Annotated in this window: 67 protein-coding genes, 2 tRNA genes and 2 pseudogenes (1 of these 71 running past the window's edge); 42 read left to right on the forward strand and 29 right to left on the reverse strand. The window is 62.7% G+C overall.

Annotation, left to right across the window (positions count from 1 at the left end):
- The 4 genes from VA602_RS00815 to VA602_RS00830 all read left to right on the forward strand — a co-directional run.
- Window positions 1–1,372, forward strand: the 3' portion of a protein-coding gene (locus VA602_RS00815; protein ID WP_323452213.1) for an N-acetylglutaminylglutamine amidotransferase. 416 nt of this gene lie to the left of the window's left edge; 1,372 of the gene's 1,788 nt are visible here — the last part of the coding sequence; its start codon lies off the left edge, out of view; its stop codon occupies window positions 1,370–1,372.
- 3 nt (window positions 1,373–1,375) lie between these two features.
- Entirely contained in the window at window positions 1,376–3,118 is a 1,743-nt protein-coding gene (gene ngg / locus VA602_RS00820; RefSeq protein WP_054893859.1) for an N-acetylglutaminylglutamine synthetase, read from the forward strand.
- Window positions 3,119–3,201: 83 nt separating this feature from the next.
- Entirely contained in the window at window positions 3,202–4,386 is a 1,185-nt protein-coding gene (locus tag VA602_RS00825; protein WP_054893858.1) for an osmoprotectant NAGGN system M42 family peptidase, read from the forward strand.
- Between the two features lie 112 nt (window positions 4,387–4,498).
- Window positions 4,499–4,726, forward strand: coding sequence for a YheU family protein (locus VA602_RS00830; protein WP_054893888.1), 228 nt, complete (start codon window positions 4,499–4,501; stop codon window positions 4,724–4,726).
- Here VA602_RS00830 and csrA read toward each other — a convergent pair.
- Window positions 4,723–4,911, reverse strand: coding sequence for a carbon storage regulator CsrA (gene csrA / locus VA602_RS00835; RefSeq protein WP_063545790.1), 189 nt, complete (start codon window positions 4,909–4,911; stop codon window positions 4,723–4,725). The genes VA602_RS00830 and csrA overlap by 4 nt on opposite strands.
- A gap of 132 nt (window positions 4,912–5,043) precedes the next feature.
- Complete coding sequence (locus VA602_RS00840) at window positions 5,044–5,856, reverse strand: SDR family oxidoreductase (protein WP_323452214.1); 813 nt, start codon at window positions 5,854–5,856, stop codon at window positions 5,044–5,046.
- Between the two features lie 233 nt (window positions 5,857–6,089).
- Between VA602_RS00840 and VA602_RS00845 the strand changes: the two genes are divergently transcribed.
- The gene (locus tag VA602_RS00845) at window positions 6,090–6,242 is read left to right on the forward strand and encodes a DUF3309 family protein (protein ID WP_065862157.1); all 153 of its coding nucleotides are present in this window, start codon (window positions 6,090–6,092) and stop codon (window positions 6,240–6,242) included.
- Here the strand turns inward: VA602_RS00845 and VA602_RS00850 are convergent.
- The 9 genes from VA602_RS00850 to VA602_RS00890 all read right to left on the reverse strand — a co-directional run bounded on the left by VA602_RS00850 (window position 6,222) and on the right by VA602_RS00890 (window position 18,603).
- The gene (locus VA602_RS00850; RefSeq protein WP_323452215.1) at window positions 6,222–9,449 is read right to left on the reverse strand and encodes a transporter substrate-binding domain-containing protein; all 3,228 of its coding nucleotides are present in this window, start codon (window positions 9,447–9,449) and stop codon (window positions 6,222–6,224) included. The two genes, VA602_RS00845 and VA602_RS00850, sit on opposite strands and share 21 nt — an antisense overlap.
- Window positions 9,450–9,458: 9 nt before the next feature.
- The gene (locus VA602_RS00855; RefSeq protein WP_153772843.1) at window positions 9,459–10,085 is read right to left on the reverse strand and encodes a response regulator transcription factor; all 627 of its coding nucleotides are present in this window, start codon (window positions 10,083–10,085) and stop codon (window positions 9,459–9,461) included.
- A 29-nt stretch (window positions 10,086–10,114) separates the two neighbouring features.
- Complete coding sequence (locus VA602_RS00860) at window positions 10,115–11,320, reverse strand: hypothetical protein (RefSeq protein WP_178117522.1); 1,206 nt, start codon at window positions 11,318–11,320, stop codon at window positions 10,115–10,117.
- A complete protein-coding gene (locus tag VA602_RS00865) occupies window positions 11,317–12,063 on the reverse strand; it encodes a fimbrial biogenesis chaperone (RefSeq protein WP_456154081.1) in 747 nt (248 codons plus the stop codon). Before VA602_RS00865 ends, VA602_RS00860 begins: the two co-directional genes overlap by 4 nt.
- Window positions 12,064–12,176: 113 nt before the next feature.
- Window positions 12,177–14,678, reverse strand: a complete 2,502-nt coding sequence (locus VA602_RS00870) for a TcfC E-set like domain-containing protein (protein WP_407682486.1) — start codon at window positions 14,676–14,678, stop codon at window positions 12,177–12,179.
- An 87-nt stretch (window positions 14,679–14,765) separates the two neighbouring features.
- Window positions 14,766–15,245 (reverse strand): CS1 type fimbrial major subunit, encoded by a 480-nt coding sequence (locus VA602_RS00875; protein WP_153772840.1) that lies wholly within the window; start codon window positions 15,243–15,245, stop codon window positions 14,766–14,768.
- 193 nt (window positions 15,246–15,438) lie between these two features.
- A complete protein-coding gene (locus tag VA602_RS00880; RefSeq protein ID WP_054893849.1) occupies window positions 15,439–17,103 on the reverse strand; it encodes a cation acetate symporter in 1,665 nt (554 codons plus the stop codon).
- Window positions 17,100–17,411: a DUF485 domain-containing protein gene (locus VA602_RS00885; RefSeq protein ID WP_063545796.1), complete on the reverse strand. Its 312-nt coding sequence runs from the start codon at window positions 17,409–17,411 to the stop codon at window positions 17,100–17,102. The genes VA602_RS00880 and VA602_RS00885 overlap by 4 nt, the downstream gene beginning before the upstream one ends.
- A gap of 331 nt (window positions 17,412–17,742) precedes the next feature.
- Complete coding sequence (locus VA602_RS00890; protein WP_063545797.1) at window positions 17,743–18,603, reverse strand: glycine betaine ABC transporter substrate-binding protein; 861 nt, start codon at window positions 18,601–18,603, stop codon at window positions 17,743–17,745.
- 209 nt (window positions 18,604–18,812) lie between these two features.
- On the opposite strand from VA602_RS00890, the gene VA602_RS00895 reads away from it, so the two are divergent.
- Window positions 18,813–20,369, forward strand: coding sequence for a glycoside hydrolase family 17 protein (locus VA602_RS00895; protein WP_323452242.1), 1,557 nt, complete (start codon window positions 18,813–18,815; stop codon window positions 20,367–20,369).
- Window positions 20,370–20,424: 55 nt separating this feature from the next.
- Here the strand turns inward: VA602_RS00895 and VA602_RS00900 are convergent, their stop codons facing one another.
- Window positions 20,425–20,787: a hypothetical protein gene (locus VA602_RS00900; RefSeq protein WP_063545798.1), complete on the reverse strand. Its 363-nt coding sequence runs from the start codon at window positions 20,785–20,787 to the stop codon at window positions 20,425–20,427.
- A 224-nt stretch (window positions 20,788–21,011) separates the two neighbouring features.
- Between VA602_RS00900 and VA602_RS00905 the strand changes: the two genes are divergently transcribed.
- Window positions 21,012–22,310 (forward strand): alpha/beta fold hydrolase family protein, encoded by a 1,299-nt coding sequence (locus VA602_RS00905; RefSeq protein ID WP_323452217.1) that lies wholly within the window; start codon window positions 21,012–21,014, stop codon window positions 22,308–22,310.
- 106 nt (window positions 22,311–22,416) lie between these two features.
- Window positions 22,417–23,118, forward strand: coding sequence for an MlaA family lipoprotein (locus tag VA602_RS00910; protein WP_407682488.1), 702 nt, complete (start codon window positions 22,417–22,419; stop codon window positions 23,116–23,118).
- A 24-nt stretch (window positions 23,119–23,142) separates the two neighbouring features.
- Here VA602_RS00910 and VA602_RS00915 read toward each other — a convergent pair whose 3' ends face one another.
- Together VA602_RS00915 and VA602_RS00920 are read right to left on the reverse strand one after the other, a co-directional pair.
- Window positions 23,143–24,297, reverse strand: a complete 1,155-nt coding sequence (locus VA602_RS00915; RefSeq protein ID WP_323452219.1) for a patatin-like phospholipase family protein — start codon at window positions 24,295–24,297, stop codon at window positions 23,143–23,145.
- Between the two features lie 89 nt (window positions 24,298–24,386).
- Window positions 24,387–25,322, reverse strand: a complete 936-nt coding sequence (locus tag VA602_RS00920) for a lipid A biosynthesis lauroyl acyltransferase (protein ID WP_153772837.1) — start codon at window positions 25,320–25,322, stop codon at window positions 24,387–24,389.
- 111 nt (window positions 25,323–25,433) lie between these two features.
- Here VA602_RS00920 and minC point away from each other — a divergent pair, with 111 nt between their 5' ends.
- From minC to VA602_RS00970, 10 genes are all read left to right on the forward strand, one after another.
- On the forward strand, window positions 25,434–26,192 hold the full coding sequence (minC, locus tag VA602_RS00925) for a septum site-determining protein MinC (RefSeq protein ID WP_063545803.1): 759 nt from the start codon (window positions 25,434–25,436) through the stop codon (window positions 26,190–26,192).
- A gap of 95 nt (window positions 26,193–26,287) precedes the next feature.
- Complete coding sequence (minD, locus tag VA602_RS00930; RefSeq protein WP_054893840.1) at window positions 26,288–27,100, forward strand: septum site-determining protein MinD; 813 nt, start codon at window positions 26,288–26,290, stop codon at window positions 27,098–27,100.
- Window positions 27,101–27,103: 3 nt separating this feature from the next.
- Window positions 27,104–27,358 (forward strand): cell division topological specificity factor MinE, encoded by a 255-nt coding sequence (gene minE, locus VA602_RS00935; protein WP_003252572.1) that lies wholly within the window; start codon window positions 27,104–27,106, stop codon window positions 27,356–27,358.
- Between the two features lie 145 nt (window positions 27,359–27,503).
- Window positions 27,504–28,139, forward strand: a complete 636-nt coding sequence (locus tag VA602_RS00940; protein ID WP_054893839.1) for an RluA family pseudouridine synthase — start codon at window positions 27,504–27,506, stop codon at window positions 28,137–28,139.
- A 151-nt stretch (window positions 28,140–28,290) separates the two neighbouring features.
- The gene (locus VA602_RS00945; RefSeq protein WP_054895571.1) at window positions 28,291–29,580 is read left to right on the forward strand and encodes a M18 family aminopeptidase; all 1,290 of its coding nucleotides are present in this window, start codon (window positions 28,291–28,293) and stop codon (window positions 29,578–29,580) included.
- Between the two features lie 140 nt (window positions 29,581–29,720).
- On the forward strand, window positions 29,721–29,885 hold the full coding sequence (locus VA602_RS00950; RefSeq protein ID WP_172964816.1) for a hypothetical protein: 165 nt from the start codon (window positions 29,721–29,723) through the stop codon (window positions 29,883–29,885).
- 48 nt (window positions 29,886–29,933) lie between these two features.
- Entirely contained in the window at window positions 29,934–32,090 is a 2,157-nt protein-coding gene (locus tag VA602_RS00955; protein WP_323452220.1) for a mechanosensitive ion channel family protein, read from the forward strand.
- 522 nt (window positions 32,091–32,612) lie between these two features.
- Window positions 32,613–33,659, forward strand: a complete 1,047-nt coding sequence (locus VA602_RS00960) for a SagB family peptide dehydrogenase (RefSeq protein ID WP_323452221.1) — start codon at window positions 32,613–32,615, stop codon at window positions 33,657–33,659.
- A gap of 11 nt (window positions 33,660–33,670) precedes the next feature.
- Complete coding sequence (locus tag VA602_RS00965; protein ID WP_323452222.1) at window positions 33,671–34,591, forward strand: diiron oxygenase; 921 nt, start codon at window positions 33,671–33,673, stop codon at window positions 34,589–34,591.
- On the forward strand, window positions 34,588–35,769 hold the full coding sequence (locus VA602_RS00970; protein WP_407682487.1) for an MFS transporter: 1,182 nt from the start codon (window positions 34,588–34,590) through the stop codon (window positions 35,767–35,769). Before VA602_RS00965 ends, VA602_RS00970 begins: the two co-directional genes overlap by 4 nt.
- A gap of 52 nt (window positions 35,770–35,821) precedes the next feature.
- On the opposite strand, the gene VA602_RS00975 is transcribed toward VA602_RS00970, so the two are convergent.
- Complete coding sequence (locus VA602_RS00975) at window positions 35,822–36,535, reverse strand: UTRA domain-containing protein (RefSeq protein WP_186667051.1); 714 nt, start codon at window positions 36,533–36,535, stop codon at window positions 35,822–35,824.
- Window positions 36,536–36,881: 346 nt separating this feature from the next.
- Here VA602_RS00975 and VA602_RS00980 point away from each other — a divergent pair, with 346 nt between their 5' ends.
- The 6 genes from VA602_RS00980 (at window position 36,882) to VA602_RS01005 (ending at window position 42,184) form a co-directional block, all read left to right on the forward strand.
- Entirely contained in the window at window positions 36,882–37,946 is a 1,065-nt protein-coding gene (locus VA602_RS00980) for an ABC transporter substrate-binding protein (RefSeq protein ID WP_323452223.1), read from the forward strand.
- 155 nt (window positions 37,947–38,101) lie between these two features.
- The gene (locus tag VA602_RS00985; RefSeq protein WP_125931639.1) at window positions 38,102–38,908 is read left to right on the forward strand and encodes an alkaline phosphatase family protein; all 807 of its coding nucleotides are present in this window, start codon (window positions 38,102–38,104) and stop codon (window positions 38,906–38,908) included.
- Entirely contained in the window at window positions 38,905–39,744 is an 840-nt protein-coding gene (locus VA602_RS00990; protein ID WP_197890711.1) for an ABC transporter permease, read from the forward strand. Before VA602_RS00985 ends, VA602_RS00990 begins: the two co-directional genes overlap by 4 nt.
- Window positions 39,734–40,528, forward strand: a complete 795-nt coding sequence (locus tag VA602_RS00995) for an ABC transporter permease (RefSeq protein ID WP_054895577.1) — start codon at window positions 39,734–39,736, stop codon at window positions 40,526–40,528. Before VA602_RS00990 ends, VA602_RS00995 begins: the two co-directional genes overlap by 11 nt.
- A complete protein-coding gene (locus VA602_RS01000; protein ID WP_063545808.1) occupies window positions 40,528–41,517 on the forward strand; it encodes an ABC transporter ATP-binding protein in 990 nt (329 codons plus the stop codon). Before VA602_RS00995 ends, VA602_RS01000 begins: the two co-directional genes overlap by 1 nt.
- Window positions 41,518–41,530: 13 nt before the next feature.
- Window positions 41,531–42,184, forward strand: a complete 654-nt coding sequence (locus VA602_RS01005; protein ID WP_323452224.1) for an HAD family hydrolase — start codon at window positions 41,531–41,533, stop codon at window positions 42,182–42,184.
- 50 nt (window positions 42,185–42,234) lie between these two features.
- Here VA602_RS01005 and VA602_RS01010 read toward each other — a convergent pair whose 3' ends face one another.
- Window positions 42,235–43,197: an NAD(P)H-quinone oxidoreductase gene (locus tag VA602_RS01010; protein WP_323452225.1), complete on the reverse strand. Its 963-nt coding sequence runs from the start codon at window positions 43,195–43,197 to the stop codon at window positions 42,235–42,237.
- A 141-nt stretch (window positions 43,198–43,338) separates the two neighbouring features.
- Here VA602_RS01010 and VA602_RS01015 point away from each other — a divergent pair, with 141 nt between their 5' ends.
- Both VA602_RS01015 and VA602_RS01020 read left to right on the forward strand, forming a co-directional pair.
- Entirely contained in the window at window positions 43,339–45,420 is a 2,082-nt protein-coding gene (locus tag VA602_RS01015; RefSeq protein WP_176717855.1) for a carboxy terminal-processing peptidase, read from the forward strand.
- 120 nt (window positions 45,421–45,540) lie between these two features.
- Window positions 45,541–47,295, forward strand: a complete 1,755-nt coding sequence (locus VA602_RS01020) for a bifunctional diguanylate cyclase/phosphodiesterase (protein ID WP_323452226.1) — start codon at window positions 45,541–45,543, stop codon at window positions 47,293–47,295.
- A 2-nt stretch (window positions 47,296–47,297) separates the two neighbouring features.
- On the opposite strand, the gene VA602_RS01025 is transcribed toward VA602_RS01020, so the two are convergent.
- The 5 genes from VA602_RS01025 to pcaQ all read right to left on the reverse strand — a co-directional run bounded on the left by VA602_RS01025 (window position 47,298) and on the right by pcaQ (window position 50,664).
- Window positions 47,298–47,675, reverse strand: a complete 378-nt coding sequence (locus tag VA602_RS01025; RefSeq protein ID WP_054890902.1) for a hypothetical protein — start codon at window positions 47,673–47,675, stop codon at window positions 47,298–47,300.
- The gene (locus VA602_RS01030) at window positions 47,672–48,031 is read right to left on the reverse strand and encodes a helix-turn-helix domain-containing protein (protein ID WP_323452227.1); all 360 of its coding nucleotides are present in this window, start codon (window positions 48,029–48,031) and stop codon (window positions 47,672–47,674) included. Before VA602_RS01030 ends, VA602_RS01025 begins: the two co-directional genes overlap by 4 nt.
- Before the next feature lie 89 nt (window positions 48,032–48,120).
- The gene (locus VA602_RS01035) at window positions 48,121–48,561 is read right to left on the reverse strand and encodes a YkvA family protein (protein ID WP_323452228.1); all 441 of its coding nucleotides are present in this window, start codon (window positions 48,559–48,561) and stop codon (window positions 48,121–48,123) included.
- A 291-nt stretch (window positions 48,562–48,852) separates the two neighbouring features.
- Entirely contained in the window at window positions 48,853–49,587 is a 735-nt protein-coding gene (locus VA602_RS01040) for an FKBP-type peptidyl-prolyl cis-trans isomerase (protein ID WP_054890905.1), read from the reverse strand.
- A gap of 144 nt (window positions 49,588–49,731) precedes the next feature.
- Window positions 49,732–50,664, reverse strand: coding sequence for a pca operon transcription factor PcaQ (pcaQ, locus tag VA602_RS01045; protein ID WP_125931795.1), 933 nt, complete (start codon window positions 50,662–50,664; stop codon window positions 49,732–49,734).
- 149 nt (window positions 50,665–50,813) lie between these two features.
- Between pcaQ and VA602_RS01050 the strand changes: the two genes are divergently transcribed.
- From VA602_RS01050 to VA602_RS01075, 6 genes are all read left to right on the forward strand, one after another.
- Entirely contained in the window at window positions 50,814–51,239 is a 426-nt protein-coding gene (locus tag VA602_RS01050) for a DcrB-related protein (RefSeq protein WP_323452229.1), read from the forward strand.
- 28 nt (window positions 51,240–51,267) lie between these two features.
- Window positions 51,268–55,845 carry an RHS repeat-associated core domain-containing protein gene (locus tag VA602_RS01055; protein ID WP_323452230.1) on the forward strand — a complete coding sequence of 1,526 codons (4,578 nt, stop codon included), beginning with the start codon at window positions 51,268–51,270 and terminating at the stop codon, window positions 55,843–55,845.
- On the forward strand, window positions 55,823–56,281 hold the full coding sequence (locus VA602_RS01060; RefSeq protein ID WP_323452231.1) for a hypothetical protein: 459 nt from the start codon (window positions 55,823–55,825) through the stop codon (window positions 56,279–56,281). The genes VA602_RS01055 and VA602_RS01060 overlap by 23 nt, the downstream gene beginning before the upstream one ends.
- 239 nt (window positions 56,282–56,520) lie before the next feature.
- The gene (locus VA602_RS01065; protein WP_323452232.1) at window positions 56,521–56,958 is read left to right on the forward strand and encodes a hypothetical protein; all 438 of its coding nucleotides are present in this window, start codon (window positions 56,521–56,523) and stop codon (window positions 56,956–56,958) included.
- A 65-nt stretch (window positions 56,959–57,023) separates the two neighbouring features.
- Window positions 57,024–57,497, forward strand: coding sequence for a hypothetical protein (locus VA602_RS01070; RefSeq protein WP_323452233.1), 474 nt, complete (start codon window positions 57,024–57,026; stop codon window positions 57,495–57,497).
- A complete protein-coding gene (locus VA602_RS01075; protein ID WP_323452234.1) occupies window positions 57,494–57,868 on the forward strand; it encodes a hypothetical protein in 375 nt (124 codons plus the stop codon). Before VA602_RS01070 ends, VA602_RS01075 begins: the two co-directional genes overlap by 4 nt.
- Before the next feature lie 185 nt (window positions 57,869–58,053).
- On the opposite strand, the gene nirD is transcribed toward VA602_RS01075, so the two are convergent.
- The 3 genes from nirD to VA602_RS01090 form a co-directional block, all read right to left on the reverse strand.
- A complete protein-coding gene (gene nirD / locus VA602_RS01080; protein WP_323452235.1) occupies window positions 58,054–58,416 on the reverse strand; it encodes a nitrite reductase small subunit NirD in 363 nt (120 codons plus the stop codon).
- On the reverse strand, window positions 58,416–60,968 hold the full coding sequence (gene nirB, locus VA602_RS01085) for a nitrite reductase large subunit NirB (RefSeq protein WP_323452236.1): 2,553 nt from the start codon (window positions 60,966–60,968) through the stop codon (window positions 58,416–58,418). The genes nirD and nirB overlap by 1 nt, the downstream gene beginning before the upstream one ends.
- Before the next feature lie 320 nt (window positions 60,969–61,288).
- On the reverse strand, window positions 61,289–65,317 hold the full coding sequence (locus VA602_RS01090) for a bifunctional nitrate reductase/sulfite reductase flavoprotein subunit alpha (RefSeq protein ID WP_323452237.1): 4,029 nt from the start codon (window positions 65,315–65,317) through the stop codon (window positions 61,289–61,291).
- 336 nt (window positions 65,318–65,653) lie between these two features.
- Here VA602_RS01090 and VA602_RS01095 point away from each other — a divergent pair, with 336 nt between their 5' ends.
- From VA602_RS01095 to VA602_RS01110, 4 genes are all read left to right on the forward strand, one after another.
- Entirely contained in the window at window positions 65,654–65,857 is a 204-nt protein-coding gene (locus tag VA602_RS01095) for a ParD-like family protein (protein WP_054890915.1), read from the forward strand.
- A complete protein-coding gene (map, locus tag VA602_RS01100; protein WP_186667095.1) occupies window positions 65,854–66,630 on the forward strand; it encodes a type I methionyl aminopeptidase in 777 nt (258 codons plus the stop codon). The genes VA602_RS01095 and map overlap by 4 nt, the downstream gene beginning before the upstream one ends.
- A 69-nt stretch (window positions 66,631–66,699) precedes the next feature.
- On the forward strand, window positions 66,700–67,392 hold the full coding sequence (locus VA602_RS01105) for a DUF1266 domain-containing protein (protein ID WP_063545825.1): 693 nt from the start codon (window positions 66,700–66,702) through the stop codon (window positions 67,390–67,392).
- On the forward strand, window positions 67,389–70,067 hold the full coding sequence (locus VA602_RS01110; RefSeq protein WP_323452238.1) for a DUF805 domain-containing protein: 2,679 nt from the start codon (window positions 67,389–67,391) through the stop codon (window positions 70,065–70,067). The genes VA602_RS01105 and VA602_RS01110 overlap by 4 nt, the downstream gene beginning before the upstream one ends.
- Here VA602_RS01110 and VA602_RS01115 read toward each other — a convergent pair whose 3' ends face one another.
- On the reverse strand, window positions 70,068–71,774 hold the full coding sequence (locus tag VA602_RS01115; RefSeq protein ID WP_063545827.1) for a molecular chaperone HscC: 1,707 nt from the start codon (window positions 71,772–71,774) through the stop codon (window positions 70,068–70,070).
- A gap of 267 nt (window positions 71,775–72,041) precedes the next feature.
- Between VA602_RS01115 and VA602_RS01120 the strand changes: the two genes are divergently transcribed.
- Window positions 72,042–72,422, forward strand: coding sequence for a COG4315 family predicted lipoprotein (locus VA602_RS01120; protein WP_323452239.1), 381 nt, complete (start codon window positions 72,042–72,044; stop codon window positions 72,420–72,422).
- A 133-nt stretch (window positions 72,423–72,555) separates the two neighbouring features.
- On the opposite strand, the gene VA602_RS01125 is transcribed toward VA602_RS01120, so the two are convergent.
- Together VA602_RS01125 and VA602_RS01130 are read right to left on the reverse strand one after the other, a co-directional pair.
- Window positions 72,556–72,632 (reverse strand) — tRNA-Asp (locus tag VA602_RS01125).
- A gap of 13 nt (window positions 72,633–72,645) precedes the next feature.
- Window positions 72,646–72,721, reverse strand: a tRNA-Val gene (locus VA602_RS01130).
- Window positions 72,722–72,906: 185 nt separating this feature from the next.
- Here VA602_RS01130 and rdgC point away from each other — a divergent pair.
- The 3 genes from rdgC (at window position 72,907) to sugE (ending at window position 75,448) form a co-directional block, all read left to right on the forward strand.
- Window positions 72,907–73,827: a recombination-associated protein RdgC gene (rdgC, locus tag VA602_RS01135; RefSeq protein WP_054890921.1), complete on the forward strand. Its 921-nt coding sequence runs from the start codon at window positions 72,907–72,909 to the stop codon at window positions 73,825–73,827.
- 109 nt (window positions 73,828–73,936) lie between these two features.
- The gene (locus tag VA602_RS01140; RefSeq protein ID WP_323452240.1) at window positions 73,937–74,902 is read left to right on the forward strand and encodes a bile acid:sodium symporter family protein; all 966 of its coding nucleotides are present in this window, start codon (window positions 73,937–73,939) and stop codon (window positions 74,900–74,902) included.
- A gap of 228 nt (window positions 74,903–75,130) precedes the next feature.
- A complete protein-coding gene (gene sugE / locus VA602_RS01145) occupies window positions 75,131–75,448 on the forward strand; it encodes a quaternary ammonium compound efflux SMR transporter SugE (RefSeq protein ID WP_063545829.1) in 318 nt (105 codons plus the stop codon).
- Window positions 75,449–75,463: 15 nt separating this feature from the next.
- On the opposite strand, the gene VA602_RS01150 is transcribed toward sugE, so the two are convergent.
- Window positions 75,464–77,338, reverse strand: a complete 1,875-nt coding sequence (locus VA602_RS01150) for an MFS transporter (RefSeq protein ID WP_112898963.1) — start codon at window positions 77,336–77,338, stop codon at window positions 75,464–75,466.
- Between the two features lie 268 nt (window positions 77,339–77,606).
- Here VA602_RS01150 and VA602_RS26700 point away from each other — a divergent pair.
- Window positions 77,607–78,671: pseudogene (locus tag VA602_RS26700) on the forward strand (methyl-accepting chemotaxis protein); the annotation flags it as partial.
- Window positions 78,663–79,526, forward strand: a complete 864-nt coding sequence (locus VA602_RS26705; RefSeq protein WP_370671074.1) for a methyl-accepting chemotaxis protein — start codon at window positions 78,663–78,665, stop codon at window positions 79,524–79,526. The pseudogene VA602_RS26700 and the gene VA602_RS26705, both read left to right, overlap by 9 nt.
- A gap of 227 nt (window positions 79,527–79,753) precedes the next feature.
- Here the strand turns inward: VA602_RS26705 and VA602_RS01160 are convergent.
- Window positions 79,754–80,824 (reverse strand): annotated as a pseudogene (locus VA602_RS01160) (IS3 family transposase); the annotation flags it as partial.

Consider the following 80,824-nt stretch of genomic DNA (forward strand, 5'->3'; position numbering starts at 1 on the left):
CCTGTTCCTGGCCCGCGACCGCCTCGGCGTCAAGCCGCTGTACCTGTCGCGCAACGGCGAACGCCTGCGCTTCGCCTCGACCCTGCCGGCGCTGCTCAAAGGCGGCGACATCGACCCGATGATCGACCCGGTGGCGCTCAATCACTACCTCAACTTCCACGCCGTGGTGCCAGCACCGCGCACGATGCTGGCCAACGTGCAGAAGCTCGAGCCCGGGACCTGGATGCGCATCGACCGCCACGGCGAAGTCGAGCGCCAGACCTGGTGGCAACTGCACTACGGCCCGACCCCGGACGAGCAGGACCTCGACCTCGAAGGCTGGACCACCCGTGTGCTCGATGCCACCCGCGATGCCGTGGCGATCCGCCAGCGCGCGGCTGTGGATGTTGGCGTGCTGCTGTCCGGTGGCGTCGACTCCAGCCTGCTGGTCGGCCTGCTGCGCGAAGTCGGCGTGGACGACCTGTCGACCTTCTCCATCGGCTTCGAGGATGCCGGCGGCGAACGTGGCGACGAGTTCCAGTACTCGGACCTGATCGCCAAGCACTACGGCACCCGCCACCACCAGCTGCGCATCGCCGAACACGAGATCATCGAGCAGTTGCCGGCTGCCTTCCGCGCCATGAGCGAGCCGATGGTCAGCCATGACTGCATCGCCTTCTACCTGCTCTCGCGTGAAGTCGCCAAGCACTGCAAGGGCGTGCAGAGCGGCCAGGGCGCCGACGAGTTGTTCGCCGGCTATCACTGGTACCCGCAGGTGAATGGTGCCGAGGATGCCTTCGCTGCCTATCGCGAGGCGTTCTTCGACCGTAGCCACGACGAATACCGCGACACCGTGCAGGCACCCTGGTTGCTGGACAACGATGCCGCTGGCGATTTCGTTCGCGAGCACTTCGCCCGTCCCGGTGCAACCCATGCGGTGGACAAGGCCCTGCGCCTGGACAGCACGGTGATGCTGGTCGACGACCCGGTCAAGCGTGTCGACAACATGACCATGGCCTGGGGCCTGGAGGCACGTACGCCGTTCCTCGACTATCGCCTGGTCGAACTTTCTGCCCGTATCCCGGCGCGCTTCAAGCTGCCAGACGGTGGCAAGCAGGTGCTCAAGCAGGCGGCGCGACGGGTCATTCCCCATGAAGTCATCGACCGCAAGAAAGGCTACTTCCCCGTACCCGGCCTCAAGCACCTGGAGGGCGCGACCCTTGTCTGGGTACGCGAACTGCTGACCGACCCGAGCCAGGACCGTGGCCTGTTCAACCCGGCCATGCTCGATCGCCTGCTGAGCAACCCCCACGGCCAGCTCACCCCACTGCGCGGCTCCAAGCTGTGGCAACTGGCGGCCCTGAACCTGTGGCTCAGCGAACAAGGAATCTGACCGATGAAAGCCCATAGTGCCTATGGCCAGCGCCTGTTGCGCGGCCAGGCGCCCTCCTACGAACGCCTCCAGGCACGCCTGGCCGGTGACGGCAGCGACCCCCACGACCAACCGCGCGCCGTGCACTGCGGCTGGGGACGTTTGCTGATCGGCCACACCTACCCTGACCCTGCACAACTTGCCGAGGCCATGCTCGACGAACAGCCCGGCGAACGTGACATCGCCTTGTACGTGGCGGCCCCCCAGCAGTTGCTGGCCCAGGCGCCGCAACAGTTGTTTCTCGACCCCTCCGACACCCTGCGCCTGTGGTTCACCGACTACCGCCCGGCCCAGCGCGTATTCCGCGGGTTTCGCATCCGCCGCGCCCAGGCCGAAGGCGACTGGCAGGCGATCAACACGCTGTATCAGGCGCGCGGCATGATGCCGGTCAATCCCGAGCTACTCACCCCGCGCCACCTGGGTGGCCCGGTGTACTGGATTGCCGAGGACGAAGACACCGGCGCCGTGATCGGCAGCGTCATGGGTCTGAACCACAGCAAGGCTTTCGACGACCCTGAACACGGCAGCAGCCTGTGGTGCCTGGCCGTCTCCCCGCAGTGCAGCCGTCCGGGTGTCGGCGAAGTGCTGGTGCGCCATCTGGTCGAGCACTTCATGAGCCGCGGCCTGGCCTACCTCGACCTGTCGGTGATGCACGACAATCGCCAGGCCAAGCGGCTTTACCAGAAGCTGGGCTTTCGCAACCTGCCCACCTTCGCCGTCAAGCGCAGGAATGGCATCAACCAGGAACTATTCCTCGGCCCTGGCCCTGAAGCCGGGCTCAATCCCTACGCGCGGATCATCGTCAACGAAGCCCTGCGCCGTGGTATCGAAGTCCAGGTAGACGACGCCAGCGCCGGGCTGTTCACCCTGAGCCTGGGCGGGCGCCGGATTCGCTGTCGCGAATCGCTGAGTGACTTGACCAGCGCCGTGACCATGACCCTGTGCCAGGACAAGCGCCTGACCCGCAAGGTGCTGCACGATGCCGGCCTGCAGGTGCCTGCCCAGCAACTGGCCGGCAACGCCGACGACAACCTGGCTTTTCTCGAAGAGCATGGCGCCGTGGTGGTCAAGCCGGTGGATGGCGAGCAGGGCCAGGGCGTCGCGGTCAACCTCACCGAATACGACGAGATCAGCCAGGCTGTGGAGCACGCCCGGCGTTTCGACAGCCGCGTGCTGCTGGAGAGCTTCCACGCCGGTTTCGACCTGCGCATCCTGGTGATCGGCTTCGAGGTGGTGGCCGCCGCCATTCGCCATCCGGCCGAGGTGATCGGCGACGGCAAGCACACCATCAAGGCACTGATCGAGGCCCAGAGCCGCCGTCGCCAGGCCGCAACCGGGGGTGAAAGCCGCATCCCGATGGATGAGGAAACCGAGCGCACCCTGCGCGCCTCCGGGCTGGGTTTTGAAGACGTATTGCCGGCAGGCCAGCGCCTGGCGGTGCGGCGCACGGCGAACCTGCACACTGGCGGCACCCTGGAAGATGTCACCGAACAGTTGCACCCGGTGCTCGCCGATGCGGCAGTGAGGGCTGCACGGGCACTGGAAATTCCGGTGGTCGGCCTGGACCTGATGGTGCGCGATGCGCAGCAGCCGGACTACGTGATCATCGAAGCCAACGAGCGGGCCGGGCTGGCCAACCATGAACCGCAGCCGACTGCGGAGCGGTTCGTGGATCTGCTGTTCCCGCATAGCCAGCCCCTGGCCTGAATCGCTGCTGGTCTTTTCGCGGGCAAGCCCTTGTGGAATGGGCTTGCCCGCGAAAAACCCAGCAAAGACCCCAAGGAGTACCCATGTCCGAACGACTCCCCGAACCCGACCTGGACTACCTCAAGCGCGTCCTCCTGGAGATGCTCGCCATCCCCAGTCCCACCGGCTTCACCGATACCATCGTGCGCTACGTAGCCGAGCGCCTGGACGAACTGGGCATCCCCTTCGAGCTGACCCGCCGTGGCACCATCCGCGCCACGCTCAAGGGCCGTCAGAGTTCGCCCGATCGCGCCGTCTCGGCACACCTGGACACCATCGGCGCCAGCGTGCGGCAGTTGCAGGACAACGGCCGCCTGGCACTGTCGGCAGTAGGTCACTGGTCCAGCCGCTTCGCCGAAGGCAGCCGGGTCAGCGTGTTCACCGACACCGGCGTGTTTCGCGGCAGCGTGCTGCCGTTGATGGCCAGCGGGCACGCGTTCAACACCGCCATCGACCAGATGCCGATCAGCTGGGAACACGTTGAGGTGCGCCTGGACGCCTACTGCGCTACCCGCGCCGATTGCGAGGCGCTGGGCATCGGCATCGGCGACTTCGTCGCCTTCGACCCGCTACCGGAATTCACCGACAGCGGCCATATCAGCGCCCGTCACCTGGACGACAAAGCCGGCGTGGCGGCATTGCTCGCAGCCCTCAAGGCTGTGGTGGAAAGTGGCCGCCAACCGCTGATCGACTGCCATCCGCTGTTCACCATCACCGAGGAAACCGGCTCCGGGGCCGCAGGCGCGCTGCCTTGGGATGTCAGCGAGTTCGTCGGCATCGACATCGCCCCGGTGGCGCCGGGACAGGCGTCCAGCGAGCATGCGGTAAGCGTGGCGATGCAGGACTCGTCAGGCCCGTACGACTACCACCTGTCCCGTCATCTGCTCAAGCTGGCGGCCGACCAAGAGTTGCCTGTACGCCGCGACCTGTTCCGCTACTACTTCAGCGACGCCCACTCGGCGGTCACGGCCGGGCACGATATCCGCACTGCGCTGGTGGCGTTCGGTTGCGACGCCACTCACGGTTACGAGCGCACCCACATCGACAGCCTGGCTGCACTGAGCCGCCTGTTGTCGGCGTACCTGCTCAGCCCGCCCGTGTTCGCCAGCGACTCGCAACCGGCCAATGCTTCTCTGGAGCGCTTCAGTCATCAACTGGAGCATGATGCGCAAATGGAGAGCGATACCCGGGTGCCAGCGGTCGATAGCCTGGTGGGCAACAAGAGCTGAACCTGGCGGCGGCGTCTACGCGGGTGAACCCGCTCAGACGTCGCCGACGATTAACGTCCCTGCCCCACTTTCAAGTAGCATGCAGCCCAACCTGCCCAACCCGATAGCCATCATGCTGATCCCCTACGACCAACTCGAAGCCGACACCCTCACCCGCCTGATCGAAGACTTCGTCACCCGCGACGGCACCGACAATGGCGACGACACCCCGCTGGAAACCCGCGTGCTGCGCGTGCGCCAGGCCTTGGCCAAAGGCCAGGCATTCATCCTCTTCGACCTGGAAAGCCAGCAGTGCCAGTTACTGGCCAAGCATGATGTGCCACGGGAGTTGCTGGATTAAGACGAGGAGCTGCGCTCCAGTTCCTGCTCCTTGATACGCTTGTAAATCTCCGAGCGGTGCACCACCACTTCACGCGGTGCACTGATCCCGAAGCGCACCACACCCCCTTCGACGGCCATCACTTTGATGCGGATGTTCTCGCCGATGGTGACGACCTCGCCGACATCACGTCCGATTACCAACATGCTCCGATCCTCCAGACCCAGGGAAAATCCGAGCCTGCTATGGGCATTCGGCCTATTCAATCATTCAGCTGTGAAATAGACCGCACCTACCCAGATCGGTAAAAAGCCCTACAGACGGCACCTGCAGAACAGCTACTGCCCTGGCCGCGCCTTGGCCCGCATCTTTACCGCCATACTGGCCATCTCGTCATAGAGCACCTGCGGGGCTTGGCACTTCAGACGCCAGGCATCGCGCCCGGCCTCGTGTGGCAGAATCAGGAATTCGCCCGCCGCGACCTGAGCGTGGATGTAGTCGGCAATCTGTGCGGCAGTGATGGGCGAGCCTTCCAGCAGCTTGCCGACCTGCGCCTTCATCGCCGGATTCGGCCCGCGGAAAGAATCGAGCAGGTTGGTCTGGAAGAACGAGGGGCACACCACATGCACCCCCACCTCGAGCTGGCGCAACTCCACCAGCAGGCTTTCCGACAGCGCCAGCACACCGGCCTTGGCGACGTTGTAGTTGCTCATCCCCGGCCCTTGCATCAGCGCCGCCATCGAAGCGATGTTGATGATGCACCCCTTGCTGCGCTCGAGCAGTGGCAAAAACGCCTTGCAGCCCTTGACCACGCCCATCAGGTTGACTGCGATCTGCCAGTCCCAGTCTTCAAGCGACAGCTCGGCGAAGAACCCGCCCGAGGCGACGCCCGCGTTGTTGACGATCACATCGATGCCGCCGAATTGTTCTTCGCAGGCTTGGGCCAAGGCGGTGAGCTGGCTGTAGTCACGCACGTCGCAACGCTGCACGAAACCATCGCCGCCTGCTGCACGTACCTGCTCCAGGGTTTCGCGCAGGCCAGCATCGTTGACATCTGCCAGCGCCAGGCGCCAACCCTCCCGAGCCCAGCGCAGGGCGATCTCGCGGCCCAGGCCGGATCCTGCGCCTGTGATCATGATGCGGTTTTGCATGGTGACGGGCCTTGTGCCGACTGAATTGCAACCGAGTCTAATCAACGTCGGACAGCCAGGCAGGATTCATCAGGATAGTGAATGCAAGCCCATGACCGTTCAGTCAGTGCCGAGCCAGTCGCCCTGCAAGGGGCAGACACACAAATGGAATCTTTCAGGTCCGGCAACAGTCCGAATTTACAAGAGGCCAGCAGTTCCAGGCCCTTGACCCCAACCACGCAAGGATTTCGCCCATGACCACGATCCTCATCATCATCCTGATCCTGCTGCTGATCGGTGGCTTACCGGTCTTCCCCCATTCGCGCAGCTGGGGTTATGGCCCGTCCGGCATCGTCGGTGCCGTACTGGTGGTGCTGCTGGTGCTGTTATTGCTCGGGATGATATGACGCCACCGCCATGCCGCCAGTGGCGGCATGGCGATTGAGCTGGCGATCCAGCTGCTGCATCGCCGCGTGCAACGCGCGCACGTCCGCACTCAATTGCTCCGGTGCGGGTGACGGCTGGGCGCAGGTTCGTTCGAGACGTTCGCACAATTCCACCAGAGTACTGGCGCGCATGATGCGCGCAGCGCCCTTGACCCGATGGGCCAGTTGCGCAAGTGCCTGCGGCTGGTGCCTGAACGTCTGCAAGCATTTGAGATCACTACGGTTGCTGCTGCGCAGATCGGACAGCAAGGCATTGAGCGCAGCTTGGTCCTTGCCCACCAGGCGCATCAGATGGCCCATGTCCAGAATCGATTGCCCGCATGCGTTCGCCTGTGAGGGTGGACGACACGCCGTCAATACCCGCTCCAGGTCTTGCAGCCCCAGCGGTTTGAACAGGCAACTGTCCATGCCCGCAGCCCGGCAGCGGTTTCGCTCATCGACCAGGGCGCTGGCCGTGAGCCCGATCACCCGACAGCGCGGGCGCTCGCTGCGCCGCTCATGTTCGCGGATTGCCCGCGCCAGTGCGTGCCCACCGAGCCGTGGCATGTTGCAATCGCTGATCACTACATCGAAATGCTCCTTGAGCCACAAGCGCAGGGCCTGCGTGCCGTCTTCGGCGACGCGGGCCTGATGGCCGAGGTAATCGAGCTGTTGGGCCAGCAACAGGCGGTTGGCAGGGTAGTCATCGACAACCAGCACCCGCAACCTGGCGAAGTGCGTCATGGCCGTGGGCACGGAGGGCTCCTCACGGGCTTCCTGCGCGATCAGCAAAGGCAGCTCAAGGTGAATGCACACCCGTGTTCCCTGCCCCAGCACACTGTCCAGCATCAGGTGCCCTCCCATCATCTGGCACAGGCTGCGGCTGATGGCCAAACCCAGCCCGGCGCTGTGACGTGGCGATTGTCGATGGTTGCTGGCCTGGCGAAACAGCTGGCCAAGGGCGGCCAGCTCATCGGCGGCAATGCCGATTCCGGTGTCCTCCACGGCCAGCTCGACCGCCAGCCTGGCCCCCTGCGCACGCGCCTGCAAATCAACCCGGACATGACCCTCGCCGGTGAACTTGATCGCATTGCTCAGAACGTTGGCGAGGATCTGCTTGAAGCGCAGAGGATCGAGCATGACCTCGCACGCCTGTGCACCGCGCATGTTCAGTTCCAACACCAGGCCCTTGGCCCGCGCCTGCGCTTCGAACAACTGAACCACGCTGGCCACCTGCTCGCCCAGCACGACACGCTGCGGCGCCAGTTGCAAACGCCCGGCTTCGATCCGGCTGACATCGAGAATGTCACCGATCAACTCGAGCAGGCCGCGCGCGGCATCGGTGGCCACTTCGATGGCCATGCGGTCGAGAACACCCTGGCCCGCCTTGCGCTGGGCCAGTTCGAGCATGCCCAGCAGCGCGTGTAGCGGAGTGCGGATTTCATGGCTCATGGTGGTGAGAAAGCCAGTCTTGGCCTGGTTCGCCGCCTCCGCCTCGCGGCGCGCCCGTGCCGCCTCTCGCTGCAGACGGCGCAGGTAACGAATCCACACCAGCGCCAGCAACAGCAGGCCCAAGGCCGCCGCGAAGCCACCCAGGATCTTGCCACGATAGCGTGACCAGACCCCATCCCCCACGATCAGTGGATTGCGCCAGCGGCGCACCAGGGCATCGGTTTCCTGCGGGGCAAGGCTGAGCAGGGCCTTGTTCAGGATGCCCTGCAACGCCTGCTCGCCGTGCGCCGTGGCCAGCGCGAAGTGAGCAGGCGGCAAGGATACGCTGGCCGCGATCTTCACGCGCCCCGGATACCAACGGGCGATCATCGGCCGCGCATCGTCGTAAGTCAGCACCGCCGCGCTCACCTGACCGCGTGCCACCGCGTGCAGGGCCTCGAGTGCCCCGCCATAGGCCTGCAAGCGGATACGCGGGTAGCGCTGGGCCAGGAGGTCCGGCACGGCGCTGCCCAGGATCACACCCAGTCGGTGCCCCTCCAGCCCGACCAGGCTCGCAGGGCCGGAGGCGTCTTCACGCGTGACCAGCACCCGTGCTGCGCTCAGGTATGCCCGACTGAAACTCAGCTCGCGGGCCCGCTGCGGGCTGTAGGGCAAACCGGCAATCACCTGCGCACGCCCCTGACGCACCCACTCGATCATCTGCTCGATAGTGCCTGAGGCTTGCACCTCGAAACGCAACCCGGTGCGCTGGCTGATCAATTGCAGGATGTCCAGGCTCAGCCCCTGCAGCCCCGCCTTGGCATCGCGATAGCTCAGAGGTAGCAACTGTTCGTCCAGCACCACCTTGACCACAGGATTGTCACTGATCCAGCGCTGCTCGGAGGTGCTCAACTGCAAGGCAGCAGGATCGTAGGCCACCATCGCCAACGGGCTCCAGCGTCGGCGGATCTGCTCATGCTGGGGCTCGCCAAGGCTGGCGAGGGCTTCATCGACCAAGGTCGCCAGCGGCCCGGTCGAGTCGAGCATGGCGAAGCCGATCGCCTGTGAATCCAGGTCGGCACGACCGACCGCCTCGACCCCGAACAGCTGACTGCGCCCCAGCAGGTAGCGTCCTTTGTGCTCATCCCCGATATACACATCGGCCTGACCCAGTACCAGCGCGGCCATGGCACTGAACGGCGAGGCATGCCACTGGACCTGCGCCAGCGGGTAACCTGCCAGAACCTGTTCCAGTGAGCGATAGCCTTCGACCATGGCCAAGCGCATACCGGGCTCATGCCCGGGTCCAGGTGCGCCGACCGGTCGGGCCGCCATCAGCATGGGCCGGTCCTCGGCATAGGGATGCGACAAGCGCAAGCCGGCATCCTGGGCCTGGCGTGCGGTCACCGAGCCGACCAGGTCGATGCGTGCATCACGCAACGCTGCAAAGGCCTCGTCCTGCGTGGCAAAGACCTGCACCTCGACCTGCATGCGCAACCGTGCCGCCACCAGGCTGGCGTAGTCGGCAGTGATACCCTCATAGGTCTGGCCGGTGCCCAGCAGGTCGAAAGGGGGATCGTGTCGTTCGACGATACCCAGGCGCAACCGGCTTCGCTCCCACAACCAGCGCAGGGCGGCTTGCGTCGGTTCGATGGCCGGCCCCTTCAGGGCAACCCCCGAATGCAACTGGGTGGCAGTTGCTTGCGGCGGGGCGATCAGGCACAACAGCAGCGCCATCGACAGGGCTCGGCCGAGCACTGGACAGCTCTAGATCAAAAGATTGCGGCGAGCGAAATCCGCGAGATCGATGAGCGAACGGACCCGAAGCTTTTCCAGCAGGCGGCTCTTGTAGGTGCTGATGGTCTTGTTGCTCAGCAACATCGCATCGCCGATTGCCTTGTTGCTCAAGCCCCTCGCCAACTGCTGCAGAACCATCAATTCACGGTCGGTGAGGCTGGCGATGCACTGCGCCTCGCTGGCCTTGAGATCCTGCCGGTGCACCGAGCTGAACGCCACCTGCGGAAAGTAGGTGTAACCGGAAAGCACGGCGCGCACCGCCTTGTTCAGTTCACCAAGATCATCGGTCTTGGACACATAGCCGGCGGCGCCGGCCTGCATGCAACGCAGCGAATAGGCCTCGGCCAGTTGCGAGGTAAGGATCAGCGACTTGGCCGGGTGCTCCAGGCTACGCATCCGGGCGATCACCTCCAGGCCATCCAGGCCAGGCATGGTGATGTCCAGGATCACCAGATCCACCGGTTCCTGGCGCATCAACCGCAACGCATCGATACCATTGTCCGCCTGCCCGACGACCTCCAGCCGCTCCTGGCGCAACAGCATGCACACGGTCGAGCGGATGAAAGGATGGTCGTCGACCACCAGTACCCTGCTCATGCTCGTTCCTCGCTCGTCATGTCCATGGACTACAACTCGGCATCGAAAACGACGGTAACCAGGCCACTGTAGGTACTTCCGGCATTGGCCAGCATGCCGCGTACCTGATCGGATTCGATGGCGAAGTGCAACTGCCCGGGGCGATTCGCCACCGGCTGAACCGACTCGAACTGCAATGCCATGGCGCGCCCGGTAGGCAGCGGCAGTCGCTGCACCGCGCCGCCCCCATGCTGGATCCCCCCAGGCAGGCTGAGCGCCACTTCCAGGTCGGCCTGATGGCTGGCGGCATCCCGAATCGCGCACCCGGTACCACTGTCGTGCTGACACAGCTTGTAGACCTTGAACGGGCCGGTCGACCACACCCGGAAAGGCAAGTCGCGATAAAGCCGCTGTGGAACCCGCCCGCCCCCCAGCCATGCCTGCCAGCCTCCTCGTGGTTCGAGCACGGCGCGCTCGGATCCTGGGGGAAACTCGAACAGGAAGGCATGCTGCACATCCAATTCGAAATTCACGGTCAGTGTGTCGCCGCTAAGCGCTGACACTCCATTACCGAAGTCAAAGTCCATGCCCGGACCGATGCGGTAGGTGGTGGAACCTCGATAGATGCCAGAACGCAGGCGGTAAGGCGGCGGTAGGTCGAGCTGGAAGGCGACGCTGGTTTCCTGCACGTCGAGGTTCTGGCTGAAGCCCGCTGCAGCGTAACCACCATCTGCAGTGCAGGCTCCCGGGGAGGTCGGATTGCCGATGCTCCAGAGGAAGGAGATAAGGGCGGGACGGAATTGCGAGACATTGCCGATACTGCTGCAACCGCCCTCCACCCTTGCCTGGTAAAGCGTATGTCGATTGATATTCGCGCCGAGCACGCGTTGGCTGAGCGCCGTCCACTCGAACACCATACGCCGCGAATCGAGCCCGTCATCAGAGCGCACCTCGATCTCGCGTCGAGCGGGAACCTTGACGAAGAAGGTATCGCGCACATCCGAAGCTGCACGGATCGTCGTCTTGGTATAGGTGATAGGCAGGGTCACGGTCATCTGCTCACGGCAGCTCGAACCCCAGCTCTGACAAAGCCCGCCAGGCGGCGTAGTATTCTCGAACCGTCCCGATCCGCCGCCATTGTATTTCGCAGTCAAGGTCACCTCCAGGGCAGGGGCAACCGGTGCGACCAGCAGCATGAGCCATAGCCAGGCGCGACCGATATGCGCAAGGCGACCGCGTCCTGCGAGGCGGCTCATCCTTCCACCACGACATCGCGGCGTTCGGCACCTTCATGCAGGTCGAAGCGATGTTCCTTTTCCACATGACCACTGAATTGTCGGCTACGCCCCGGCAACAAGTGATGCTTGGTGGCCGCATCACAGGTCTGCGCCGCCACGTGGCACTGACGAAAACGGTCCAGGACTACACTGGCGTTGCCAGCGTTGGTCACTTCCAACTGACCAGCCTGACGGCGAATCCGGGTATCGAAACGCGCCTGCTGCGGGCGCACGAACAGCAACGAACCGTAACCGGCCAGCAGGTTGACGCCAGCCTGCAAGTGCTCACGGTAGCTGCGTGCCTCTTTTTCATCGACGGCAAAGCCATCGCCGCGCTCAGGCAGCACCGGGACGAAGCGCAGGCGGAAATAGCGCTCCTGATCTCGTGGCCCTCGGTACAGAAGGCGCACAGCCTGCATGCCACCAGCAGGCACGATCAGCCGGGCAGGACTGGCGATCAGCCCTCGCTGTTCCAGCGCCAGGCCATCAGTCGCGACCTCACGAGCACTGCCGTCTGCGTCATACACCAGCTCCACCACGCTGATCCTGACGAAGGCCGTGGTGTCGCCACCATTGCGTACCCGTTTGAGCAAGGTGCTTCGGTCACCTTCAAGGTAGTCGTAAAGCCCACCGATGTTCAGTTCCGGAGCCGCGTGTAATGACAGCGGCATCGTCAGCAGCAGGGCCATCAGGCCGCGGATATCCATGCGATAAATCTCCATGCAATCAATGTGATATTAGGGGGGCGTCGGGCGCGTGGCCATGCACCGATGCGAGCGATACTTCCCAAAACGCGATGAGAAAACTCCTACAAAAAGCAGGCGCTGTGCACTTCTCAACCACTGCGTGCATCCGTGGCAGGGTCCCCTTTGCCCGCCAGTTCACCGGGCCTGCACTGCTGGTCACCGGCCAACAGCACATCGCCCTCGCGCACCAGTCGCGAAGGGTCAAGCGCCAGCAAGCAGACCGCTGCCCCCTTGAGACGGACCTCGAGAGTCGGAGTCGCCTCGCTCATTTCAACGGCGAAGAAACCGTCGACTTCAGTGACGCTGCGGCTGGCGTGATTGATTACCTGCGCGCCCCGCAGGGGCTGGCCCTTGTCGTCGAACAAGCGTCCCAGCACCGTGACCGTGCGCATCACCCGCAACTGGCGATAGGCGATGCCGCCTCGGTTCAGGTGGTAATCCAGGCTGGCGGGCTGGATCAACGCCGCAGTGGGGTCGATACCTTCGAAGTCGAACTGCACGCTGCCGGGCTTGTAGGCCGCGACCGGGATCACGTTGCGCCCGGGGCGCAGGACGGCGGTGCTGCCATTGGGGTCTTCGGCGTGCAGTTTCAGGTCGGGCAAGTCACTGTCGACGTCGACAATCAGACCCGCCTGATGCGGCAGGTACTGGCCGCTCATTGCAACCTTGCCGCCCCCAAGCGCAAGCAGGCTCTCCAGGTTCACGCCCCCGCCGAACTCGCCGTTGTAGGAAGATTGCTGAACGTAGGCATCGCCATGCATCACCTCGTTTTCGAACTGGGTATCGCCGCCAAGCCCCACGCCATAGCGGTCGGCACTCACCGTTGCACCGACACTGCGCAGCGGCCCGAGCTCGAGGTCTTGCTGATAGGTCAGCGAGGTGTTGATGTCGCGCCCGCCATCACGAGAGGTGCGGGTACCGACAGTCGCCGACACCCGCCGCCCCTTGCCGCCTCCCAGGCTCATGCTCAGCGCCAGGTTGACCCCGCGGCTGCGTGACTCACCCGTGGCCAACGTGCCGGGGCGGTCGAACACCGACAGCCGCCAGTTGGCATCGGAGCCCAACAGCCGCCCGTAATACGACCACCCCAGATCCAGCCCCACCCCCTCGCTGGCACCGCTGCTGTGCGATACCCGCAGGTTGGCAGTGTGCCGCGGGTCCAGGCGCTGACTCAGCGACACCGAGGTCTGCCGGGTCGCCTGCGCCGCAGGAGGGCGCTGGGTGGTCGTCTGGGGGGTGAGCCAGGAGCGGCTGTGGCTGGCCACCAGGGAGGTGGTCTCGAAATTGCCCACGGCCTGCAGGTCGTAGCCGTTGCCATAGCCCCGGGCCTGATAGAGGTTGCCATACAGCTTGAAGCGCTCGTGCACATCCCAGTCCAGCGAAGTGCCGAACTGCTGCTGCTCATCGATCTGCTGCACGGAAACCCCCACCACTGCGCGTGGATGCAGGAGGTAGTTGGCAAGGATGCCGCCACTGAGACTGTCGTCATGCTCACGTGACCAGTTGCTCAGCACACTGCTCTGGCGCCCCAGGTAGACGTTGTAGCGCCAACGCCCGCCGCGGCTGCTCCAGTTGCTGGGTTTGTAGATGAATGCCTGGTCGCGCGAGGTGACCTGGCCATCCTCGACCAGACGCACCTCGACTTCGTAGATGCCACCGGGCAGCACCCGGGTGTCCAGGGTCTGCAAGCCAGGCTGCACAGGCTGGCTGTTGATCAGCACACCGTTGCGGTAGATCTCGACGATCGCCGGTCGGTCGGGGGTGACGTAGATCGGGGTGGTGCTGGGCATGCCGGTATCCAAGGCCAACCCGTCGCTGCTGCCGAACATCAGCCCCAGTGTAGTGTCGGGGCTGGCCCCGTTCAGCCGTGGCTGGCGCGTCAGGCCCTGGGCACTGGGGGTGAAGTAGCCGAGCCGATAGAAGTGATCTTCGACCAGGCGTTCGGCATACAGCTGCTCGACGTGATAACGGGTCGAGGCATCGGCCTCGCTGCCACGGTCGAGTTGGCCATCGGCCAGGGCGGTCCAGTGACCGATGCTGCCCTGGCCCTGCAGTGCAAAGCGCCCAGTGCCGCCGCGCCCATCACCGACCAGGTTGAGCTGGTTGCGCAGCAACAGGCCCGTGCTTCCTTGCTCTGGCGGCCGGTGAAAACGAGGTGCCTGCCCGGCGCTTTCGGCCTGGAGGGTGAGCAACGATAACTGTGAGTTGACCAGGCTGTAGTGCACGGCCTGAAGCCCGTCGGGACAATCCTGACGACAATCTCCGAGCGGTCGCGGGCGAGCCAGACGCTCCTGCCAGCGCTGGCGCAGGCTTTCGGGCTCGCGGCTCTCGTCGGTTTCGGTGAACTCGAGCAGTTGCACCTGCTCGTCACGCCCCAGGACCACCATGGCATCGCCCAGGTAGCGGCCGTCCAGGTCCACCCGTACCGCCAGCGGCACATCGAAGAAATGCCCCTCGAATTCACGCGGCAAACCCTCGACCCGCCCGAGGGTTGCAGAGGCAGCAAGGCCGATCCGGGGCATCAGGGCGACGCAGGCGCCCACGAGCAGGCAATGGCGGAGTGCGGCGGGGATAGGTTGAAAGATTGGCATAGGCATCATGGCAGGCAATGCCCGCCCCGCCCTGACAAGCATCAGACAGGGGCAGCAACGGGCAATGGAAAGCAGGGAGTGAGCGAATCAGGGGGTGGCGGTTTCGAACATCATGCTCACCAGCCCCTGGTAGCTGCCGGGCACATAGCCGCCGGCTGGCGCGGCTTGAGCCGCGATCTCGAAACCGACCACCGCACCCGGCGCTGCCTGCGCCGCGGTGATGACTTCGGTGGAGGTGGTGCTGAGTGTGGTGCCGGCCACCGACACATCCAGGCCGATGCTGTTCACGCCGTCGCTGACCGCCGCCGGCGACACCAGGTAAGCGGTGATCGGGCCAACGGTGCTCTTGACCTGCAACTGCTTGCGGATCGGCTGCAGTTCGCTGCGGAACGAGTTCCAGGACAGTTCTTGCGGGTCGTTCATCCAGTTGCCGCCCACCGGCTCGACGAAGAAGGCATCGGTAGGCACCTGTGCGGTGACCTGGACCTGCTTTTCGATAGGGTCGACGGCATATGCCGAGGCGGCGGTAAACAGTGCGAGGGGCAGGGCCACGAACAGACGTTTCATGAGGAAATCTCCTTGAAGTGATGAGGCGGAATAACGCTTGACTGCGTCACCTGGCTCATTATTCGCGGAGTAATCGACGCATTAACTCAGACCCTTCCCAGCGAGCTTGGGAAATTTCCCAGGGATAGAGAAATGCCATCAATCAGAAACGACGACGCCCCGGCAAGCGGGGCGTCGTACTCGGCATCAACGATCAGTGGGAAACCGCACCACTGGCGCCCAGGCCGGTCTGCGAGCGAACGAACTGCGGGTAGAACAGTGCACGCTCGTCATCGGCAGCCTTGGACTTGTCGGTGACCGAGAAGAACCAGATACCCGCGAAGGCGATGATCATGGAGAACAGCGCCGGGTACTCGTACGGGTAGATGGCTTTTTCATGACCGAGGATCTGCACCCAGATGGTCGGGCCGAGAATCATCAGGCCAACCGCGCTGATCAGGCCCATCCAGCCGCCGATCATGGCGCCGCGGGTGGTCAGCTTCTTCCAGTACATCGAGAGCAGCAGTACCGGGAAGTTGCAGCTTGCGGCGATGGAGAAGGCCAGGCCAACCATGAAGGCGATGTTCTGCTTCTCGAACAGGATACCCAGGCCGATCGCCAGGACGCCCAGGGCGACGGTGGTGATCTTCGACACACGGATCTCGTCCTTGTCGTTGGCCTTGCCCTTGCGCCAGACGCTGGCGTACAGGTCGTGGGAAACTGCCGAGGCGCCCGCCAGGGTCAGGCCGGCAACCACAGCCAGAATGGTGGCGAAGGCCACGGCCGAAATGAAGCCGAGGAAGATGCTGCCACCCACGGCATCGGCCAGGTGCACCGCCGCCATGTTGTTACCGCCCAGCAGGGCGCCTGCGGCGTCCTTGAAGTCCGGGTTGGTGCTGACCAGCAGGATCGCGCCGAAGCCGATGATGAAGGTCAGGATGTAGAAGTAACCGATGAAGCCGGTGGCATACAGCACGCTCTTGCGCGCTTCCTTGGCGTCGCTGACGGTGAAGAAGCGCATCAGGATGTGCGGCAGACCTGCGGTGCCGAACATCAGCGCCAGGCCCAGCGAGAAGGCCGAGATCGGGTCCTTGACCAGGCCGCCCGGGCTCATGATCGCCTCGCCCTTGGCGTGCACCTTGATCGCCTCGGAGAACAGGGTGTTGAAGTCGAAGCCCACGTGCTTCATCACCATCAGCGCCATGAAGCTGGCACCGGAGAGCAGCAGCACCGCCTTGATGATCTGCACCCAGGTGGTGGCCAGCATGCCGCCGAACAGCACGTACAGGCACATCAGGATGCCGACCAGGATCACCGCGACGTGGTAGTCCAGGCCGAACAGCAGCTCGATCAGCTTGCCCGCGCCGACCATCTGCGCGATCAGGTAGAAGGCCACCACCACCAGCGAGCCCGAAGCCGACAGGGTGCGGATCTCTTTCTGCCCGAGGCGATAGGAGGCAACGTCGGCGAAGGTGTACTTGCCCAGGTTGCGCAGGCGCTCGGCGATCAGGAAGAGGATGATCGGCCAGCCGACCAGGAAGCCGATCGAGTAGATCAGGCCGTCGTAGCCGGAGGTGAACACCAGCGCGGAAATACCCAGGAAGGAAGCAGCCGACATGTAGTCACCGGCAATCGCCAGACCATTCTGGAAGCCGGTGATGCGCCCGCCTGCGGCGTAGTAGTCCGAAGCCGACTTATTGCGTTTCGAGGCCCAGTAGGTGATCCCCAGGGTGAAGCAGACGAAGGCCAGGAACATGATGATCGCCGACATGTTCAACGGCTGTTTCTGCACCGCGCCGCTGATTGCATCGGCAGCCCACACGGCCGGTGCGAAGGCACCGCAGGCCAGTACGGCCAAGGTTTTGGCGTGACGAATCATTGCTGCGCCTCCTTCAGGATCGCCTTGTTCAGCTCATCGAACTCGCCGTTGGCACGCCGCACGTAGATGGCGGTGAGGACGAATGCCGAGAGGATCAGGCCGACGCCCAGAGGAATGCCCCAGGTGATGGAAGAGCCGGGGCTGAGTTTGGCGCCGAGAATCTGCGGGCCGTAGGCGATGAGCAGGATGAAAGCGCAGTAGAGGCCGAGCATGATCGCCGAGAGGAGCCAGGCGAAACGTTCGCGTTTGGTGACCAGCTCCTTGAAGCGCGGACTTTCTTGTATCGATCGGTAGATGCTGTCGTTCATTGTTTTTGTCCTAGCAGCAACACAGTAAGGGGAGAACCCGCCTTAACTTTATGCTGCCGGTGGACGCCAACCAGACGACCTTAGTCTTAGATGCAACAGTCTTTTACCATTCGGGTAACAAAGTCAGGGCCAATGCGCACTTTGTAGGAGCGGGTTTACCCGCGAAAAGTACCCACTGGCCCTAGGCTCTGTATGAAAAACCTTGATACTCGGTGATGCTGCGTTGAAAACAGCCTCGGAATGCTCATTTACAACCTGTAAACTCCGCTTCCTCGGCTGTTTTCGCCTTGCCTGACCTTCGTCTCAAGGCTTTTCATAAAGACCCTGTCGGTTATTTACCCGTCCACTCCTTGACCCGCTCAGGATGCTTGGCCACCCAGTCCTTGGCCGCCGCTTCAGGCTTGGCCCCTTCCTGGATCGCCAGCATCACTTCGCCGATCTCGTCCTTGGACTGCCACTGGAACTTCTTGAGGAACTCGGCCACTTCCGGCGCCTTGGTCGCCAGTTCCTTGCTACCGATGCTGTTGACGGTTTCCGCCGCACCATAAACGCCCTTGGGATCTTCGAGGAACTTGAGTTTCCATTTGGCGAACATCCAGTGCGGCACCCAGCCGGTGACCGCGATCGACTGCTGCTTGGCATACGAACGCCCAAGTTCCGCCGTCATCGCCGCGCCGGAGCTTGCCGTCAGCTTGTAGCCGGTGAGGTCGTAGTCCTTGATCGCCTGCTCGGTCTTGAGCATGACTCCGGAGCCTGCATCGATGCCGACGATCTTCTGCTTGAAGCTTGTGTCGGTCTTGAGGTCGGCGATGCTGTTGGCCTTGACGTACTCCGGCACGATCAGGCCGATCTTGGCATCCTTGAAGTTGGGGCCGAAGTCGACCACGTTATCCTTGTTCTTGCTCCAGTATTCGCCATGGGTCACCGGCAGCCAGGCCGAGAGCATGGCATCGAGCTTGCCGGTGGCGACACCCTGCCACATGATGCCGGTGGCCACCGCTTGCAGCTTCACGTCGTAGCCGAGTTTCTGCTTGATCACTTCGGCAGCCACGTTGGTGGTGGCGACGCTGTCGGCCCACCCGTCCACGTAACCGATGCTTACTTCCTTGGCCATGGCCTGTGCAGCCCCCATGGCCAACACCAGGGCGCCGGTCACGCCCAGGAAACGTCGCATTCTTGTAGTAGTCGCCATCAAAGCATCCCCTCGTCAGGTCTTGGAGATTGCATCATCAACCTGCAACACAGCGCGACCTGCTCCGTCAGCGACCTTTACCCAACGATAAGCGACAGCACTTCGCCATTAGCGTCATCCACGCGCGGAGTTCTGCGCGATCCTTGCATGCCAAACTGTTGGCGCCGGGCTACTATCAGCGACTCTCAACCGATGACCCGCGCCAGACGATGGACCGCTCGATGCCCAGCACGCCCCGCACCACCCTCCTCTACCTGATCACCTGCCTGTTCGCCCTGCTCGGTCTCGGTGCATTCTGGTATGGCCTGGGCAAGCCGGTGCACCTGCCCGATGCGGCGAGCCCGACGCATAAATTGCAGTGCGCCTCCTACACCCCCTTCGACAAGGACCAGTCGCCCTTCGACCAGCCATTTCGCCTGCGCCCTGCGCGCATGGACGCCGACCTGGCATTACTGGCAGAGCGCTTCCAGTGCATCCGCACCTATTCGATGACGGGGCTTGAGGCGATTCCGGCGCTGGCGCGCAAGCACGGGCTGAAGGTGATGCTCGGTGCCTGGGTCAATGCCAACCCGGTAGACACCGACAAGGAGGTGGCGCTGCTGATCGAGGCGGCCAACGTCAATCCGGACGTGGTCAGCGCAGTGATCGTCGGCAACGAGGCGCTGCTGCGCAAGGAGGTCACCGGCCAACGCCTGGCCGAACTGATCACTCGGGTGAAAGACCAGGTGCAGGTCCCGGTGACCTACGCCGACGTCTGGGAGTTCTGGCTCCAGCACCCGGAAGTGGCGCCAGCGGTGGACTTCCTGACCATCCACCTGCTGCCCTACTGGGAGGACGATCCACGCGGCATCGAGGACGCCCTGGCGCATGTCGCCGAGGTACGTCAGGTGTTCGGCAACCGCTTCGCCCCCAAGGACGTCATGATCGGCGAAACCGGCTGGCCCAGCGAAGGCCGCCAGCGCGAGACCGCAGAGCCAAGCCGGGTCAACGAGGCACGCTTCATTCGGGGCTTCGTCGCGATGGCCGAGGCCAATGGCTGGCACTACAACCTGATCGAGGCCTTCGACCAGCCCTGGAAACGCGCCAGCGAAGGCGCAGTGGGTGGCTACTGGGGGCTGTACGACGCTGATCGGCAGGACAAAGGCGTGCTCGAAGGACCCGTCAGCAACCTGACACAGTGGCCACAGTGGTGGCTGGCCAGCGCGTTGCTGGTGTTGGCGACTCTGGGCCTGGCCGGGCGCCCGGCGCACGCCCGCGCGGCGTTGCTATTACCGCTGCTGGCGGCAGTCGGCGCGGGCAGCCTGGGGCTGTGGGGCGAGCTGATGCGCACCAACGCGCGCTTTGTCGCTGAATGGCTGTGGGCGGCAGCGCTGGCGGGCCTGAACCTGCTGGTACTGGCCCATGCCGCGCTGGCCCTGGCCCGACGCGAAGGCTGGCGTGAGCGGTTGTTCGCCTGGCTGCAGGCGCGAGCGGGATGGTGGCTGCTGGCAGCGGGATTCGCAGCGGCGGTGAGCATGCTGGCAATGGTCTTCGATCCGCGCTATCGCAGCTTCCCCAGCGCAGCGCTGCTGCTGCCGGCGCTGGTGTACCTGTTGCGACCGGTGGCCGCGCGCAGGGCCGAAGTGGCCCTGCTGGCATTCATCATCGGCGCAGGAATTGCGCCGCAGCTGTATCAGGAAGGGCTGCACAATCATCAGGCCTGGAGCTGGGCGGCGGTCAGTGTGCTGATGGTGGCTGCCCTTTGGCGCAGTTTGCGCAGGGCTTGAAACGGCGGTGTTCTTTTCGCGGGCAAGCCTGCGAAAAGAACACCGGTAAAACCTGCTAGCTGGAGGCCCTGACCAACCGCAACCCCGCCAGAACCACCGCAAAAACCCCCAGGCTCGCCGTGTACAGCACCAGCGCCGGCACCCCTGCCACCAGCGCCAGCACCGCCCCCCACCAGCCAAGCCGTCCCGGCAGCACCTGGCACAGCAAGGCCAGCCCCAACGCCACCCAGCCGATCACCTGGAAGTGAATCCACAATCCCAGCAGCGACCGCGCCTGGCACTGCCAGTGTTCGCCAGGCACCGCGCACAGGCCTACCCACTGGCCGTCTTCCATCAGGCCGAAACGCACGCCATAACTGGCCGCCAGCCACACCGGCAGAAACAGCAGCAACGCAACGACAGGCCACCAACGACTCATGCACAGCTCCAGAAAATGTAACCGGCGCTCAGGATAATCCCCCAGGCCTGCCGCGCAAGGCAAAATGGCGCGGTTCGGCTAATGTCGAGGAAAGCGGTCATTGCCGCAGCGGCCAACTTCACGGCAACATCCGCCACAATAAAGGACAGCGCGCCAGGCAACTTTGCCAGGGGCACGATGGTCCTAGCTCCACATTGCCTTGCCGTTCTCTCGGGGGACTCTCCATGCTTCGACCGTTGCGCCTCGCCGCGCTGCTGTGCGGCCTGTTTCTGGCTGCGGCCGCCTCTGCGCGGGACATCGACCCCGCCACCTACGGCTATCCCTTGACCAATCCGTTCGAGGCGACCATTGCCACCACGCCGCCGGACCAGCGCCCGACGCTGCCCAGCGACGACGATATCGACCAGTCCGACTACAGCCTGAACCTGCGCCCAGAGCGCGAATTCACCCTGCCGGACAACTTCTGGCCGGTGAAAAAACTCCGCTACCGCCTGGCACGCCAGGACCACGAAGCGCCATTGGTGTTCATCATCGCAGGCACCGGCGCGCCCTACAGCAGCACCATCGCCGAATACCTGAAAAAACTGTTCTACCAGGCGGGCTATCACGTGGTGCAGCTGTCTTCGCCCACCAGCTGGGACTTCATGAGCGCCGCCTCACGCTTCGCCACGCCCGGCGTGAGCCGCGAGGATGCCGAAGACCTGTACCGGGTCATGCAAGCCGTACGCGCCCAGCACCCGCGCCTGCCGGTCAGCGAGTTCTACCTCACCGGCTACAGCCTCGGCGCCCTGGACGCCGCGTTCGTCAGCCACCTGGACGAAACCCGGCGCAGCTTCAACTTCAAGCGCGTGCTGCTGCTCAACCCGCCCGTGAACCTGTACACCTCGATCAACAACCTCGACAAACTGGTGCAGACCCAGGTCAAGGGCATCGACCGCAGCACCACGTTCTACGAACTGATGCTGGAAAAACTCACGCGCTACTTCCAGGACAAGGGCTACATCGACCTCAATGACGCCCTGCTCTACGACTTCCAGAACTCACGCGAGCATTTGTCCAACGAACAGATGGCCATGCTGATCGGCACCTCGTTCCGTTTCTCGGCAGCCGACATCGCCTTCACCTCCGACCTGATCAATCGCCGCGGCCTGATCATTCCGCCGAAGTTTCCGATCACCGAGGGCAGCAGCCTCACGCCGTTCTTCAAACGGGCCCTGCAATGCGACTTCGACTGCTACCTGACCGAGCAGGTGATCCCCATGTGGCGTGCGCGCACGGACGGCAACAGCCTGCTGCAACTGATCGACCAGGTCAGCCTGTACGCCCTCAAGGACTACCTTGCCGACAGCACGAAGATCGCCGTGATGCACAACGCCGACGACGTGATCCTCGGCCCCGGCGACATCGGTTTCCTGCGCAAGGTATTCGGCGACCGACTGACCCTTTATCCACACGGCGGCCATTGCGGCAACCTCAACTACCGCGTCAATGCCGACGCCATGCTGGAGTTCTTCCGTGGCTGACAGACTCATACTTGCCCTCGCCCTGCTCGTCAGTACCAGCGCCCTGGCAGCAGAAACCGCACCGCGTACCAGCGTGATCGAAGCCGATGTGGTCGACACGCCTACCATGGAATCGGACGGTTTCCTCGACCCGCTGCGCGAGCTGAAATTCAACCCCGGCCTCGACCAGCGCGAGTTCGAACGCTCCACCCTGGCCGCGTTGAACGTCTACGACCCGCTGGAATCGATGAACCGGCGCATCTACCACTTCAACTATCGCTTCGACCAATGGGTGTTCCTGCCGGCGGTCGATGGCTACCGCTACATAACCCCGCACTTCGTGCGCACCGGGGTGAGCAACTTCTTCAACAACCTAGGGGATGTGCCCAACCTGTTCAACAGTGTGTTGCAGCTCAAGGTCAAACGCTCGGCGGAGATCACTGCGCGCCTGATGTTCAACACCCTCATCGGCGTGGGTGGCCTGTGGGACCCGGCGACCAAGATGGGGTTGCCACGCCAGAGCGAGGATTTCGGCCAGACCCTGGGCTTCTACGGCGTTCCGGAAGGCCCGTACATCATGCTGCCGATCCTCGGTCCTTCGAACCTGCGCGACACCACGGGCCTGGTGGTGGACTACGTCGGCGAGCGCGAGGCGAATTTCCTCAACGTCGCCGAGGTCAGTACCGACCATCCGGAGATCTTCCTGCTGCGGGCGATCGACCGGCGCTACACCACCAATTTCCGCTATGGCCAGACCAACTCGCCGTTCGAGTACGAGAAAGTGCGCTACGTGTATACCCAGGCGCGCAAGTTGCAGATTTCCGAGTGAGTACGGCGGGGCCGCCATGCGGCCTCAGCCCACCAATCCCAGAAACTGCTGCAGCTCCCGGCGCTTGGCCAGGGCATCGCTGCGCCCCAGTTCGATCAGCTCGCTGCAGTAGCTTGCCTCGAACAGCAGGTAGCTGAGCACCCCGGCCCCGCTGGTCTTGGTCGCTCCGGGCCCGCGCAGGAACAGGCGCAACGCCGCCGGCAACTCACGCCGATGACGTGCCGCGATCTCGTCCAGCGGCTGGCTGGGCGCCACCACCAATACTTCGATCGGCGCCAGGCCCAGGCGCCGGGCGTCCAGATGCGCAGGCATCAGGTGACTCAGGTGATTCAGGCGCTGCAACAACTCGATATCGTCTTCGAGGCTGTCGATGAAGGTACTGTTGAGCATGTGTCCGCCGATCTGCGCCAGGCTCGGCTGCTGCCCGCTGAACACCCGTGCACGCTGCACCGGCGGCGCAGGGCGCTGCGGGTTACCGCTGACCCCCACCACCAGTACGCGACTGGCCCCCAGGTGCAGCGCCGGGCTGATCGGCGCAGACTGGCGCACCGCGCCGTCACCGAAGTACTCGTCGCCCAGGCGCACCGGAGCGAAGAGTAACGGGATGGCCGAACTGGCCAGCAGGTGCTCGACGCTCAGCGCAGTGGGTACGCCGATACGCCGGTGCCGCAGCCAGGGTTCGATCGCTTCGCCGCCTTGATAGAACGTCACCGCCTGGCCGGACTCGTAACCAAAGGCGGTTACGGCCACCGCGCGCAGTTGCTCGCTGGCCAGGGCATGGTGGATGCCATCCAGGTCCAGATGCGCCTTGAGCAGCGCCCGCAGCGGGCTGCTGTCGAGCAGCGCCACCGGCATCTGCCGGCCCAGCCCCAGCAGGTTGTGGCTGACGAAACGGCTGGCCTGACGCATGACCCCGGGCCAGTCGCTGCGCAGCACAAGGTGGCTGCGAAAGTTCTGCCAGAAGCGGGTCAGGCGCTGCACCGACTCGCCAAAGCGAGTGGCGCCGCTGGCAAGGGTCACAGCATTGATGGCCCCGGCGGAGGTGCCGACGATGACCGGGAAGGGATTGGGCGCGCCAGCGGGCAACAGTTCGGCGATACCGGCAAGCACGCCGACCTGGTAGGCAGCACGGGCTCCGCCGCCGGAGAGGATCAGGCCAGTAGTCGGGGGTGAGGCCATTGGTTCCTTCCTGGTTTGTCGGTTTTGTCAGGATCGGCCCCTTCGCGGGCAAGTCGGGGCGCGAAAGGGCCTGCAGCCACTACCCCGGATCAGCGCTTCTTCTTGTCATACAGCCGCGGCGCCCCTTCGGGCCGCGACTTGAAGCGCCGGTGCGCCCACAGGTACTGCTCGGGGCACTCGCGCAGCACACTTTCGACCCACTGGTTGATGCGCAGGCAGTCGGCCTCCTCGCTCTCCCCTGGGAAATCCTCGAGCGGCGCATGCACCACCAGACGATAGCCGCTGCCATCTTCCAGGCGTTTCTGAGTGAACGGAATCACCCGCGCCTTGCCCAGGCGAGCGAACTTGGTCGTTGCAGTCACCGTGGCGGCGGGGATGCCGAACAACGGCACGAACAGGCTCTGCTTGGTGCCGTAGTCCTGGTCCGGTGCGTACCAGATCGCCCGCCCGCCGCGCAGCAGCTTGAGCATGCCGCGTACGTCCTCGCGCTCCACTGCCAGGGAGTCGAGGTTGTGCCGCTCGCGACCGCGTCGCTGGATGAAGTCGAACACCGGATTGCCGTGCTCGCGGTACATGCCATCGATGGTGTGCTCCTGGCCGAGCAGGGCCGCGCCGATCTCCAGCGTGGTGAAATGCACCGCCATGAGGATGGCGCCCTGCCCGTCACGCTGGGCGGCCTGCAGGTGCTCCAGACCTTCGATATGTGCCAGGCGGGCAAGCCTGGCTTTGGGCCACCACCAGCTCATGGCCATTTCGAAGAAGGCGATGCCGGTGGAGGCGAAGTTTGCCTTCAGCAGGCGCTGCCGTTCGTCGCCGGACAGTGCCGGGAAACACAGCTCCAGGTTGCGCGCGGCAATGCGCCGACGCTCGCCGGCCAGGCGATACATCACGGCGCCCAGGGCGCTGCCGAGCCACAGCAAGGCTCGGTAAGGCAACTGCACCACCAGCCACAGCAGGCCCAGGCCGAGCCACAGGCCCCAGAAACGTGGATGGAGGAAGTAGGGACGAAAACGCGGACGATCCATTGAAGCTTCCGGTAAGACAAAGGCCTGGCATTCTACAACCTTTGGCCGCAGGTTGCGGCCAATCGGTCTTATCGTTATAAGTCAGGGCACTTTTTTCGCAACAAGCCGTCTATGCAGACCATGAGCCTCAACCAGACACCCGACTCCGCCACCGTGTTCCAGCTCAAGGGCAGCATGCTCGCCATCACTGTGCTGGAACTGGCGCGCAACGACCTCGAAGCCCTCGACCGCCAACTGGCGGCGAAAGTGGCGCAGGCCCCCAATTTCTTCAGCAACACACCGCTGGTGCTGGCCCTGGACAAACTGCCGCCGGACGAAGGCGCCATCGACCTGCCCGGGCTGATGCGCATCTGCCGTCACCATGGCCTGCGCACCCTGGCGATCCGCGCCAGCCGGATCGAGGACATCGCCGCAGCCATCGCCATCGACCTGCCGGTCCTGCCGCCCTCCGGCGCCCGCGAACGCCCGCTGGAACCTGAGCCGGAAGTGAAGAAAGTCGAGCCCGCTCCGGCACCCGCTGTGGCCGCCGAACCCGAGGTTCGCCCGACCCGCATCATCACCAGCCCTGTACGTGGCGGCCAGCAGATCTATGCTCAGGGCGGCGACTTGATCGTGACCGCCTCGGTGAGCCCGGGTGCGGAACTTCTCGCCGATGGCAATATCCATGTGTACGGCGCCATGCGTGGCCGCGCACTGGCTGGTATCAAGGGCAACACCCGAGCCAGGATCTTCTGTCAGCAGATGACGGCCGAAATGGTCTCCATCGCCGGTCAGTACAAGGTCTGCGAAGACCTGCGCCGCGACCCGCTGTGGGGTTCGGGCGTGCAGGTGAGCCTGGTCGGCGACGTGTTGAACATCACCCGTCTTTAACGGATACTGCCGCCATTTTAAGAGCAACTTTTCCACCGTTGCCTTTTTTGCATTTGCTGGGACTTCGGGTCCCGTTTATTTAGGGGTGAAACACCTTGGCCAAGATTCTCGTGGTTACTTCCGGCAAGGGGGGGGTGGGCAAGACCACCACCAGCGCCGCCATCGGTACCGGCCTCGCATTGCGCGGCCACAAGACTGTGATCGTCGACTTCGACGTCGGCCTGCGTAACCTCGACCTGATCATGGGCTGCGAACGCCGCGTGGTGTACGACTTCGTCAACGTGGTCAACGGCGAAGCCAACCTGCAGCAGGCCCTGATCAAGGACAAGCGCCTTGAAAACCTGTTCGTGCTGGCCGCCAGCCAGACCCGCGACAAGGACGCCCTGACGCAAGAAGGCGTCGAAAAAGTCCTGATGGAGCTCAAGGAGCAGTTCGACTACGTCATCTGCGACTCCCCGGCCGGTATCGAGAAAGGCGCGCACCTGGCGATGTACTTCGCCGACGAAGCCATCGTCGTGACCAACCCGGAAGTCTCCTCGGTACGTGACTCCGACCGCATGCTGGGCATTCTGTCGAGCAAGTCGCGCCGCTCCGAGAACGGCGAGGAGCCGATCAAGGAACACCTGCTGATCACCCGCTACCACCCCGAGCGCGTGGAAAAGGGCGAAATGCTCAGCATCGCCGACGTCGAAGAGATCCTCGCGATCAAGCTCAAGGGCGTGATTCCCGAGTCGCAAGCGGTCCTCAAGGCATCCAACCAGGGTATCCCGGTCATCCTCGACGACCAGAGCGACGCCGGCCAGGCCTACAGCGATACCGTCGACCGCCTGCTGGGTAAAGAGAAGCCTCTGCGCTTCATCGAAGTGCCGAAGCAAGGATTCTTCGCGCGCCTGTTTGGAGGCAAATAAACCATGAACCTTTTTGACTTCTTTCGTGGCAGACAGAAACAGACCAGTGCGTCGGTAGCGAAAGAGCGTCTACAGATCATCGTGGCGCATGAGCGCGGCCAGCGCAGCGAACCGGACTACCTGCCGGCGCTGCAGAAAGAACTGCTCGAAGTGATCCGCAAGTATGTGAACATCGGCAACGATGACGTGCATATCGAGCTGGAAAACCAGGGCAGCTGCTCGATTCTGGAACTGAACATCACCTTGCCGGATCGCTGATAGAAACCCCTGTCACACCGCGATCCCCTGTGGGAGCGGGCTTGCCCGCGAAAAGGCCGGTACTGGCGCCATCACCCTGGCACTTGTACCGGCCTTCTTCGCGGGCAAGCCCGCTCCCACAGTGCTTTACAGAGAACCGTTGAACATGCCGCTGTCGAACATCCAGATCCTCTTCGAAGACGCCGCCATCCTGGTGATCAACAAACCGACCCTGCTGCTGTCGGTGCCAGGTCGTGCCGAGGACAACAAGGACTGCCTGATCACCCGCCTGCAGGAAAACGGCTACCCCGACGCGCTGATCGTCCATCGCCTGGACTGGGAAACCTCCGGGATCATTCTCCTGGCCCGCGATGCCGACAGTCACCGCGAGCTGTCGCGCCAGTTCCACGACCGCGAGACGGAGAAAGCCTATACCGCACTGTGCTGGGGCCAGCCGACGCTCGACAGTGGCAGTATCGACCTGCCGCTGCGCTACGACCCGCCCACAAAGCCACGCCATGTGGTCGACCATGAGCAGGGCAAGCATGCCCTGACCTTCTGGCGCGTACTGGAACGCTGTGGCGACCATTGCCGGGTTGAGCTGACGCCCATCACCGGGCGCTCGCACCAGTTGCGCGTGCACATGCTGTCGATCGGGCACCCGCTGCTGGGCGACCGGCTGTATGCCAACCCCGAGGCATTGGCGGCCCATGAACGGCTGTGCCTGCATGCATCGATGCTGAGCTTTACTCACCCGGTGTCTGGGCAGCGGTTGAAGTTCGAGTGCCCGGCGCCGTTCTAGAGTTTTGTGGCTGCACCGGCCCTTTCGCGGGTAAACCCGCTCCCACAGAGGTCACCCCCAACCCTGTAGGAGCGGGCTTGCCCGCGAAGAGGCCCGCACAAATTCCGGACCATTTACGCTAAACTCGCGCCACTGCTGTCTGGAGTGAGCTATGCGCGAAGCACTGAATACCGGCCTGATCGATTTCCTCAAGGCCTCCCCGACGCCCTTCCACGCCACCGCCAGCCTGGCCAAGCGCCTCGAAGCCGCCGGTTACCAGCGTCTGGACGAGCGTGACAGTTGGGCCACCGTGCCCGGCGGACGCTACTACGTCACCCGTAACGACTCTTCGATCATCGCCATTCGCCTGGGCAAGCATTCGCCCTTGATTGGCGGTATCCGTATGGTCGGCGCACACACCGACAGCCCGTGCCTGCGGGTCAAGCCACAGCCCGAACTGCAGCGCCAGGGTTTCCTGCAACTGGGCGTCGAAGTCTATGGCGGTGCCCTGCTCGCCCCTTGGTTCGACCGCGACCTGTCGCTGGCCGGACGCGTCACCTTCCGCCGCGATGGCAAGGTCGAAAGCCAACTGGTCGATTTCAAGCTGCCGATCGCCATCATTCCCAACCTGGCCATCCACCTCAACCGTACCGCCAACGAGGGCTGGCCGATCAACCCGCAGAACGAGCTGCCGCCTATCCTGGCCCAGGTCGCGGGCGACGAGCGTGTCGACTTCCGAGCCCTGCTCACCGAGCAACTGGCCCGCGAGCACGGCCTGATCGCCGACGTGGTGCTGGACTATGAGCTGAGTTTCTACGACACCCAGAGCGCTGCGGTCATCGGCCTGCATGGCGACTTCATCGCCGGTGCGCGCCTGGACAACCTGCTGTCGTGCTATGCCGGGCTGCAGGCGCTACTGGCCGCCGAGAGCGACGAAACCTGCGTGCTGGTATGCACCGATCACGAAGAGGTCGGCTCCTGCTCGGCGTGCGGCGCCGACGGACCGATGCTCGAGCAGACCCTGCAACGTCTGCTGCCCGATGGCGACGAATACGTGCGCACCATCCAGCGCTCGTTGCTGGTGTCGGCCGACAACGCCCACGGCGTGCACCCCAACTACGCCGACAAGCATGACGGCAATCATGGGCCCAAGCTCAACTCCGGCCCGGTGATCAAGGTCAACAACAACCAGCGCTACGCCACCAACAGCGAAACCGCCGGCTATTTCCGCCACCTGTGCATGGCCGAGGAAGTGCCTGTACAAAGCTTCGTGGTGCGCAGCGACATGGGCTGCGGCTCGACCATCGGTCCGATCACCGCCAGCCACCTGGGCGTGCGTACCGTCGACATCGGCCTGCCGACCTTCGCCATGCACTCGATCCGCGAGCTGTGCGGCAGCCAGGACCTGGCGCACCTGGTGAAGGTGCTGACGGCGTTCTATCGCAGTCGCGAACTGCCTTGATATCAGGTAGGCCTTTTCGCGGGTAAACCCGCTCCTACAGGTGCATCAACGCTCCAGCAGGAGTGGGCTTACCCACGAATTCTCCGCCCCTCAACGCGCTATGCTTCAAGCATGCCCCCGACAACAGAAGGATTCTGTTCATGTCACCCTTCCTCTCCCTGTTCGTGCCGGTGTTCCTTTTCCTGATGCTGCTGACCATCGGTTTCAGCCTGCGCGAGCGCAATGCCGGCGTGCTGATGATGTGGATCGGCACCCTCGGCATCTTTGGCATCATGTGCTGGAAGATCCTCGAGAAACTCGCCTGAGAAATCCTCTACACTCCGGCAATCGATCGACCTGAGGTAGATTTTCCGGTGCCCGCCTTTCTCCGTTGCCTGACCCTGCTGCTCTTCCTGTTCATCGCCCCGGTGCACGCCGCTGGCCTGCCCGGCTTGCTGGGTAGCAGCACGCCTGCCCAACCCCAGGCCACCGAGCCGCTGGACAAGTCACTGGACGAAGTGATCAAGAGCCTCGAAAACGACCAGCAACGGGCCAAGTTGCTGGCCGACCTGAAGAAACTGCGCGATGCCAGCAAACAGTCGCAACCCACGGTGGAACAGGGCGTGCTCGGGCTGATCGGCAACGCCATGCACGACCTGGAAAAGCAGTTCAGCGGCGATGCCAGCCCCTTCGTGCGTTGGTCGCAGGAAATCGACCAGGCCCAGAACGAGCTGGCAGCATTGGTCGTTCCGGTGCACCAGTGGCCAGCGATCCTGTTCGGCTTCGCTGCGGTCATTGCCGTGTGGAGCCTGTTGGCCTACGCCTTCAACTGGATCGGCCATCGGGTAAGGATCCGCTTCGGGCTCACCGAAGAACTGCCCCAACACCCACGCACCTGGGACCTCGTGCGATTCGCCCTGCGCAAGCTCGGGCCCTGGCTGGTGGCGCTGGTGTTCACCGTGTACCTGAGCTTCGCTCTGCCACCGTCGCTGGGCAAATCCCTGGCCATGGTCCTGGCCTATGCGCTGGTGGTCGGCACCTGCTTTTCGGCGATCTGCGTGATCGCCTTCTCGTTGCTCGACGGCCCGCATCGCCACCGCGCCCTGCATATCCTGCGACACCAGGCGTTTCGCCCGTTATGGCTGATCGGCAGCTTCGCCGCCTTCGGCGAAGCGATGAGCGACCCACGCCTGACCACTGCGCTGGGCACACACCTGGCTCATGCGGTAGCGACCGTGACCAACGTGTTGGCGGCCCTGTGCACCGGCCTGTTCATCCTGCGCTTCAGGCGCCCGATCGCGCACCTGATCCGCAATCAGCCGCTGTCGCGGCGCCTGACCCGGCGTACGCTCAGCGACACCATCGAGCTGCTTGGCAGTTTCTGGTTCGTCCCGGCCTTGATCCTCGTGGCGATCTCGCTGTTCGCCACCTTCGTCTCTGCCGGCGACACCAGCACCGCCCTGCGTCAGTCACTGATGTGCACCGTGCTGGTGGTGGTGTGCATGGTGCTCAACGGCCTGGTGCGCCGCCACGCCGCCAAACCTCGGCGCGCCAACAAGCGTCAGGCGGTGTATACCGAACGCCTGAAGAACTTTGGCTACGCCCTGGTACACCTGGGCATCTGGCTGCTGTTCATCGAGCTGGGCCTGCGCGTGTGGGGGCTTTCGATGATCGGTTTTGCCGAGGGCGAAGGCCATGATGTCAGCGTGCGCCTGCTGGGCCTGGCAGGCACCCTGATCGCCGCCTGGCTGGTGTGGATTCTGGCCGACACCGCCGTGCACCACGCACTGGTGCGCTCGCGCCGAGGCCTGGCCAACGCCCGCGCGCAGACCATGATGCCGCTGATCCGCAACGTACTGTTCGTGGCGATCTTCATCATTGCGGTGATCGTCGCCCTGGCCAACATGGGCATGAACGTCACACCGCTGCTGGCCGGTGCCGGTGTCATCGGCCTGGCCATCGGCTTCGGTGCGCAATCGCTGGTGGCCGATCTGATCACCGGGTTGTTCATCATCATCGAGGACAGCCTGGCCATCGACGACTATGTCGACGTCGGCGGCCACCTGGGCACGGTCGAGGGCCTGACCATTCGCACCGTGCGCCTGCGCGACATCGACGGCATCGTGCACACCATCCCGTTCAGCGAGATCAAGAGCATCAAGAACTACTCGCGTGAATTCGGCTATGCGATCTTCCGAATCGCCATCCCGCACAACATGAGCATCGACAAGGCGATCAGCCTGATTCGCGAAGTGGGGCAGAAGCTGCGAAATGATCCGCTGATGCGCCGCAACATCTGGTCGCCGCTGGAACTGCAGGGAGTCGAGAGTTTCGAGTCGGGCTCGGCGATCCTGCGGGCGCGCTTCAAGACCGCGCCGATCAAGCAGTGGGAGGTGTCACGGGCCTTCAACCTGGCGTTGAAACGCCAGCTCGACGAAGCCGGGCTGGACCTGGCTACGCCGCGGTTGTCGGTGCAGATGGTGACGGCAGGGGGCGGAGCGATGGCTGAAGGCAGTGCAGCATCAAAATGATCAGGGTTGCTTAGCGCCGCAAGGCCGCCCCCAGACAAACGTGCAGCCCCTTGCAGGACTGGCCTTGTGCTGCGATGGCTGCAAAGCAGCCGCAGCCCTCCCTCCAGCGCCCAGGTGCAAATCGCATCTGGGCGCCAATACTCCAGGTCGCAGTCAATCAGAAGGCCAGAAGTGTAGCTACTGACCCAACTCGCAGGCCAATAATGAACTGATATATATGTGAATTTATAAATCAGTCCTACCATCTACGAACCAGCCATCGCAGATAATAGTGAAAACTCCTACAGCGTTAGATGATTTTTCATGCACACTGAGAGCTTGTACATCTTTCATCTCTAGCTAGTATGAAAAGTGTCGCAACGACGCGACATTACTGGAGAATAAAAATGAAAGAAGTAAAGTTGGAATCTCACAACCTGGCAAACATGGCTCACCTGGTGCGTAAAACCCAATAAGCCATTACGTTGAACGCTGGGCGCAGTGCCGGCCTGCGTCCAGCTCAACCTCGGGAGCTGTCAACTCATGAATAATGACTGTTTTTTCATAACTGCAGACAAGAACCTTATTTGCTGGAACTATAAAAACCATAAACAATACGAGCTCTCCCATGCTCATGCACGCCGACTTGTAGACTTGATCTACCAGCAAGACGAACCTCAAGATGACAACCCACTGGATCAAAATCTGCTTAGATGCGACATATTAAATCACCAGCCCGCTGATGATAAAACCTGGGGTTGGGATATGCTTTCCCGAATCTTCCACTTCGGTACAAAAAATATTGCTTTGAGCATACAACCCAAAAATGAAGCAGATTGGGCCGCACTTTATCTCGAACACTGCGAAAGCGTATTGAGCAAACCACTGCCCGCCCAACGTATAAATCTCAACGCACTGCAAACAATACAACTGTTGCGCCATACCGACTCAGGCCTGTTCGAAGCATTGCTCACAAAACGCTCAACCTCTAGAGACTTTCTCGACCTGCCAGTGCAGCTAGAAGACCTGACGCGAATCTTAGAATACTCGATAGGGTTCATCGGAGAGAGAGAGCTTCCCGACTCAAGCAATTTACCTGCAGCCCTTCGCAAGCGACGTAGTAGCCCATCGGGTGGTGGGCTAAACTCAACAGAGGCTTATGTTTACGTCAGACATGTCGATAATCTTGATCCGGGCCTTTACTATTACGACCCATTTGGTCACTGTTTACATCTACTATCTACTGAGCTTCCACCCGTAGGCAAAATGCTTTCAGGCCAGCATTTTTCAGACAGCATTTCTGCAGGTTTTTTTCTGACTTCTCGCTTCGATAAGCTATGGTGGAAATACGAACATTCGCGCGCCTATCGAATTGCTTTATTAGAAATAGGGCATGTCGCTCAAACCCTACAACTCGTCGCAACCGCACTGAATCTGGACACATGGCCGACAGGCGCCTTGTGCGAAGACCTCATCGACCCTTTACTGCAACTTAACTCCCCTGGCGAACAGGTATTATTTTTCGTGGGCTGTGGTCACGCAAAAGGAAGCGCAACGCCTAATTCTCTTAAAACAATACTCGCACAATAAAGTTCAGCCCCATGAAAAATAATGACACTGCTCGCCACTTTTCTACCTGGGACAAGACGAGCTCAGTCCGCTCACGCCCTTATAAATATATGCTGACTAGAGAAGATACAAAAGAAACCAACCCTGAGCGCTGGTTTCCTAGCGTCCTCATTCCCGAACTGACGAAACCTTTGACGGACATTCTGCCAGCACATGCCCGACTCAAAATCCATATCGGTTACCTCTTGCACTTCCTTGACTATACAACCGACTTGGAAATCATGTATGTCAATCGCGCAGTTTCCTGTATCACTGTCGGTTCGCTGGCACGTTTCTTTAGCGCACGAGATCGCTTATCCGCACTAAAGCTCTACACAGATGAAGGGTACCACGCGCTATTTTCAAAAGAGCTGTCCGATCAAGTCTTGCAATATTTCGCCATACCGAGACAGCGGTCAAGCAGGCTAAACCACTTCGACAGAATCTGCCACAATCATTCCGGCAAGCACTTAGACCTCGTGCTTTTCTTGATCGCCTTTGTATCTGAAACAATAATAGTTCGCGAGCTTTCCTGGCTATCGCATGATGATCTGGTAGCACCTATCTTCCATATGTTTCAAGATCATCTTTTGGATGAAGCAAAACACGCTATTTTCTTTGCCGACGCTTTTGTAAACCTCTGGAGCCAGCTTTCAACCAATGAAAAGAGCTTTGCTGTCACTGCCCTAATAAGCATCATCCATGCTTTTTTTCGACCAAACACCGCACTTATACGAACCCTGACCCACGAACATTTTCTTACCCCAAAAAAATCACTTCCCACCCACCCAAACAACTGGAAATCCCGAATAATAAAAACGACCACCTTAACGATGAAAGCCGTACGTCGGACTGACCTACTGAAAAACCATGACTATCTCGAGGCGCTTCGAGTTGGAGGACTGCTTGAGTGAGCGTCATTTCTGCACAGCTAAACAAGGCTCTTGGACCATTTCTGCTTCTGCTCATGTGCCTTCTGGGAGTCTTTCCCCTAGACGTCATTCTGCCCTCTTTCCCTGCGATCGCATCTTCGTTTCAGGTTGAAGTAAATAGCGTGGCTTACTCAGTAAGCATTTTTGCCATCGGCGTGGGTATTTCGCAAATCATCATAGGTCCTTTATCTGATGCCGTTGGCCGAAAGCGACTTTTGTTGAGCGGACTCTTGGTTGCCATCCTAGGCGCAGTAGGATGCGTGCTTTCATCCAGCTTTGAAGCTTTCATATCATTTCGCTTGATACAAGCACTGGGCTGCGGTTGCTTCGTGCTAAGCCACGCTTTGGTACAGGACTTGTACTCAGAACAACAACGCAACAGCATGCGCATTCTCCTGACCGGTGCAAGTGGCGTGTTTATTTCCCTGTCTCCTCTTGCCGGCAGTATTCTCCAAGAACACTTCAATTGGCAGGGAAGCTTCATCGTGTTTGCCATGCTCAGCATCTGCTGCGGGCTCATCACTATGAAATCCCTGAAAGAACGCCCGACGTCTCTCAAACCAGAAGGTTTTCTTTCAAATCAAAGAGCGCTGGTAAAGGATTCAGTTTTTTTTAAATTTACGGCGTTTTCATGCCTCGCCTTTGCCTGCCATTTTTCATTCATCGTCAGCGCTCCGTTATTATTCATGGACCGCCTAGGCCTGTCCGCGAGTACTTTCGGCCTGATATTTACCGGTTATGGATTTTCGTATGTTCTCGGAGGCGTGGTAGCTCATTGGCTCAATGAACGCATCAGCCCAAGAAAACAGGTCGGCGTAGGTTTCACGCTCATCGGCGTGTCCGGCCTGTGCTTGTGCATCTGGGAATTTGTGGCAGAGCTATCAGTCGCGACCATCTTGCTGCCCATGATCGTATGCACGATGGGCGTCACCATCATTCGCCCGTCAGCGACAACTCAGGCACTGGGCAGACACCCTCATTGCGCGGGAGCTGCGGCATCCCTGAACAATACGCTGCTGTTCACTTCTGGAGGTACCGCCAGCGCTTTGATCGCGGCTACAGACAGCCTGCTGACCCTGCCTGTGCTTTTCATCCTTTCAAGTCTCCTGGGCTGGGTACTGCTCACTCTACTACCCCGTTCGGACAGTGAAGTTCGCTAGTTCGCGCGGGACAACCTACCGTACAGTTACAAGAGCTTGATCACGGATCTACCTACCCCGCCTGCGCCTGGATACGAATCGCATCGTGCCGCCAATACTCCAGGTCGCAGTCGATCAGGTGCCCATGCTGGTCACTGTTGACCCGGGTGATGTGCAACCCGGGGCTCCCCGCCGACACCCTAAGCGCCATGGCCGCCGCCACCGGCAACGCAGTCGGCAGGATCTCGAAACACACCTGTCCGTAGCGTATGCCATATTCGCGGGCATAGATCTCGGTCAGCGACTGTGCCAGGTCCAGCGCCAGGATCCCCGGGAAGTAGCGTGGGTTGAGGTAGTGCTCGGCATACAACACGCCGCGCCCATCGATGCGCCGCAAACGGCAGATCTGTACCACGCTCGACAACGCCGGCAGCCGCAGGCGCGCACAGATTGCCGCAGAAGCCGGCAGCAAGCGCGCCGACAGCAGCTCGGTGCTCGGAACCCGCCCCTGGTCGCGCACCATCGCATGGAAGTGGCTGCGCTCGATCAGGTCGTAGGTCAGGCGTTCGGGGGCGACGAACCAGCCACGCCGCTCTTCGCGGTAGATCAAGCCCTGGGCCTCGAGCTGCACCAATGCCTCACGCAAGGTGATCCGGGTGGTGTCGAACACCTCGCTCAGCTTGCGCTCGGCAGGCAGCTTGCCGCCCGGCGCCAGCAGGCCATGTTCGATCTGTTCCTGCAGCGCATGGCAGATGGCTGTTACCGCCCGCGGTGGGGTCGATTGCATCAAAGGTTACCTATCTGGACTAGTCCAGCCCCATAACAGGGCAACTGGAGAATAGAGCAAGCCTAGGCACAGCTGATGAAGATCCTGTGACAAAGCCTTCGCACCGCGATTGCCAGAATCGGGCCAAGCCGCGTGAATAAAGGGCCGGGTTCTGGTCTACGCTTTGCTTTCAGGGCCCAAGCCTCACCGCTGGCGGGCCTGTCCTACATCAAACTGTCATGCAACAGGCCTACCTTGGCTCAAGGTTTGCTGACCTAGACCAAAGGTTCTCGGCAAGGTCTGCACCACAGCATTTACAACAGCGTTCATAACAACGATTGCAAGGCACCCACCAAAGGAGCTTCGGATGAAAAAGTTCTTCATGGCGTCACTGCTGGGCTCGGCCATCGCCCTGTGCACCTCGGCCATGGCCGCCGATACCAACCTCAAGGCCCTGGAAGACGCCGCCCGCAAGGAAGGCACGGTGAACAGCGTGGGCATGCCGGATGCCTGGGCCAACTGGAAAGGCACCTGGGATGACCTGGCCAAGAAGTACGGCCTCAAGCACAGCGACACCGACATGAGCTCGGCCCAGGAAATCGCCAAGTTCGACGCCGAAAAAGACAACGCCAGTGCCGACATCGGTGACGTCGGTGCCGCCTTCGGCCCGATCGCCGTGACCAAGGGCGTGACCCAGGCTTACAAGCCGAGCACCTGGGACCAGGTGCCGGAGTGGGCCAAGGACAAGGACGGTCACTGGGCGCTGGCCTATACCGGCACCATCGCGTTCATCATCAACAAAGACCTGGTCAAGGAAGACGAACGCCCGAAAACCTGGCACGACCTGGAAAAAGGCAAGTACAAGGTCGCCATCGGCGACGTCGGCACCGCAGCTCAAGCCGCCAACGGCGTGCTGGCCGCCGCCATCGCCTACAAGGGCGACGAAAGCAATATCGAGCCGGGCTTGCAGCTGTTCACCAAACTGGCCCAGCAGAAGCGCCTGTCGCTGGCCAACCCGACCATCCAGACCCTCGAGAAGGGTGAAGTGGAAGTCGGCGTGGTCTGGGACTTCAACGGCCTGAGCTACCGCGAACAGATCGATCCGAAGCGTTTCGAAGTGTTGATCCCGTCCGACGGTTCGGTGATTTCCGGCTACACCACCATCATCAACAAGTACGCCAAGCACCCGAACGCCGCCAAGCTTGCCCGCGAATACATCTTCAGCGACGCCGGCCAGACCAACCTGGCCATCGGTCACGCCCGCCCGATCCGCGCCGAGCACCTGAAGCTGCCCGCCGATGTCCAGGCCAAGCTGCTGCCCAACGAGCAGTACCAGGCCGCCCAGCCGATCAAGAACGCCGACGCCTGGGAAAAGACCTCCAAGGCCCTGCCGCAGAAGTGGCAGGAGCAGGTGATCATCGAGATGGAGTGACGGCGGGGTTTTCCAGCGCCTGACACGGCCCTTACGCGGGTAAGCCCGCTCCCACAGGTGCAGCACAAGCTTCCGGGCCTGCACGATACCTGTGGGAGCGGGTTTACCCGCGAAAAGGACGACGCGGTACCGACCCATTCCTCTGCGGAGCCAACATGCAACACAACGTCATCCTGGTCCTGCTCGACGGCCTCAACCACCAGGTCGCACACCACGCCATGGGCCATCTGCATGCCTACGTCGAGGCCGACCGCGCAGCGCTGTACCGCGTGGAATGCGAATTGCCGTCACTGTCACGCCCGCTGTACGAGTGCATCCTCACCGGCGTCGCGCCGATCGACAGCGGTATCGTGCACAACAACGTCAATCGCCTGTCCAACCAGCGCAGCGTCTTCCACTACGCCCGCGAAGCCGGGCTGGGCACTGCAGCTGCGGCTTATCACTGGATGAGCGAACTGTACAACCGCTCGCCCTTCGATCCGATCCGCGACCGCCATACCCACGCGCCCAAGCTGCCGATCCAGCACGGGCTGTTCTACTACGCCGATCACTACCCCGATTCGCACCTGCTGGCCGACGCCGAGTACCTGCGCCGCCGTCATGCCCCGAACTTCCTGCTGGTGCACCCGATGAACATCGACGATGCCGGCCACCGCCACGGCCTGGACAGCAGCCAGTACCGCAACGCCGCACGCAGCGCCGACATCCTGCTGGCCGACTACCTGCCACTGTGGCTCGAAGAGGGCTATCAGGTACTGGTCACCGCCGACCACGGCATGAACAACGACCGCTCGCACAATGGCCTGCTGGCCGAGGAGCGCGAGGTGCCGCTGTTCGTCTTCGGCGACGCCTTCAGCCTCGACCCCGCCGCCAAGCCCCTGCAGACCGAGCTGTGCGGCACGATCTGCGAACTGCTCGGCGCGGCCCACGACAAACCGGTCTGCCGGGAGTTGCTCAAGTGAATTCCAGCCACCGCGGCCGCCACCTGGCCCTGCTCTGTCTGCTGCCCTTCGCCATCTTCTTCATCATCTTCCAGATCGCCCCGCTGGTCTGGGTCGCCATCGCCAGCCTGCAAAGTGAAAGTGGCTGGGGCCTGGACAACTTCAGCAAGATCTTCGCCTCGAAGTTCTACCTGCAGGCCATCGAACGCAGCCTCGAGATCAGCTTCTGGTCGAGCCTGTTCGGCATCCTCATCGCCACCCTCGGCGCCTACTCGTTGCGCCAGGTCGATTCGCGCCTGCGCGACTTCGTCAGCGCCTTCGCCAACATGACCAGCAACTTCGCCGGCGTGCCACTGGCCTTCGCCTTCATCATCCTGCTGGGCTTCAACGGCGCACTGACCCTGGCGCTCAAGGAGATCGGCCTGCTCGGCGACTTCAGCATCTACTCCAAGACCGGCCTGATCATCGTCTACACCTACTTCCAGATTCCGCTGGGCGTGCTGCTGCTCTACCCGGCCTTCGACGCCCTGCGCGAGGACTGGCGCGAATCCGCCGCGTTGCTCGGTGCCAGCCACTGGCAGTTCTGGCGGCACATCGGCCTGCCGGTGCTGACGCCGGCACTGCTGGGCACCTTCGTCATCCTGTTGGCCAACGCCCTGGGCGCCTACGCCACGGTCTATGCCCTGACCACCGGCAACTTCAACGTGCTGCCAATCCGTATCGCCGCTCTGGTGGCCGGCGACATCACCCTCGACCCGAACCTGGGCAGCGCGCTGGCCATGGTGCTGGTGGGGCTGATGACCCTGGTGACGGTGGTCCATCAATGGCTGCTGAAAAGGAGCTACCATGCGCGCTGAATCCCACAAGGGCGGCTGGTACCACCGCGCCGTGGTGTACCTGCTGTTCCTGATCCTGCTGTTGCCCCTGGCCGGCACCCTGCTCTACTCATTGGCTACCAGTTGGTCGGCGAGCCTGCTGCCCAGCGGCCTGACCCTCAAGTGGTACGTGCAACTGTGGAGCGAGCCGCGATTTCTCGCCGCCTTCGGCCAGTCGTTGATCGTCTGCGTGGGAGCGTTGGTACTGTCGGTGGTGCTGATCCTGCCGCTGCTGTTCGTGGTGCATTACCACTTCCCCAAGCTCGACGCGCTGATGAACATTCTCATCCTGCTGCCCTTCGCGGTGCCGCCGGTGGTGTCTTCGGTGGGGCTGCTGCAGTTGTACGGCAGCGGGCCGATGGCCATGGTCGGGACGCCGTGGATCCTGATCGGCTGCTATTTCACCATCGCCCTGCCCTTCATGTACCGGGCGATCACCAACAACCTGCAGGCGATCAACCTGCGCGACCTGATGGACGCCGCGCAACTGCTCGGCGCCAGCACCTGGCAAGCCGCCCTTCTGGTGGTGCTGCCCAATCTGCGCAAGGGCCTGATGGTGGCGTTGCTGCTGTCGTTTTCCTTCCTGTTCGGCGAATTCGTGTTCGCCAACCTGCTGGTCGGCACCCGCTACGAAACCCTGCAGGTCTACCTGAACAACATGCGCAACAGCAGCGGCCACTTCAACAGCGCGCTGGTGATCTCCTATTTCGCCTTCGTGCTGGTACTGACCTGGGTCGCCAACCGCCTGAACAAGGATAAATCCTGATGAGCTTCGTCAGTGTCCAGAAACTGCAAAAGAGCTACGCCGGCAGCCCGGTCTTCGAGAACATCGACTGCAACATCGAACGCGGCGAGTTCGTCACCCTGCTCGGCCCGTCGGGGTGCGGCAAGTCCACCCTGCTGCGCTGCATCGCCGGCCTGACACCTGTCGACAGCGGCCGCATCCTGCTCGACGGCCAGGACATCGTGCCACTCAGCCCGCAGAAGCGCGGGATCGGCATGGTCTTCCAGAGCTACGCGCTGTTCCCCAACATGACCGTTGAACAGAACGTCGCCTTTGGCCTGCGCATGCAGAAGGTCAAGGCCGAGGAGAGCCAGGCGCGTGTGCACGAGGCATTGGAGCTGGTGGAGCTGGGCAGTTTTGCCGGACGCTATCCGCACCAGCTGTCGGGCGGTCAGTGCCAGCGCGTGGCGCTGGCCCGTTCGCTGGTCACCCGCCCGCGCCTGCTGCTGCTCGACGAGCCGCTGTCGGCGCTGGATGCGCGTATCCGCAAACACTTGCGCGAGCAGATCCGCGCGATCCAGCGCGAGCTGGGGCTGACCACCATCTTCGTCACCCACGACCAGGAAGAGGCGCTGACCATGTCGGACCGCATCGTCCTGATGAACCAGGGACGCATCGTCCAGAGCGGCGACGCCGAAACCCTCTACACCGCACCTGTCGACCTGTTCGCCGCCGGTTTCATCGGCAACTACAACCTGCTCGACGCCGACAGCGCCAGCCGCCTGCTGCAGCGCCCGGTCAGCGCACGCCTGGCGATCCGTCCCGAGTCCATCAGCCTGGGCCTGGACGGTGAACTGGACGGGCAGATCCGCAGTCACAGCCTGCTCGGCAACGTGATCCGTTACCGTGTCGAGTCGCGCGGCGTGGAGGTGGTGGTGGACGTGCTCAATCGCTCGTCTGCCGATCTGTATGCCGACGGGCAGCGCGTGTCGCTGTCGATCGACCCCACCGCGCTGCGGGAAGTGGCTTAAGGAGATTCAAGCAATGGCACTGGCGATTTTCGATCTGGACGAAACCCTGATCCACGGTGACTGCGCGTCGCTGTGGAGCGAACAGATGGCCCGGCTGGGCTGGGTGGACGGCAAGGAATTCCTGCGTCGCGACCATGAACTGATGGAGGCGTACGGCAAGGGTCACCTGCAGATGGAGGACTACATGGCCTTCAGCCTGGAGCCCATCGCCGGGCGCACGCTGGAAGAGGTCGAGCACCTGGTCGAGCCCTGGGTGGAGGAGGTGATCGAGCCGATCATCTATGGCGATGCTTGCCACTGCATCGCCGAGCACCGCAAGAAAGGCGACCGCATCCTGATCATTTCCGCCTCCGGCACGCATCTTGTCGGGCCTATCGCTGCACGCCTGGGGGTCGACGAATACCTGGCCATCGAGCTGGAGGCGATCAACGGCGTGTACACCGGCAAGACCCACGGCGTGCTGACCTACCGCGAGGGCAAGATCACTCGCTTGCTGGAGTGGCTGGACCAGGAGCAGGAGAACCTGGAGGGCGCGAGCTTCTATTCCGACTCACGGAACGACCTGCCGCTGTTACTGAAGGTGGACCATCCGTATGCGGTGAATCCAGACCCGGTGCTGCGCGAGCATGCCCAGACCAATGGCTGGCCTGTGTTGAACTGGTCCTGAGATCCATGCCCCTGTTCCGGCCTCTTCACCCGTGAAGAGGCCGGGTCTGCTTACGCCAGGTCAGGGTCGATCACCATCACCAGCTTGCCGGACACCTGGTTGCTCTCAAGCTCCGCATACGCCGCCTGGGCGAATTCGACTGGATAGGTATCGACCAACTGTGGCGACAACCGCCCTTCGGCGAACAGCGGCCACACCTGCTGCTGCAGGTCGCGCAGCAACTCGGCCTTGAAGCCATCGTCACGATTGCGCAGGGTGGAACCGGTGATCTCCAGGCGCTTGCCCAGCACCAGCGCCATGTCCACTTCGAACTTGCGCCCGCCCATCAGGCCGATGATCACCCAGCGGCCGTCGCGGGCCAGCAGCTCCAGGTTGAGCGGGCCATAGCTCGCGCCTACCGGGTCGAGGATCACATCGAACGGCCCGAACCCCTTGAGCGCGTCGAGGTTCTCGTTACGCACCACACCTCCTGCAGCACCCAGCGCCTTGCAGTAGTCCAGGCGCTCCTGGGAGCCGACGCTGACCCATACCGGGCAACCAAACGCCTTGCCCAACTGGATGGCCGCAGAGCCCACACCACTGGCACCGGCGTGCACCAGTACCTTCTCACCCGCCTTGGCCGCCCCGAGCTGGAAGATGTTCAGCCAGGCCGTGGCGTACACCTCAGGCAGCGCGGCCGCCTCGTGCAGGCTCAGGCCCTCGGGCACCGGCAGCACATGGCGGGCATCCACGACCACTTCTTCGGCCATGGCGCCACTGGCCAGCAGCGCACAGACCCGATCGCCCACGCGCCAATCTGCACCCGCACCCACCTCCTCGATCACCCCGGCGCACTCCAGCCCCATGTAAGGGCTGGCACCGGGTGGCGGCGGGTACAAACCCTTCATCTGCAACAGGTCGGCGCGGTTCAACCCGGCCGCAGCCACTCGAATGCGTACCTGCCCCGCGTCACAAACCGGACGTTCGGCTTCGACCCAGGCTACATGTCCGTCAACGCCTTGCAATGCCTTCACAGTGCCTCCATAGTTGAGTCATGACTGAGCCCGGGATCGCCATGTCCCGGGTTTTTTGCAGTATTCAGCCGGTTTCATGGAACCGGCGTACGGAAAAGACGGCCTACTATGCGTGATCAATTGCCCCCACGTCGAATCAGCATGAAGCATTTCCTCCCCAGCACCGCCCTCGCCCTCATGGTCGGCCTCGGCAGCCTCACGCTCGGTGGCAATGCGGCCGCCGCCAACAAATGGGACAGCCTGCAGCCGGACCGCGACGAGATCGTCGCCAGCCTCAACGTGGTGGAGCTGCTCAAGCGCCATCACTACAGCAAGCCTCCGCTGGACGATGCCCGCTCGGTCATCATCTATGACAGCTACATCAAACTGCTCGATCCATCACGCAGCTATTTCATGGCCAGTGACATCGCCGAATTCGACAAGTGGAAGACGCAGTTCGACGACTTCCTCAAGAGCGGCAACCTCGACCCTGGCTTCACCATCTACAAGCGCTACCTGGACCGCGTGAAATCGCGCCTGGACTTCGCCCTGGCCGAACTGAACAAGGGCGTCGACAAGATCGACTTCACCGTCAAGGAAGACCTGCTGGTCGACCGCAAGGACGCTCCGTGGCTGAAGAACGAGGCCGAGCTCGACGACCTGTGGCGCAAGCGCGTCAAAGATGAAGTGCTGCGCCAGAAACTGGCCGGCAAGGATCCCAAGCAGATCCAGGAAACGCTGACCAAGCGCTACAAGAACCAGTTGGCGCGCCTGGACCAGACCCGTGCCGAAGACATCTTCCAGGCCTACATCAACACCTTCGCCCAGTCCTACGATCCGCACACCAACTACCTGTCGCCAGACAACGCCGAAAACTTCGACATCAACATGAGCCTGTCGCTCGAAGGCATCGGCGCTGTACTGCAGAGCGACAACGACCAGGTCAAGATCGTGCGCCTGGTACCGGCCGGCCCTGCCGCCAAGACCAAGCAGGTCGCTCCTGCCGACAAGATCATCGGTGTCGCCCAGGGCAGCAAGGAAATGGTCGACGTGGTCGGCTGGCGCCTGGACGAAGTGGTCAAGCTGATCCGTGGCCCGAAAGGCTCGGTGGTGCGTCTTGAAATCATCCCGGCCAGCAACGCACCGAACGACCAGACCACCAAGATCGTTTCGATCACCCGCGAGGCGGTCAAGCTCGAGGAGCAGGCGGCGAAGAAGTCGGTGCTCAAGCTCAAGCAGGACGGTCGTGACTACAAGCTCGGTATCATCGAGATCCCGGCCTTCTACCTCGACTTCAAGGCCTACCGTGCTGGCGATCCGGACTACAAGAGCACCACGCGCGACGTGAAGAAACTGCTCACCGAACTGCAGAAGGAGAAGGTCGACGGCGTGGTCATCGACCTGCGCAACAACGGCGGCGGCTCGCTGCAGGAAGCCACCGAACTGACCAGCCTGTTCATCGAGAAAGGCCCGACCGTGCTGGTACGCAACAGCGACGGCCGCGTCGACGTACTCGAGGACGAGAACCCCGGCGCCTTCTACAAGGGCCCGCTGGCACTGCTGGTCAACCGCCTCTCGGCCTCGGCTTCGGAGATCTTCGCCGGCGCCATGCAGGACTACCACCGCGCGCTCATCATCGGTGGCCAGACCTTCGGCAAGGGCACCGTGCAGACCATCCAGCCGCTGAACCATGGCGAGCTGAAACTCACCCTGGCCAAGTTCTACCGAGTCTCCGGCCAGAGCACCCAGCACCAGGGCGTACTGCCGGACATCGACTATCCGTCGATCATCGACACCAAGGAAATCGGCGAGAGCGCGCTGCCCGAAGCCATGCCATGGGACACCATCCGCCCGGTGGTCAAACCGGCAGCCGATCCGTTCAAGCCATTCCTGGCCCAGCTCAAGGCGCAGCATGAAGCCCGTAGCGTCAAGGATGCCGAGTTCACATACATCCGCGACCGCCTGGCGCTGACCCAGCGCCTGATGAACGAGAAGACCGTCAGCCTCAACGAGCAGGATCGCCGTACCCGTCACGACGAGATCGAGGCCAAGCAACTGGCGTTGGAGAACACCCGACGCAAGGCCAAGGGCGAAGAGCCGCTCAAGGAACTGAAGAAGGTCGACGAAGACGCTCTGCCGGAGGAGAAGGACGACGCCAAGCCAGAAGATGATGCCTACCTGGCCGAAACCGGTCGCATCCTGCTCGACTACCTGCGCCTGAGCTCGCAGGTGGCGAAGAAGTAAGCGACTCGACCAAGTGATGGCAGATTAATGTGACCTGTCATCAAACAGTCATCGCACTGTCGTGAAATAGAAGGGCCGGACGCCAAAACGTCCGGCCTTTTCATTTTCAGGAAGCAGTCCATGACCGTCACCGAACAGCTCAGTGCCTTGAGCGCCATCCTGGCTCAACGCAGCATTCACAGCCTGTTCCAACCGATCATCTGCCTTTCCGAGCGGCGCATCCTCGGCTATGAGGCGCTCAGCCGCGGACCGTCCAACAGCCCTCTGCATTCGCCCCTGAACCTGTTCGCCATCGCCCGCCAGGCGGGGCGCCTGGGCGAGCTGGAAGTGCTGTGCCGGGAGAACGCATGCCGACGCTTCAGCGAGCTGGGGCTCGAAGGCAAGCTGTTCCTCAATGTCTCGCCCGAATCGCTGCTGGAGCCACACTACCCTTCCGGGCGTACCTTGAAGATGCTCGAGCAGGTCGGTCTGCAACCCAGCCGTGTGGTGATCGAGCTGACCGAGCAAACCCCCACCGACGACTTCCAATTGCTGTCCAACGCCTTGCATCACTATCGGGACATGGGCTTTTCCATCGCGCTGGACGACCTGGGTGCCGGTTACTCGAGCTTGCGCCTGTGGTCGGAGCTGCGTCCGAACTACGTGAAGATCGACCGACACTTCATCGACGGCATCCATCAGGATCCGCTCAAACGCGAATTCGTTGGTTCCATCCTGCAGATCGCCCGCGCCTCGAAGGCCCAGGTGATTGCCGAGGGCATCGAGCTGGGCGAGGAGCTGACCGTACTGGCCGACATGGGCGTCGACCTGTTGCAAGGCTACCTGCTCGGCCGCCCTCAGGAATTCCCCCCGCGCGAGGGTCTGAATCTGCTGCCCCCGGCGCACGGCAGTGCACTGATGACCAACGAGGAAGGAAGCGACCTCGCCGCACTGCTGATCGAGCAGCCTGCGGTCGCGCTGGACACCCCGACCCAGCAGGTGCTGGAAGCGTTTCGCCGCCAGGCCAATCTCAACTCCCTGGCCGTGCTCGATGCCCAGGGCCACCCCTGCGGTATCGTCCATCGGCATTCGCTGTCCGACGTTCTGCTCCAGCCGTTCGGCACCGACCTGTTCGCCCGCAAGCCGATCAGCCGACTGATGAACGAAGACTTCCTCGCAGTCGAGCGCAGCCAGTCGCTGCAGCAGGTCAGCCGCCTGCTCACCAGCCGCGCACGGCAGCGCATCGAGGAAGATTTCATCATCACCCACGGTGGTCGCTACCAGGGCCTGGGGCGGGTGATCGATGTGCTCAAGTTGATCACCGAGCAGAAGATCCAGCAGGCCCGCTACGCCAACCCCCTGACCCTGCTGCCGGGCAACGTGCCGATCCGCCAGTGCCTGACCCGCCTGCTGGAGCAACAGCGTGCAGCGGCGGTGTGCTACGTCGACATCGACAGCTTCAAACCCTTCAACGATATCTATGGCTATGCCCGCGGCGACGAGGTGTTGCTGTGCCTGGCCCAGTGCCTGAACGACAGCGTCGATCCGCGCCGCGACTTCGTCGGGCATATCGGCGGTGATGATTTCATGCTGGTCTTGGGGTCGGTCGATTGGCGCGAGCGGCTGCACCAGCTGATCGATAATTTTCTACGCGAATGTCGACGTTTCTACCGCAGCGAGCACCTGGAGGCCGGTTGCTTCATCGCCCACAACCGCCAAGGGCAGCGGGAGACCTTCCCCTTGCTGTCGCTGTCGATCGGCGTGGTTTTGCTGCGACCGGAATGCTGTGCCAGCCTGGATGCGGCGCAGTTGGCCGATCTCGCTTCGCAGGCAAAGCGCCAGGCCAAGGATACAGCCGGGCCCAGTCTGAGCCTGATCGATACCGGGGTGTTGTAACCCTACCCTGCCGTCACTTCTTCGGGGTAAGCGAACTCGAACACCCGCACCACTTCGGACGCATGCCACGACGCCGCCTCCATGCCATCCACCGGCCCGGAAAACCGCCCCAGGCGCTCGACACACTCGAAGAAGCCGGTACGCGGCAGGCGGCTGGCCCCCTGGCTGATCACCAGCGAACTGCGCAGCGGCTGCTCGGCGCGCGCGTCGAGCAGCGCCAGGTACTCCAGGGCGGCGGTGAGGGTTTGCATGGCGGGGGTGGGCAACTCCAGGCGCTCGAGCAGCGCCCTGTAGGTGAGCAGGTGGCGTTGACGGCGGGCCAGGTCGAGCTCGTCCAGCAGGCGCTGCCATTGCTGACGACTGATCCTGACCTGGCTCATGATGGATCGCTCCAGCCGGCGATTCCCAAGTGCCACGCCAGGCTGCGCTGGATCGCCGCATCAGGCACACGCTCGCCCGACTCGATCATGGCCAGGTACGAGGGGCTGATGCCGACGCTGCGGGCCAGTTGCTCGGGGGCCAGGCCCTTGGCCTGACGCAACTGCGCCAGCTCGCCCAGGGCGGGCAAGCTGGCGCTTTGCTCGATGACTTCGCCACGGCCTTCAGTGACCGCAGCCTGAGGTTCGTCGATATTGGCTGGCGCCTGCCCGGCTGCCGCGAGCAGCGCCTGGTACTGGGCCCAGGGAACAACTGCATACTCGGGCTGACCGTCCCGACTGATGACCTGAATACCCATACAACCCCCTCACTGCATGTAATCCGTCGGCATAATGCTTATGCCAATTATATGACCAAGTGCAGGAGTCTGTGCAGGTCAGGCCAAAATCAAGGGTGACGACGTTCCAGGCGCAACGCCTCCGGGCTGTCCGGCAGACGCTCGACCACCCGCAGGCGCTCGGGCGACTGGCTGTCGCGCCAGGCCTTGAAGCGCGCCAGCTCGTCGCCGACGGTCTTCAGCACCCAGCCCAGCACGGCGATGTCATCGAGAAAGCCGACACCGACGATCCAGTCCGGAATGGCATCCAGGGGGCTGACGAAATACAGCAGGCCAGCGACGATCGTCACCAGCGCCTTGGGGCTTACAGCACGGTACTCGCCGCGCCACCAGGCCAGACACAGGCCTTGCATCAGGCGCAGGTCGTCACGCAACTGGCCCAGCTTGGGGCCCTTGCGGGCCACGGCGAACAGCAGCGCCGGCAGGCGACCACGGCTGAGCAGGCGCTCGGCCAGCGGCAGGAAACGGGCAAAATTCCAGGGTGCGCTCATGGTGTCTCCAGCATCAGCCAGGAAGGTTATCCACATTTATTGTGGATAACCTTGTGAACAGGGCAGCGTTTTCAGGCGCTGGGCGCCCAAGGGGCAAGGGTCCCGCTCAGATCGGGCGTTTTTTACACAACCGTTTCAGACAGGCAAACGATTTGCGTCAGGCGTGCGGTTGGGTACGCGTCAAGGTACCTCATGCTCAGACAGTGAGACACCCGCGGCGTTCGCGTCAAGCGTGCGGCCCAAATGAAAACGCCCCGTCGAAACGGGGCGTCAGGTATCGCAATTGCCAGATTACTTGGCCGGCGCTTCGGCAGGCTCGGCGTCCAGCTTGCTCGGGTCCTTGATGGCCAGCAGCTCGAGGTCGAACACCAGTACCGAGTTCGCCGGGATCAGCGGGCTCGGGCTCTGGGCGCCGTAAGCCAGCTCGGCCGGGATGTACAGTTTGTATTTCTCGCCGACGTGCATCAGTTGCAGGCCTTCGACCCAACCTGGGATCACGCCGCTGACCGGCAGGTCGATCGGGTTGCCGCGCTCGATGGAGCTGTCGAAGACCTTGCCATCGATCAGCTTGCCTTCGTAGTGGACGGTAACCACATCGGTCGGTTTGGGCTGCGGGCCGTCGGCCTTCTTCACGACTTCATACTGCAGACCCGAGGCGGTGGTGACCACGCCCGGCTTCTTGGCGTTGTCCTCAAGGAACTTCTTGCCCTTGGCGGCCGCTTCCTCGCTGGCCTTGGCCAGACGCTCCTCGGCGCGTTTCTGCAGGGCGGTGAAGGCTTCAACCAGCTCTTCGTCCTTCAGACGGGCTTCTTTCTTGCCGACCGCATCCTCGATACCCAGGGCCACCGCTTTGGAGTCCAGGTCATCCATGCCTTCTTGCGCCAGGCTCTTGCCCATGTTGAGGCCGATACCGTAGGAGGCCTTCTGTGCTGGGGTCTTCAGCTCGACGCTGCTGGTCTGAGCGTCGCAGCCAGCCAGGACCAGGCCTACCAGGGCAACCGCAGCCGCCAAACGATGCTGTTTCATGCTATTTCCTTGTTCATGCGCCATGAGGGCAATCAGGGTAAAGCCGCGAGCTTATCAGGCGGCCATGACCAATGGCTACCGGCATAGGAGCGGGTTTGTGGCAGGAAGTTCCTGTATGAAGGGATGTTCATCCCACCGTGAAAATCAAGGGTAGCTGCCGGCCCGATATTCGCCTGCCACTTCCCGCAATACCTCGCACAGCCATTGGGCGGCCAGCCCCTGCGGCAGGGCCGCGTTGCGGCAGATACCCACCGAGCCTCCCGGTTCGCGTACACCCAGGTCGAGCTCGACCAGCTCACCACGCTGCAGGTCGATCAGCACGGCGTCACGCGGTGCCACCCACACCGCATCGCTGCCCAGCAGGTAGCGCCGACTCAAGGCCAGGGACAGGGTTTCCAGGCGTTGCCCCGGCATCTGGATACCGCACTGCACGAACAGGCTATCGGCGTGCTGGCGAATGGTGGTGCCTGCTGGCGGCAGCACCAGTGCGTAATCGCCAACCCGCGCTCGGTCCAGGGGATGACGCGCGAGCAACGGATGGCCGGGACGCACCACCAGGCTCATGGACTCACTGTACAGGTGCTCGAACGACAGGCCCTGGATCTGCGGGCTGTCGGTCATCCGCCCGACGACCAGTTCCAGCTCGCCCAGGCGCAGTTGCCCCAGCAATTGGGCACTGACCCCCGTAGCCACGCTGATCATCAACGCTTCATGACGCTGGTGCAGGCGACACAGTACCTCCGGCATCAACAATCCCTCGACCGTCGACAGCACGCCGATGCGCACCTGCGACGGCGCCCGCGCCTCGCCGCGCACCGTGCTGACGCCTTCGCGCAACGCCTGCACGCTGGGTCCGGCGTAACGCATGAAGCGGGTACCCGCCGAGGTCAGTTCTACGCCTTGTCGGGTGCGCTCGAACAGGCGCGTCTCGAGCAAGTCCTCAAGCTCCTTGAGCGTCTTGGAAATGGCCGGCTGGCTGATCGCCAGGACATCGGCCGCCCTGGCCAGACTGCCCTGACGGGCGATCTCCAGGAAGCACAGCAGATGGCGGTACTTGATGCGGGTATCGAGGTTCATGCACGGCAGTGTAACTGTGTGCATGGGGGCTGCAAGTCGTCTGTGAATACCCTTTCCTACAGCGACTCGATCCCATTCTGACAATGCGTAGCTTGCCCTCAAGCCCCTGGATTTGTAGGGTGCAACTTTCCCCGGCAAGGAGCCAACCGATGTCGCTTTACCAAACCCAGGACCTATCACTAGACCTGGGCGCAGAGCTGCCGCAGGACAGCAGCATGAACATGCTGACGTTCCCCGAACGCGGCACCACCTTGGTGATCGCCCGCAGCCCGCTCCCCGCAGACCAGTCCTTCGACATCGCCTACCGCCAGCAGCTCGAACAACTGCGCAGTCGCCTCGATGCACACATCACCGAGCCTCAAGCCACGACCTGCGGCATGGCGCAAGCCATCCAGGGCCTGGAGGTCGGCCTGCAGTTCCAGCGTGGCGAAATTCGCTCGCACCAGCGTCAACTGGCCTATCCCCATGTGCAGGCACAGCGTCTAATGGTGCTGAGCTATAGCAAGGAGACACCGCTGAGGGAAAACGACCTCATGCACTGGCAAGCCATCAAGGCGAGCCTGCAGATACGCTGACACCCCTCCAGCAAGGAAGCCCGGATTCATGGCGCAGGACCTCCACGCCGCCCGCAAGGACGACCTGATACTGCACCCACCGTTGATGGCCGAGCTCACCAGCGCGCTGACCGAGGCGGTGGTCTATGCGGCCGCCACGGCCGCAGTGGGTGCGGCCTTGGGCGCCGCCGTCGCCGCCACCATCGGCACCGGCGGTGCGGCGGCTGCACTGGTGCCGGTGGCCGCCGGCCTGCTGGTAGGCGCGGCCAGTTCGCTGCCCGGCGGCGGCGACAAGAGCATCGGCGAACACATTTCCGACTTCAGTGACTGGGTCGGCAACTCGTTGTTCCCGCCCGAGCCCTATGGCGCCATCCTGACCGGCTCCGCCAACGTCCATATCAACGGCATGCCCGCTGCCCGTGCTGCCGGCATCAGCCTGGGCGTCGAGGCTTCGCCCGACAGTCCCGAGCCCCCCTCCATCCTGGAAAACGTCGGCGCCTACGCCATGCTGGGCGCCTCGATGATGCTCCCGATCATCGGCATGGCCCAGGACATCGCCAGCATCTTCAACCCGCCCATCACCACTCCTGCCGATCCCGGCACCCAGGAGAGGGGCGAGGATACCGTCACCTGCAGCAAGCACCCGGCCAAGAACTTCCTCGCCCAGGGTTCGGACAAGGTCTTCATCAACGGCCAGCCCGCCGTGCGGGTGGGCGACAAGACCACCTGCGACGGGCCAGTGGGCATGACCTTCTCGCCCAATGTGCGCATCGGCGGCGGTACCCTGACCGTGCGCGACATCCGCGACGGCAAGAGCGCGCTGGCCAAGATCATCGGCATCGTGGCCGGCATGCTCCTCTCGCGCCGGGGCGGCAAGGCCCGCTCACGCCCGGGCAAGGCACCCAAGCCAAAGTCGATGATTCCCAAGTGCAAGGGCCATCCGGTGATCGTCTCCAGCGGTGCCAAGCTGCTCGACGGCCCTGACGACCTGGATTTCGCCCTCCCCGGCCTGCTGCCGATCGAGTGGGCCCGGCGCTACGACAGCAACGACACGCGCGACGATGGTGTGTTCGGCCTCGGCTGGAGCCTGCCTTATGAAGTGCGCATCGAGCGTGTACCCCACCCTGAAGGGGGCGAGCTGTGGATCTATGTCGACGAGGAAGGCACGCGTATCGAACTGGGACGCCTGCAGCCAGGCAGCGCGCTGGTCAGCAGCCTCGACGGCCTGGCGTTCTTCCATCAGGATGCCGGCATCACCGTGGTCGAGGACATCTACAGCGGCCAGTACCAGGTACTGCGCACCGACCCGCACGACCCGAGTCGTTCACGCCTGGTGCAACTGGGGGATCGCAACCTCAACCGCCTTGACCTGCTCTACGACAACGACGGCCGCCTGCAGTACCTGGTCGACACCTTTGGCCGCACGGTGGTCGAACTGCTCTACGACAGCGTGCATGCTCGCCGCGTCGGCCAGGTGCAACGTCTGTTCCTGCGCGGGGGCAACGACTTTGTGGTCGAACGCCGTGAAACCCTCGCCACCTACACTTACACCCCTGCCGGTCAACTGAGCGAAGTACACGAGCCGGGCGGCCAGGTGCTGCGACGCTTCAGCTATACCCCTGAAGGCCTGATGGCCAGTCACACCCTGGCCAGCGGTGCGACCTTCCATTACCAGTGGCAGCGCTTCGCCGCCGTCCCTCGTCCGACACCGAACCTGCCGCCGCTGCTCGAGCCGCAGCCAGACCATGAGTGGCGGGTGATCCGTCACTGGAGCGAAGACGGCGAGGACTACCACTTCCACTACGACCTGGCGCAGGGTCATACCGAGGTCACCGACAGCCTAGGTCGCAAGGAACATTTCGAGTGGGGCCCGTTGCACGAGGTATTGGTGTACGTAGATGCACTGGGCCAGCGCTGGCAGGAAGAGGTCGTCCAGGGCCAGTTGCTGGCGAGCATCGACCCGCAAGGCGCCGAGTGGCGATACCACTACGATGCACTCGGGCGCCTGATCGAAAGCCATGACCCACTTGGACGTTGCGAGCGCACCACCTACACCGAGCACTGGGCGCTGCCCACACACATCAGCGATGGCGCAGGCCACACCTATCGCAACGCCTACGACACCCGCGGCAACCTGATCAGTACCACCGATCCGCTGGGGCGCACCACGCGCTACCGTCACGATCGGCAAGGCCGGGTGGAACAGGTCACCGATGCTCAGGGCAAGACCCGCCAGCTGGAATGGAACGCCCGAGGGCAACTGATTCGCTACAGCGACTGCTCCAACCGCACCACCCTCTGGCGCTATGACGAGCGCGGTCACCTGAGCGAAGTCTTCAACGGCCGCAACAACCGCACCCGCTATCGTTTCGACGCCCGTGGCCACCTGCTGGAAAGCACCCGCGCAGACGGGCGCGTCGACCGCTACCAGGTAAACCTGTCGGGGCAGTTGACCCAGCACATCGACCCTGGGCAGCAGCTCACCCGATGGCACTACGACGAGCGTGGGCGCCTCAGCCAACGCACCGACGCCATGGGGCTCACCCTTCGCTTCGCCTGGGATGCGCACGACCGCCTGCAACGTCTGGAAAACGAAAACGGCGAGCACTACGCCTTCCACTGGGATGCCCTGGACCGCCTGGCCGCCCAGCACAACCTCGATGGCGGCGGTCACAGCTATCGCTACGATGCAGCGGGCAATGTCATCGAGGCGAAGCTGCACCCGGCCCGCGACGCCGAGCCGACGTTCACCGGCAGCCCGCCGGAACCCGAAGCGTCGATACAGTCGCAATACTTCGAGTACGACGACGCCGGGCGCCTGTTGCGCAAGCGCACCGACGACGGCGTCACCGACTACGAATATGACCTCGCCGACAACCTGCTGGCGATCACCTTCACCAACCTGCAGGGCGAGCCAAAACGGCTCGCCTTCAGCCATGACGCCCTCGGGCAACTGCTGAGCGAAACCGGTGAAGCGGGCCGGCTTGCCTACGAACATGACGAACTGGGCAACCTGCAGACCCTGACCCTGCCTGATGGCCGACGCCTCAACCATCTGTACTACGGCAGCGGCCACTTGCATCAGCTCAACCTCGACGGCCGTGTGATCTGCGATTTCGAGCGCGACGAGCTGCATGCCGAAGTCCTGCGCACACAAGGCCGAATCCAGACCCGGACCCGCTACGACAGCACCGGGCGCCTGCTGGAAAAAGCCCTGCATGTACAGGGCGCAGCCCCCGGCAGCCTGGCCCTGCTGAGCAAGCAGTATCGTTATGACGACAGTGACAACCTGATCGGCGAGGACTTCATCCAGTGTCAGCGAGCCCGCGACGGCGAGCCGCCCACGCACGCCCAGATCATCGGTCGCCTGTTCGGCACCGACGCCAGCGGCAACGTCCAGCGCGGCCAGGTTCGCTACGACTATGGCCCCACAGAACGCATCCATGGCGCCAGCCACACACTGCCCCATCGCAATGGCCAACAGGTCGAGCACTACGGCTACGACAAGGCCGGCAACCTGCTCGACGGTTACCCGATCAAGGGCTACGTACGGCACAACCGCCTCAAGGTCTACCAGGACAAGCGCTACCGCTACGACCGCTTCGGCCGCCTCAGCGAAAAACGCACTGGCGCGCACCTGATCCAGTGCTTCGAATACGACGCCGAGCACCGTCTGGTGCGCGTGCACCAGCAGCGAGGGCCGGTGCTCGAGCGGGTGGAATTCGACTACGACCCGCTCGGCCGCCGGATCGCCAAGCGCCTGTACCGTAACGATCACCCTAACCCTTTCAGCCAGACCCTTTTCCTCTGGCAGGGTCTGCGCCTGTTGCAGGAAATCCAGGACGACAAACCCAGCCTGTACGTCTACGCCGACAGCGACAGCTACGAACCCCTCGCCCGCCTCGACGGCGCACCCGGCGCCGAACTGCTGCACTACTTCCACACCAACCTCGCCGGGCTGCCCGAGCAGCTCACCGATGAAAACGGCGTGACCGTGTGGCAAGGTGAGTTCGAGACCTGGGGCAAGTGTCGGGAAGAATGGCACCATGCCGGGCAGAACCGTCAGCAGAATCTGAGGTTTCAGGGGCAGTACCTGGACCGGGAGACAGGGCTGCACTACAACACGTTCAGGTTCTATGATCCGGAGGTGGGGCGGTTTACGCAGCAGGATCCGATTGGCATCTCGGGAGGCATAAATACCTACACATATGCGTCAAATCCTTTCAAATGGGCTGACCCACTAGGTTTATCACCTTGTGAAGAGCTGACGCGGCGGCAGGCACTCAACAGGGCAAAAGATCTAGCAGGTGTGCCGCGCTCACAACAACCAGACAGGCAATGGACAGTGGGTAACGATCAAAAGCGTAGGGGACAAACGAACTACCTATACTCAACAGACAAGGGTTCCCATGGTCGTTACTATGAATATACCGACGCACAGGGTCACAAAAAAGTTGTGGCTGAACACACCGCCGATCCCAAAGCAACAAGAAAACACACCCACGCCGGGCAGGCGAAACCTGGTGCAGATCCGCGATATTACGACTTCAAAGAAAATAGATACTTGAAGATAACCCCTAAATCTGGAGACCACCACATATACTATGGACCGATCCCTGAGCAATAAACTACTGACTTCCAGGGCAAAAAAATATGCCTCATGCCTTCTCGGCGCTGAATCATATCGCCTTCAAAATTTACTACCAGAGGATTTTTCTTGGCATAGAGAAACCATCAGCCTCATGCACTCGCTAACGCAAAAGCCTGATGGAGCCTTATTACCCAAGCCAGCGAGAACAGATGACATCACAAAAACGATAATGAATGCATCCAATGTAAAAAACATCTTTGACTGCTGGATCTTTTTTGAAAATCAGATAGGCATAAACTTTCACGGACATGAATTTGGAGACTTCTTAAAAAGCTTATTTCACCTAAACAAAAGCTACGACATTCAACTAGCATTCACCAACCCGGATTTCATAATATCGTTGAACGACGAAGAGCATTTCATTGAAATTCACATCATCAAGCCATCGAAAAAACTTTGCGAAACCGAGTAAAATTCACTCATCCCGTGCCAGCACACAACGCATCAGCGATAATAATTCGGCTTACAGCAGCCACTCAAAAAGCATGATTAAAATCATTAAAAACACAGCGCGAACAATTCATACTCATTGCGATCCAGAACATGCCAAGAAAGTCATACATCATTCATGCTGTGTTAAGGCCACAACTCGCCAAAACCAGTGCGACTATCTGTGCCACTGAGCCCCTTCGATTTTTTTGGGTGTGATTGATGATGAAGCTCGCCCCTCAAAAAATTAATTTTGTCATCAACACCACACAGCTCAACGCAAAGTACGACGAGACTGGTGCCGCATCGATTCAGGTTGAAGCTCAGCGAATCGAACACATCGAAAATAACACCTACGCCGTGGCGACACTTGTTTTTGAGCGTGTCGCTGAGATGCGCTGTATCACACTCAATTTTTTCGAGCGCGAGTATCAGAACTACGAAATTCTGGGCAGCCGAGGCGATGAAGTAGAAACTTGGCGAAAGACCGGACTTCATCCTGACCCAAAATTCTATGAGGTCGTCGATTCAGCGCTGTTGGCAGAAACAAATCCGTTGTATGACCCTGCCAACTTTCTTTCATTGAAGCACTATATCGTCGCGGGGTACGACAGCTATGTTGAGATCATCGCCGACAGCTATCAATACTCTCTTGAGTAAATTTCCATAGATGAAGACACCTCAGCGGCGCTGAAAACCGAATCCTTTCCCTGTATACCACCGTCATGAAAATCATCAAACTCACCGAAAACCACGACGGATACACTCTAGACAGCAGCGAATACCCAGCTTATGTCGAGAGCGTAAAGCATTTACTCCCAGAGAATATTTACAACTTTATGAGCAGTGCTTGGCACTACAATCCCTCCGATTCCCGATGCTTACATGAGGCCCGGCTAAAAAGCATTAGATTCGAAGAGCATGACATCGACGAATGCTACGCCAACACCGCTCAAATAATCCTAAACGGAGCTTACGGAGACACCCTGAAACTTACCTATACAAAAGTCTCAAGTTACTCCGTCGAAAAAAGACCCACAGGATGGCCTGCCAACCAATCCACTCACGGCGACCTCATAACTGACGAAATGACAATAATGGACAACACCAGCAAGCTTCGGCACGAATTGGTATTCGAGGACGCCACTGTAAAAATAATCTTCGAGAGCTTTGATTTCAAAATAGACACACAGAAATGATTAAAACACTTCTTCAGGGGCGGACTTTAGTTTCCGAGATCAAGTCTGACACACCACAATCCAGAACCTGGATAGAGTTATCCCTGCAGGACCATCTAATTCCTGCGTATCCACTGAGGACCGAACCCTACTCAATGATCGGGCATTCCCCTTACGCCCACCAATGCCGCATTGAAGAGGCGCGCTTCAAAGCTCGGCTGAACACGTTCAACGCCGAAGATATAGAGCAGGCGCTAGACCCCTCGTACGATCGAGTTGGCTCATTCAGAGCACTTGAATCAATAGCTGAGCTGAAGGTCTTTCTCAGCAAAAACAGTCTGGTTCTGGAGGACTTTGTCGATGCCTCGGATGTGGATGAATATCCATTGTGAACAAGCCGTTGAGCCACCTTTATCCGAAGACCTGCAAACGTGCCAGACCCAAGGCCTACGCAGTACCTGTGGGAGCGGGTTTACCCGCGAAGCAAACACCGCGGTAGATGGCACCGGCTTCGCCGGTGTTCGCGGGCAAGCCCGCTCCCACAGGTACTGCACAGGCCGGGCAGGAGCCATACCTGCTAGAAACAGCGAATCTCGACCTGCCCCCCTTCCATCCGCACCTGCCACACCCGCAACCGCTGCCCCGCATCCTCCAGGCAACGTCCATCACGCAAGCTGAAATGCTGCTTGTACAACGGCGCCGCCACCACCAGCTCGCCTTGCAGGCTGCCAATCAATCCCCGCCCGATAACATTGGCCCCTGAACGCGGGTCGCGGTTGTCCACGGCATACAATGTCTGCTCCTGCCCGGGCAGGTAGAACAGCGCGACCTGCTCGCCGTCGAGCCAGACCACCACCCCCGAATCGGCAATCAGATCATCGACCCGGCACACCGACTGCCAGATATCCTGTGGTGCAACGACAGCATTGGACAGGTTCATCAAACGAGCTCCTCGACGGTAGGGATCAACTCCAGCGGCGTAGCCGGTCGACGCTGTTCGCGCTCACGCACGAAATGCACATCCGGGTCAGGCCGCTGGTCGTTGACGAAGGTGCGGAAGCGCTTGAGCTTCTCCGGGTCTTTCAAGGCGTTGGCCCATTCGCATTCGTAGCGGTCGACCACATGCTGCATCTGCGCTTCCAGCTCTTCGGCAAGGCCCAGGCTATCGTCAAGGATCACCGCCTTGAGATAGTCCAGCCCGCCGTCCAAGCCTTCGCGCCACACCGAGGTGCGCTGCAGTTTGTCGGCGGTGCGGATGTAGAACATCAGCACGCGGTCGATCAGGCGGATCAGGGTGTCGTCGTCCAGATCGGTGGCGAACAGTTCGGCATGGCGCGGGCGCATGCCACCGTTGCCACAAACGTACAGGTTCCAACCCTTGTCGGTGGCGATCACACCGATATCCTTGCTCTGCGCCTCGGCGCATTCACGGGTGCAGCCGGACACCGCGAACTTGAGCTTGTGCGGCGAACGCAGGCCCTTGTAGCGGTCTTCGATGCGCAGGGCCATGGCGACGCTGTCCTGCACGCCGTAGCGGCACCAGGTGCTGCCCACGCACGACTTCACCGTGCGGGTCGACTTGCCGTAGGCATGGCCGGTCTCGAAGCCCGCCTCGATCAGCTCGCCCCAGATCAGCGGCAAGTCGTGCAACTGCGCGCCGAACAGGTCTATGCGCTGGCCGCCGGTGATCTTGGTATAGAGATCGTATTTCTTCGCTACCTGGCCGATCACGATCAGCTTGTCGGGGGTGATTTCACCACCCGGGATGCGCGGCACCACCGAGTAGGTGCCGTTCTTCTGCATATTGGCCATGAACGTGTCGTTGGTGTCCTGCAGCGGTACCAGCGAAGGGTCCATGATCGGCTGGTTCCAGCACGAGGCGAGGATCGAGCCCACGGTCGGCTTGCAGATGTCGCAACCGACATGCCCCTTGCCGTGGCGCTCAAGCAGCTCGTTGAAGGTACGAATCCCCTCGACCCGCACCAGCGCGTACAGCTCCTGGCGGGTATAGGCGAAGTGCTCGCACAGGCTCTTGTCGACCGTCACGCCGCGCGCGGTCAGTTCGTGCTCGAACACCTGCTTGAGCAGCGCCGCACAACCACCGCAGCCGCTGGCCGCCTTGGTGCAGCCCTTGACCGCAGCCAGGTCGGCACAGCCACTGTCGATGGCCGCGCAGATCGCGCCCTTGCTGACGTTGTGGCAGGAGCAGATGGTCGCGCTGTCGGGCAGGGCATCGGCGCCCAGAGTCGGCGCGCCGCCGCTCTGCGGCAGGATCAGCGCCGCCGGATCCTGCGGCAGGGCGATGCCGTTCTGTACGTACTGCAGCAGGGTGTCGTAATAGCTGTTGTCGCCGACCAGTACCGCGCCGATCACCCGCTTGCCGCTGGCGTCGACCACCAGGCGGCGGTAACTGGCGTTGGCCTCGTCGATATAGCGGTAGCTGCGCGCGCCTGGAGTGGCGCCGTGCGCGTCGCCGATGGAGCCGACATCGACCCCCAGCAGCTTGAGCTTGGTCGACATGTCGGCACCGGTGAACTCGGCACTGGCCTCGCCGACCAGCAGCGCAGCAAGGTTGCGCGCCATGCTGTAGCCCGGGGCAACCAGGCCGAACACGCTGCCGTTCCACGACGCGCACTCGCCGATGGCGAAGATCCGTGGATCGCTGGAACGGCAGTTGCCGTCGATGACCACACCGCCGCGCGGGGCAATCTCCAACTCGCAGGCACGCCCCAGGGCATCACGCGGACGGATGCCGGCAGAGAACACGATCAGGTCGGTTTCCAGGTACTCGCCGCCGTCGAAATTCATGCGATGGCGATACTCTTCTCCCGGATCGATCGACTGGGTAGCGCGAGACAGATGCACGCCGACACCCAACGCTTCGATCTGCGCACGCAAGGCCGCGCCCCCGTCATGATCGAGCTGCACCGGCATCAGCCGTGGCGCGAACTCCACGACATGAGCCTCCAGGCCCAGCGACTTGAGCGCATTGGCTGCCTCGAGACCCAGCAACCCGCCACCAACCACCACGCCACGCCGGGCCCCGGCGGCCGAGGCGCGGATGTCGTCAAGATCGTCGAGGGTGCGGTAGACCAGGCAGGCGGTACCGGTGGAGCCTTCGATCGGCGGTACGAACGGGTAGGAGCCGGTGGCGAGGATCAGTCGGTCGTAACCGTAGCGGCCCTGGGCAGTGACCACTTCGCCCAGCGTGCGGTCGATCTCCAGTACCGCTTCGTGCAAGTGCAGGTGCACGCCGTGCTGGCCGTAGAACTCGGGTTCGCACATGGCCAGAGCCTCGGCGTTGCTGCCGGCGAAGTATTCCGACAGGTGCACACGGTCGTAGGCGCGCTGGCGCTCCTCGCCGAACACGCGCAGCTCGAAGCGCGCCAGGGCGCCACGCTCGATCAGTTGCTCGACCAGGTGATGACCGACCATGCCGTTGCCGACAATGACCAGTCGCTCTCGTTGTCCGCCGTTCGCTGTTGCCTTCATAGCCGATCCTCGATCACGGTGTGCGGGGCTTGCCCGCGGCAAAGACAAAAAAAGGCGCCTGGAGCCGAAGCTCCAGGCGCCTTTGCCTGTACTCATCAGTGTGAGGCCCCTGTTGATCGCCGTTGATCAGTGGGGCTGTGTTGTAAATCTCTAAAAGCAGGGAGCGTGCCAAGGTTCAATCGGTGCTGACGTGATCGCGGGACAAGCCCGCGTCCACGGGGGATGCAACGTTGCGCGACCTGTGGCAGCGCGCTTGCCCTGCGCTAGCGCCGCACGCTGCACCGCCTCAAGCCGGTGCACCGCTCCCCATCCCGGTGCACTCAATACACATCGCGTCGATAACGCTTGCTCTTGCCCAACCCCTCGACATAAGCCGCTGCCGCCTCGGCGCTCATCCGCCCGTGCTCGGCCACGACCTGGCGCAGCGCGGCATCGACATCCTTGGCCATGCGCTGGGCATCGCCGCAGATGTAGAAGTAAGCCCCCGCCTCCAGCCACTGCCACAGCTCGGCACCCTGTTCGAGCATGCGCTGCTGCACGTACAGCTTCTCGGCCTGGTCACGCGAGAACGCCGTGCTCAGGCGCAGATGACCGCTGGCCTCCCAGGCCTGCAACTGCTCGCGGTAATAGAAATCGAAGGCAGCATGCTGCTCACCGAAGAACAGCCAGTTGCCGCCGGTCGCACCGCGGGCTTCGCGTTCTTCGAGAAAGGCACGAAACGGCGCGATACCGGTGCCCGGGCCAACCATGATGAGCGGCGTGGCATCGTCGTCCGGCAGTCGGAAATGCCGCGCGACCTGCGGGAAGATCGCCACCTCCAGCGCTTCGGCGCGGTCGGCGAGAAAGCTTGAGCTCACGCCCTTTCGCTGGCCATAGCGCACGGTTGAAACAGTCAGGTGCACCTGCTGTGGATGGGCCTTGGGGCTGGAGCTGATCGAGTACATGCGTGGCTGCAAGGGCTTGAGCAGGGTCAGCCAGTGCTCCAGTGACAGTTGCGGCGCGAAGGCAGCGAGCACATCGGCCAACTGCCGCCCCCACAGCCAGTCCGTGAGTTCGGCCTTGTGCTCGGGCAGCAGCAACCGACGCAGTTCACCGGCCTCCGGCGCCTGGCTGAAGGCTGCAAGCTGCTGCGAAGTGACCCGGGCGATCTCCAGGTGCCGCTCCATCGCCTCGGCCAACGGCATCGCCGGCAGGTCGGGCAGTTGCACGCACGTCTGGCCATCGAGCCCCATCAGCTCGAGCAGCTCCTGGACCAGCGCCGGGCAGTTGCGCGGCCAGACACCCAGCGCATCGCCTGCCTCGTAGACCAGCCCGGTGCCTTGCAGGTCGAACACCACCTGGCGCGTTTCCTTGGTCGCTCCGGGCGCATTGAGCACACGGTTCTCGATGATGGGAGCCAGGCAGGGCTGCTGCCTGCCGAACACTGGCACCGGCTTGGCTGTGACCTGCGCAGCGGCCGTCGACCCCAGCAGCGGCAACAACGCCTGCAGCCATGTGGCGAACGATGGATCGAAATCCGGTTCGCAATCGACCCGATCGAGCAGACGTCGGCCGCCCAGTTCAGCCAGACGCTGGTCGAGCTTGCGGCCAAAGCCGCAGAACTGGTCGTAGCTGGAATCACCCAACGCCAGCACGGCGAAGGGCAGTGCCGCACACTGTGCCCCCTCCTCGCCCTGCAACGCCTGCCAGAACGCCGAAGCGCAGTCAGGCGCATCGCCGTCACCAAAGGTGCTGGTGATCAGCAGCACGCTGGCGGCGCCACGCAACTGGCTGGGGCTGACGGCATCCATGCAGCTCAGCTCGACGGCCAGGCCCGCTTCGCGCAGATGCGCCGCACAGCGCTCGGCCAGCGCCTCGCCATTGCCGGTCTGCGAGGCCCACAGCACCCGATGCCTGGCAACCTCGGCCATGGCGACCGGCGCCACCACCGGCTGGGCGAACAGGCCGGCGATCAAGCCATCGACGAACAAACGACTGGCAGGCGCCAGCGGCGCACCGGGCGGCAGGCTAGGCACCCCCGCTGTGCGCACCTGCCCAAGGCCGAGCAGGAAACCCTGCAGGTAACGACGCTCCTCGTCCGACAGGACGGGGGCCGGCAGGCTGTCCAGGCCCAGCAGGCGAGCCAGGGTGTCGGTGGGCATGGTGGCAGACTCCGTAGAAATCGCGCAGGGCAGCTCGAGTGCCTCGATGCGTTCGCCTGCAACCCGCTCCAGGGTCACGGCGCAATGCTTGAAGGCCGGTTGCAGGGAGGTTGGATCGACGGCATCGCAGGTCACGGCGTTGATCGCCAGTTGCTCGCCGTACAGGTCGTTCCAGTGAAAAGGGGCAAAGCAGTTGCCGACCAGCACCCGCTCGCTGATGCGTGCCGGCAGCACGGCCTGGCCGCGGCGCGAGCGGATCGCCACCTGGTCCTTGTCGGCGATGCCCAGGCGTCGGGCGTCCTCGGGATTGATCTCGACGAAGGGGCCGGGCTCGAGCTTGTTCAGGCTCGGCACCTTGCCGGTCTTGGTCAGGGTGTGCCACTGGTGCTGCACGCGGCCGGTGTTGAGCACCAGCGGAAAGTCGGCATCCGGCAGCTCGGCCGGCGCCAGCCAGGGCCGAGCGAAGAACCGCGCCTTGCCACTGGGCGTGGGAAAGGCCAGTGCGGGGCGCTCGCCTTGGGCATCGTGCAGCAGCGCCTGGCTGCTGCCGTCGTTGAGATAGCGCAGCGGGCTGCGGTCGTCCGCGCGCCCGGGCGCACTTGGCCACTGGCGCGGCTTGTCGCGTAGCTCGGCGTAGCCGATGCCACGCAGGTCATAGCCGGTGGCGGGGTTCCAGAAACGGCGGATCTCGTCGTACACCGCTTCGGCATCGGCATAGCTGAACGCCTCGGCATAGCCCATGGCACAGGCGATGCGGGCGATGATGCGCCAATCCTCAAGGCTTTCGCCGGGCGCTGCGACCGCACGCGGCATCAGGGTGAGGTTGCGCTCGCTGTTGATCATCACGCCCTCGCCCTCGGCCCACAACGCGGCCGGCAGCAGGATGTCGGCATGGCGGTTGGTCTCGGTGTCGAGGAAGGCGTCCTGGGCAATCACCAACTGCGCCTCTTGCAGGCCGTCGATCACCTGCTGGCGGTTGGCGACACTGGCCACCGGGTTGCTGCAGATGATCCAGCAGGCCTTCACTTGCCCGGCCTTCATCTGCTCGAACAGCGCCACCGTGCCTTCACCGCCTTCACTGCGCAGTGCGCCCGGCGCCAGGCCCCACTGCTGCTCGACGAACGCACGGTCGCCCGCCACCTGCGCCGAACGCTGGCCCGGCAGACCCGGGCCCATGTAGCCCATCTCACGGCCGCCCATGGCGTTGGGCTGGCCGGTCAGCGAGAACGGTCCGCTGCCAGGTCGGCAAATCGCGCCGGTGGCCAGGTGCAGGTTGCACAGCGCGTTGCTGTGCCAGGTGCCATGGATGCTCTGGTTGAGGCCCATGGTCCAGCAGCTCATCCACTCCGACGCCCCGCCGATCCAGGCAGCCGCCTGACGGATATCGGCCTCGGCAAGGCCGGTCAGGGCCGCGACCCGTTCGGGGGGGTAGTCGGCGAGAAACGCAGGCATCTCGTCCCAGCCCTCGGTGTGGCGGGCGATGAAGTCGATGTCTGTATGGCCGTTCTCGTGCAGCAGGTAGAGCAAGCCGTTGAGCAGGGCCAGATCACTGCCCGGGCGCACCTGGAGGAACAGGTCGGCCTTGTCGGCGGTGGCACTGCGACGCGGGTCGACGACGATCAGCCGAGCCCCGGCCTTCATTCGGTCGAGCAGACGCAGGAACAGGATCGGATGACAGTCGGCCATGTTGGCGCCAATGACGAAGAACACCTCGGCACGCTCGAAATCCTGGTAGCTGCCCGGCGGGCCGTCGGCGCCCAGCGACTGCTTATAGCCGCTGCCGGCACTGGCCATGCACAGCCGCGAGTTGGATTCGATATGGCGGGTGCGGATAAAGCCCTTGGCCAGCTTGTTGGCCAGGTATTGAGCCTCCAGCGACATCTGCCCGGACACATAGAGCGCCACGGCATCCGGCCCGTGCTCGTCGATGATCGCGCGCAGGCGCGCGGCCGATTGCGCAATGGCGTCGTCCATGCCGGTGCGCACCGGCTGCTGGCTGCGCTGCTGGCGCACGAAGGCGTGCTCCATGCGTCCGGCAGCGGACAGTGGCAGGTGTGCGGTGAGGCCCTTGGTGCACAGGCGTCCGAAGTTGCTCGGATGCTGTTTGTCACCGCTGATCTTGACCACCTTACCCTCGGCCACGGTCATGACAATGCCGCACCCGACCCCGCAATACGGGCAAACGCTGCGCACCTCGCTGCTGCTCATGGGCGGTCTCCCTGAAAACGCAAAAGGCGCCGGCTACCCGGCCTGCAGGGCAAGCGGGGTAACACGGCGCCTTTGTCGTGAAGATGTAGGGCCCCTCGGCGTTGAGGGGTCCGGATGCTGCTGAATCAGCAATTTGCGGGCCAGTTGCGCAATGGCGGTGGCCTTGGCGCGGGCAACCCGCACCCACAGGCCTGCGTAGCCCCAGAGGGCGGGTCGCCCCGCGAAAACATCGACGCGATATCCGCCCCGTCTTGATGCCCCCGCGCACCAGAAGATGACACAACGCCCAACCGACTATATGATCCGTATACGTTTCATATACCAGGAAGACACCCCATGGGCATCGTCAAGATCTGCGACGACCTCCACGAAGACCTGCGCATCGCCAGCGCCGCGATGTCGCGCTCGATCAACGCCCAGGCCGAACACTGGATCCGCATCGGCATGCTCGCCGAACTGCACCCCCAGGCCACCTACCAGGAACTGCTGCGTCAACTGCTGCGCCAGGAACAAGCGAATCTCAAGGAGCTGCTGCAATGAGCGAGGTGATACTCAAGAACCCCGAGCAACTGGCATTGATGCGCAGAGCCGGGCAGTTGCTGGCGCAGGTATTCGCCGACCTCGACGGTTTCATCCGCGCCGGGGTGACCACGATGCAGATCAACGACCGCGCCGAAGCCTTCATCGTCGAGACGCTCAAGGCGCGCCCGGCGAGCAAGGGCCAGTACGGCTTCCCCTATTCGCTGAACACCTCGGTGGACCAGGTCGTCTGCCACGGCATGCCCAAGGTTGACGAGGTGCTGCAGGAAGGCTCGATCATCAACGTCGACATCACCCTGGAACAGGGCGGCTATATCGCCGACTCGTCGAAGATGTACCGCATCGGCGCAATCAGCGAGGAGGCCCGGCGCCTGGTCGACACCACCTACGAGGCGCTGTGGAAAGGCATTGAACAGGTGCGTCCCGGCGCCACCCTGGGCGATATCGGCCATGCCATCCAGCAGTTCGCCGAGGCGGCGGGCTACAGCGTGGTACGCGAGTACTGCGGCCACGGCATCGGCCGGCAGATGCACGAAGCGCCGCAGGTGCTGCACTACGGCCAGCGCGGCATGGGCCTGAAACTCAAGCCCGGGATGGTGTTCACCATCGAACCGATGATCAACCAGGGCGCCCGCGGCACGCGCACGCTGAAAGATGGCTGGACGGTGATCACCCGCGATGGCGGGCTGTCGGCGCAGTGGGAGCACACCGTCGCGGTGACCGAGCAGGGCTATGAAGTGCTGACGCTGCGAGCGGAAGAAGGCCGGCGTTGAGGCCTGCGTAGACGGCCCCCTTGCTGCCTCTCTACAATCGCGCCACACCCCTCGCCCCGGACACTCTTCATGGACGAATCCGCACAGCATTGGCTGCATGCCCTCTCCGCCCCGATGGCCGCACTCAACGGTGCCAGCTACACCGCCGCCGAATACTTCGAAGGCGAAGACCAGACCGACCTGGAAAGCGGCTGGGGCATCAGCACCCGTGCTCAGTTGCTCGACGTGCTCGGCATGGCCGACAACGGCCACGCCAGCGAGATGAGCAACGCCTACTGGCAGTTCCAGCGCTGCCTGCCAAGCCAGTGGCAGGCACTGCTCGCTACGCTGACACCACGTGACCAGGTCAAGTACAACTACGCCGCCCGCACCTTTCCCGACTGCGGCCCGGGCGGAACCCGCGCCTGGGACATCGGACGCATGAGCTTTCTGCTGCGCGCCGGGGTGAAAAAGGGCCATATCAGCCGCGACGAAAGCCTCTACCTGCACTATCGCCTGGCCTTGCGCGCCCGCCATTACTACAACCGCTGGGACAGCTACATCGCCGGGTACCTGTTCGGCAAGGCGCTGTGGAATGTCTCCGACAGCAGCGACGAAACGTTCGCCGCCAACCTGGAGCGTCAGGGCAACGAACACTGGAATCGCTGCATTGCCCTGAACCTGAGGATCGGCGCCAACGCGCTGCTCGCCGACCTGCCCTGGGAGCTGCCGTTGCCTGAGCCGGAACGCCCGGCATCACTGGAAGAGGACTGCTGGTCATGAGTTGCTGGATTCGCCTGGGCATCGAGCCGACCCAGGACCTCGACACCATCCGCCAGGCCTACCGCGGCCGCCTGCCGACGCACCATCCGGAAACCGACCCCGAAGGCTTCCAGGCCCTGCGCGCCGCCTACGAGGAAGCACAGCGCCTGGCCCGCGAACACGCCGAAACCGGCGCGGCGCCCGAGCAGCAAGCAGCCGAAGGGCAGACCGAAGCGTCCACCAGCGAAGCCTTCGAGGCGTTCCATGCACTGCTCGAAGACTCCACTCGCCGTTACGAACCCCAAGCCTGGCAGGACTACATCGCCCAGCTCGACGAACTGCCCCTGGAGCAACTGGAAGACCTCAGCTGGCGACTGCTGCACAACCTGCGCAACTGCGGACCGATCTCGTACCAGTGCGCACGCCTGCTGGCCCAGCGCATGGGCTGGGCCGAGCAATTGCTGCGCCTGGCGCCGGAGGATGCCCAGGAGATAGAGGCCTTCCTGCAACGCATCGAGGAACCCGATCCCTTCGACACCCGCCTGATGCACAGCTGGTCGCCCGCCGCGCAACTGGAAACCCTTTGGTACTTCCGCAGCCTCGGCTACTACCATCAGGAGCGCCCGCTGTTCGAGTACGCACAGTTCGCCGGGTGCCACACCTGCGTGGCGTTCCCCGACGACGAGCATCTGGTTCAGCGTCTGACCGAACAGTTCAGCCAAGTGGGTATCGGCAGCCTCACCCTGCATGCACGACTGCAGCTCCAGCACCAGCAGGCGCCGGACGATGTCGACCTGCTGTTCTTGCTGGCCCGCCAGGCCGACGCCCTGGGCGCCGAGCAGCAAGCCCTGGACTGCTGGCTACGGCTGTGGCGCGAACACCGCCACCCGCAGGCCGAACGCTGGCTGCTCGACCTCTGCGCGCGCTACCAGCCGCAACGCCTGCCACTGCTGATCCAGGCCCTCGACCAGCAGAGCACGCCCGACACCTGGCCCGCCGACCTGGCCGATCCGGCACAGGTCTTGGGCAGCCCGGCACAGTCGCCGCAGACACTGGCGCGCTGGTCCGAAGCCTCGCGCCTGGGCCTTGAGGGCATCGCCGCCACCTACATCGACTGGCGCCTGGACGGCGACGACGAACTGCCGCTGCTCGCCTGGCTGCTGCCCAACCAGGACGATCGCGAATTGCACCGCCGCTACTGGCAGGCCTGGGCCCTGCAACGCGGTGAAGCCGGCTTGCTGCGCACCATTGTCGATGAGCGCCTGGGCAACGACCCGCTCGATGCCTTGATCCTCGAAGGCTTCCAGCGCCAGGCGGCGCAGCAACTGCATTGGCTCGAACATTCACCGGTGGCGCGTGCACTGGTGGAGTATTGCGCACGTGACGAGGGGCCGGTGGAACTGCCAGAGGCGCTCAAGTCCGACGCACTGCACCCGGCCTGCCGCGAGTGGCTGCGGCGCATGCGGGTTTATTCGCCGCGAGCGCTGGGCGAGCTGAACGAGCATTTCGACATGCGCCGCATGTTCACCGTGCCATTCGGCCTGGTGCTGATGGAAGAACTGGCACTGAACGGCATCGAGCTGCCGCCGATGGTCGAGGGCGAAGCACTGTGGAACTGGCATCGCCAACAGTTGTTCATGCTGGCCACGGCGCAACAGCCGCAACGCTGGCTGGACCTGGCGCCACCGCAACTGGCCGCCCAGCTCACCTACCCGAGCGACCATCCGTTCGCCCCCCTGCACAAGGTACTGATCGCCCGTCAGGCTCAGTTCAACGAACACAATGCCCTGCTCGGCTGGATGGACGACCGCGACCCGCTGCAGGCACTGGTCGCCAGCCGCCTGCACACACTGGGTTACGTGTTCGGCAGCACTCGCCTGCCCAGCGCGGTACGTCTGCTCGAATGCCTGGAAGAAGACGTCGGTACCCTCGACGGCCACCCACTGGGCTACATGCTGCTATGCGCAGTGCTGTACCACGACCCAGAGCTCGATGCTCAACAGCGCGCCCGCTTGCGCGATCGCCTCGAGGCGATGAACAACGACAGCCCCTGGTTCGCCCCGCTGCGCGATGGCCTGATCGCCGGCAAGGTCAAGCGTCCGCCGCGCCAAGCGGTAGAGCAGGAAGAGAAGGTCGACGGCAAGCTGCTCAACGAGATCCTCGATGCCTTCAATCACCTGGTAAAATCCGCATCCCCGCCAGGCACCCGCAGCCTGATGCGCCTGCAAAAAGCCAAGGATGACCTGGACCAGGACACCGGCCTGCGCTGCGCCAGCATGGCGATACTGGCTCGCGCCGAACGCTTGCTGATGGCCCGTGTCAGCCAGACGCCGGTACCCTCCTGGGCATTCTGGCGCCTGGACAGCCGCCTCAATCGCAGCGACCTCATCGCCCACGTGATCGTGATGCTGCTGGCGGGCACGGCGCTGACCACCGCGACCAAGAGCCCGATGCTCTGGACCCTTGTCGTGTTGCTGCTGTTGACATCCTTCCTGCGGCGCTTGCGCGACTTGGGCCAGGGCGTCTGGGCACTGGTGGGGTTGCTGGCCGTCAGCCGCCTGCTGCCATTCGCACCGCTGCTTCTGGTGGGGCTACCCGGCGACAAGCTGGCCAACCGCTATGGCCCTTCACCGGACGACCCCGACCAGTTGCAACTGGGCCTGCAAGTGGCCCTGCGACGCCTGAACCATCCCTGATCAGTAGCGCAGCTCGTCCAGCGCCTGGCTCAACTGCTGGCGCTGGCGACTGATCTCGGTGGCCTGCTGGCCAGCGAGCACGGCATTGAAGGCGTCCAGCCAACTGCCGATGAGGTCGCGCTCATCTCCCAGGCTCTGCATCCAGGCGCGCTCCAGGCGGGCCAGCAGGGTGCGATTGGGCAAGGCGTCGCGCGGGTGGATCTTCAATCTCGCCAGACGCTCGTGGCTGGCCTGGCGGGCGTCGCTGTCCAGCCCGGTCGGGCTGCGGTCGATGCTGTGGCTGTGCTTGTGCCCGGTTTCGAGGAACGTCACGTCCACTTCGAGCAGGCCATTGATGTCGTAGCTGAAGCGCACATCCAGCGACTGCACCTGGCCGGTCGGCTGCAACGGAATCTCGAAACTGTCGACCAGAATGTTGTCGCGCACCCAGGGCCGCTCGCCCTGGTACACGGCGATGCGCACCACTTTCTGCTCCGGATGGCTGCTGTAGAAGCGCTGCACACGGGAGGTGGGGATCACCGTGTTGCGCTCGATGATCGGGGTAAAGGCCCCGGACACGTCCTCGCCACGGGACGAGGCGACCCCCAGGGTGTAAGGACAGACATCGGTCAGGATCAACTCGTCGATCGCCGAATCCCGCGCCTTGCAGGCTGCCTGGCTGGCGGCGCCAAGAGCGACGATGGTGTCCGGATCGAGGTGGCGGTACGGCAGGCGGCCGAACAGCTTGGCCACCAGTTGCTGGATCTGCGGCATGCGCGTGGCCCCACCGACCAGCACCAGGCTGTCCAGTTCGCGCGGGCTCAGGCGCGCATCACGCAGGGCCTGCTCGATGGGGGTCCGTACCCGTGCCAGCAACGGCGCCCAGATCGACTGCAGCCGGGCCTGGTCAAGCACCCATTCGCGGGCCTGGCCATCGCCGCTCCAGTGCAGGGTGCGACTGCCCTCGCCCACCTCGCGTTTCAGCTGCTCGATCGCATCATGCAGGCTCGACAGCGCCTGGGGCTCAAGGGTTTCGGCACTGAGGTTCCAGTCACGCAGGCAGGCATTGAGCAAGGCCTCGGTGAAATCCTCGCCCCCCAGATAGTTGTCACCGGTTGAGGCATGCACCTCGATCAGCGGCAAGGCGTATTCCAGCACAGTGACGTCAAAGGTCCCGCCGCCCAGGTCGAACACCAGGGTGCGCTCGAACTTCTGCTCGTGCAGCCCGTAGGCCATGGCGGCCGCGGTCGGCTCGTTGATCAGGCGCTGCACCTTCAGCCCCGCCAGCTCCGCAGCGAAGACCGTGCGCTTGCGCTGTTCGTCGCTGAAATAGGCCGGCACCGAAATCACCGCTTCACTGACCGGGCACCCCAGATACGCCTCGGCATCCTGCTTCAACGCACCCAGCACCAGAGCCGAGAGTTCTTCCGGGGTGAAGCGGTGCTCGCCGAGCTCGAAGCGCTTGTCACTGCCCATGAAGCGCTTGAAGGCCGCAGCGGTGCGATGGGGGTGGGTGGTCAGGCGGGCGCGAGCGGCGCTGCCCACCAGGATGCTGCCATCGTCGTCGACGCTGACCACCGACGGCGTCAGCACCTCGCCCACGGCGTTGGCGATCAACTGCGCCTTGCCGTCCTGCCAGACCGCGATAAGGCTGTTGGTGGTCCCCAGGTCGATACCCAGCAGTGGGGTCGACGGCGTGGGCGTTGGAGAGGTGCTGGCATCCTGCATGGTCGGTCTCTGCTTGCAAGGTAGAGCCGGCGCGCGGCCTGCTGGCTGCATCCGGCGTGTAGGGGGATTCTGACGCAATGAGCCAGCGAGTTGAAGGCGTAGATGCGAACCCGGCGTGCCTGCTGACCCAGGGCGGCACCAGGGACGGAAAAAATATTCATCGAACACGGGAATAGAAGCCGACACCGGGGCGTTGTCCCTGCATGGCCGATGCATAAGGCCATCATTCCCCCGAACGGATTCGGATAACCGCCAGAGGTATCTCTCATGTTGAAGAAAAGCGCACTCGTTCTTTCATTGGCTCTGACCTGCGTGTCTGGCCTGGCCTTGGCTGACACCCCCGCGACGGTCGGCGACAGCGCCCTGGGCAAGGTCCTGGTCGACAGCAAAGGCCTGACCCTCTACACCTTCACCAAGGACAGCGCTGGCAAGTCGGGGTGCAACGGTCAATGTGCGCAGAATTGGCCGCCGCTGGCCGCCGGCCCCTACGCCAAGGCCGCCGATGGCTACAGCGTGATTACCCGCGACGATGGCAGCAAGCAGTGGGCTTACAAAGACCAGCCGCTGTACGGCTGGGTCAAGGACCAGAAGCCGGGCGATACCACCGGCGAAGGGGTCGGCCAGGTCTGGCACGTGGCCAAACCCTGAAGCTGAAACACCACGGGGGACTGTCGATGGACAGCCGCCGTGGTGTTTGTGCAAGACAGAAACAAAAAAAGCGACCCTAAGGTCGCTTTCTTTGTGGCTTCCGGGTGTTCAGTGGGCCCTGGAAGCTGGAATATGGCGCAGCGGACGGGACTCGAACCCGCGACCCCCGGCGTGACAGGCCGGTATTCTAACCGACTGAACTACCGCTGCGCTATACATCGAGTGGTGGGTGATGACGGGATCGAACCGCCGACCCTCTGCTTGTAAGGCAGATGCTCTCCCGGCTGAGCTAATCACCCTTCGTCTCGGTGTGGCGCGCATTCTACGGAGGAGCCTGTACCCTGGCAAGCACTTTTTTCAAATTTTTTATCTGATCTTTCAAAGACCTATGAATAAGTCACTGCTGGCCCTCTGACAGGGTTGGCCTGCAACCACTGCTCGGAGAATAATGCCCGCCTTATGCATTAAGGAGAGATTCCCCCTCATGTGGTTCAAGAACCTGCTGACCTACCGCCTGACCCAGGATGTCCCGTTCGAGCCTGAAGCGCTGGAGACCGCCTTGGCCAGCAAGCCGGCCCGCCCCTGCGCCAGCCAGGAGCTGACCACCTACGGCTTCGTCGCTCCGTTCGGCAAGGGCGAAGACGCTCCCCTGGTACACGTCAGCGGTGAATTCCTGTTGATTGCCGCGCGCAAGGAAGAACGCATCCTGCCCAGCAGCGTGGTCAACGATGCGGTGAAGGAGAAGGTCGAAGAGATCGAGACCGAGCAGATGCGCAAGGTCTACAAGAAGGAACGCGACCAGATCAAGGACGAGATCATCCAGGCCTTCCTGCCGCGTGCCTTCATCCGCCGTTCGATGATCTTCGCTGCCATCGCCCCGCGCCAGGGCCTGATCCTGGTCAACTCGGCCAGCGCCAAGCGCGCCGAAGACCTGCTCTCCACGCTACGTGAAGTCATGGGTTCGCTGCCGGTGCGTCCGGCCACCGTGAAGATCGCCCCGACCGCGACCATGACCGACTGGGTCAAGTCGCAGCAGCCTGCCGAAGGCTTCTATCCACTGGATGAATGCGAGCTGCGCGACACCGCCGAAGACGGTGGCATCGTGCGCTGCAAGCGCCAGGACCTGGCCAGCGAGGAAATCCAGTTGCACCTGAGCACCGGCAAGCTGGTCACGCAACTGGCCCTGGCCTGGCAAGACAAGCTGTCGTTCGTGCTCGACGACAAGATGGTGATCAAGCGCCTGAAGTTCGAGGAGCTGCTGCAGGAGCAGGCCGAGCAGGATGGTGGCGATGAAGCCGCGCAACAGTTCGACGCAAGCTTCCTGCTGATGATGATGACCCTCAACGAATTCCTGCCGGTGCTGTTCGAAGCCCTGGGTGGGGAAGAGATTCCGCAGGGGGTCTGATTCAGGTTGAAAGGCCGGTGCTGGGTGGTTGTGTGGTCGCCAGCACCGACTTGTCCCGCGAAAGGGCCAGTGAATTTCACAAAGCTATAAATAGAAAAGGAATCCCCCCATGCGCGCCCTCGCCGCCTTCAGCCGTTTCGTCGGTAACACCTTCGCCCTCTGGGTCTTGGTGTTCGCCTGCCTGGCCTTCCTGCAACCACAATGGTTCATCGCCCTGAAGGTAGCCATCGTGCCACTGCTGGGGCTGGTGATGTTCGGCATGGGCCTTACGCTCAAGCTCGACGACTTCGCCGCCCTCGCCCGTCAACCCTGGCGCGTGGCGCTGGGAGTGGTGGCGCATTTCGTGATCATGCCGGGCGTTGCCTGGCTGCTGTGCCAACTGTTTCACCTGCCACCGGAAATCGCCGTGGGCGTGATCCTGGTCGGCTGCTGCCCGAGCGGCACCGCCTCGAACGTGATGGTCTGGCTGTCGAAGGGCGATCTGGCACTGGCCGTGGCCATCGCCGCAGTGACCACCCTGCTCGCGCCCTTGCTGACCCCGGCGCTGATCTGGTTCCTGGCCTCGGCCTGGCTGCCGGTCTCGTTCATGGACATGTTCTGGTCGATCCTGCAGTTGGTGATGCTGCCGATCGTGCTCGGCGTGCTGGCGCAGAAGCTGCTCGGTGCGCGGGTGCAACTGGCGGTGCAGGTGCTGCCACTGGTGTCGGTGGTGAGCATCGTGATGATCGTCTGCGCGGTGGTCGCGGCCAGCCAGGCGAAGATCGCCGAGTCCGGCCTGCTGATCATGGCGGTGGTGATCCTGCACAACAGCTTCGGCTTCCTGCTGGGCTATCTGACCGGCAAGCTGTGCAAGCTGCCCCTGGCACAGCGCAAGTCGCTGGCGCTGGAGGTGGGGATGCAGAACTCAGGCTTGGGCGCGGCCCTGGCAGCGGCGCATTTCTCACCGCTGGCGGCGGTGCCCAGCGCGCTGTTCAGCGTCTGGCACAACATCTCCGGGGCCTTGCTCTCGACCTGGTTCAGGCGCATGGAAGAGCCTCGCGGTGCCGGGGAGGAACAGACGCAGGTCGGGCACTGAGCAAGCGGGCCTCTTCGCGGGCAAGCCCGCTCCCACAAGGTATACAGCTGTCTTGAGTTTGGGAGCGGCGGTTCGCCGCCGCGACTTGCCCGCGAAGAGGCCCGGACAGGCGCCACTTGCTTGTCACCCGGCAGATGTGCAATATAGTGCGCACTGTGAGGACGACCTCACGACGCAAGGCGTGACCAATCCGGGGACGGCCCCATCTTTCAACGATGGAGAATCATCATGTCCTGGATCATCCTGTTCTTCGCCGGCCTGTTCGAAGTCGGCTGGGCTATCGGCCTCAAATACACCGATGGCTTCACTCGCCCACTCCCCACTGCACTGACCGTCGCCGCCATGGCCGTGAGCCTGGGCCTGCTAGGCCTGGCCATGAAGGAATTGCCGCTGGGCACTGCCTACGCCATCTGGACCGGCGTCGGCGCAGTCGGCACGGTAATCGCCGGCATCATCCTGTTCGGCGAATCCATGGCATTGGTGCGCCTGATCAGCGTTGCGCTGATCGTCGCCGGCCTGATCGGCCTGAAGGTCAGCGCCAGCTGACCTTCCACCCTCCCCTCAACGCAAGTCGCCGCGCAAGGCACTGACCTCCTCGCGCAGCGCTTCAGGCTGGGCCGCCTCCACCGGGATGGCGGCACCTGCCACCAGGGTCACCCGCGACCACAGTCGACGCAGGAAGCCCTTGGCCGGATCACGGCTGAAGAAACTCCCCCACAACCCCTGCAACGCCAACGGAATCACCGGCACCGGCGTCTCCTGGAGAATCCGGCTGACGCCCCCCTTGAACACATCGATCTCACCATCGGCGGTCAGTTTGCCTTCCGGGAAGATGCACACCACCTCACCGGCCTGCAGGTACTCGGCAATGCGCGCAAAGGCCCGCTCGTACGTCGCCTCGTCCTCGCTGCGCCCGGCAATCGGGATGGCCCCGGCAGTGCGGAACACGAAGTTGAGCACCGGCAGGTTGTAGATCTTGTAGTACATGACGAAACGGATTGGTCGACGGATCGCACCGCCGATCAGCAGCGCATCGACGAACGACACATGGTTGCACACCAACAGCGCCGCCCCCTCGTCAGGGATACGATCGAGATCGCGATGCTCGACGCGGTACATCGAATGGCTGAGCAACCAGATCAGGAAGCGCATGGTGAATTCAGGAACAATGCGGAAGATGTAGGCGTTGACCGCAATGTTGAGCAGCGACACCACCAGGAACAGCTGCGGGATGCTGAGGTCGGCCAGGCTCAAGAGGACGATGGTGACGATCGCCGAGACCACCATGAACAGGGCATTGAGGATGTTGTTCGCGGCGATCACCCGGGCGCGCTGGTCTTCAGGCGTACGCGCCTGGATCAGGGCGTAGAGCGGCACGATGTAGAAACCGCCGAACACACCTAGCCCGACGATCGAGACCATGATCCACCAGGCCTGGCTCATGCCCAACAGGCTCAGCCAATCGTGCGGCGCAGCAGCGGCCGGCACGTCACCCGAATGCCACCACCAGAGCAGACCGAACAGGGTCAGGCCGAAAGAGCCGAACGGCACAAGGCCGATCTCCACCTTGCGCCCACTCAGGCGTTCGCACAGCAGCGAACCGACGGCAATGCCCACCGAGAACAGCGTCAGCACCAGCGTGACCACGGTCTCGTCGCCGTGCAGCCAGTCCTTGGCATAGGCCGGGATCTGCGTGAGGTAGATCGCCCCGACGAACCAGAACCACGAGTTGCCGACGATCGAGCGCGACACCGCCGGGGTTTGTCCCAGGCCCAGGCGCAGGGTGGCCCAGGACTGCTTGAAGATATTCCAATCCAGCTTCATCTGCGGCGCCACCGCCGCCGCCCGCGGGATCCAGCGGCTGGCCAGGTAGCCGAGCACCGCAGTGCCGACGATGCCACCGGCCACCACCGTGGCGTAGTTGCCCGAGGACATCATCACCCCGGCACCGATGGTGCCGGCCAGAATCGCCAGGAAGGTGCCCATTTCCACCAGCCCGTTGCCGCCGACCAGTTCGTCTTCGCGCAAGGCCTGGGGCAGGATCGAGTACTTCACCGGCCCGAACAGCGCCGAATGAGTGCCCATGGCAAACAATGTCAGCAGCATCAGTTCCAGGTGATCACTGAGAAAGCCCACCGCGCCGATCAACATGATCACCACTTCAGCCAGCTTGATCGCACGGATCAACGCATCCTTGGCGAACTTCTCGCCAAACTGCCCGGCCAGCGCCGAGAACAGGAAGAACGGCAGGATGAACAGCAGCGCGCAGAGGTTGACCCAGATCGACCGGTCGCCCTCCAGGCTGAGCTTGTAGAGGATCGCCAGGATCAGTGACTGCTTGAACAGGTTGTCGTTGAAGGCACCCAGCGACTGGGTGATGAAGAACGGCAGGAAGCGCCGCTTGCCGAGCAAGGTGAATTGCGAGGAATGACTCATCGTCCTTGTTCCTGAGAGGGCGTTGTCAATTGGAGGTCCGCTCATCGCGAGAAGCCACAAATCTGCACGCGATTGCCCACCTCTGGCAACAGGCCTGCGAAGCGCATCACGCCGACGAACCAATTAATGGCTATATGCCATTATTTTTTCTGCAACCCCTTTTCAGAATGTTGCAAGGCTGCCGATAATTCATATAGATGACTACATCCGATAACAGGATCAGCCTTCGGCTCTCCTCCAACGCACAAGAAAAGGAGCACAGCAGCAGATGTTCACCTGGTTCGGCGATCTGAAGATCGCACACAAACTCGGCCTCGGTTTTGGCCTGGTCCTCGTGCTGACCCTGACCCAGTCGCTGATCGGCTGGGACGCCCTGGGCAGCCTGGTGCGGCGCAGCGAAGTGGTCAGCGACGTCTCCGCACTCAACGATGCCCTGGGCGATCTGCGCGAGGCGCGCTTGCGCCACGCCATGTCCAATGGTGACGAAGAACAAGGCAAGGCGTTGCAGCAGACACTGGCGGCCTTCCAGGCCCCCCTGGCGAAACTCCACGGTATCCTGCGCAACGCGACCAACCTGCAGACCCTCGACAAGGCCGAGCAGGCCCTGCAGGCCTATGCCCGCAACCAGGAACAGAGCCTGCAGTCGTACCGCACCATGCGCGCGGCGCAAAAGGAGATGGGTGGGCTTGCCACCCAGTCGTTCGCCACGATCGACAGCATCCGCAAGCAGGTCCGCGCGTTGCCCGATGCCGAACAGCGCTACGTGCGCAGCGAAGCGATCAACCAGATTCGCGAGAACCTGATCCTGCTGCGCTACCAGGTGCGTGGCTACACCGGCAACACCAACACCGACACCGAGCAGGCGATGAATGCACAGATCACCACCACGGTGAACGACCTGCCAGCCCTGACCGCGGTATTCAATGGCCAGTTCGCCGAACAATTCCGCCAACTGAACGAACAGGTGCGCGCCTACGCCGCCGCCGTCGAGGCCTTCCGCGGCGAAACCCGCAAACTGATGGACTACCGCGCCAACATGGGCAATGACGTCGCGACCCTCACCACCCTGATCGGGCAATTGCTCGACAGCCAGGCAGTGGCCGTGGTCAATGACAGTCAGTTCGCCAAGACGCTGCAGTTCGCCACCACCGCCCTCGCCCTGCTGCTCGGTGCCCTGCTGGCGATACTGATCGCCCGGCAGATCAGCCAGCCGCTGCAACGGGTGCTGCGCGCCATGGAGCAGGTGGCCGACGGCAACCTGGGCGAACAACCCAGCAGCAATCGCCGCGATGAACTCGGCCAGTTGCAGAACAGCCTGCATGGCATGACTGCCAAGCTGCGCCAGCTGATCGGCGGCGTGCGCGACGGCATCTCGCAGATTGCCAGTGCCACCGAAGAGCTCTCGGCGATCACCGCGCAGACCAGCGCCGGCGCCAGCAGCCAGCGCCAGGAGACCGACCAGGTCGCCACTGCGATGCAGGAAATGGCCGCCACCGTGCAGGAAGTGGCGCGCAATGCCGGCGAAGCCTCGGTGGCCGCCAGCGCCACCGATCTCGAGGCCCGCGAAGGCGACAGCGTGGTCACCCGCGCCGTGACCCAGATCGGCCGCCTGGCCAGCCAGGTCGACGCCACCAATGAGGCGATGGACGCCCTGCGCAACGAAAGCCAACGCATCGGCAAGGTGATGGACGTGATCAAGGCCGTGGCCGAGCAGACCAACCTGCTGGCGCTCAACGCCGCCATCGAGGCCGCCCGCGCTGGCGAGGCCGGCCGTGGTTTTGCCGTGGTCGCCGACGAGGTACGCAGCCTGGCCCAGCGCACCCAGGCCTCGACCGAAGAAATCGAATCGGCGATCAGCAGCCTGGAGCAAGGCACGCGCTCGGTCAGCGACCTGATGGAAGAAAGCCAGAGCCTGACCGAAAGCAGCGTGGCACTGGTACGCGAGGCCGGCGTTGCGCTGGAGGGCATCACTCAGCGGGTGTCGGGCATCCAGTTGATGAACCAGCAGATCGCCGCCGCCTCCGAGCAGCAGAGCGCCGTGGCCGAGGAGATCAGCCGCAGCGTGGTGACGGTGAGGGACATTTCCGAGCAGACCGCCGAGGCCAGTGAGCAGACCTCGGTGTCCAGCGTCGAACTGGCACGGCTGGGTGGGCATTTGCAGCAGATGATCAGCCGGTTCCAACTCTGACAGCCCGAGCTCCCCTTGTAGGAGCGGGCTTGCCCGCGAAAAACATACTTGCAGGAGCACTGTCCTGCTCAAAATCGAAAGACCAGCCCAATCGCTGTAGGAGCGGGCTGGTCCCGCGAACACCGGCGTAGCCGGTGCCATGCATCACGGTATTCCTTTCACGGGCAAGTCGGAGCGGCGAACCTCCGCTCCTACAAAATGGACTGCCCCCAATATGTTGGACAGTTTTAACCGGTGACCTGAGTCCTGTAGCTCACAGGGCTCAGGCCATTGAGCCTCAGCTTGATGCGGTCATGGTTGTAGTAGTGGATGTACTCATCCAGCCCTGCCTTCAGTTCCTCGACGCTCTCAAAGCGTTTTAGGTAGAAAAACTCTGACTTTAGTGTGCCAAAAAAACTTTCCATCGCAGCGTTGTCCAGGCAATTGCCTTTGCGAGACATGCTCTGTTTCACACCTCGCGCTGTGAGCTTGTGGCGGTATTGGGCCTGTTGGTAATGCCATCCCTGATCTGAGTGGATCACTAGCTTTGGCTTTTCTCCCAACCCATCGAGAGCCCTTTCCAGCATGTTCCCGACCAAACCATACGTAGGCCGGCTGGCTGTTTCATAGGCGATGATCTCGCCGTTGTACAGGTCCATCACCGGCGAGAGGTAGAGTTTTTGCTGGGCCACTTTAAACTCGGTGACATCGGTCACCCACTTCTGATTAGGCCGTTGCGCAACGAAATTACGCTCCAGCAAATTCATTGCCACCTTGCCGACAGTGCCTCGATAAGATCGGTACTTCTTCGGGCGTACAATGGACTGCAAGCCAGATTCAGCCATCAACCGCTCAATGACCTTCTTGTTAACCAAGGTCCCCTGATTTCTGATCGCCAGGGCAACGCGGCGGTAGCCATACAGCCCTTTCTCTCGGTGATAGACCTGCTGTACCAACTCCTTGAGCGCCGCATGTTTGTCCGGCCTCTGCTGGCATTTGACCTGGTAATAGAAGGTGCTGCGCGCCAACCCCACGATCTGCAGAAGATCAGGCAGCGGATACCTGTGTCTGAATTTGCAGACGATCAGGGCTTTTTCGTCCGTGTTCGCTCCTTCTCCTCCCGCAGAGCCTTTAACTCCTTTAAGACATCATTCTCCATGCGCAGATATTCGAGCTCGCTCAACAACTGCTCACGGGATTTCTCTGCGTCGTTGGTGTCGGTGGGCTTGATGGGCTTAATTTTCTTCGGCACGGCTGGTTTTCTTTGCTTGGCGACAGAGGCTGCGGGACTGCCACTGTAGTACTGCCGCAGCCAAATG

The organism is Pseudomonas machongensis (assembly GCF_034961125.1).
GTDB lineage: Bacteria > Pseudomonadota > Gammaproteobacteria > Pseudomonadales > Pseudomonadaceae > Aquipseudomonas > Aquipseudomonas machongensis.

What these genes read in the sequence shown, in the direction of transcription:
- ngg (WP_054893859.1), top strand. Translation starts at nt 1,376, where the DNA reads ATGAAAGCCCATAGTGCCTATGGCCAGCGCCTGTTGCGCGGCCAGGCG.
- VA602_RS00825 (WP_054893858.1), top strand. Translation starts at nt 3,202, where the DNA reads ATGTCCGAACGACTCCCCGAACCCGACCTGGACTACCTCAAGCGCGTC.
- VA602_RS00830 (WP_054893888.1), top strand. Translation starts at nt 4,499, where the DNA reads ATGCTGATCCCCTACGACCAACTCGAAGCCGACACCCTCACCCGCCTG.
- csrA (WP_063545790.1), bottom strand. Translation starts at nt 4,911, where the DNA reads ATGTTGGTAATCGGACGTGATGTCGGCGAGGTCGTCACCATCGGCGAG.
- VA602_RS00840 (WP_323452214.1), bottom strand. Translation starts at nt 5,856, where the DNA reads ATGCAAAACCGCATCATGATCACAGGCGCAGGATCCGGCCTGGGCCGC.
- VA602_RS00845 (WP_065862157.1), top strand. Translation starts at nt 6,090, where the DNA reads ATGACCACGATCCTCATCATCATCCTGATCCTGCTGCTGATCGGTGGC.
- VA602_RS00855 (WP_153772843.1), bottom strand. Translation starts at nt 10,085, where the DNA reads ATGAGCAGGGTACTGGTGGTCGACGACCATCCTTTCATCCGCTCGACC.
- VA602_RS00860 (WP_178117522.1), bottom strand. Translation starts at nt 11,320, where the DNA reads ATGAGCCGCCTCGCAGGACGCGGTCGCCTTGCGCATATCGGTCGCGCC.
- VA602_RS00865 (WP_456154081.1), bottom strand. Translation starts at nt 12,063, where the DNA reads ATGGAGATTTATCGCATGGATATCCGCGGCCTGATGGCCCTGCTGCTG.
- VA602_RS00870 (WP_407682486.1), bottom strand. Translation starts at nt 14,678, where the DNA reads ATGCCAATCTTTCAACCTATCCCCGCCGCACTCCGCCATTGCCTGCTC.
- VA602_RS00875 (WP_153772840.1), bottom strand. Translation starts at nt 15,245, where the DNA reads ATGAAACGTCTGTTCGTGGCCCTGCCCCTCGCACTGTTTACCGCCGCC.
- VA602_RS00880 (WP_054893849.1), bottom strand. Translation starts at nt 17,103, where the DNA reads ATGATTCGTCACGCCAAAACCTTGGCCGTACTGGCCTGCGGTGCCTTC.
- VA602_RS00885 (WP_063545796.1), bottom strand. Translation starts at nt 17,411, where the DNA reads ATGAACGACAGCATCTACCGATCGATACAAGAAAGTCCGCGCTTCAAG.
- VA602_RS00890 (WP_063545797.1), bottom strand. Translation starts at nt 18,603, where the DNA reads ATGGCGACTACTACAAGAATGCGACGTTTCCTGGGCGTGACCGGCGCC.
- VA602_RS00895 (WP_323452242.1), top strand. Translation starts at nt 18,813, where the DNA reads ATGGACCGCTCGATGCCCAGCACGCCCCGCACCACCCTCCTCTACCTG.
- VA602_RS00900 (WP_063545798.1), bottom strand. Translation starts at nt 20,787, where the DNA reads ATGAGTCGTTGGTGGCCTGTCGTTGCGTTGCTGCTGTTTCTGCCGGTG.
- VA602_RS00905 (WP_323452217.1), top strand. Translation starts at nt 21,012, where the DNA reads ATGCTTCGACCGTTGCGCCTCGCCGCGCTGCTGTGCGGCCTGTTTCTG.
- VA602_RS00910 (WP_407682488.1), top strand. Translation starts at nt 22,417, where the DNA reads ATGGAATCGGACGGTTTCCTCGACCCGCTGCGCGAGCTGAAATTCAAC.
- VA602_RS00915 (WP_323452219.1), bottom strand. Translation starts at nt 24,297, where the DNA reads ATGGCCTCACCCCCGACTACTGGCCTGATCCTCTCCGGCGGCGGAGCC.
- VA602_RS00920 (WP_153772837.1), bottom strand. Translation starts at nt 25,322, where the DNA reads ATGGATCGTCCGCGTTTTCGTCCCTACTTCCTCCATCCACGTTTCTGG.
- minC (WP_063545803.1), top strand. Translation starts at nt 25,434, where the DNA reads ATGCAGACCATGAGCCTCAACCAGACACCCGACTCCGCCACCGTGTTC.
- minE (WP_003252572.1), top strand. Translation starts at nt 27,104, where the DNA reads ATGAACCTTTTTGACTTCTTTCGTGGCAGACAGAAACAGACCAGTGCG.
- VA602_RS00940 (WP_054893839.1), top strand. Translation starts at nt 27,504, where the DNA reads ATGCCGCTGTCGAACATCCAGATCCTCTTCGAAGACGCCGCCATCCTG.
- VA602_RS00945 (WP_054895571.1), top strand. Translation starts at nt 28,291, where the DNA reads ATGCGCGAAGCACTGAATACCGGCCTGATCGATTTCCTCAAGGCCTCC.
- VA602_RS00950 (WP_172964816.1), top strand. Translation starts at nt 29,721, where the DNA reads ATGTCACCCTTCCTCTCCCTGTTCGTGCCGGTGTTCCTTTTCCTGATG.
- VA602_RS00960 (WP_323452221.1), top strand. Translation starts at nt 32,613, where the DNA reads ATGAATAATGACTGTTTTTTCATAACTGCAGACAAGAACCTTATTTGC.
- VA602_RS00965 (WP_323452222.1), top strand. Translation starts at nt 33,671, where the DNA reads ATGAAAAATAATGACACTGCTCGCCACTTTTCTACCTGGGACAAGACG.
- VA602_RS00975 (WP_186667051.1), bottom strand. Translation starts at nt 36,535, where the DNA reads ATGCAATCGACCCCACCGCGGGCGGTAACAGCCATCTGCCATGCGCTG.
- VA602_RS00980 (WP_323452223.1), top strand. Translation starts at nt 36,882, where the DNA reads ATGAAAAAGTTCTTCATGGCGTCACTGCTGGGCTCGGCCATCGCCCTG.
- VA602_RS00985 (WP_125931639.1), top strand. Translation starts at nt 38,102, where the DNA reads ATGCAACACAACGTCATCCTGGTCCTGCTCGACGGCCTCAACCACCAG.
- VA602_RS00995 (WP_054895577.1), top strand. Translation starts at nt 39,734, where the DNA reads ATGCGCGCTGAATCCCACAAGGGCGGCTGGTACCACCGCGCCGTGGTG.
- VA602_RS01000 (WP_063545808.1), top strand. Translation starts at nt 40,528, where the DNA reads ATGAGCTTCGTCAGTGTCCAGAAACTGCAAAAGAGCTACGCCGGCAGC.
- VA602_RS01005 (WP_323452224.1), top strand. Translation starts at nt 41,531, where the DNA reads ATGGCACTGGCGATTTTCGATCTGGACGAAACCCTGATCCACGGTGAC.
- VA602_RS01015 (WP_176717855.1), top strand. Translation starts at nt 43,339, where the DNA reads ATGAAGCATTTCCTCCCCAGCACCGCCCTCGCCCTCATGGTCGGCCTC.
- VA602_RS01020 (WP_323452226.1), top strand. Translation starts at nt 45,541, where the DNA reads ATGACCGTCACCGAACAGCTCAGTGCCTTGAGCGCCATCCTGGCTCAA.
- VA602_RS01025 (WP_054890902.1), bottom strand. Translation starts at nt 47,675, where the DNA reads ATGAGCCAGGTCAGGATCAGTCGTCAGCAATGGCAGCGCCTGCTGGAC.
- VA602_RS01030 (WP_323452227.1), bottom strand. Translation starts at nt 48,031, where the DNA reads ATGGGTATTCAGGTCATCAGTCGGGACGGTCAGCCCGAGTATGCAGTT.
- VA602_RS01035 (WP_323452228.1), bottom strand. Translation starts at nt 48,561, where the DNA reads ATGAGCGCACCCTGGAATTTTGCCCGTTTCCTGCCGCTGGCCGAGCGC.
- VA602_RS01040 (WP_054890905.1), bottom strand. Translation starts at nt 49,587, where the DNA reads ATGAAACAGCATCGTTTGGCGGCTGCGGTTGCCCTGGTAGGCCTGGTC.
- pcaQ (WP_125931795.1), bottom strand. Translation starts at nt 50,664, where the DNA reads ATGAACCTCGATACCCGCATCAAGTACCGCCATCTGCTGTGCTTCCTG.
- VA602_RS01050 (WP_323452229.1), top strand. Translation starts at nt 50,814, where the DNA reads ATGTCGCTTTACCAAACCCAGGACCTATCACTAGACCTGGGCGCAGAG.
- VA602_RS01055 (WP_323452230.1), top strand. Translation starts at nt 51,268, where the DNA reads ATGGCGCAGGACCTCCACGCCGCCCGCAAGGACGACCTGATACTGCAC.
- VA602_RS01060 (WP_323452231.1), top strand. Translation starts at nt 55,823, where the DNA reads ATGGACCGATCCCTGAGCAATAAACTACTGACTTCCAGGGCAAAAAAA.
- VA602_RS01065 (WP_323452232.1), top strand. Translation starts at nt 56,521, where the DNA reads ATGATGAAGCTCGCCCCTCAAAAAATTAATTTTGTCATCAACACCACA.
- VA602_RS01070 (WP_323452233.1), top strand. Translation starts at nt 57,024, where the DNA reads ATGAAAATCATCAAACTCACCGAAAACCACGACGGATACACTCTAGAC.
- VA602_RS01075 (WP_323452234.1), top strand. Translation starts at nt 57,494, where the DNA reads ATGATTAAAACACTTCTTCAGGGGCGGACTTTAGTTTCCGAGATCAAG.
- nirD (WP_323452235.1), bottom strand. Translation starts at nt 58,416, where the DNA reads ATGAACCTGTCCAATGCTGTCGTTGCACCACAGGATATCTGGCAGTCG.
- nirB (WP_323452236.1), bottom strand. Translation starts at nt 60,968, where the DNA reads ATGAAGGCAACAGCGAACGGCGGACAACGAGAGCGACTGGTCATTGTC.
- VA602_RS01090 (WP_323452237.1), bottom strand. Translation starts at nt 65,317, where the DNA reads ATGAGCAGCAGCGAGGTGCGCAGCGTTTGCCCGTATTGCGGGGTCGGG.
- VA602_RS01095 (WP_054890915.1), top strand. Translation starts at nt 65,654, where the DNA reads ATGGGCATCGTCAAGATCTGCGACGACCTCCACGAAGACCTGCGCATC.
- map (WP_186667095.1), top strand. Translation starts at nt 65,854, where the DNA reads ATGAGCGAGGTGATACTCAAGAACCCCGAGCAACTGGCATTGATGCGC.
- VA602_RS01105 (WP_063545825.1), top strand. Translation starts at nt 66,700, where the DNA reads ATGGACGAATCCGCACAGCATTGGCTGCATGCCCTCTCCGCCCCGATG.
- VA602_RS01110 (WP_323452238.1), top strand. Translation starts at nt 67,389, where the DNA reads ATGAGTTGCTGGATTCGCCTGGGCATCGAGCCGACCCAGGACCTCGAC.
- VA602_RS01115 (WP_063545827.1), bottom strand. Translation starts at nt 71,774, where the DNA reads ATGCAGGATGCCAGCACCTCTCCAACGCCCACGCCGTCGACCCCACTG.
- VA602_RS01120 (WP_323452239.1), top strand. Translation starts at nt 72,042, where the DNA reads ATGTTGAAGAAAAGCGCACTCGTTCTTTCATTGGCTCTGACCTGCGTG.
- rdgC (WP_054890921.1), top strand. Translation starts at nt 72,907, where the DNA reads ATGTGGTTCAAGAACCTGCTGACCTACCGCCTGACCCAGGATGTCCCG.
- VA602_RS01140 (WP_323452240.1), top strand. Translation starts at nt 73,937, where the DNA reads ATGCGCGCCCTCGCCGCCTTCAGCCGTTTCGTCGGTAACACCTTCGCC.
- sugE (WP_063545829.1), top strand. Translation starts at nt 75,131, where the DNA reads ATGTCCTGGATCATCCTGTTCTTCGCCGGCCTGTTCGAAGTCGGCTGG.
- VA602_RS01150 (WP_112898963.1), bottom strand. Translation starts at nt 77,338, where the DNA reads ATGAGTCATTCCTCGCAATTCACCTTGCTCGGCAAGCGGCGCTTCCTG.
- VA602_RS26705 (WP_370671074.1), top strand. Translation starts at nt 78,663, where the DNA reads ATGACTGCCAAGCTGCGCCAGCTGATCGGCGGCGTGCGCGACGGCATC.